Origin of the sequence: Massilimicrobiota sp. SW1139 (assembly GCF_012027715.1) — a bacterium.
In the GTDB taxonomy this organism is placed as follows: Bacteria; Bacillota_I; Bacilli_A; order Erysipelotrichales; family Coprobacillaceae; genus Allocoprobacillus; species Allocoprobacillus merdigallinarum.
Genome location: NZ_SJOR01000002.1, coordinates 57,672 through 173,014, shown reverse-complemented (window position 1 = coordinate 173,014; position 115,343 = coordinate 57,672). Strand labels below are relative to the sequence as shown.

119 protein-coding genes, 1 tRNA gene, 1 pseudogene, 1 riboswitch and 1 other annotated feature (2 of these 123 cut by a window edge) are annotated in these 115,343 nt (G+C 31.6%); of the genes and pseudogenes, 86 read left to right on the top strand and 35 right to left on the bottom strand.

Annotation, left to right across the window (positions count from 1 at the left end; all coding sequences use genetic code 11):
• The 3 genes in view from E0K96_RS02175 to E0K96_RS02165 are tightly spaced (at most 18 nt apart) and all read right to left on the bottom strand, a layout consistent with a single transcriptional unit that may run on beyond the window.
• Positions 1-30 carry the beginning of a GNAT family N-acetyltransferase gene (locus tag E0K96_RS02175; protein ID WP_168080850.1) on the bottom strand. 606 nt of this gene lie to the left of the window's left edge, so only the first 30 of its 636 coding nucleotides appear in the window; it begins with the start codon at positions 28-30; its stop codon lies off the left edge, out of view.
• Entirely contained in the window at positions 27-266 is a 240-nt protein-coding gene (locus E0K96_RS02170; protein ID WP_168080848.1) for a hypothetical protein, read from the bottom strand. Before E0K96_RS02170 ends, E0K96_RS02175 begins: the two co-directional genes overlap by 4 nt.
• A gap of 18 nt (positions 267-284) precedes the next feature.
• Positions 285-989, bottom strand: a complete 705-nt coding sequence (locus E0K96_RS02165) for a YaaA family protein (protein ID WP_168080846.1) — start codon at positions 987-989, stop codon at positions 285-287.
• Between the two features lie 77 nt (positions 990-1,066).
• On the opposite strand from E0K96_RS02165, the gene E0K96_RS02160 reads away from it, so the two are divergent.
• The 8 genes from E0K96_RS02160 (at position 1,067) to mfd (ending at position 15,037) form a co-directional block, all read left to right on the top strand.
• Entirely contained in the window at positions 1,067-2,053 is a 987-nt protein-coding gene (locus tag E0K96_RS02160) for a nucleoid-associated protein (protein ID WP_168080844.1), read from the top strand.
• A gap of 154 nt (positions 2,054-2,207) precedes the next feature.
• The gene (locus tag E0K96_RS02155; protein ID WP_087245696.1) at positions 2,208-2,414 is read left to right on the top strand and encodes a helix-turn-helix domain-containing protein; all 207 of its coding nucleotides are present in this window, start codon (positions 2,208-2,210) and stop codon (positions 2,412-2,414) included.
• 145 nt (positions 2,415-2,559) lie between these two features.
• Positions 2,560-4,431: a 1,4-alpha-glucan branching protein GlgB gene (gene glgB, locus E0K96_RS02150; RefSeq protein ID WP_168080842.1), complete on the top strand. Its 1,872-nt coding sequence runs from the start codon at positions 2,560-2,562 to the stop codon at positions 4,429-4,431.
• 16 nt (positions 4,432-4,447) lie between these two features.
• Positions 4,448-6,844, top strand: a complete 2,397-nt coding sequence (locus E0K96_RS02145; RefSeq protein WP_168080840.1) for a glycogen/starch/alpha-glucan phosphorylase — start codon at positions 4,448-4,450, stop codon at positions 6,842-6,844.
• Between the two features lie 235 nt (positions 6,845-7,079).
• Positions 7,080-8,747 carry a Na/Pi cotransporter family protein gene (locus E0K96_RS02140; protein ID WP_168080838.1) on the top strand — a complete coding sequence of 556 codons (1,668 nt, stop codon included), beginning with the start codon at positions 7,080-7,082 and terminating at the stop codon, positions 8,745-8,747.
• Between the two features lie 172 nt (positions 8,748-8,919).
• Positions 8,920-11,016, top strand: coding sequence for a type I pullulanase (gene pulA / locus E0K96_RS02135; RefSeq protein WP_168080836.1), 2,097 nt, complete (start codon positions 8,920-8,922; stop codon positions 11,014-11,016).
• A 9-nt stretch (positions 11,017-11,025) separates the two neighbouring features.
• On the top strand, positions 11,026-11,580 hold the full coding sequence (gene pth, locus E0K96_RS02130) for an aminoacyl-tRNA hydrolase (RefSeq protein WP_168080834.1): 555 nt from the start codon (positions 11,026-11,028) through the stop codon (positions 11,578-11,580).
• 13 nt (positions 11,581-11,593) lie between these two features.
• Positions 11,594-15,037 (top strand): transcription-repair coupling factor, encoded by a 3,444-nt coding sequence (gene mfd / locus E0K96_RS02125; protein WP_168080832.1) that lies wholly within the window; start codon positions 11,594-11,596, stop codon positions 15,035-15,037.
• A gap of 38 nt (positions 15,038-15,075) precedes the next feature.
• On the opposite strand, the gene E0K96_RS02120 is transcribed toward mfd, so the two are convergent.
• The 3 genes from E0K96_RS02120 to E0K96_RS02110 all read right to left on the bottom strand — a co-directional run bounded on the left by E0K96_RS02120 (position 15,076) and on the right by E0K96_RS02110 (position 16,838).
• Complete coding sequence (locus E0K96_RS02120) at positions 15,076-15,528, bottom strand: dUTP diphosphatase (protein ID WP_087304330.1); 453 nt, start codon at positions 15,526-15,528, stop codon at positions 15,076-15,078.
• Between the two features lie 54 nt (positions 15,529-15,582).
• Entirely contained in the window at positions 15,583-16,143 is a 561-nt protein-coding gene (locus E0K96_RS02115; protein ID WP_087304331.1) for a manganese efflux pump MntP, read from the bottom strand.
• A 98-nt stretch (positions 16,144-16,241) separates the two neighbouring features.
• Entirely contained in the window at positions 16,242-16,838 is a 597-nt protein-coding gene (locus E0K96_RS02110; RefSeq protein WP_168080830.1) for a YigZ family protein, read from the bottom strand.
• Between the two features lie 101 nt (positions 16,839-16,939).
• Here E0K96_RS02110 and E0K96_RS02105 point away from each other — a divergent pair, with 101 nt between their 5' ends.
• The 10 genes from E0K96_RS02105 (at position 16,940) to E0K96_RS02060 (ending at position 26,753) form a co-directional block, all read left to right on the top strand.
• Positions 16,940-17,803: a DegV family protein gene (locus tag E0K96_RS02105; RefSeq protein ID WP_168080828.1), complete on the top strand. Its 864-nt coding sequence runs from the start codon at positions 16,940-16,942 to the stop codon at positions 17,801-17,803.
• A 12-nt stretch (positions 17,804-17,815) separates the two neighbouring features.
• Positions 17,816-18,088, top strand: a complete 273-nt coding sequence (locus tag E0K96_RS02100) for a hypothetical protein (protein ID WP_087244344.1) — start codon at positions 17,816-17,818, stop codon at positions 18,086-18,088.
• Between the two features lie 50 nt (positions 18,089-18,138).
• On the top strand, positions 18,139-19,194 hold the full coding sequence (locus E0K96_RS02095; protein ID WP_168080826.1) for a hypothetical protein: 1,056 nt from the start codon (positions 18,139-18,141) through the stop codon (positions 19,192-19,194).
• 215 nt (positions 19,195-19,409) lie between these two features.
• On the top strand, positions 19,410-20,468 hold the full coding sequence (locus tag E0K96_RS02090; protein ID WP_168080824.1) for a hypothetical protein: 1,059 nt from the start codon (positions 19,410-19,412) through the stop codon (positions 20,466-20,468).
• A gap of 131 nt (positions 20,469-20,599) precedes the next feature.
• Positions 20,600-21,202, top strand: coding sequence for a hypothetical protein (locus E0K96_RS02085; RefSeq protein ID WP_168080822.1), 603 nt, complete (start codon positions 20,600-20,602; stop codon positions 21,200-21,202).
• Positions 21,203-21,211: 9 nt separating this feature from the next.
• Positions 21,212-22,207 (top strand): helix-turn-helix transcriptional regulator, encoded by a 996-nt coding sequence (locus E0K96_RS02080; RefSeq protein WP_168080820.1) that lies wholly within the window; start codon positions 21,212-21,214, stop codon positions 22,205-22,207.
• Between the two features lie 23 nt (positions 22,208-22,230).
• Complete coding sequence (locus tag E0K96_RS02075; protein WP_087244349.1) at positions 22,231-22,908, top strand: response regulator transcription factor; 678 nt, start codon at positions 22,231-22,233, stop codon at positions 22,906-22,908.
• The gene (locus tag E0K96_RS02070) at positions 22,901-23,884 is read left to right on the top strand and encodes a sensor histidine kinase (protein WP_168080818.1); all 984 of its coding nucleotides are present in this window, start codon (positions 22,901-22,903) and stop codon (positions 23,882-23,884) included. Before E0K96_RS02075 ends, E0K96_RS02070 begins: the two co-directional genes overlap by 8 nt.
• A gap of 102 nt (positions 23,885-23,986) precedes the next feature.
• Positions 23,987-24,745 (top strand): ABC transporter ATP-binding protein, encoded by a 759-nt coding sequence (locus tag E0K96_RS02065; protein ID WP_168080816.1) that lies wholly within the window; start codon positions 23,987-23,989, stop codon positions 24,743-24,745.
• Between the two features lies 1 nt (position 24,746).
• Positions 24,747-26,753 (top strand): ABC transporter permease, encoded by a 2,007-nt coding sequence (locus E0K96_RS02060; protein ID WP_168080814.1) that lies wholly within the window; start codon positions 24,747-24,749, stop codon positions 26,751-26,753.
• A gap of 67 nt (positions 26,754-26,820) precedes the next feature.
• On the opposite strand, the gene E0K96_RS02055 is transcribed toward E0K96_RS02060, so the two are convergent.
• From E0K96_RS02055 to E0K96_RS02035, 5 genes are all read right to left on the bottom strand, one after another.
• The gene (locus E0K96_RS02055; RefSeq protein WP_206080535.1) at positions 26,821-27,168 is read right to left on the bottom strand and encodes a DUF2200 domain-containing protein; all 348 of its coding nucleotides are present in this window, start codon (positions 27,166-27,168) and stop codon (positions 26,821-26,823) included.
• Complete coding sequence (locus E0K96_RS02050; protein ID WP_168080812.1) at positions 27,168-28,202, bottom strand: aspartate-semialdehyde dehydrogenase; 1,035 nt, start codon at positions 28,200-28,202, stop codon at positions 27,168-27,170. The genes E0K96_RS02055 and E0K96_RS02050 overlap by 1 nt, the downstream gene beginning before the upstream one ends.
• A 13-nt stretch (positions 28,203-28,215) precedes the next feature.
• Entirely contained in the window at positions 28,216-29,445 is a 1,230-nt protein-coding gene (locus E0K96_RS02045; protein ID WP_168080810.1) for an aspartate kinase, read from the bottom strand.
• Between the two features lie 6 nt (positions 29,446-29,451).
• Positions 29,452-30,606: a homoserine dehydrogenase gene (locus tag E0K96_RS02040; protein ID WP_087244103.1), complete on the bottom strand. Its 1,155-nt coding sequence runs from the start codon at positions 30,604-30,606 to the stop codon at positions 29,452-29,454.
• A 235-nt stretch (positions 30,607-30,841) separates the two neighbouring features.
• Positions 30,842-31,591, bottom strand: coding sequence for an HAD-IIB family hydrolase (locus E0K96_RS02035; RefSeq protein ID WP_168080808.1), 750 nt, complete (start codon positions 31,589-31,591; stop codon positions 30,842-30,844).
• Between the two features lie 130 nt (positions 31,592-31,721).
• On the opposite strand from E0K96_RS02035, the gene E0K96_RS02030 reads away from it, so the two are divergent.
• The 5 genes from E0K96_RS02030 to E0K96_RS02010 all read left to right on the top strand — a co-directional run bounded on the left by E0K96_RS02030 (position 31,722) and on the right by E0K96_RS02010 (position 35,339).
• On the top strand, positions 31,722-32,504 hold the full coding sequence (locus E0K96_RS02030; RefSeq protein ID WP_168080806.1) for a MerR family transcriptional regulator: 783 nt from the start codon (positions 31,722-31,724) through the stop codon (positions 32,502-32,504).
• A 2-nt stretch (positions 32,505-32,506) separates the two neighbouring features.
• Positions 32,507-33,322 (top strand): ABC transporter ATP-binding protein, encoded by an 816-nt coding sequence (locus tag E0K96_RS02025; RefSeq protein ID WP_168080804.1) that lies wholly within the window; start codon positions 32,507-32,509, stop codon positions 33,320-33,322.
• Positions 33,319-34,050 carry an ABC transporter permease gene (locus E0K96_RS02020; RefSeq protein ID WP_168080802.1) on the top strand — a complete coding sequence of 244 codons (732 nt, stop codon included), beginning with the start codon at positions 33,319-33,321 and terminating at the stop codon, positions 34,048-34,050. The genes E0K96_RS02025 and E0K96_RS02020 overlap by 4 nt, the downstream gene beginning before the upstream one ends.
• A 23-nt stretch (positions 34,051-34,073) precedes the next feature.
• Positions 34,074-34,766: a GNAT family N-acetyltransferase gene (locus E0K96_RS02015; RefSeq protein WP_168080800.1), complete on the top strand. Its 693-nt coding sequence runs from the start codon at positions 34,074-34,076 to the stop codon at positions 34,764-34,766.
• A 168-nt stretch (positions 34,767-34,934) separates the two neighbouring features.
• Entirely contained in the window at positions 34,935-35,339 is a 405-nt protein-coding gene (locus E0K96_RS02010; RefSeq protein WP_168080798.1) for a hypothetical protein, read from the top strand.
• Between the two features lie 65 nt (positions 35,340-35,404).
• Here the strand turns inward: E0K96_RS02010 and E0K96_RS02005 are convergent, their stop codons facing one another.
• The 3 genes from E0K96_RS02005 to E0K96_RS01995 form a co-directional block, all read right to left on the bottom strand.
• Positions 35,405-36,094 (bottom strand): radical SAM protein, encoded by a 690-nt coding sequence (locus tag E0K96_RS02005; protein ID WP_168080796.1) that lies wholly within the window; start codon positions 36,092-36,094, stop codon positions 35,405-35,407.
• The gene (locus E0K96_RS02000; RefSeq protein ID WP_087244111.1) at positions 36,040-36,639 is read right to left on the bottom strand and encodes an ECF transporter S component family protein; all 600 of its coding nucleotides are present in this window, start codon (positions 36,637-36,639) and stop codon (positions 36,040-36,042) included. The genes E0K96_RS02005 and E0K96_RS02000 overlap by 55 nt, the downstream gene beginning before the upstream one ends.
• 62 nt (positions 36,640-36,701) lie before the next feature.
• Positions 36,702-36,748, bottom strand: a riboswitch (PreQ1 riboswitch).
• Between the two features lie 125 nt (positions 36,749-36,873).
• Complete coding sequence (locus E0K96_RS01995; RefSeq protein WP_168080794.1) at positions 36,874-37,692, bottom strand: phosphate ABC transporter substrate-binding protein; 819 nt, start codon at positions 37,690-37,692, stop codon at positions 36,874-36,876.
• A 227-nt stretch (positions 37,693-37,919) separates the two neighbouring features.
• Between E0K96_RS01995 and E0K96_RS01990 the strand changes: the two genes are divergently transcribed.
• The 16 genes and pseudogenes from E0K96_RS01990 to E0K96_RS01915 all read left to right on the top strand — a co-directional run bounded on the left by E0K96_RS01990 (position 37,920) and on the right by E0K96_RS01915 (position 54,030).
• Positions 37,920-38,687: a formate/nitrite transporter family protein gene (locus tag E0K96_RS01990; protein WP_168080792.1), complete on the top strand. Its 768-nt coding sequence runs from the start codon at positions 37,920-37,922 to the stop codon at positions 38,685-38,687.
• A 194-nt stretch (positions 38,688-38,881) separates the two neighbouring features.
• Positions 38,882-39,043 (top strand): annotated as a pseudogene (locus E0K96_RS01985) (hypothetical protein); the annotation flags it as partial.
• 208 nt (positions 39,044-39,251) lie between these two features.
• Positions 39,252-39,563: a hypothetical protein gene (locus tag E0K96_RS01980; RefSeq protein ID WP_087244114.1), complete on the top strand. Its 312-nt coding sequence runs from the start codon at positions 39,252-39,254 to the stop codon at positions 39,561-39,563.
• 15 nt (positions 39,564-39,578) lie between these two features.
• Complete coding sequence (locus tag E0K96_RS01975) at positions 39,579-40,616, top strand: V0D/AC39 family V-type ATPase subunit (RefSeq protein ID WP_087296820.1); 1,038 nt, start codon at positions 39,579-39,581, stop codon at positions 40,614-40,616.
• Between the two features lie 11 nt (positions 40,617-40,627).
• The gene (locus E0K96_RS01970; RefSeq protein WP_168080788.1) at positions 40,628-42,154 is read left to right on the top strand and encodes a V-type ATP synthase subunit I; all 1,527 of its coding nucleotides are present in this window, start codon (positions 40,628-40,630) and stop codon (positions 42,152-42,154) included.
• A gap of 15 nt (positions 42,155-42,169) precedes the next feature.
• Positions 42,170-44,095, top strand: a complete 1,926-nt coding sequence (locus tag E0K96_RS01965; RefSeq protein ID WP_129738119.1) for a V-type ATP synthase subunit I — start codon at positions 42,170-42,172, stop codon at positions 44,093-44,095.
• Positions 44,096-44,122: 27 nt separating this feature from the next.
• On the top strand, positions 44,123-44,548 hold the full coding sequence (locus tag E0K96_RS01960) for an ATP synthase subunit C (RefSeq protein ID WP_087296817.1): 426 nt from the start codon (positions 44,123-44,125) through the stop codon (positions 44,546-44,548).
• 24 nt (positions 44,549-44,572) lie between these two features.
• Positions 44,573-44,881 carry a V-type ATP synthase subunit F gene (locus E0K96_RS01955; protein WP_087244118.1) on the top strand — a complete coding sequence of 103 codons (309 nt, stop codon included), beginning with the start codon at positions 44,573-44,575 and terminating at the stop codon, positions 44,879-44,881.
• 12 nt (positions 44,882-44,893) lie between these two features.
• Complete coding sequence (locus E0K96_RS01950; RefSeq protein WP_168080786.1) at positions 44,894-45,490, top strand: V-type ATP synthase subunit E; 597 nt, start codon at positions 44,894-44,896, stop codon at positions 45,488-45,490.
• Positions 45,491-45,507: 17 nt separating this feature from the next.
• A complete protein-coding gene (locus E0K96_RS01945; RefSeq protein ID WP_168080784.1) occupies positions 45,508-47,259 on the top strand; it encodes a V-type ATP synthase subunit A in 1,752 nt (583 codons plus the stop codon).
• 14 nt (positions 47,260-47,273) lie between these two features.
• Positions 47,274-48,722: a V-type ATP synthase subunit B gene (locus E0K96_RS01940; RefSeq protein ID WP_168080782.1), complete on the top strand. Its 1,449-nt coding sequence runs from the start codon at positions 47,274-47,276 to the stop codon at positions 48,720-48,722.
• Positions 48,715-49,359, top strand: a complete 645-nt coding sequence (locus E0K96_RS01935) for a V-type ATP synthase subunit D (RefSeq protein WP_087244122.1) — start codon at positions 48,715-48,717, stop codon at positions 49,357-49,359. The genes E0K96_RS01940 and E0K96_RS01935 overlap by 8 nt, the downstream gene beginning before the upstream one ends.
• Before the next feature lie 441 nt (positions 49,360-49,800).
• Entirely contained in the window at positions 49,801-50,487 is a 687-nt protein-coding gene (locus E0K96_RS01930) for an AlbA family DNA-binding domain-containing protein (protein ID WP_168080780.1), read from the top strand.
• Positions 50,450-51,262, top strand: coding sequence for an ATP-binding protein (locus E0K96_RS01925; protein WP_168080778.1), 813 nt, complete (start codon positions 50,450-50,452; stop codon positions 51,260-51,262). The genes E0K96_RS01930 and E0K96_RS01925 overlap by 38 nt, the downstream gene beginning before the upstream one ends.
• A gap of 460 nt (positions 51,263-51,722) precedes the next feature.
• Positions 51,723-52,133 carry a hypothetical protein gene (locus E0K96_RS01920; RefSeq protein WP_168080776.1) on the top strand — a complete coding sequence of 137 codons (411 nt, stop codon included), beginning with the start codon at positions 51,723-51,725 and terminating at the stop codon, positions 52,131-52,133.
• A gap of 25 nt (positions 52,134-52,158) precedes the next feature.
• On the top strand, positions 52,159-54,030 hold the full coding sequence (locus tag E0K96_RS01915; RefSeq protein WP_168080774.1) for a glycerophosphodiester phosphodiesterase family protein: 1,872 nt from the start codon (positions 52,159-52,161) through the stop codon (positions 54,028-54,030).
• Here the strand turns inward: E0K96_RS01915 and asnB are convergent.
• Entirely contained in the window at positions 54,027-55,823 is a 1,797-nt protein-coding gene (asnB, locus tag E0K96_RS01910; RefSeq protein ID WP_168080772.1) for an asparagine synthase (glutamine-hydrolyzing), read from the bottom strand. The two genes, E0K96_RS01915 and asnB, sit on opposite strands and share 4 nt — an antisense overlap.
• A 124-nt stretch (positions 55,824-55,947) precedes the next feature.
• Between asnB and E0K96_RS01905 the strand changes: the two genes are divergently transcribed.
• From E0K96_RS01905 to E0K96_RS01875, 7 genes are all read left to right on the top strand, one after another.
• The gene (locus E0K96_RS01905; protein ID WP_168080770.1) at positions 55,948-57,084 is read left to right on the top strand and encodes a helicase-related protein; all 1,137 of its coding nucleotides are present in this window, start codon (positions 55,948-55,950) and stop codon (positions 57,082-57,084) included.
• A complete protein-coding gene (locus E0K96_RS01900) occupies positions 57,042-57,683 on the top strand; it encodes a ComF family protein (protein ID WP_168080768.1) in 642 nt (213 codons plus the stop codon). The genes E0K96_RS01905 and E0K96_RS01900 overlap by 43 nt, the downstream gene beginning before the upstream one ends.
• 91 nt (positions 57,684-57,774) lie before the next feature.
• The gene (locus tag E0K96_RS01895; protein WP_168080766.1) at positions 57,775-58,392 is read left to right on the top strand and encodes a flavodoxin family protein; all 618 of its coding nucleotides are present in this window, start codon (positions 57,775-57,777) and stop codon (positions 58,390-58,392) included.
• Between the two features lie 143 nt (positions 58,393-58,535).
• Positions 58,536-58,733 (top strand): cold-shock protein, encoded by a 198-nt coding sequence (locus E0K96_RS01890; RefSeq protein ID WP_087244131.1) that lies wholly within the window; start codon positions 58,536-58,538, stop codon positions 58,731-58,733.
• A gap of 132 nt (positions 58,734-58,865) precedes the next feature.
• Positions 58,866-61,514: a preprotein translocase subunit SecA gene (gene secA / locus E0K96_RS01885; RefSeq protein WP_168080764.1), complete on the top strand. Its 2,649-nt coding sequence runs from the start codon at positions 58,866-58,868 to the stop codon at positions 61,512-61,514.
• Positions 61,514-62,623: a peptide chain release factor 2 gene (gene prfB, locus E0K96_RS01880; protein WP_087304505.1), complete on the top strand. Its 1,110-nt coding sequence runs from the start codon at positions 61,514-61,516 to the stop codon at positions 62,621-62,623. The genes secA and prfB overlap by 1 nt, the downstream gene beginning before the upstream one ends.
• Complete coding sequence (locus E0K96_RS01875) at positions 62,623-63,510, top strand: YitT family protein (RefSeq protein WP_087244134.1); 888 nt, start codon at positions 62,623-62,625, stop codon at positions 63,508-63,510. The genes prfB and E0K96_RS01875 overlap by 1 nt, the downstream gene beginning before the upstream one ends.
• Before the next feature lie 70 nt (positions 63,511-63,580).
• On the opposite strand, the gene E0K96_RS01870 is transcribed toward E0K96_RS01875, so the two are convergent.
• From E0K96_RS01870 to E0K96_RS01860, 3 genes are read right to left on the bottom strand one after another with little or no spacing between them, the layout of a single operon-like run.
• The gene (locus E0K96_RS01870; protein WP_087244135.1) at positions 63,581-64,000 is read right to left on the bottom strand and encodes a DUF6120 family protein; all 420 of its coding nucleotides are present in this window, start codon (positions 63,998-64,000) and stop codon (positions 63,581-63,583) included.
• A complete protein-coding gene (locus tag E0K96_RS01865) occupies positions 63,978-64,286 on the bottom strand; it encodes a hypothetical protein (protein ID WP_087244136.1) in 309 nt (102 codons plus the stop codon). The genes E0K96_RS01870 and E0K96_RS01865 overlap by 23 nt, the downstream gene beginning before the upstream one ends.
• A 5-nt stretch (positions 64,287-64,291) precedes the next feature.
• Positions 64,292-65,146, bottom strand: a complete 855-nt coding sequence (locus E0K96_RS01860) for a LysR family transcriptional regulator (protein ID WP_168080762.1) — start codon at positions 65,144-65,146, stop codon at positions 64,292-64,294.
• Positions 65,147-65,253: 107 nt separating this feature from the next.
• On the opposite strand from E0K96_RS01860, the gene E0K96_RS01855 reads away from it, so the two are divergent.
• Positions 65,254-66,948, top strand: a complete 1,695-nt coding sequence (locus tag E0K96_RS01855) for an ABC transporter ATP-binding protein (protein WP_370519848.1) — start codon at positions 65,254-65,256, stop codon at positions 66,946-66,948.
• Positions 66,949-68,685 carry an ABC transporter ATP-binding protein gene (locus E0K96_RS01850; RefSeq protein ID WP_168080758.1) on the top strand — a complete coding sequence of 579 codons (1,737 nt, stop codon included), beginning with the start codon at positions 66,949-66,951 and terminating at the stop codon, positions 68,683-68,685. It begins immediately after the preceding gene.
• 24 nt (positions 68,686-68,709) lie between these two features.
• Here the strand turns inward: E0K96_RS01850 and E0K96_RS01845 are convergent, their stop codons facing one another.
• Positions 68,710-69,198: a hypothetical protein gene (locus E0K96_RS01845; protein WP_087296804.1), complete on the bottom strand. Its 489-nt coding sequence runs from the start codon at positions 69,196-69,198 to the stop codon at positions 68,710-68,712.
• Between the two features lie 123 nt (positions 69,199-69,321).
• On the opposite strand from E0K96_RS01845, the gene E0K96_RS01840 reads away from it, so the two are divergent.
• Positions 69,322-70,050, top strand: a complete 729-nt coding sequence (locus tag E0K96_RS01840) for an acyl-[acyl-carrier-protein] thioesterase (RefSeq protein ID WP_168080756.1) — start codon at positions 69,322-69,324, stop codon at positions 70,048-70,050.
• 171 nt (positions 70,051-70,221) lie between these two features.
• On the opposite strand, the gene E0K96_RS01835 is transcribed toward E0K96_RS01840, so the two are convergent.
• Positions 70,222-71,574 carry an MATE family efflux transporter gene (locus E0K96_RS01835; RefSeq protein ID WP_206080531.1) on the bottom strand — a complete coding sequence of 451 codons (1,353 nt, stop codon included), beginning with the start codon at positions 71,572-71,574 and terminating at the stop codon, positions 70,222-70,224.
• 84 nt (positions 71,575-71,658) lie between these two features.
• Between E0K96_RS01835 and E0K96_RS01830 the strand changes: the two genes are divergently transcribed.
• The gene (locus E0K96_RS01830) at positions 71,659-72,249 is read left to right on the top strand and encodes a hypothetical protein (RefSeq protein WP_168080752.1); all 591 of its coding nucleotides are present in this window, start codon (positions 71,659-71,661) and stop codon (positions 72,247-72,249) included.
• On the opposite strand, the gene E0K96_RS01825 is transcribed toward E0K96_RS01830, so the two are convergent.
• A complete protein-coding gene (locus E0K96_RS01825) occupies positions 72,240-73,145 on the bottom strand; it encodes an RluA family pseudouridine synthase (RefSeq protein ID WP_168080750.1) in 906 nt (301 codons plus the stop codon). The genes E0K96_RS01830 and E0K96_RS01825 overlap by 10 nt on opposite strands.
• Positions 73,142-73,951, bottom strand: coding sequence for a methyltransferase domain-containing protein (locus E0K96_RS01820; protein ID WP_087304493.1), 810 nt, complete (start codon positions 73,949-73,951; stop codon positions 73,142-73,144). Before E0K96_RS01820 ends, E0K96_RS01825 begins: the two co-directional genes overlap by 4 nt.
• A 161-nt stretch (positions 73,952-74,112) precedes the next feature.
• Here E0K96_RS01820 and E0K96_RS01815 point away from each other — a divergent pair, with 161 nt between their 5' ends.
• Positions 74,113-74,928, top strand: coding sequence for a MurR/RpiR family transcriptional regulator (locus tag E0K96_RS01815; protein WP_168080748.1), 816 nt, complete (start codon positions 74,113-74,115; stop codon positions 74,926-74,928).
• A 28-nt stretch (positions 74,929-74,956) separates the two neighbouring features.
• Here the strand turns inward: E0K96_RS01815 and E0K96_RS01810 are convergent, their stop codons facing one another.
• The 3 genes from E0K96_RS01810 to E0K96_RS01800 are packed head-to-tail and all read right to left on the bottom strand — an operon-like array spanning position 74,957 to position 77,401.
• Positions 74,957-75,988, bottom strand: a complete 1,032-nt coding sequence (locus E0K96_RS01810; RefSeq protein ID WP_168080746.1) for a Gfo/Idh/MocA family oxidoreductase — start codon at positions 75,986-75,988, stop codon at positions 74,957-74,959.
• Complete coding sequence (locus E0K96_RS01805) at positions 75,975-76,958, bottom strand: Gfo/Idh/MocA family protein (RefSeq protein WP_168080744.1); 984 nt, start codon at positions 76,956-76,958, stop codon at positions 75,975-75,977. Before E0K96_RS01805 ends, E0K96_RS01810 begins: the two co-directional genes overlap by 14 nt.
• Complete coding sequence (locus tag E0K96_RS01800; protein ID WP_168080742.1) at positions 76,955-77,401, bottom strand: heme-binding protein; 447 nt, start codon at positions 77,399-77,401, stop codon at positions 76,955-76,957. Before E0K96_RS01800 ends, E0K96_RS01805 begins: the two co-directional genes overlap by 4 nt.
• Before the next feature lie 199 nt (positions 77,402-77,600).
• On the opposite strand from E0K96_RS01800, the gene E0K96_RS01795 reads away from it, so the two are divergent.
• From E0K96_RS01795 to E0K96_RS01765, 7 genes are all read left to right on the top strand, one after another.
• Complete coding sequence (locus E0K96_RS01795; protein ID WP_087244150.1) at positions 77,601-77,873, top strand: hypothetical protein; 273 nt, start codon at positions 77,601-77,603, stop codon at positions 77,871-77,873.
• Positions 77,874-78,983 (top strand): tetratricopeptide repeat protein, encoded by a 1,110-nt coding sequence (locus E0K96_RS01790; RefSeq protein WP_168080740.1) that lies wholly within the window; start codon positions 77,874-77,876, stop codon positions 78,981-78,983.
• Positions 78,970-79,710, top strand: a complete 741-nt coding sequence (locus E0K96_RS01785; RefSeq protein ID WP_129738438.1) for a TrmH family RNA methyltransferase — start codon at positions 78,970-78,972, stop codon at positions 79,708-79,710. The genes E0K96_RS01790 and E0K96_RS01785 overlap by 14 nt, the downstream gene beginning before the upstream one ends.
• The gene (locus E0K96_RS01780; protein ID WP_168080738.1) at positions 79,703-80,866 is read left to right on the top strand and encodes a MalY/PatB family protein; all 1,164 of its coding nucleotides are present in this window, start codon (positions 79,703-79,705) and stop codon (positions 80,864-80,866) included. The genes E0K96_RS01785 and E0K96_RS01780 overlap by 8 nt, the downstream gene beginning before the upstream one ends.
• 82 nt (positions 80,867-80,948) lie before the next feature.
• The gene (gene fba, locus E0K96_RS01775; protein ID WP_168080736.1) at positions 80,949-81,815 is read left to right on the top strand and encodes a class II fructose-1,6-bisphosphate aldolase; all 867 of its coding nucleotides are present in this window, start codon (positions 80,949-80,951) and stop codon (positions 81,813-81,815) included.
• 342 nt (positions 81,816-82,157) lie between these two features.
• Complete coding sequence (locus tag E0K96_RS01770; RefSeq protein ID WP_206080530.1) at positions 82,158-83,258, top strand: AfsR/SARP family transcriptional regulator; 1,101 nt, start codon at positions 82,158-82,160, stop codon at positions 83,256-83,258.
• A 152-nt stretch (positions 83,259-83,410) separates the two neighbouring features.
• The gene (locus E0K96_RS01765) at positions 83,411-83,968 is read left to right on the top strand and encodes a hypothetical protein (protein ID WP_241146938.1); all 558 of its coding nucleotides are present in this window, start codon (positions 83,411-83,413) and stop codon (positions 83,966-83,968) included.
• A 39-nt stretch (positions 83,969-84,007) separates the two neighbouring features.
• Here E0K96_RS01765 and trpS read toward each other — a convergent pair whose 3' ends face one another.
• Entirely contained in the window at positions 84,008-84,997 is a 990-nt protein-coding gene (gene trpS / locus E0K96_RS01760; RefSeq protein WP_087296789.1) for a tryptophan--tRNA ligase, read from the bottom strand.
• A gap of 36 nt (positions 84,998-85,033) precedes the next feature.
• Positions 85,034-85,233, bottom strand: a binding site (T-box leader).
• Positions 85,234-85,336: 103 nt separating this feature from the next.
• On the opposite strand from trpS, the gene spx reads away from it, so the two are divergent.
• The 4 genes from spx to E0K96_RS01740 all read left to right on the top strand — a co-directional run bounded on the left by spx (position 85,337) and on the right by E0K96_RS01740 (position 89,890).
• Positions 85,337-85,792, top strand: a complete 456-nt coding sequence (spx, locus tag E0K96_RS01755) for a transcriptional regulator Spx (RefSeq protein WP_087245049.1) — start codon at positions 85,337-85,339, stop codon at positions 85,790-85,792.
• A gap of 150 nt (positions 85,793-85,942) precedes the next feature.
• Positions 85,943-88,183 (top strand): bifunctional diguanylate cyclase/phosphodiesterase, encoded by a 2,241-nt coding sequence (locus E0K96_RS01750; protein WP_168080732.1) that lies wholly within the window; start codon positions 85,943-85,945, stop codon positions 88,181-88,183.
• A gap of 2 nt (positions 88,184-88,185) precedes the next feature.
• Positions 88,186-89,139: a glycosylasparaginase gene (locus E0K96_RS01745; protein WP_168080730.1), complete on the top strand. Its 954-nt coding sequence runs from the start codon at positions 88,186-88,188 to the stop codon at positions 89,137-89,139.
• A gap of 10 nt (positions 89,140-89,149) precedes the next feature.
• Complete coding sequence (locus E0K96_RS01740; protein WP_168080728.1) at positions 89,150-89,890, top strand: copper homeostasis protein CutC; 741 nt, start codon at positions 89,150-89,152, stop codon at positions 89,888-89,890.
• Between the two features lie 6 nt (positions 89,891-89,896).
• Here the strand turns inward: E0K96_RS01740 and E0K96_RS01735 are convergent, their stop codons facing one another.
• On the bottom strand, positions 89,897-90,469 hold the full coding sequence (locus tag E0K96_RS01735; RefSeq protein ID WP_168080726.1) for a CYTH domain-containing protein: 573 nt from the start codon (positions 90,467-90,469) through the stop codon (positions 89,897-89,899).
• 80 nt (positions 90,470-90,549) lie between these two features.
• Between E0K96_RS01735 and E0K96_RS01730 the strand changes: the two genes are divergently transcribed.
• Positions 90,550-91,326: an NAD kinase gene (locus E0K96_RS01730; RefSeq protein ID WP_087296784.1), complete on the top strand. Its 777-nt coding sequence runs from the start codon at positions 90,550-90,552 to the stop codon at positions 91,324-91,326.
• On the top strand, positions 91,323-92,144 hold the full coding sequence (locus E0K96_RS01725) for an RluA family pseudouridine synthase (protein WP_168080724.1): 822 nt from the start codon (positions 91,323-91,325) through the stop codon (positions 92,142-92,144). Before E0K96_RS01730 ends, E0K96_RS01725 begins: the two co-directional genes overlap by 4 nt.
• Here the strand turns inward: E0K96_RS01725 and E0K96_RS01720 are convergent.
• Positions 92,138-93,346, bottom strand: a complete 1,209-nt coding sequence (locus tag E0K96_RS01720) for an FtsW/RodA/SpoVE family cell cycle protein (RefSeq protein WP_168080722.1) — start codon at positions 93,344-93,346, stop codon at positions 92,138-92,140. The two genes, E0K96_RS01725 and E0K96_RS01720, sit on opposite strands and share 7 nt — an antisense overlap.
• Before the next feature lie 80 nt (positions 93,347-93,426).
• On the opposite strand from E0K96_RS01720, the gene E0K96_RS01715 reads away from it, so the two are divergent.
• The 13 genes from E0K96_RS01715 (at position 93,427) to E0K96_RS01655 (ending at position 103,988) form a co-directional block, all read left to right on the top strand.
• Complete coding sequence (locus tag E0K96_RS01715) at positions 93,427-93,774, top strand: PTS sugar transporter subunit IIB (protein WP_087245039.1); 348 nt, start codon at positions 93,427-93,429, stop codon at positions 93,772-93,774.
• 214 nt (positions 93,775-93,988) lie between these two features.
• Positions 93,989-96,061 (top strand): formate C-acetyltransferase, encoded by a 2,073-nt coding sequence (pflB, locus tag E0K96_RS01710; RefSeq protein ID WP_168080720.1) that lies wholly within the window; start codon positions 93,989-93,991, stop codon positions 96,059-96,061.
• Positions 96,062-96,078: 17 nt separating this feature from the next.
• Positions 96,079-96,285 carry a hypothetical protein gene (locus tag E0K96_RS01705; RefSeq protein ID WP_168080718.1) on the top strand — a complete coding sequence of 69 codons (207 nt, stop codon included), beginning with the start codon at positions 96,079-96,081 and terminating at the stop codon, positions 96,283-96,285.
• 14 nt (positions 96,286-96,299) lie between these two features.
• The gene (gene grcA3 / locus E0K96_RS01700; protein WP_087296781.1) at positions 96,300-96,542 is read left to right on the top strand and encodes an autonomous glycyl radical cofactor GrcA3; all 243 of its coding nucleotides are present in this window, start codon (positions 96,300-96,302) and stop codon (positions 96,540-96,542) included.
• A gap of 220 nt (positions 96,543-96,762) precedes the next feature.
• Positions 96,763-97,323: a chromate transporter gene (locus E0K96_RS01695; protein WP_168080716.1), complete on the top strand. Its 561-nt coding sequence runs from the start codon at positions 96,763-96,765 to the stop codon at positions 97,321-97,323.
• Positions 97,320-97,883 carry a chromate transporter gene (locus E0K96_RS01690; RefSeq protein ID WP_168080714.1) on the top strand — a complete coding sequence of 188 codons (564 nt, stop codon included), beginning with the start codon at positions 97,320-97,322 and terminating at the stop codon, positions 97,881-97,883. Before E0K96_RS01695 ends, E0K96_RS01690 begins: the two co-directional genes overlap by 4 nt.
• Positions 97,884-97,976: 93 nt before the next feature.
• Entirely contained in the window at positions 97,977-98,723 is a 747-nt protein-coding gene (pflA, locus tag E0K96_RS01685; RefSeq protein WP_206080526.1) for a pyruvate formate-lyase-activating protein, read from the top strand.
• A 38-nt stretch (positions 98,724-98,761) separates the two neighbouring features.
• Positions 98,762-100,510: a DUF4037 domain-containing protein gene (locus E0K96_RS01680; RefSeq protein ID WP_168080712.1), complete on the top strand. Its 1,749-nt coding sequence runs from the start codon at positions 98,762-98,764 to the stop codon at positions 100,508-100,510.
• Positions 100,511-100,513: 3 nt separating this feature from the next.
• On the top strand, positions 100,514-101,125 hold the full coding sequence (locus tag E0K96_RS01675; protein WP_168080710.1) for a DUF4125 family protein: 612 nt from the start codon (positions 100,514-100,516) through the stop codon (positions 101,123-101,125).
• A gap of 59 nt (positions 101,126-101,184) precedes the next feature.
• The gene (locus E0K96_RS01670; protein ID WP_168080708.1) at positions 101,185-101,484 is read left to right on the top strand and encodes a PTS sugar transporter subunit IIB; all 300 of its coding nucleotides are present in this window, start codon (positions 101,185-101,187) and stop codon (positions 101,482-101,484) included.
• Positions 101,485-101,536: 52 nt separating this feature from the next.
• Positions 101,537-102,769, top strand: coding sequence for a metallophosphoesterase (locus E0K96_RS01665; RefSeq protein WP_168080706.1), 1,233 nt, complete (start codon positions 101,537-101,539; stop codon positions 102,767-102,769).
• Between the two features lie 57 nt (positions 102,770-102,826).
• Entirely contained in the window at positions 102,827-103,708 is an 882-nt protein-coding gene (locus E0K96_RS01660) for an ROK family protein (protein ID WP_087296776.1), read from the top strand.
• Positions 103,709-103,796: 88 nt separating this feature from the next.
• On the top strand, positions 103,797-103,988 hold the full coding sequence (locus tag E0K96_RS01655; protein ID WP_087304472.1) for a PspC domain-containing protein: 192 nt from the start codon (positions 103,797-103,799) through the stop codon (positions 103,986-103,988).
• Between the two features lie 114 nt (positions 103,989-104,102).
• Here E0K96_RS01655 and E0K96_RS01650 read toward each other — a convergent pair whose 3' ends face one another.
• From E0K96_RS01650 to pepT, 3 genes are all read right to left on the bottom strand, one after another.
• Positions 104,103-104,387, bottom strand: a complete 285-nt coding sequence (locus tag E0K96_RS01650; RefSeq protein WP_206080524.1) for a hypothetical protein — start codon at positions 104,385-104,387, stop codon at positions 104,103-104,105.
• Positions 104,388-104,566: 179 nt separating this feature from the next.
• On the bottom strand, positions 104,567-105,487 hold the full coding sequence (locus E0K96_RS01645; protein ID WP_168080702.1) for a diacylglycerol/lipid kinase family protein: 921 nt from the start codon (positions 105,485-105,487) through the stop codon (positions 104,567-104,569).
• Between the two features lie 50 nt (positions 105,488-105,537).
• Entirely contained in the window at positions 105,538-106,773 is a 1,236-nt protein-coding gene (pepT, locus tag E0K96_RS01640) for a peptidase T (RefSeq protein ID WP_168080700.1), read from the bottom strand.
• A gap of 104 nt (positions 106,774-106,877) precedes the next feature.
• On the opposite strand from pepT, the gene E0K96_RS01635 reads away from it, so the two are divergent.
• The 9 genes from E0K96_RS01635 to E0K96_RS01595 all read left to right on the top strand — a co-directional run bounded on the left by E0K96_RS01635 (position 106,878) and on the right by E0K96_RS01595 (position 112,857).
• Positions 106,878-107,465 (top strand): ribonuclease H1 domain-containing protein, encoded by a 588-nt coding sequence (locus E0K96_RS01635; protein ID WP_168080698.1) that lies wholly within the window; start codon positions 106,878-106,880, stop codon positions 107,463-107,465.
• Positions 107,462-108,376: an exonuclease domain-containing protein gene (locus E0K96_RS01630; protein ID WP_087245021.1), complete on the top strand. Its 915-nt coding sequence runs from the start codon at positions 107,462-107,464 to the stop codon at positions 108,374-108,376. Before E0K96_RS01635 ends, E0K96_RS01630 begins: the two co-directional genes overlap by 4 nt.
• Complete coding sequence (locus E0K96_RS01625) at positions 108,367-108,948, top strand: GNAT family N-acetyltransferase (protein ID WP_087296771.1); 582 nt, start codon at positions 108,367-108,369, stop codon at positions 108,946-108,948. The genes E0K96_RS01630 and E0K96_RS01625 overlap by 10 nt, the downstream gene beginning before the upstream one ends.
• 15 nt (positions 108,949-108,963) lie before the next feature.
• Entirely contained in the window at positions 108,964-110,100 is a 1,137-nt protein-coding gene (glf, locus tag E0K96_RS01620) for a UDP-galactopyranose mutase (RefSeq protein ID WP_168080696.1), read from the top strand.
• A 9-nt stretch (positions 110,101-110,109) separates the two neighbouring features.
• Positions 110,110-111,126, top strand: coding sequence for a glycosyltransferase family 2 protein (locus tag E0K96_RS01615; protein ID WP_168080694.1), 1,017 nt, complete (start codon positions 110,110-110,112; stop codon positions 111,124-111,126).
• Positions 111,126-111,767 carry a phosphatase PAP2 family protein gene (locus tag E0K96_RS01610; RefSeq protein WP_168080692.1) on the top strand — a complete coding sequence of 214 codons (642 nt, stop codon included), beginning with the start codon at positions 111,126-111,128 and terminating at the stop codon, positions 111,765-111,767. The genes E0K96_RS01615 and E0K96_RS01610 overlap by 1 nt, the downstream gene beginning before the upstream one ends.
• A 131-nt stretch (positions 111,768-111,898) precedes the next feature.
• A complete protein-coding gene (epsC, locus tag E0K96_RS01605; RefSeq protein ID WP_087245056.1) occupies positions 111,899-112,435 on the top strand; it encodes a serine O-acetyltransferase EpsC in 537 nt (178 codons plus the stop codon).
• A gap of 117 nt (positions 112,436-112,552) precedes the next feature.
• Positions 112,553-112,729 (top strand): hypothetical protein, encoded by a 177-nt coding sequence (locus E0K96_RS01600; protein WP_165352248.1) that lies wholly within the window; start codon positions 112,553-112,555, stop codon positions 112,727-112,729.
• A 51-nt stretch (positions 112,730-112,780) separates the two neighbouring features.
• Positions 112,781-112,857, top strand: a tRNA-Arg gene (locus E0K96_RS01595).
• A 155-nt stretch (positions 112,858-113,012) separates the two neighbouring features.
• Here the strand turns inward: E0K96_RS01595 and E0K96_RS01590 are convergent.
• The 4 genes from E0K96_RS01590 to E0K96_RS01575 all read right to left on the bottom strand — a co-directional run.
• Complete coding sequence (locus tag E0K96_RS01590) at positions 113,013-113,708, bottom strand: class I SAM-dependent methyltransferase (protein WP_168080690.1); 696 nt, start codon at positions 113,706-113,708, stop codon at positions 113,013-113,015.
• A 522-nt stretch (positions 113,709-114,230) separates the two neighbouring features.
• On the bottom strand, positions 114,231-114,614 hold the full coding sequence (locus E0K96_RS01585) for a DUF1284 domain-containing protein (RefSeq protein WP_168080688.1): 384 nt from the start codon (positions 114,612-114,614) through the stop codon (positions 114,231-114,233).
• Between the two features lie 2 nt (positions 114,615-114,616).
• On the bottom strand, positions 114,617-115,165 hold the full coding sequence (locus tag E0K96_RS01580; RefSeq protein WP_168080686.1) for a biotin transporter BioY: 549 nt from the start codon (positions 115,163-115,165) through the stop codon (positions 114,617-114,619).
• 172 nt (positions 115,166-115,337) lie between these two features.
• Positions 115,338-115,343, bottom strand: partial view of a response regulator transcription factor gene (locus E0K96_RS01575; protein WP_087243468.1) — the final stretch only. It continues 675 nt past the right edge of the window; the window shows 6 of its 681 coding nt (coding positions 676-681); its start codon lies off the right edge, out of view; it ends in the stop codon at positions 115,338-115,340.

The following is a 115,343-nucleotide window of genomic DNA, read 5'->3' as shown; positions in this document are numbered from 1 at the left end:
TTTTTTCTCTTCATGACGAATGGTAATCATTTGTTTCTTTCCTCTCTTAGTTGATTTATTTTTTTGATAATGATGTAGCTACAACAGATAATAATAGCTCCAATCAGTGCAATACCACTATATATAGGCATCAGATATGAGAGCACATAATCATCTCCACCTATCACAAGAAATGATAAAATATAAGATAAAAAATAAGAGTTCAAGATAAACAACCCTATAAAAGATCCAATTCCAATGACGATAACTTTTTCACTTTTTAACATACTAATTTCCTTTTTATATTATAGTACTTTGACGAATGCTAAAGTACCTTCTTGATTATAATCTGGCTGATATGTAAAACCATCAATATTGAGTGTTTTCAATTCATCCAATGTACAAATTTCATTTAAGACCATCTGATTTAACATCTGACCACGGGCTTTTTTAATAATCATGGCATTTCTTTTCATTTTCCCCTGATCATTGATCATGAAATCTATAAAATAGATATGAGGATGTCTTAACATACTTGTAAATTCTTTAGAGGCTAAAGAAATAATGAAATCAACTTGTTCAAAGTGTTGATATAAAGGTGTATACCAATAATCATATAAGTTAATATGATCAGGTTTCATTGTCATATCTAAACGATAAGGGGTTATCAAAGTATTGTATTTTAAAACACCATAGTAAGCATCTAAAATACGTAAATGTTCTAAGAGATAATCATGATGATTTATGTAAGATGCTAATTCAAGTTGTTTAAAAACAGTTCCCTGATAAAAAGCTAAAGCAGGATGAGCAGTCTGTTCTTCATGAAAATACTGATACACTTGAGTCGCTTGTTTATAAGATATTTTCATGAGCTGACATAACTGTTCATCATTATATTGTTTTAAAATGTTTGTAAGATATTGTGTTTCTTCTTGAAACAAAGGTTCACTACCAACAAAAGGAATCTTTTGATATTTCATTGTTTTACTTGGGGCAATGACAATTTTCATAATTTCACCTCGAGATTATTATAAAGTATTTAATGTCATAGATAAAGAAATATGTTATAATCTTTGCGGGTGGTAAGATGAATACAATAGTCATAAATAAAATTTTAATGCATATGTTAGATTTTGAACATCGTAAGATTTATCATTCTACTGACTTTGTCGATATGAATGAAACATCTATTGATTATTATCGTAAGAAAGTAGAAAAAGCTTTAAATTCTCCTTCACTCAAAGAATTAACAGTTGGTTCTTTACATGAAATGATGTTAAGAAGTGACAAGATGATTGAAAGTGATGAAAAATTTATCAAACAGGCACATGAAATGACGGACAAATTATTTGCGTTAGGTTCAGTTATAGAAGAAATGCCTAACAGCAATGTGCTGTTTGTGGATTGTTATAAAAATGGGGAAAGATATGTAGCAGCATTAAAGCTCAACTATCGTTATATTCCTATGAGTGTGATTGATGAAGAAAACATTCGTATTACCAAAAAACAGGTTTTACCAACAATGGGGTCTCCTGTGGATGAAGCGATTGTTGTGAATGTGGATGCTAAAAAATTATTTTTAATTGAAAAGAAATATATGATTGATGGAAGAATGGATTTCTATTTGAATGCACAGTGGATTAAAGGTGAAGAAAAGTTGACGGATAAACAAAAAATGTCAACAATGAAAAAAGTTGTGAAAAAGATGGATGATATTTATAATGTCAATGATGGAAAAGCTTTACCTTTAATGAAGCATGAAATTCAGGAAAGAATTGATACAAATCAACCTGTTAAACCATTAGAAATTGTGAAAAAAGTATTGGAATCTGATGGTCAGGCACAGGAAGAAAGTGAAATCATGATGAAAGATTTAGGCATTGATGAAGAAGATCGTATTGAAAGCTTATCTTTAACATCAATGGATAAATGTAAGCTAGTGTTAGATGATGATATTGAAATTAGCTTACCAATAGAAGAATACTTATCTGGAGATAAGGTAGAAAAAGTGAAACAGGAAGATGGAACATATTCTATTTTATTGAAAGATGTCAGTGAAGTTATTGTCAAATAATATTCAAACAAGAAGTATGATTTGAAGATAAAAGAAGCATTTTTGAGTCATACTTTTTCATTGATAAAAGGTTAGTACATGTCATTATAGTTACATTTTTCAATATATTCATAATCTTAAGAAATGGGCATAATAAAATAGAGGCTGTGATAGGATGATTAGTTATGCACCATTATTTAAGACAATGAAGGAAAAATCTATAACAACATATGCCCTTATCCATCAATATGGAATTAATTCAAGAACAATCCATAATATTAAACATGGAAAGGGTATTTCAACATATACTTTAGAAAAAATATGTGAAGCATTAGATTGTACACCTAATGACGTTATTGAATTTATCAAAGAGGCAGAGTAATCTGTCTTTTTTTTATATTCAATATATGTAGAAAACATCATAGAAAATAGGAGATAGAAACTCATTGAAAATCCTCATTTGACAAATAATGGGTGCTTTTTTAAGCGTTTTCATGTATAATAAAAACTATGAAAGGGGTTTTAATATGGCACAATTGGATAACTTTTTGATACAACTTTTCCATGAGGGAAATTGTTTAGAGATGTATAGAGTTTTTGGTGCACATTTTGAGGAATTAGATGGACAAAAGGGTGTAAGATTTACCGTTTATGCTCCAAATGCAAGAAGTGTGCAGGTTGTTGGTGATTTTAATCAATGGAATGGTGAAAATCATTATATGGAAAAATATACTGATGGGGGTATTTATACTTTATTTATTCCAAAAATCAAACAATATGATACATATAAATATCGTATTGAAACACCCAATGGATCTTGGGTTGATCGTGCAGATCCATATGCTTTCTTTAGTGAATTAAGACCAGGAACAGCGTCTAAAGTTTATAAAATTGATGGTTTTAGATGGGCTGATAAACGTTGGTTAAATAAACGTACAAAGAATTTTGATAGAGTTTTAAATATCTATGAAGCCAATATTGGTTCATGGAAAATGAAAAAAGATTTTACGGATGAAGAAGATGGTGAATATTACAGCTATGAAGAAATGATTGATCAGATCATTCCTTATGTTGTAGAAAATGGTTTTTCACATATTGAACTGATGCCATTGACTGAATTCCCATTTGATGGTTCATGGGGATATCAGGCAACAGGTTATTTCAGTGCAACAAGCCGTTATGGAAATCCAAAACAGTTAATGGCTTTTATTAATGCCTGCCATAAAAATAACATTGGTGTCATTATGGATTTTGTTCCAGCGCACTTTGTAAAAGATGGACATGGTTTACATCAATTTGATGGTGGTTTTGTTTATGAATATCCAGATATTAATTTAAGATATACGGAGTGGGATAGCTGTTATTTTGATTTAGGAAGAGAAGAAGTTCGTAGTTTCTTGATGTCTTCTGTTCATTTCTGGGCAAATTATTTCCATGTTGATGGTATTCGTTTTGATGCGATCAGTAATTTGATTTACTGGAAAGGAAATAAGGAACGTGGCGTTAATGATGGCGCTATTGAATTCATGAAACGTATGAATTCACATATGAATGGATTATTCCCAGGTGTCATGTTGATTGCGGAAGATTCAACAGATTATCCAAATGTCACAACAGCTCCACAATCTGGAGGATTAGGTTTTGATTATAAATGGGATTTAGGTTGGATGAATGATACATTGGCTTATTTTAAAAAGGATCCAATTTATCGACAATATCCAGATGTTCATAATAAACTTACATTCTCTATGATGTACTTCTATCGTGAAAATTATATTTTACCATTCTCACATGATGAAGTGGTTCATAGTAAAGGTACAATTCTAGATAAAATGTGGGGAAATAATGACCAGAAGTTTGCTCAATGTAAGTCATTGTATTTATATATGATGACACATCCTGGTAAGAAATTGAACTTTATGGGAAATGAGCTGGCTGAATATAAAGAATGGGATGAAAAGAAAGCTTTAGGATGGGTATTATTAAAATTCCCACAACATGATTCTTTCCATAGATATTTTCATGACTTAAATCATCTGATTTTAAAACATCCTGCTTTATATCAGTATGATTATTATCCTGAAGGATTTGAATGGCTCGTTGTTGATGATATGAAACAAAGTGTCTTTGCTTATGCGCGTTATGCACCAGATGGGGAAGTGCTTGTCTGCGTGATGAACTTTGTAGGAAATACACATCATGGTTATCGTATTCCAGTTCCCGTAGCAGGAACTTATAAAGAGATTATTAATACGGATACAGACTACTATACAGGAAGCAATTTAACGAATAAACGTGCTATCAAATCACAAAAAATACACGCTGTCAACAAAGAAAATTCAATTTTGGTTGACATTGCACCATTTTCGAGTATGATATTTGAATTGAAGAGAAAATAGTTGAGGGAGACGAGATATGTTTAAGACAAAAGAAGAATTTAAATATGAGTTTTCAAGAAGAATTATTGAATCTTACGGACGTACAGTAGAAGAATCACACATTACAGAAAAGTTCATGACACTTGAAAGAATGGTTCGTGATTATGCTTCTGTCAATTGGGCTATGACAAAAATGGCTACAAAAACAAATTACCAAAAACAAGTTCATTACTTCTCTATGGAGTTTTTGATTGGACGTTTATTGGTAAATAATATGATGAATTTAGGTATTTATGAGATTGCGAAAGAAGGATTAGCAGATTATGGAATTAATATCCATGATTTGGAAGAATTAGAATCTGACGCAGGACTTGGAAATGGTGGTTTAGGAAGACTTGCTGCCTGCTTCATGGATTCATTAGCTTCACTTTCTTATCCAGCATTTGGAAATACAATTCGTTATGAATATGGTTTATTTAAACAGAAAATTGAAAATGGATATCAAGTTGAAGTTCCTGATCAATGGTTAAAATTAGGAAATATGTGGGAAGTGAGAAAACCTAAACATGCTGTTGATGTTAAATTCTGGGGACATGTCGTATGGAATGAAGAAACTGGAAAATGGGATCATGTGGATGCAGAATGTGTCAGAGCTGTTCCTTATGATATGCCAATTGTTGGTAATGATACAACTGTGACAAACACACTTCGTTTATGGCATTCAGAACCAAGTGATGAAATTCCATCTAATAAAGATTTTAGACAATATGCTCAAGAAGTCAGAGATATTTGTCAGACATTATATCCTGATGATTCAACACTTGCTGGTCGTACATTACGTTTAAAACAACAATATTTCTTTGTATCAGCAGGATTACGTGCAATCATTAAAAATCATTTAAGAGTTTATCCATCATTATCTAATTTCCATGAAAAGAATGTTATTCAGTTAAATGATACACATCCAGTATTGGTCATCCCTGAATTGATGAGAATCTTAATTGATGAATATGATATGGATTGGGATGAAGCATGGCATATTACAACACAAACATGTGCCTATACAAATCATACAATCTTATCAGAAGCCTTGGAAAAATGGCCAATTTCAACAATGCAGGCATTACTTCCAAGAGTTTATCAGATTATTGAAGAAATCAATAGAAGATTTATTGGATATGTGAAACATATCAGTGATAATGATGAAGATTTATTAAATCGTGTTATGATTTTAAAAGATGGACAAGTACATATGGCTCATCTTGCAATTGTAGGAAGTTTTAGTGTTAATGGTGTTGCTAGACTTCATACACAAATTTTAATGGAACAGGAAATGAAAGATTTCTATTTCTTATATCCAAAGAAATTCAACAATAAAACAAATGGTATTACACATCGTAGATGGTTAGCTTATTCAAATCCTGAATTATCATCATTATTAAATGAAACAATTGGAAATGATTGGATTAAACATCCAGAAGAATTAGAAAAACTAATGGATTATGTTGATGATTCTATTGTTCAAGGTAAATTCTACAATGTCAAACAACAAAGAAAACAAGTTTTAGCTGATTATATTTATAAACACAATGGTATTAAAGTTGATGTGAATAGTATTTTTGATATTCAAGTCAAAAGATTACATGCTTATAAACGTCAATTATTAAATATCATGCACGTGATTTATTTATATCAGCAAATGAAGATGAATCCTGAATTTAAGATTTATCCAAGAACATTTATCTTTGGTGCAAAAGCTGCTCCTGCTTACTATTTTGCAAAGAAAGTTATCAAATTAATTAATAGTGTTGCAGATGTTGTGAATAATGATCCTGAAACAAATCCATATTTAAAAGTTGTCTTTATTGAAAACTATGGTGTCACAATTGCTGAAAAGATTATGCCTGCTGCAGATGTTTCTGAACAGATTTCAACAGCTGGTAAAGAAGCAAGTGGTACAGGTAATATGAAATTTATGATGAATGGTGCTGTCACAGTAGGAACACTTGACGGTGCTAATGTGGAAATTGCTGAACGTGTTGGTGATGACAATGTAATTATCTTTGGATTAAAAGATAATGAAATTAATGAATTAAGATGGAATGGTCAATATAACGCATGGGATTATTATAATAATGATCCACGTATTAAACATGTTGTTGACTCATTAGTTGATGGAACATTCCATGAATCACGTGAAGAATTCAGAATGATCTTTGATGAATTGATGAATCGTAATGATGAATACTTCTTATTTGCCGATTTTGAAGCTTACTTAAAAGCTCAGGCAAAAGTAGATGAATTATATCGTGATCGTTCAAGGTGGTCTAAAATGTGTCTTGTCAATATCGCAAAATCTGGATATTTCTCATCAGATCGTACAATTGAAGAATACGTTAAGGATATCTGGAAATTAGATAGAGTGAAAAGATAAAAAAATGGAAACCAATGAGAATTAGATCTCATTGGTTTTTTTACGCATTTAAAATTGAAAATAGGGAATAATAGTTATTTATAAAGAGTCTTGATGGATAGAATATCTTTGTTGATATTTTTTTATTAAGATTTTTTAACAAAAGCTGATAAAATCAAATCTTTTTTGTAAAATTCATGTTTACATTATGTAAAGATTATGTTAAGTTTGTTTTGTGTGTAAATAGGAGGAAGAGATGGAACTGACAAACATATTCTCTATGCTAGGTGGGTTAGCTTTATTCCTTTATGGGATGACAATGATGTCAACTGGTTTGGAGCTGGCTGCCGGGAATAAGATGAAGTCAATTTTGGAAAAATTGACAACAAATCGTTTTTTAGGAACGCTGGTAGGAGCTTTAACCACAGCAATCATGCAATCATCTTCTGCCACAACTGTTATGGCAGTAGGATTTGTCAATGCGGGACTTATGCAATTGAAAAATGCTGTATGGGTCATCATGGGTGCCAATATTGGAACAACAATCACAGGACAGCTGATTGCCTTGGATATTACAGCTTTAGCACCTATTATTGCTTTTATAGGGGTTGTATTAATTGCCTTTTTCAAAAGCAAGAAACTTGATGCAATTGGTGAAATTATTGCTGGTTTAGGTATTTTGTTTATGGGGATGGAAATGATGTCTGGTGCTATGGCACCATTAAGAAGTTCACCAGAATTTGCGAATATTGTCGCAAACTTTGAAAGTCCATTGATTGGTATTTTAGTAGGTGCAGTCTTTACTGCCATCATTCAGTCATCATCAGCATCAGTAGGTATTTTACAGGCGTTAGCGATGAGTGGTGTTATTACATTACCATCTGCCATTTATGTATTATATGGACAAAATATCGGAACATGTATTACGGCTGTATTGGCTTCCATTGGTGCTAATCGTAATGCCAAACGTACAACCATTATTCATTTATCATTTAATATTATAGGAACAATTATCTTTGTTATTATTAGTATGCTGACACCATTTGCTGCGTTTATGGAGTCATTGACACCAGGTAATGTCGTGTCACAAATTGCCAATGTACATACAGTATTTAATGTTGTGACAACAATCATCTTGTTACCAATTGGAACAAAACTGGTCGATTTATCATTCATTATTTTACCAGAAAAACCAGAATTGGAAGGAAAGATGCAGTTAAAATATTTAGACTTTGGTATCTTTACAAACGACTATCATATTGGAACAAGTGCAATTGCGAATACGCAGTTGTTCAATGAAACACAGAACATGCTAGATGTTGCAATAGATAATGTTCGTAAATCATTTGAACTTTTGATAGAGTTCAAGGAAGACAAATATGAAAAGTTACAAAAGAATGAAGAATATATTAACTATTTGAATAAAAATATCGTAGACTTTACAACAAATGCGATTTCAACAGAATTTCCAGTAGATGGATCACAGGCCATAGGTCTATTCATGAAGATATCATCAGACATTGAAAGAATTGGAGATCATGCGGTGAACATAGCCCAAAGGGCCGAGCTACTTCAAAGTGAAGACAGACGATTCTCACATGAAGCCATGGATGAGATAGGAATCATGAGCAGTCTTTGTGTCAATATACTAGATGAGCTGAGAATCATGAATTATGATGAGTTCAGTAGCATTGTAGACAAGGTAGATGTCATAGAAGAGAACATAGACAAGACACATCATCAGTTTACAGTGAATCAGCTTAAGAGATTAAAAGATAAAAAATGTACAACAGAGAACAGTGTTGTCTATACAAAGATTCTTACAGATTTTGAAAGAATTGGAGATCATGGATTGAACATAGCCGAAGGTTTCTATAAAGCAAGAGAAGCAATGAAAGCTATGAAGATGATAGAACATCAATAAAAAGCAGATATACCTATTGAAAGGTATATTTGTTTTTTTATATGACAATTGATATAAAGTATCAAACCTAAACAAGAAAAGTAAAGGGGTTACATTCTTTGATAGTTTTTTAGATTTGTTTATGTTATACTTGGAATGGTTAATAGTCGTGTTAAAGAGAAAGGATGGTTATATGGAAGAAAGTGCAGTAAGGATGAAAGCTTATGCAGTTGCTTTTGATGAGATTAGAGTTTACTTATCTAAAGGATATTATAATGGCATTAGTAGCCAATTTTATATTAAAAATATTGAAAATGATGAATTGATACCATTGAATGGAGATTCGTTGAATAATAGTAGTCAGGACGGATTTCAGGAATATGTATTTCATACCAATTTTACAATGGGAAAAGTTTATAAGGTTGTTGATGCCTATGGTTTAAGCTGTTATTTAGATTTTTCCAAACTATCTATGTGTGAAGAATTTGATGAATTATATTTTTATGATCATAATGATTTAGGAAATCAATATACAAAAGAGAAAACAACATTCAAAGTTTGGGCACCACTTGCGACTGGTGTCATTTTGAAAGTCATGAAATGGAATGGGGAAACAGAATTGTTCCCAATGAAAAGGCAAAAAAAAGGTATTTATTTTGTTGAAGTCTGTGAAGATTTAGAATTGGAACAATATGTTTATTTAATCAGACATACAAACAGTTATGAAGTGACTTTAGATCCTTATGCTTATTCTTCATCATCAAATGGACGTGCCAGCATTATTGTGGATTTAGAAAAAGTACCATGTCGTCAGTTTGATTTACCAGTTTTAGAAAAAATGACAGATATGGTGATTTATGAAACAAGTGTCAGAGATTTTTCTATGTCTTCTACCAGTGGAATGAAACATAAAGGAAAGTTTTTAGCTTTTACAGAATTAAATACATCAACAGATAGTGGAAATCCAACGGGATTAGATTATTTATCATGTTTAGGTATTACCCATTTACAGCTCATGCCTATTGCTGATTTTGCGACAGTGGATGAAAAAAATCCATTGGAACTATATAACTGGGGATATGATCCATTAGCTTATAATGTGACAGAAGGAAGCTATGTGACAGATCCAGACGATGGTTATATGCGTATTACTGAAGCACAACGAATGGTTGAAGCATTACATTCTAGAGGCATACGTGTTGTGATGGATGTTGTTTTTAATCATATGCATGATGTCAATATCAATGCTCTTGAAAGGACAGTGCCTTATTATTTCTTTAGAAGAAATGGAGATGGTAGTCTTTCTAATGGCTCATGGTGTGGTAATGATTTAAATACAACAGCACTGATGTGTCGTAAATATATTTTAGATATGTGTAGACGCTGGCAGGTTTTATATGGTATTGATGGATTCCGTTTTGATTTAATGGGTATCATTGACCAGGAAACAATGAAACTTGTAGATGCACAAGGAAAAGCTTTAGATCCTTCATTTGTTGTTTATGGTGAAGGATGGAATATGCCTACAGCTTTAGATGAAGAGATGCGTACAACGATTCAAAATAATTTGAAAACACCATATATTGGATTCTTTAATGATTTCTTTAGAGATACATTAAGAGGTACGAACCAGATGGAAACAAAAGGTTATTTTTCTGGTGATACGTATAAAACAAATGATGCGATGAAAGCTATTTGTAATTTAGATATGTTTGCGAAAATTACACAATCTATTAATTATGTAGAATGTCATGATAATGCGACATGTTATGATAAATTACAGATTTCTAATTATGATGAATCTGAAAAGATTAGAAAAAGACGTTCACGTCTGATGATGGCCGCAGTGATTTTATCGCAAGGTGTTCCTTTCTTGCATAGTGGGCAGGAATTCTTTAGAACAAAAGGTGGACTTTCTAATACATATAATGCTGGTGATCAGGTTAATGCATTAGATTGGAATCGTAAAGATATGGAAATTGATACGACTCAATTTGTACAGTTTTTAATTCACCTTAGAAAAAATAATCCTTGTTTTAGATATGGAAGTTATGATATGATACGTAAAAATGTGAAAACAGAAAATATTAATCATCGTATGATTAAATATTCATTACATCAAAATGAAGGAGAATATAAGGATTTTATCATATACTTTAATGCTTCTCTAGAAACACTTCAGGTTGAAGTGGAAGATGGTTTCCAACTTTTATATCATAGTGAAAAAGGTAAAATTTTAGATCATCAATTAGATGTGAATGGAGTTTGTCTAGCGATATTAGTAAGATAGGAGTTATATATGAAGTTAATCGTTGGGTTAGGAAATCCAGGTAAAGAATATGAGAAAACAAGACATAATGTTGGGTTTATGGTTATGGATTGTTTAGCAGATGATTTTCATGTGTCTATAAATACAAAAAAATTTAAAGGTGAATATGCCAAATTAAAATATCAAGGGGAAGATATTATTTTACTCAAACCAATGACATATATGAATAATTCAGGTGAAGCCGTAAGTCAAGTCATGAACTTCTTTAAAATTGATGTCGATGATTTACTGGTGATTTATGATGATATGGATATGCCAACAGGCAAGTTACGTTTAAGACAAAGTGGAAGTGCTGGAGGGCATAATGGAGTGAAAAGTATTATTGCTCATGTAGGTACACAAAATTTTAAACGTATTCGCGTGGGTATTGATAAACATCCCCAAATACCTGTGGTGGATTATGTGCTAGGACGTTTTACCAAGGAGCAGCAGCCACTTATTGAAGATGGTATTCAAAAAGCTGCACAAGCTGTTCAGATGATGCTTGATAAAGATTTTGTAGCCGCAATGAATGCTTTTAATTAGGAGATGAAAAGATATGAAGAAGATTATTCAGATTTTAAAAAATAATTCAGCATATCTTGCAATGAAAAAAGGAAAAGGCGAGATTGTTGTATCTCACGCTAGCGATGAGGCGATTCTCATTGCTAGTGCTTTTTTCGCTTGTCCAAAAACAATGCTGGTGATTAAAGATAGCTTATATCAGGCACAGCTTTTATATCAGGAACTGTATCCTTTGTTGCATCAAAAAGTCGCTTTCTTTCCATGCGATGAATCATTACGAGTAGAAGCTTTGGCTTCTTCTCAGGAATTAGTTGGAGAACGTATTCATACTTTGTCATTATTACTGCAACATCAGCCAATCGTTGTGATTTGCCATACTCAAAGCTATTTACGTTATATACCACATCCGTCTCTTTTTGAAAGTTCTCAGTTACATTTATCTGTAGGTATGACCATTGATCCTTTGACATTAAGAGAAAAACTTATCCATAGTGGATATCAGATAATACAACGTGTTGATGAACCATTTTACTATTCAAAACGTGGTGGGGTTATAGATGTTTACTCTATCCAATATGAGAATCCTATTCGTATTGAATTTTTTGATGATGAAATTGAAAGCTTACGTTTCTTTGATAAAAATACACAACGTTCTTTAGAAAATGTTCAGGAAGTTACAATCTTACCGGCGACCGATCTGCTTTATGATGATCAGGAAATAGAACATGTGATTTCACAGATTGAAACATTACAGAGTCAAACGCAGTGTCCTGATTATCAGGATGATTTAGATGAGGAAATTTCTATTGATATAGAATCTATTAAGAATCATGATTATTCATCTCGTCTTTATCAGTACATGGGATTGTTTTCATCATCAACGTCATTACGTTGTTATTTTGATGATGTGCTGATTGTAACATCAAGTCAGGAAAAAATAAAATCAGTCTATAATCAGTACGTAGAAGAAACATTCTACTATTCTCATGAATTACAAGACATGGGGAAAATGGTAAAAGGATTGTCATTATTTCAAAGTTTAGATTCATTATTAAAAAAGACAGATATTGACTTTGTTGATTTTAGAACGAATGACAAACAAATTTCCTTTTTAACAAGAGAAATTCAATTACCATTGTTGAATGAAAATCAATTGATTCAACAAATCAAAGATTATCTCATTCAAAATAAAATCCTTATGTGTCTTGAAAATAGTCATCAGATTCAAATGATGACAGATTTATTGGATCAATATCATCTCTCTTATGCCTTGGTAGGTCATGATGATCATATTTATCAGGGAATTAATATTTATATGGGTGATTTATCAACAGGTATAGATTTTTGTGAAGAACATGTGATCCTGTTGACAGAAAAAGAGTTATTTAAGGTTAACAGTCAAAAGAAAAAAGGCTACATTAAATATAAAGATGCAAAAGTCATCAATGATTATACGGAATTAAATATTGGAGATTATGTTGTTCACGATGTCAATGGAATTGGACAATATATGGGTATTAAAACACTGGAAGTCAGAGGTGTGAAAAAAGATTACTTGTATATTGCCTATAAAGGAAATGATACTTTATATATTCCCGTAGAAAATTTTAAACTGGTACGAAAATATGCTTCCAGAGATGGAAAAGTTCCAAAAATTCATTCTTTAAATAGTACAGAATGGCAAAAAACAAAACAAAGAGTCAGAAACAAGGTTGATGATTTGGCAGATCGTTTAATTGAAATATATTCACAAAGAATGAAACAGCCAGGATTTGCATTTCCTAAAGATGATGCTATGCAAATACAGTTTGAAGAATGTTTTGGTTATGAACTGACACCAGATCAAAAAGAAGCAGTCAAAGAAATTAAAGCTGATATGGAAATGCCACGTCCTATGGATAGATTGTTATGTGGAGATGTTGGATTTGGGAAAACAGAAGTGGCTTTACGTGCCTGCTTTAAGGCTATTTTAGGTGGTAAGCAAGTGGCTTTTCTATGTCCTACAACGATTTTATCTTCACAGCATTATCATACGATGGTTACTCGTTTTGAAAATTTTCCAGTCACTATTGCTTTATTAAATCGTTTTACAACGACGAAACAAAGAAAACAGATTTTAAGTGATTTAAAGGAAGGAAAGATTGATTTATTAGTTGGGACACATCGTATTTTATCAAATGATGTTGTTTTTAAAGATTTAGGATTATTATGTATTGATGAAGAACAGCGTTTTGGTGTTAAACAGAAAGAAAAAATTAAAGAAATCAGAAAGACAATAGATGTTTTAACTTTAACTGCTACACCAATTCCAAGAACTTTACAAATGTCTTTAATGGGAATTCGTGGATTATCACAAATTGAAACACCACCGTTAAATCGTTTGCCAGTACAGACTTATGTCATGGAAAAAAGCAATCAGCTTGTCAAACAGGTGATTGAACGTGAACTTGGGCGAAAAGGACAAGTTTTCTATTTACATAATCAGACAGCCAATATTGAAAGTGTGGCTAATGAAATTGCCAGATTGGTTCCACAGGCAAAAATTGGTATTGGACATGGGCGTATGAGCAAAGATGAACTTGAAAAGGTGATGCAGGCTTTTGTAGATAAAGAATATGATATTCTGGTTTGTACAACGATCATTGAAACCGGTATTGATATTCCTAATGCCAATACCATTATTATTGAAAATGCTGATCGTTTTGGTTTATCGCAGCTTTATCAGATTAAAGGACGTGTTGGTCGTAGTGAACGTTTGGCTTATGCATATTTATTGTATGCAAAGAACAAGCAAATGAATGAAGAAGCAACGAAGCGTTTAAAGGCGATTAAAGAATTTGCACAATTAGGTAGTGGATATAAGATTGCTATGCGTGATTTATCTATTCGTGGATCTGGTGATATACTAGGAGGAGAACAGGCTGGATTTATTGATACAGTTGGTTTTGATATGTATATGAGGATTCTTCAGGAGGCTATTGAAGAAAAAACGGGAGAGAAAAAAGAAGAAAAAGAAGTGCCTGTTCAAAATGTCAATGTTGATGGTTATATTCCTGAAAATTATGTAGAAAATGATATGGAAAAATTAAATCTTTATCAACGTATATATAAAGCGCAACATTTAACACAGTTACAATCTTTAGAAAAAGAATTAAAAGATTTATATGGAACATTGCCTAGAGAAGTGAATAATATTGTATTGAAAAGAAAATATGAAATTTTATGTACACAGCCTTTCATTGATGAAGTCAAAGATGCAGGTGGATATGTTCAAATCATGTTGACACAGGAATTTTCAGCCCATATTGCAGGTGATCAGCTTTTTGAATTGGTTAATCGTTTATTTGATAAACCACAGTTAAAATACATTAAAAATGAAATAGTGATTATGATTCAAACAATCGGTCAATGGTTACCACATACAATAGAATTATTAAATGAATTAAAGAAAATGGATGAGCAATCACGACATCAGTGATTGCTTTTTCATATAAAAAAATCCTCATAGAATGAGGATTAATCATTTTGATAATTATCAATGATTTCATCAATATCAATACCTAATTTAAAACCTAATGTAAAATAATCATCAATAGTATTTTGATAGTCTTCACTAGAGTATTGTTTTTGAACATTTAAAATAGATTGATAAATCTTGAAAAATAAAGAATAAAGATCTTGATTTTCAGGAATTTCTGTATGATTTTTAATACTGTCAATACGTAATTCATAACCAATAGACATTAACATCGTTAAACCTTCAAGATAGTTTTCTAATAACTGTTGATGATTGACAGGTTCTTCTTTTTCCCAAAATAAATAACATCTTGATTCAAGTGCAACTTCAGATAAATCATGTAAAAAAGATAAAATCTTTTGATTGATTCTTGTTGTGTTTAATATTTCATTTTTAGCGACTTGAACTTCTCTATTGATATAGACTTGATATAATTTTGCGACATCATTCATAATCTTTCACCTCTTATCTATTATCTTACCTCAATATGAATAAAATTTGAATGATTAACCAAAAATATGAAGGTGTTCTAATAAAATCTTAATACCCATACCTATCAAAATAATACCACCAGCAATTTCAGCTTTAGATTTATATTTCATACCAAAGACATGTCCGATTTTCACACCTATCATTGAAATCACAAAAGTTGTACAGGCAATGATAGAAACAGCTGATAAAATATTGACATTTAAAAAAGCAAAAGTAACACCAATAGCTAAAGCATCAATGGAAGTAGCAATCGCTAAAGGAATCATGACTTTAGGTGAAAATTCTGTATTACATGTTTCTTCATCCTCAAAAGCTTCTTTAATCATATTGATTCCAATTAAAGCTAATAAGATAAAAGCAATCCAATGATCAATACTTTCAATTTTATCTTTAAACTGAATACCTAATACATATCCTAAAAATGGCATAATGCCTTGAAAAAAGCCAAAATAACCACCACAAATCAAAGCGTGTTTGAGTTTAAGCATGCGTGTTGATAAGCCTTTACAGATGCTCACCGCAAAAGCATCCATGGATAACCCGACACCAATGATCAATATTTCTAAAAACCCCATACGTCCTCCTTGTAATAAAAAAGACATGACTGTTGAGCGTACAGACAAGTCTTATTGTTTTCATCATATTCAAATTATAACAACTTTGCATATAAGTGTCAAACATCTTTTGGGATATAGTCACTGCCTATTTTTTCGGCTTGAAACTGATTGTTTGTGAAATCTTGAATCATATCCAGAAAATCAAGGTTATGTAAATAACATTGATAAGAAACTTGTTCTTGATATTGAATATCTATACACTTGATGTGATGAACTTTTAATAAATGCTCAAGTTTACGTGTATATGTATAGTCAACTGTTATATTATATAAATCAACCAGTTCTTTTTCAACGATATGAGCGACTTTAAGGGCTTCAGCTACACTTTGGCTATATGCTCGTGTTAATCCCCCAGCGCCAAGTTTAATGCCACCAAAATATCTGGTCACAATCGCTATCATATTTGTTAAACCTTGCATTTTTAAAACATTTAACATAGGCATACCCGCCGTTCCAGATGGTTCACCATCATCATATGCTCTTTCATGAGGACCAATAATATAGGCGACACAGTTATGTGTAGCTTGTGGATCGCTATATTTTGTAATCATATCGTTAGCCTGTTCAATTTGACTACAGGGAATCAAATGACAAACGAATTCAGATTTTTTAATAACTAATGTATGGCTTGTATAATCTTCAATAGAAATCATGATGTCACACCTTTCTTTCTTTATTATATATGATTTCATTTTATTGTCAAAAGTGTTATAATAATGAGAGAAAAATTAACTTTTGGAAGTGAGGGATTGAGATGGCTAAAATTGCAGTATTAGCTGATAGTGGCTGTCAAATAGAATTAAATCAATATGAAGATCAAGGTATATTTATTGTGCCTTTATGTATTACGATGAAAAATCATACGTATTTAGATCAAAAAGACATTACCAGTTTGGAAGTTTTTGAAACTATGGAAAAAGAGGATATCATGGTCATGACTTCTCAACCTGCAACAGGGGAACTGGTGAATATTTTACAAAAAATCAAAGATGCTGGTTATGATGAAGTTATTGGATTACCCATTGCGACAGGATTATCATCAACTTTAAATGGGATGAAAGTTGCTGGAGAAATGGTGGGTATTCCAATCACTTTAATTGATACAAAAGGAACTGCAGGCAATCAAAAATATTTAGTATTCACTGCTGCCAAATTGATTCAAGAAGGTAAGAGTATTGGTGAAATTCAAGACATTCTTGAAAACATGATTGAACAATCTGGAACGATTATTATGGCCCCTAACTTAGAACATTTAAAGAAAGGTGGTCGTATTACGCCAGCAGTGGCATTACTTGCCAGCATGTTGAAAATTGTTCCAGTGATGGAATTAAATTATGACTTGGGTGGTAAAATAGATGTACTTGGAAAAGTCAGAACCTTATCTAAAGCCAAAGCTACACTTGTGAATCGCATGGTCGAATTAGGTGTCAATGCTAAGGAATATAAAGTTACAATTGAACATGTCTTATGTGAAAGTTCAGCTTTAGAAGTGAAACAGATGGTTTTAGAAAAAATTGGAAATGTTGAATTAGAGTTAAGAGAACTTCCAGCTGTTGTCGGTGCTCATATGGGAGTTGGAGGTATTGGTGTACAATATATCAAAAAATATACAGGATAGGAGAATGAACAAATGCCTTTATTTGATGATCTCACAAAAAAAGCAGCGAAATTGACAGAAGAGGCTATTGATAAAACACAGGAATTAGCTGGTACTGCCAAATTGAAGCTTAAAATGAAAAATTTAGAATCTGATCGTGATGATGTTTTTCGTGACTTAGGAAAATATTATTATCAACAAATTCAGACATCAGGTGTTGTTGATGAAGAAGTCATGGATATGTATCGTCATATTGAAGAATATAATCAAAAAATTGCAGAATTAAAACAATTACTAGACGAATAAGCTGAGGAAACTCAGCTTTTTTTGATATAATAAAAGTAGAGGTGATATGTATGAATATCAAGATGAGAAACTTGGCTATATGCATTGGTGGAATTTTTTGTATAATGAATTTAAATAGTGAATATCATTTCACTTATATGAATACTATACAGCCGTTTCTTTTTATCTTCTTTTTCATTTGTTTATTCTTTTTTAAAGAAAGTATCCTTTATCCCATATCAGGCTTATTAACGGGAATAGGTATTGATTATTCTTTAATTCAGGGAATCATCAATAATCCTTCTACAGTTCCTATTATTTTTGATAGTATTTTATCCCTATCTTTTATTCTTTATTTTATCATCATGCTTTTCAAAAAGAGATGGAATCGTCAAAATCAAAATATGGAATTATCTCAAGATATTCAGCACAAAGACTTGCCTGGAGATGGAACAATATCTTATCCATATAGATTAGATATTGATCAGACGCTTACCATCAATGATGAAATAGAACATCAATATCATAAAGTGATGTATGCACTCAATGGTGGAAGTCAAGAATACGAAGATTCAACATTTGGTTTTAAAGATAAGGTATTGGTAGGAAAAAAACATCTCCAACAAGATTATGGTGGTTTTTGGAAATATGAAAGTGATATGCCTGCTTTAAAGGAAAATGGAACCCTTTGGATGAAAGGTGTCGTTTATCTTTCGCATGATGATGTCAAAAATATATATCAGATGCTTTGTGATGATCATCTGTGGCAAATGATTCAAGAAAATATATCACATGTGTTAAACTTATCCTATAAAGAGAGTTATCAATTTTTAATAGACAATCAGATTCCACAAGATGCTGCCAAGAGTTTGTTGAAAGTTATTGCTCAAAAAGATAATATATTTGATCAAGATATCATAAAGTCATTTATCAAATTCAGTTTTCAAAAAGAAGATTACCAGGAAGCAATGGAACATCAGGATGGAATGATTTATTGTGCTTATTGTATCTATTATTATGATAACTGGTTTTTACAAATGAGAGAAGGCGTATGGAAAGTGAAACCAACTCTTTATGAACCATCTCTTTATTATGGAAAGGGTACTTATCAACCATTTGAAAAATAATCGTATAATAGAATCAATATTTGATAAAGATATTTCAATAGAAAGCAACAATGAGTATTGTAAATAATATTCATTGTCTTTTTTATAAGGAAATTAAGAAAGTGATTATTAAAAATATTTTTATTATAAATAAATTATAAAAAATTATTTTAATATTAACTTTTGTTTTTATGTCATCAAAATCTTTGTTATAATGAAAGAGAGGATGAGTATATATGAATAGAAAATGGTATTTTTTAGAGTACGTAGGAGCTCTTATATGTGCATTTATGGCTAACATTGAATATCAATTTTCATATATGAATGGTATTCATTTATTATTGTGGATCATTTATTTTGGAATATTTCTTTATTTTAAAGAACATATTTTCTATTGTGTGTTGAATGTTTTGATGGCTTTCAGTGTATGTCTTTCATTAATCATAGGGATAATAACGAATCCACAGCCTGTTTGTATTATCTTTGATTCTATCATGATGATGTTTTTACTTGTTTTAGCCATTGTTTTGTTTATAAAAAGAAGATCTGTCAATCCAAATAATCAAATTCTTAATGAACTGAAATATACAATACGTGATGGAAATGGAACGGTGGAACATCCTTATATTCTTGATGAAAACACTCTACCTCCTCTATGGAAAGAGATGATTGATGAACAAAACCATAAAGTCAGTTATGCTTTAAATGGTGCAGGCCAAGAATATAAAGATTTCTCATTGAATATTGAGGATTATATTTTGGCTGGGAATAAACATAAAAAACAGGAGCTGGGTGGATATTGGATTTATCAAAGTGATATGCCTGTGTTTAAAAATGAAGGCACATTATGGATAAAAACAGTGATTTATTTATCTTATCCTGACTGTCAGTTATTATATGAATTATTGAAGGATTATAAACAGTGGCAAGTTATTCAGAAAAACATTTTATCTTTATCCAAGCTGTCTTATGAAGAGAGGTATTCTTTATTAAGAAAACATCAGATATCCAAACAACATTGTCAAGTTTTATTCAAAGTCTTAGGGATGACAGATCATATATTGAGTTCATCCGTGATTTTAGATCTTGTTAAAAATAAGTTTCATCTATCACGCTACCAAGAAGCCATGGAATATCAAGAAGGTATGCTTTATTGTGTATATTGTTTTACACATCAGGGACAATGGTTTCAATGTATTCTTGAGGATAACTGGAAAATCTATCCTATACTTTATGAGCCATCTTCTTATTACGGCCAGGGTATTTATCAATCATTTGGACAAGATTTTGTATAAAGCAAAATCTTTTTCTATATATAAAAAATAAAAAAAGTGTTTTAACTCCGTTTTTTAGGTGTTAAAATAGGTATAAAGTCATCTTCAAAATCATAAAATGGGTATAATGATAATACAAGGAGATGACATATATGAAAAAAACTTATCAAAAACAAGAAATGATCACTTTTGTTCAAAAGAAAAATTATGTATTAGAAATTATGAAAGATTCATCTGTATTGGAGTTATTTGCCAGTTGCTTACATGAAAAAGAACTGGGTCATTTATTATATGATAAAAGACTTTATCAACAGCTTTTTATAGCTGCTTTAAGACATTTATATCAGGCGCAGAATTATCAGGATATGGAAAATGATTTAATGATGATGAATAGTTTGTTTTCACATCAGGATTATTTGTTGTTGAAAGAAGATATTTTTAAAAAAATAGCTAAAAAAACAATAACATTACAAGAATATTGTGTGATCCGATATCTGATTCCTTTTGAGAATATGTCTTTTTCTCAAGTCATTTCTATTCTTGAACATCAATATCATGTAGATACACTGGATTGTGCTAAAATATGTCTATTGGAAGATGAATATCATTTAGCCTATCAATATTTATTGAAGCTAGATGACTGCCAGGATGAAGTTGTCTTAGATTTGCTTTGTAGCTACAGCATGAAAGACTATCTTTCATTAATGCGTCATTACAACAGGAAGAAAAGTTATCAGCTTGTTATGAGTCATTAGGAGTCTATTATGGGAAAAAGAATGTTTTATGTACTGAAGATGATTTTACAAACGCCAAATAAAGCCATTACAGCTTTAGAAATACAGGAAGCTTTAATGAAACAGGATATGAAGATTGATATTAAAACTGTTTATTCTTGTATCAAACAAATCAATGATTTTTTTAATAGTTGGATAGGTAGAAATTTGATTGTCTCTTATCATAAATTAGGTTATAGGATAGATGAAGATATATTTGAGGATGGTGAATTACAATTTTTATTAGATCAGATTGCCTTTCATCAGGATTTAAATAGAGAAGATCAGCAACATTTACAAAAGAAACTTCTCACAGTATCTTCTTTTCATCAACAAAAGCGTCTCGTCTTGTTTCAGCCAAGTGAACGTCAGCATTCTTTTTCTCTATTTATTAATTTAACAGTTATTATGAAAGCTATTGAACATCAAAAAGCTATTTCTTTTCAGTATATTGATTATGATATTCAAAATCATCAATTCATAGAGGTGGCTTCACAAAGAGGGAATAAAGATGCTCAATATATTGTTTCTCCTTATTCTTTAACTTCTCAAAATAATCATTATTATATGATTGCCTATAATGAAAAACATCCCCAACAATTAACCAATTATCGTATTGATCGTATGCGTGCTATTCAGACTTTAAATAAAGGATATATCAATGTTCAGGAACAATTTGATATCCAAAATGAAATTGAAAAGATGATGAATATGTTTATATCTCATCATCGTGATACATTGGTTATTGAATGTGATTATAAACAGTTAAGAGAGATAGTATCACGTTTTGGATTGAATATGCGAGTACAGCGTTTATATCAGGAACGTTTATTATTAACAATTGAAGATGTTTCTATTTCAGAAGGATTGATTGGCTGGATTATGATGATGCAAACTCAAATTAAAGTGATTTCTCCACAGTATCTACATGATGACATCAAGTCGCGTATAAAAGCTATGCACAACCTTTATCAAGATATGTTATAATGGAATTGGAGTGGGTGATGAAAATGCAAAAAATCATGATTGTCGAAGATGATGAAGTCATCGCTTTAGCAATTCAAAAACATTTAGAAACATGGAATTATGAAGTTGAAGTTGTGGATGATTTTGAACATGTTTTAGATCTTTATCTTCAAAAACAGCCAGAACTTATTTTATTAGATATCTCCTTACCTTTTTATAATGGATATCATTGGTGTGAACAGATTCGTAAAGTATCTTCAGTGCCTATTATCTTTATTTCATCTGCCAATGAGAATATGAATATTGTCATGGCTATTTCTATGGGAGCAGATGATTTTATCACAAAACCTTTTGATTTTCATGTCTTAACAGCGAAAATTCAGGCGTTACTTCGTCGTACATATTCTTTTTCTAAATCTATGCAGGTTTTAACATATAAAGATTTGGTTTTAAATATCTTAGATGCTACTATTTCTTATCATCATCAGACTATTGAACTGACGAAAAATGAATTAAAGATTTTACAGGTTCTCTTTGAAAAATCAGAAGTATTTGTATCACGTGATGATTTAATGATGGCATTATGGCAAAGCAATGAATTTATAGATGATAATACTTTAAGTGTGAATATGAATAGATTAAGAAAGAAATTAGATGATTTTCATATTGAACATCTTATTCAAACAAAAAAAGGATTAGGTTATAAGCTGGCTTATGAATAGATTACTGCATTATTTTTATGATAAAAAAGCTTTTTATATTCTCTATTTATCATGCATTGGTATTTTTTGTCTGATTCTTTATTTATATAATGTTTTCATTGAAGCTGTCATCTATGCGACTATTTTATGTCTGGTTTTATTGATTGTTTATTTTGCGATTGATTATTTTTTCTATTATCAAAAAACGAATAATTTAGAATCAATCTTTCAATTAGAAGATATGATTTTATTAGATTTACCACAAAGTTCAGGATATATTGAAACTCAATATCAATTATTGATTCATCAGATCCATCATTTATTAAAAGAAATGAAAGAACAACATGAAATACATAATCAGGATATGTTAGATTATTTCACTTTATGGGTTCATCAAATCAAAACACCTATTTTTGCATTAAGACTTTTAATTACATCTCAAAGTGCTTCAACAAACGATATGCTTTTACAAGTTTTAAGAATTGAACAATATGTAGATATGGCTTTACATTATATGAAATTAGAACAGATTTCTTCTGATTTACGTATCAAACGTTATGATTTCAATGAGCTCATTCAAGATGTCATAAAAAAACAAGCAACTTTTTTTATTCAAAAGAAATTAACTTTAAAAATTGATCCAATAGATTTACAGGTTTTGACTGATGCCAAATGGTTATCCTTTGTTTTGGAACAGATTTTATCCAATGCATTGAAATATACCAAAACAGGTGGCATACATATTTTTGTTGAAGATGAAGTTTTATATATTGAAGATACGGGTATTGGGATTAAACAGGAGGATTTACCAAGACTGTTTGAAAAAGGCTTTACAGGATATAATGGAAGAATGGATAAAAAAGCAAGTGGTCTAGGATTATATTTATGTGCTCGCATATTAAAATATTTAGGACATCCTATTCATATCCAGTCAACTCAAGGAGTGGGAACAACAGTGATGATTGATTTTCATGTTAAGGATTTGCAAGTTGAATAAATCTTACAGAAATGTAAGTTATAACAGAGAAATTGTAAGATAAATCAATGGTACATATTTCTCTTTTTTTATAAACTATAAGTGTACAAAGGAGGAGTTAAAATGTCATTACTGGAAGTTAAAAATTTAAAGAAAATTTATACAACACATTTTTCAAATCAACAGGTACAGGCATTATCCAATGTTACTTTTAGTGTAGAAGAAGGTGAGTATGTTGCGATTATGGGTGAATCTGGAAGCGGGAAAACAACTTTATTAAATATTCTGGCTTCATTAGATCAGCCAACCAGTGGACAGGTCTTATTAAATGGTCAAGATATTACCCATTTAAAGGAAAAAGAAATCTCACAGTTTAGAAGAAAGAATCTTGGTTTTGTATTTCAGGATTTTAATCTATTAGATACATTTTCTATCAAAGATAATATTTTCTTACCACTTGTCTTATCTAAAGAACCTTATCCTGTTATGCAACAGAAATTAAAAGCTTTAGCACCAAAACTGGGTATTGAGGATTTATTAGAGAAATATCCATATGAAATATCTGGTGGACAGAAACAAAGAGTTGCTGTTGCAAGAGCACTCATTACACATCCTCAACTTGTTCTGGCAGATGAACCTACTGGTGCCCTTGATTCAAAGTCAACGGATCAATTGTTGGAAATTTTTGATACAGTCAATCAGGAAGGGCAAACAATTTTAATGGTGACTCATAGTACTAAAGCAGCCAGCTATGCTTCAAGAGTCTTATTTATTAGAGATGGTGAAGTTTTCCATCAAATTTACAAAGGAAATCAAACGAATCAGCAAATGTATCAAAGTATTTCAGATACACTAACATTACTTGCGACAGGAGGGAAATAAAATGAAATCTTTCTTTTATCCCCGTCTGGCATTAACCAATCTCAAAAAGAATTCTAAGTTATATTTTCCATATTTATTAACAAGTTCCTTTACTGTCATGATGTTTTATTTAATTAATTATCTAGCATCACATAAAGGTTTAGAACAAATGGCAACGGGTTCAAGTACAATGCAGATCATCTTGAATTTAGGAATTATTGTGATGGTTATCTTTTCTGTCATTTTCTTATTTTATATGAATAGTTTCCTGATGAAACGTCGAAAAAAAGAAATAGCCTTATACAATATTTTAGGGTTAGAAAAGAAACACATTATGATGATGATGTTGTGTGAAACCATCATCACAACATTGATTTCATTTGTTATGGGATTTCTTTTTGGTATTATTTTTAGTCAACTGGTTTCATTAGTATTGATTCATTTAATGGGACTATCTACAACCTTGACATTTCATATTTCATGGTCATCTTTTCTAGTTACAGTTATTGTCTTTTTACCTATTTATTTGGCTTCTTATCTCATTCATGTGATTCAAATTCAATTATCAAACCCTATTGAATTATTAAGAGGTTCTCAAAGTGGTGAAAAAGAACCGAAGACCAAATGGCTGATGACAATCATTGGTTTGGTAACACTTGGATTAGGATATTATATTGCTATTACGATTGATGATCCAACGACAGCGATGGTTTTGTTTTTTGTAGCTGTTATCTTGGTTATTATTGGAACCTATTGTTTATTTACTGCAGGTTCTATTACAATTTTAAAACTTTTAAAGAAAAATAAGCATTTCTATTATCAGACAAAACACTTTACTTCTGTGTCTCAGTTAATTTATCGTATGAAACAAAATGCTGTAGGACTGGCTAGTATCTGTATTTTATGTACATGTATATTGGTTATGTTGTCAAGTACAGTCTCACTCTATTTTGGAATTGAAGATACAATTACAGCTTATCAGCAGGATAGTTTTCAGCTTAAAGTTTATGGCTATGATGATGGAACATTGCCAAGTGATCAGGAGTTTGCAAAGATTTATTCACAAATGCAGACTGAATTAGAGAATCATGATATTGGTATTGATAGTTTTATTCATACCAAAAGATATTCAGTCAGTGTACGTTTTGGAAATAATCATATTTTAACAGATAAGGAAACAGGAAATTTTGTTGTGGGATATTTAGTAGGTATGACACAGGATGAATATAATCGTGCCTATCATCAAAATGTTCAATTAAGTGGTCAGAATATTTTAGTGAGCAGTAATTTCTTTGACTTTGGAGATACTTTAGATATAGATCAACAAAAATATCCAATTCAGGAAGTTGTGCATCAACCCTATTTATTACCTAATGAAAATCCTACTGCGCAAAGAAATCTGATAGTTATTATGAAAGATGAAGAAGCTATTCAAGAAATGATGTCACATTTCTTTGGAGATACTATCCAACCAACAGAAAATCTTTCTATTGTATATCATGATCAGTCTCAAGAAAAAGAAGCTGAAGACATATTAAGAAAGTGTTTAGATAACTTTGTCTTAGAAACAGAGACAGAACAGGGAGGTATTTCTTTCTATCGTTCTTCATTATATGAAGTCAGAATCATGTTGATGGAATTGTATGGAAGTTTATTTTTCTTAGGTATTTTCTTAGGCATCTTATTTTTAATGGCTACAATATTAATTATGTACTATAAACAGTTATCAGAAGGTTATGAAGATCAAAAACGCTTTGAAATTATGCAAAAAGTTGGTATGAGTACAAAAGAAGTGAAACAGACTATTCGTTCTCAAGTTTTAATCTTCTTCTTTTTACCACTGATAGCTTCAGTTATTCACATGGCATTTGCTTTCCATTTGATAACTATGATGTTTAGTTATATTGTTTTGAGTGGAACAGAGGTGTTTATTACATGTACAATCATCTCAGTCATTATTGTGGCGATTGTTTATGCGATTGTCTATGTCTTTACATCAAGAACATATTATCGTATTGTTAAGAATTAAGGGAAGATGAATGAATGTTCATCTTCTTTTTTTGAATAAAAAAAGAAGTGAAATAAAATTCACTTCGTTATTTTCTTAATATTTTATCTAAGTTTTTTCCTTTAGCCAGTTCATCTATCAGTTTATCAAGATAGCGTATATTTTGCATCATAGGATCTTCAATGGTTTCTAGTTTAACACCGCAGATACTACCTTTGATTAAAAATCGTTTTTCATTTAAGCATGGTGCCTGAAGAAAGAAATGTTCATAATCAATAGATGTTTCCAACATTGCATGAATTTGTTCCTGATGATAGCCTGTTAACCATTGAATGACTGTATCAACTTCTTCTTGGTTACGTCCTTTTTTCAATGCTTTTTGAAGCAGTAAAGAATAGATTTGAGAAAAGGGCATCTGGAAGACTTTATGACTCATTATAACAATCCCATCTCTATCATCTTTAAGCCAATATCAACAGAGTTGTATGCAGCACCTTTCATAAGCTGATCAGCCACAATCCATAAGCTTAAAGCATGATCATTATCTAAATCTTGACGGACACGCCCCACATGGACAAGTTCATCACCAATAAATAGAGTTGCCATAGGATAAATCTGATTTTCAATATCATCATAGAGTTCAACACCATGAGAATTTGATAATAATTCAAAGACTTTATCCATATCAATTGGTTTTTTTGTTTCGATATAAACAGATTCACTATGTCCTCTGAGTACGGGAACACGGACACAAGTGGCATTAACTTTGATATCTTTATTAAAGATTTTCTTTGTTTCATTCACCATTTTCATTTCTTCTTTTGTAAAATGATTATCTAAATCAAATTTATCCACTTGAGGAATACAGTTGAAAGCAATTGGATAATGTTTTTTATCAGAAGCACAAGGTAATGTTTTGGCAACAGGTTCTTTACCATCTAAAACTTCTTGTGACTGACGATATAATTCTTCCATTCCAGCAACACCAGCACCTGAAACAGCCTGATAAGTTGACACAATAATTCTTTCAATATCAAAATATTCATTTAAACGATTTAAAGCACTGACCATTTGAATCGTTGTACAGTTTGGATTAGCAATAATCCCTTTATGTTCTTTTAATGCATAGGCATTGACTTCTGGAACAACTAATGGAACATCAGGATCCATTCTAAAATGAGAAGTATTATCAATATTGATACAACCAGCTTGAACAGCGTAAGGCATATATTTTTCAGAAATACTTCCACCAGCACTCCAGAAAGCAACGTCAATACCTTCAAATGAATTTTCAGTTAATTCTTCAACAACAAATTCATGTCCTTCATATTCAATCACTTTTCCAGCACTTCTTGAAGAAGCTAATAATTTTAAACTTTCAAATGGGAAGTGAAACTGAAAAATACATCTTAACATTTCTCTACCCACTGCACCAGTAGCTCCAACAATTGCAACTTTATATTTTTTCATTTTTATAGTCCTCCTAACCTAAGAATGCTTCATGTAATAAAACCTGTGCTCTTTTGACATCATCTCGATCAATATAACAAGAAATATTAATTTCACTACAAGAAGTCATTTCCACATTAATATCATGGCTCATGAGTGTATTATAAACTTTTTGGAACATACCTTTATTATTTTTAATACCAACACCAATGACAGCCACTTTTCCAATATTTCCTCGCACAATCGTTTTTTTAGCCTGTAATGTTTCTTTTAAATCATTAATGACTTCAACGACAGCAGGAACATCTTTATCATTAATGATTAAAGAAATATCCATTCTACCGCCACCGACTAATGCCTGACTGAAGACATTGACATTGACATTAGCATCAGCAATTTTTTCAAAGAGTTCACCAGCACCATTGACTTTGGCATCAACACCAACGAGAGTAATTCTCGCTTCATTTTGTGAACCAGTAATTCCAGATATAATGAATTGATTTAAATGATCTTTCATAATTTTTTCATCTCCTAACACATATGTTCCTTGACTTTCATCGAAAGAACTTCTTGCATGAATCACAATATCATGTTTGGCAGCCAATTGTACACAACGATGGTTGAGAACTTTAGCGCCATTTTTAGAAAGTTCCAGCATTTCTGAATAACTGATATAATTTAATTTCATCGCATCAGGAACAATACGAGGATCAGCTGTATAAATACCGTTAACATCACTATATATTTCAACTTCATTGGCATCTATTGCAACACCAATAGCAACGGCAGATAAGTCACTGCCACCACGACCTAAAGTAGTAATTTTTCCATTTTGAGAATATCCCTGAAATCCTGGACAAATCACAATATCAGCATTTTTAAGTTTATCTAAAATATGTTTTCCCTCTACGGTTGTAATCGTTGCATTTTGATGATGTGAATCTGTCAAAATACCCAGTTCGGCATTTGTTACCGTGTCTACAACATAGCCTTTTTTAGCCAGTTCACTTTTGACAACAAGTGTTGAAATCGTTTCTCCAATACTTGTTAAACGATCAATTTCTTCATCTGTTAATTGATCTGTATGAACAATGGATAGAAGGGTATCTGTTGCATAGGGATCATCATAGCGCCCCATCGCACTGACCACAGCAACAACTTTGTTGCCTTTATCGTGTTCACGAATAATATTTTTATACATATGTTCACGTGTTTCAATACTACGTGTTGAGGTTCCACCAAATTTTTGAACAATTATTTTCATGTTATTTTAACCCCTTACTTTCAATAAATTATAGGTTTCATCTTGAAGTTGTTGTTTTAACTCATTCAGTTCAATAGGATTTGTAATGTAGATATGATCATGATCTTGAGAATAATACATTTCATAGTCAATATCTAGAGGATGATCACATCTGATATAATATTTAGAATATGTAATTGGATAAATCTCTTCTACATATTGATATTGATGTTGCCATATTGTTGGTTGATGTGTTTTGATGATATCACTCACAACAGCACTGGCAGTGACATAACGCCCAGCACCTTTACCATAGAAAATCACATTTTCTAAATAATTACAAGTGATTTCTACTACATTATATGCTTGATTCACATTCGCAACAATGTCTTTTATACCAATTAAGGTAGGAGAAACATCAATTCCATAACCATGATCAAGTTTTTTAGCCTGTGCAATCAACTTAATACGGTATCCTAATTTTTTAGCATAGTCTATATCTTTCTTTGTGACTTTTCGAATACCTGTACATTGAATCTTATTGAAATCAAAGAAAATCTCAAAAGCATTCATAGTTAAAATACAAATCTTATGTGCAGCATCAATCCCATCTAAATCCAAGCTGGCATCGGCTTCTACATATCCTAAGCCATCAGCTATTGTGAGAGCTTCCTGAAAATCCAAATTATCTGTTTCCATTAATGTTAAAATGAAATTTGTTGTTCCATTTAAAATACCTTCGATTTTCTCAATCTCATTAGCAATTAAATCTTCTTTAGCCGGAACAACGACAGGAATACCACCACCCACAGCAGCTTCATAATAGATTTTAGCATGATACTTGGCTGCAGTTTCGAAGATTTCCTGGCCATCATGTGCAATCAATGCTTTGTTTGCAGTGACAACATGTTTCCCTTTTTTTAAGGCTTCTAAAATGATTGTTTTAGCAATTGTTGTTCCACCAATTAATTCTACCACAACATCAACTTCATCATCATTTAAAACATCATGAAAATCTTGGGTATAGATGATACCATCTGGTAAAGTCACTTCGTTTAAGGCACAGCCATATTTAACTGTCACTTCTTCATGAATGTGCTTTTCTAATCTTTCTTTTTGTTGTGTTAAGATTTCTACAACGCCAAACCCAACAGTTCCTAGACCAATAACACCAATTTTCATATGATACCCCCTCTAAATAAAAAATCTCATTCTTCATGAGATATGGTTTTCTTTGACAACAATCTAGACACTCTCATATGATCGGCTATGATATATTCATGTTTACAAATCCGCATGAAAATGTCCTCCTTTGTTATTGCATTGATAATATCATTTTTGTATACATTTGTCAATTTATGAATAGATAATTTTGAAATAAGCGAAAAAAGATGCTTTATTTTTATTAAAAATAAAATTATTTTTCAATATCTAAAATACACTTGGACAATTGTGAAACAATTTTCTTGGCATGTCTTTGAACTGGTAAGGGAGCATAATCAAAAGAATAACTATGTTGAATGGCATCTAACATAGGTAAATCATTATAGTTATCTCCAATTCCATAAACATGATCATGGGATAAGTGGAAATATTTTTCAATGATTTGAATACCTTTTCCTTTTGAACAGCCTTTCATCGCTAAATCTATATGTAGATTATTTTGAAAAGCTTCAATTTGATGACCGTATTTGTCAATAATGAGACGTGTCATCTTTTGAGCCAGGTCTAATTCATGATCTTGATAGTGAAATGAAAAAGCCTGAATATGTGTAAAAGGAAGCTCATTGAAAGAATGAATTTCATGATCAAAAATATGATCTTGAAATTTTGTATTAAGATGATATGTCACATCATTATGAACAATCGACATATTTTGTTTGCCAGTAAATTCATAGATGTCTTTGACTAAGGATATAGGAATCTGACTTTCAAAAATAGGTTCATAGTCCTTATTTAAAATGAGTCCCCCACTTAATAAAATAAAAAAATCATACTGAATATCATAAGGTTTTGAAGGACGTAAAATACCACTCAAACTTCGCCCAGAACAAATACCAAACAGATGTCCATGTTTTTGAAATTCATGAATAGCTTTAACATCTTCATCTTTCATATGATCTTCAAACCATAATGTATTATCAAAATCACTAGCAAGCAATTTCATACTTTCACCCCAAATCTTATTATAGGGGAATTCATATCGAAATACAAAGAGATTATATATATATTTTCGACAAAAATGCTTGTTTGTGACGTAACGTCATGAATTATAATAAAAGCAGGAGGGTTGGAAAATGAATAATCAGAAATATATGACAGTTGGAGAACTTGCAAAAAAGATGGGAACAACTGTTCGCACATTACAGTTTTATGATCAAAAAGGCTTGTTACATCCTAGCGGTGAAAGTGAAGGAGGTCGACGTCTTTATACTTATCAGGATATGATTTTACTTCATCAGATTCAATCTTTAAAATCATTAGGTTTTACTTTAGATGATATTAAAAATAGGATAGAAGTTTTAGATACACCTCAAAAAGTAGAACATGCGCTTCATCAACAGGAAGTCATGATTGAAGAAAAAATCAAACAGCTTCAAAATACATTATCAGCCATTAAAGCCTTAAAGATTGAAGTCAATCAAATGCAGACGGTTGATTTTAAAAAATATGCAGATATCATTGTGAATCTTCAAATGGATAATGAGTATTATTGGTTAATTAAACATTTTGATAATGAAACATTGGAACATATTCGTCAACAGTTTGATAAAGATAGTGGTCAGGAATTTATTCAACGATTTCATCAAATCAATGAAGACATCTTAAAGCTGAAGGCAAAACATCTTCCTCCAGAAGATGAACAGGTCCAGCAGATGACAGGTCAGTTTTGGAATTTGATTATGGAATTTACACAAGGGGATATGAGTTTATTGCCACGTTTAATGAAATTTGATCATTTAACTGATGCCCAAAATCAGGAATGGATTCAAAAACAAAATGAAGTCAATGATTATTTGAAACCGGCATTAGAAATTTATTTTCAAAAATTAGGAGATAATCCATTTGAGGGGGAATGATGATGGATACGATTATGCACGTTTCACATTTGAAAAAGAAGTATCAGACACTTGAGGTTTTAAAGGATGTTAGTTTTGATGTGAAAAAAGGGGAAATCTTTGGCATATTAGGAATGAATGGTGCTGGGAAAACAACAATCTTAGAATGCCTGGAAGGATTTTTAAAATATGATGAGGGGCAGATTGAAATTCATGGTCAAATAGGCATTCAGCTTCAATCTTCAGCTTTACCTGCTTATATGAAAGTGAAAGAAGCTATGAAGTTGTTTTCAAAATGGAAGCATGCACAGTTAGATGAAGATATAGTCAAGGCATTAGGTATTCAAGAAATAGCTGATCAGACATATAGGGAACTTTCGACAGGACAACAACGTCGTCTTCATCTGGCATTGGCTTTGATGGGACATCCTGATCTGCTTTTTCTAGATGAACCGACTGCAGGATTAGATGTCGCTGGACGAAAAGCCCTGCATGAAAATATTATCCAATGTCAAAAACAAGGAATGACGGTTGTTTTGACGAGTCATGATATGAATGAAGTGGAAAGCTTATGTGATCGTATTGGGATATTAAGGCAAGGAAAAATGGCTTTTATAGGAACAGTAGAAGAATTAGCGAAACAACTTGGACGATATTATTATATTAAGGTCAATAGTCAAGAAGGAGAAGAAGTTTATACGACACAACATATTCAACAGACATTGATGCAAATCTGTCAGGACTATCAAAAACAAAATCTTGATATTTTAGATATGACAGTCAATCGTGGGACTTTGGAACAGCACTTTTTAGAAGTCGCAAGGAGAAATGAAATATGAAAGCATTAGGTTATGGGATTTATTTACAATGGAAAATGGATATCCGTTCTCGTTCACTATTAATCACATGTTATTTAGTGCCATTACTCTTTTTCTTAATGATGGGCAGTGTTTTTACATCCATCATGCCTGAGTCTCAAGAAACATTGATGGCATCTATGACAGTCATGGGTGTTTCGATGGGGGCATATATTGGTTTACCACCATCTATTGCTGAAATTTATGGAACAGATATTAAGAAAATGTATATGGCCAATCATATACCTGAATATTTTGCAGTTTTGTCTTTATTTTTATCAGCATTTATTCATTTAATGATGATGAGCAGTCTGATTTATATTTTATCTCCTCTTCTTTTTGATGCAACATGTCCTATTCATCCAGTTTTATATTTTGTGATGTTGATATTATTTGTCTTGGTATCATTAAGTATAGCCTGTATTTTAGGATTGGCAGTTCATAATCAGGCCAAGCTGACTATGGTCAGTCAAATCATCTTTTTACCATCCATCATTTTATCTGGTATTATGTTTCCTGTTTCTTTATTACCTTCTTTTTTAGAAACCATTGGAAAACTTTGTCCAGCTACATGGGGTTATCTATTACTGATTGAACAACCTATACAATTATCAAACGTCTTGATTTTATGTACGATATTGATTGTTGCTTTAGTGATTTGTTATGCATTATTAAGATCAATTCGTTCTTCCTTTCGTCATCTGCCATGATATAATCAATACAGGAGGATAGAATGATGATATTAGATTCAATTGATGATATTGATTTTATTGAGCCATTACGTTTAAATATGACAGATGTTTTCTATCGTGAAGATGATGGCTTGATTATGCTGGAAAGAGAAAGTCAGTCTATCATGATTTCTATGACTGATATAGATAAGTTCAAAAGATTATGGAGTCAATGCCATTTAGATCAATATCAATTATATGATATCAAACAAAAAGAAGTTGTTGATTTACTGATCAATGAATATCATAAAAAAGATTATTTTGCCTGTTATCAGGCAGTTTATATGGCAACTCAGCTAATAGAATTCACAATTCCTGATCATGTTTCTATACGACTGTTGACTCAGAATTATCTTGATGATGTTTATCATATTTATCATCATATGAGTGATCGAGATTATATAAAAGATCGTATTGAAAAGAAAGCATTATGGGGATTGTTTCATGATGGCCAGTTAGCTGGATTTATTGGTATGCATCGAGAAGGAAGCATGGGAATTTTAGAAATCAAAAAAGAATATCAAAGACGCGGTTATGGTTCTTTGTTGGAAAGCTATTTGATTAATGAATTACTGAAACAAAAGAAAGTCCCTTATTGTCAGGTTGTCGTAGGAAACGAGGCATCATTAGCTTTACAAAGAAAATTAAATATGACTTTATCAACAACTTATTCTTATTGGGTATTTGATGAATAGAGTATTGACTTACCTGATAGGAGTCAATGGAATGGGGATGCATGTGCATCCCTTTTTTAAAACCAAAATATTGGAATTGTATATTCACAGGTTTTTCATATCTTTTTTATATAATATATATAATAAAAGTCTATTATATTTTCAAAGATAAGTAAGGAGCTCATCAATATGAAAAAGAAAACAAAAGGCATTATATTCATGATAGTTGTTGTGATAGCATTTATCGTTATATTTGATAATCAGCCAGTTGAAGTTAATAGAGAAATTCGTCATAATACAATCCATAAAAGAGAAGATATTCGATTGGTTATGGACAAAGCTATTGACAGTATGGATCAAGATGGTATAACAATAACAGATGTCTATTATGATGGAATGGAAAGTCAGACATTTGAAAAGAATCTGATTCATGAAGGGTATCAGGATGCTATAGTTGTTTATTTAGATTTTCATACAGGCTTTTTTCAGGCGCCACCTGAATTTGGGAAAAATGCATCTGTGTCAGGATATCAATATGAATGTGTTCAAAATTCTCAAGGTGAATGGGTATTGTTTGGAAACGGATATAGATAAATATAGTGATGGGTATAAAAAAATGTACGGTGTGTGTCGTACATTTTTTGTATATTTCAATTGTATTAATCTCCTACACCAAAATCAGTAGGATCACATAAAAAGTCATAGCGTGGATCATCTTGTAAATAGGCATAGTTTTGCATAAACCATTGAATTAAAGATTCATCTCTTTTGATAGGTGTTGAATTATTACGATAAATACTGATTGTTCCATAATCAAAATGATGAGTTAAAATATCCATATCTTTTTGAATCATTTCTTTTGTTTGTCCTTGAATACCAACCATTAGGCAAGGTGAATCAAAATATTTTTTTAATTCCTCAATGCTTGAAAAAGTCGCATTCTTATTGAGAACACGATTTCTAAAATCATCATCAAAAGATTCAACACCAATTTTTACAATCATATCAATACCAAAGAAATCTCTGATTTCCTGAATACGTTGATGATAAATCCAGTGACTTTCTACAAAGAGTGTGTGAATATTTTTATCATGAATAATTTGTTGAATCAGTGATAGTGTTGGTTGAGGTAATTCAAAAATACTGGCAGAGTCAATGATTTCTAAAACACCATATTCACCAGTAACATGACTTAAAACGTCCTGATTGATTTTAATCATTTCTTCTGTACATGTAGAATTATCTTCAATATAATCACAAAATGTGCATTTTGACCAGGCACATGGTCTGGCTTTTAAAAGAACGATTTCTCTTTTGTGCTTGTTTTCAATGCGGCTGTATCTTTCCATGCTATCCCCCATTTCTCATAAAGATGTCCTCTTTCAATAATCGCCTTTGTCAGACATACGGCAAAGAATTTATCCAAGTAATCAGTAAAAACTTGAACAAGCAAGATACTGAATACTAATGGTAATCCTAAGTGATGAAAGACAACGACAAAAGTGCTGCTGGCACCAGAAGTGATTCCGTTAAATAAACCAGCTGTAATGCAGGCACTCAATAATGATGTTGGAATACCAACTAATAATGAACCAATAGGTGTACGCCATCCTTTGAGCCATTTGCCATGATAGAGTAATCCAGCAAAGAAGCCTGTGAACAGTTGCACAGGAGCATAATAGAAGGAATACATATCAAAAGTGATTCCACTCGTTATACTTCCTAATACACCAGTTAACATGGCATATTTAGGACCTAAAAGTCCGGCCACCAATATGGTTCCAATAGAATCCATATAAAATGGAATAGAGAGTGTCATAGCAATGAATGCTCCCATAACATTGAAAACAATCCCCATGACAATAACCATTTGCATTTTTGTTTTCTTTTTCATATTTCATTTTCCTTTCTTCTAAAAAACAGTTAGAAGCCAGAAAAGAGATGGTGAGCCATCTCTTTTCCTTAGTTTTTTATACTGGGTTTGGCTCTCGAACCAGTGTATGAACGATATTTAGTATATAAAAGATAAATATAAGTGTCAATATCATAGCCACTTTTTTTATCAATGACAAAATAAAAAAGAGAGTCTTATCTTCAATATTGAAAATAAGACTCTCTTATTGATTCTTTATTCAACAACAGGAACAAGACCAACAGCACGTATGATTTTTTGTCCGTCTTCACTTTGAATGAATTGGAAAAGATGTTGAATATTTTCATTTTGCTGACTGATAGCTCCTCTAGTTGCCATCACAAATGGTCTTTGTAAAGAATATTGTCCATTTTGAATTGTTTCTTCACTGGCTTGAACACCATCAATAGATAGTGGTTTTACTGTTTCATCAATAACATCTAATGATACATAACCAATAGCCCCAGGAATAGATTGGACTTTCGCAATGATGGGACCAGTTTCATTGATTTCATTGGCATATTGACATTGTTCTTCAATATTCAATATTTCTTCAAAAGCGCTACGTGTCCCAGAACCAGATTCACGACCAATCACAACAATAGGAAGATCTTCTCCTCCAACTTCTTTCCAGTTACGAATTTTTCCTTTATAAATATCTATTAACTGTTGAGTTGTTAAGTTATCGACTTTATTTTGTGTATCTGTCACAATCACAATCGCATCAATAGCTACAATATTTTCTGTTAAACCTTTTTCTTTTTCAGCATCTTTGAGATAACGAGAAGAATTACCAATATCAGCAGTTCCATTGAGAACAGCTTCAATCCCAGCACTTGAACCAGTGAACTGTGGTTCTAGCGATAATTCTGGATAATTTTCTTCAATGCCTTCTTTAATAGCATTGATCATTTTCTCCATAGATGTTGAACCATTTAAACTGATTTTTTGTGTTTCTATATCAGCATTGGCTGAAAATCCAAGAAATGCTAAACAAACTATAAAGACTATAACTAATATTCCAAACTTTTTCATTATTGATTCCATCCTTTATTTTTAATCACTCATACTTTAACAAATTTCTTGTAAACTATCGTTAATATTACATATATATTATGTTAAGTTTATGTAAAGTTTTAACACAAACTTAAAAAAATATTTACATTGAAGCCAAAGAAAGAACTTTTTAGAAAAACATGGAAAAAGTTTTGCCTTTTTTTGTCGTATCTTATATAATGTTTTTGGTTTAAAGGAGAGGGACTATGATTGGTGATATTGAAACACTTTGTAAATTAGCAAATATTAAAATCAATTTAATGAAAACAGATCCAAAACGTTTCTTTGTAAGAGCATTTATGGCAGGAGCTTATTTAGGATTGGCTGCTATTTTATCTTATACATTAGGGGCTATGTTAAGTGAACATAGTGTTGTTGGAAAGATCGCTGTGGCTGCGTCTTTTGGAATTGGTTTAGTAGCTATTGTTTATCTAGGTGCTGAATTATTTACTGGAAATTGTTTTGTAACAATCATGCCTGTACTAAGAGGTGACATGAAATTAAGAGAGATTATGCCAATGTGGGTTGTCTGTTATATAGGAAATATGATTGGTATATCTTTGATTTGTTTCTTATTTATTAAAAGTGGTGCTCAAGAAGCGATTATGCAACCTTATTTAAAGGGAATTATGGAATCTAAGTTAAATTTTGATGTCATTGATTTATTAATCAAAGGAATTTTGTGTAACTTCGTTGTTTGTGTTGCAGCATATTCAGGAGTTAAGATTAAAGATGAAACAGCAAGATTAATTGTGATTATGATTTTGGTTATGACATTTGTTTTACCAGGATTTGAACACTGTATTGCAAATGGTGGTATTTTTACAATGGGAATCACACAGCTAGGTTCAACAATTGACTGGTCAATGCTTCCACTACATATGCTCATATCAACACTTGGAAATATTATAGGTGGTAGTGTTTTATTGGCTGTACCTATTTATATTATGTTTAGAACACCTCAAACAAAATAAACACAATAAAAACTGTAACAGGACTTTGAGACATGTTACAGTTTTTTTATGATTAAAAGTGAATTGAAATGTTGTTTAATTTCTATTGCAAATGTTTATGAAGGAATGGAAGTATCTATCAGAATTTTTTGATTGATAGAATTCAAAAATCATATTTATCTATTGAATGAGTAACAAAGCAAGTAAACGTTCATCATATCAATGATGCTATGGCTATTGTTGTTTTTGAATATCAGACACAATATATCAAAAGAGATACCCGTGAGCCTTATGGAATACAAGGCCTAGAAACACAGGTGATTGTGAAAGAAAATCAACAATGGAAACGACAACATGTTCATTATTCTAAGGCTTAATGAAAATATCATATATGATAGGAAAGTTAAAAAATATTGATGAAATGAGTGAAAAATATACTTGAACAACTTTTTTATCATAATAAGAAAAATTGATAAGATATAACTGTTTTTTATTCTTTTTTACAAAGTACTGTTTTGCTTGAAATGTTAAAAAAATAGGAGTAAACTATGTGAGAATAAATGATTAAAGTGAGGAGGGATTATTTTGGACAAAATTATTGATGATATTGTTTCAGTAGATTTAGAGTGTTCAAAAAGGGTTGAAGAAGCTAAGAAGAAAAAACAAGATGTTCAAGCCAATATGAATGCTAAGAAAAAAGAAATCTATGATTCTTTTGTCAAAGAATATCAAGTGAAAATTGATGCTCATAAAAAAGAATTAGAAGCAAAGATTCAAGAAACAAGAGTCAAAAATGAACAAGAGTACAAAGAATCACTAAATCAGCTCTCTAGTCTTTACGAAAAGAATAAAGATGAGTGGGTTTCTACCATTGTTAATCGTTGTAAAGAAATATAGAGAAGAGGTGAGCGTATGAGTTCTTTTTCATCAAATGCTATTCTTGCCAAAGCTCGTTCTATGTATTCACATAGATTAACTGAACAAAATTATGAAGAGCTTTTAAAAAGAAGAAGCATTAATGATTTAGTTGCTTATTTAAAAAGTGAAACAGCTTATAGTGGTATATTAGCTGATTTAAAAGAAGTGAATATTCATCGTGGTCAGTTAGAAGCTTTATTAAATAAAGAAATCTTTTTAAGACTTGATCGTTTGATGAGATTTGCTTCAAAAAAGGAATTAGAATTTTATCGCTTAGGTGTTATGGAATTAGAGATTCAATTGATTTTAACAAAAGCAAGATTGATTGTATCTGATTATTACACAGGTTATGAAATTGAAATTCCAGAATATTTGAATAAATATGCAAGCTTTGATCTATATGGTTTATTGGCTATTAATGATTATGATAGTTTGTTATTTTTATTAAAAGGAACAAAGTATTATGATGCATTACTCAAATATAAGCCTGAAGATGATGAAAGATTTGATTCTAATATGTTAGAGTTAGAATTAAAGCATATTTATTATGCGCAGTATGTTGATGTCGTTAATAAGCTGTATAGAGGAAAAAAACGTAAAGATTTATTAACAATGATCAATACATCTATAGAATTACAGAATATTACAAAGATATATCGTCTAAAGAAATATTTCAATGCCACACCAGATCAAATTAGAGAAACATTATTTATGGAATATAGCCGTATTCCAAAAAGTGTTATGTATGAACTGATTGAAACAAAGGATGCCAGTGAGTTTTTAAGAAAACTAGCTGAGTCACCTTATAAATTATATGTAGATGATCATGAATTTGTATATATTGAATATTATACAGAAAAGATCAGATATAATTTAGCCAGACGTTTCATGAGATTTTCAACAGACAGTGCATTGGTTTATATGACATATAAAATTGTATATCAAGTAGAAATTGATAATCTTAAACATATTATTGAAGGTTTAAGATATGGAGAGGCACCGAGTCAGATTGAAGCGATGCTCATCTATTAGGGGGACAAGATATGGCTATAGAAGAAATGATATTGTTAAATATGACTTTTGATCGTCATGATTTGGATCAGGTCTTATTTACACTCAAAGATTCCAAGTACTTTTATCCTCAACCTGCTTCAAAGATTGTCAATAATGTTAAAGGGGTACATGCATTACAGGAAGATAATGCCTATACAAAATTATTGGATCGTTTGATTCAGGTTGCATCTGATATGAAGTTGGATTTGAATAAAGATTTGGCTCCTGATAAAACATTAAATCTTGATCAGACAGATCAATATTTAAGTGATTTAGAAGCTCAAATCAAAAATATCAAAGATGTTCAAGATCAATTGATTACTGAAAAAGATGAAAATGAAAAAACATTAGAAATCTTAACAAGATTAACATTGAGTGATGTGGATCTTGATCATTTATTGAATTGTCAATATGTAAAAGCCAGATTTGGACGTTTTCATAGACAAAATCTTGATAAAATTAAATATTATGAAGGTCGACCATTTATTTTTAATAAATTAGGTGAAGACCGTCAGTATGTATATTGTTGTTATATTGTTACAAATAACTTATTGCTGGAAGTAGACAATATATTTAAAGCGTTAGGATTTGAAGAAATAGTGATTCCTTCATTTGTACATGGGAAAGTCAATGATGCAAAAAAGGAATTAGAAGAAGAAGTTCATGCGATGACTGAATATATCTTACGCATGGATCAAAAGATGACAATTTTAAGAGAAACACACAAAGTTGATTTGTTGAAACTTTATTCAACAGGATTATTCTTACAAAGAATAGAATCATTTAAAGTCTTTGTTGTGGATTTCCAAAGTAAGTGTGCAATTTATGGATTTATTCCAAAACGTATGATTGAAGAATTCAAAGATATGTTAAAACATATCAACGGTATGGAGTATCAGGAACTACCAGCTGATATTTTAGATCATCAGCAAGTTGTGGCTCCAACAGTTGTACACAATGCGAAAATTGTCAGACCATTTGAAATGCTAAGTAAAGTGAAGCAATCAGATAAGATTGATACAACAATCGCTATTGCAGTACTTTATTATGCAGTCTTTATTATCTTTTTGGGGGACTTAGGAGTTGGAGCTATACTTGCGTTGCTTGGACTTCTTATGAGAAAGAAAAAAATGGGAAATTTATTTCTTTCACTTGGTGTAGCAGCACTGCTTGGAGGACTTATTTATGGAGATGTTTTCTATACAATCAGTCTTTATCCAGCCATAGCATTACCATTGTCAACAGTTTATAAACTTGTTGATGGAATTATTCTTTTGATTGTTGGAACTTTTACAATTGGTGCATTTAAGAAAATGTATCTACAAGATTCAACAATGGAGAAAGTCCTTTCCATGAAGGGAATTTGTGGTTTGATTATTGTTTATGCACTTCTTGTGTATTTTGGTTGTGTGTATGAAGCACATATTAATTTACCAATCATGCCATTTGCTATTGTGATTGTTGCTTGCCTTGTGTTTGTTTTGGCAAAGTCAATTTTAAAGAAAAAAGCAGAATAAGGAAGGGAGAAATATATGGCAATAGCAAAATTAAAGCTTTTGGAAATTGAATTTCCAGCACAGCAGTATGATGCCGTGTTATTAAAGCTCATTAATCTTGATAATTTTCATCCCGAGCCAGCTTCAAAATTTGCTGATTCAGTACAAGGGTTATCGGTTTTAAATCGTGAAAATCCATATGCTGATTTAATCGCAAGAATGGAAGAAGCAAGGGATAAATATCATCTTCAATTAAAATGTGCTGATGTTGATAATGTTCGTATGAATATTATTCAAGCTGATACATTTTTCTGTAATGTATTAGAAAAAGCTGCACAGATTGAAAAAGTCAAAGAAGATTTACTCGCAATGATTCAAGAGAATGAAGCAACAATCTCTCAATTAGAGCATATGATTGATGCAAATATTGATTTTGATAGATTATTCTCTTGTAAATATTTACAAATTCGTTTTGGTCGTTTACCAACAATGAATTTAGATAAATTAAAATATTATGGAGAACAGAAATTCTTATTTAAAGTTCTTCATAAAGGAACAAAAGAAACTTATTGTAGTTATATTTCAACAGCTGATAATGCTCCTGAAATTGATAACATTTTCTCTTCATTATATTTTGAACGTATTCATATTCCTGAATTCGTTCATGGTAAACCAAAAGAAGCATTAGAAGTTTTAAAAGAAGAAGATGACACAGCTAAACAATATATTCAGGTTCTTGATTCAAGAATTGAAAAATTGTTTAGTGAAAATATGGAAGAAATGAATCATATTTATTCTATTTCTAAGAAATTAAATGAAACATATGATGCTCAAAAATATGTTGTTGTCTTTGGTAAAAATGCTGCCGTTTATGGTTTTGCTGAAGAAAAAGATGCAAAGAATATCAAAGAAGAATTTGAAAAGTTAGATGATGTCAAAGTGGAAATCAGTTCACCAATGAGTGATTCACGTTTGACACCACCAACAAAACTTAAAAATAACTGGTTTTCAAGACCGTTTAGAATGTTTGTTGAAATGTATGGTGTTCCATCATATACCGACTTTGATCCAACAAACTTAGTTGCGATTACATATACTTTCTTATTTGGTATGATGTTCGGTGATGTTGGACAAGGGATTGTTTTATCATTAGTTGGATACTTCTTCTATAAATGGAAAGGTATGCAGCTAGGAGCTGTAGGAGTACGTTTAGGTATTTCAAGTACAATCTTTGGATTTGTTTTTGGATCTATCTTTGGTAGTGAAGCATTGTTTGAGCATTTTATGGAACCAATGTTTTTGCCGATGGAATCAGAAAATACGATGACATTATTGATGGCGGCCATTGCGACAGGGGTTGTATTGATTATTATTTCTATCGCATTTAATATCTTCTTAAATCTTAAGAAGAAAAACTGGGGAGAAATGTTATTCTCTCAAAATGGTGTAGCTGGACTTGTGTTCTATGTTTCAGTCTTATTATTAGTTGCCAATATGCTTGTAGGAATGAATTTACCACTTGGAGGACCAGTCTATATTGCATTGTTGATTGCGATGCCAGTGGTGATGATTTTCCTAAAAGAACCATTATGTCATAAACTTGAAGGAGAAAAGATGTTCCCACATGGTTTTGGAGCATTCTTTACAGAAGCCTTCTTTGAATTATTTGAAGTTATGCTGACATTCATTGCCAATACAATGTCATTCTTACGTGTTGGTGGATTCGTCTTATCACATGCTGGGATGATGATGGTTGTCTACACATTAGCTGAAATGGTTGCTGGTGGTCCAGAAATTATTAATTTTGGATATATTTTAGTCGCTATTATTGGTAATATCTTCGTTATGTGTCTAGAAGGTATGATTGTTGGTATTCAGGTATTACGTCTAGAGTTCTATGAAATGTTCTCTCGTTACTATGAAGGAAAGGGAAAACCTTTTCAATCAATTAAAGAAAAATAAAAAAGAAATATTTGGAGGAAAAAAATTATGAATTTAGTTATGTTTATTTTACCTGCTATTGCTGTTGTTTTATTATCTTTACCATTAGTGAGAATGTTTACTTCTAAAGTAAGCAAAGAAAGTGCAAAATGGCGTTTAATGACTCATATTGGAGGATTCTTTGGAGCTGTTGCTTTAACTTTATGTTTATCAATGGGTTCTGCATTCGCAGCTGAAGGTGCTTCTATTGTTGGTACAGTTGCTCAAGGTATGGGATTTCTAGCTGCTGCATTAGCAACTGGATGTTCTGCATTAGGTGCAGGTATTGCCGTTGCTGCTGCTGCTCCTGCTGCTATTGGAGCTTTCTCTGAAAATGATAACAACTTCGGTAAAGCATTGATTTTCGTTGCCTTAGGTGAAGGGGTTGCCATTTACGGGTTATTAATTTCAATCTTAATTATCAACGCTTTATAATTTTTATAAGAAAGGTCTGATTATATGAAATTTTTCTTAATCAGCGATAATATTGATACATTAATGGGACTAAGACTTGTAGGTATTGAAGGTGTGGTTGTGCATACAAGAAAAGATTTTCTTGAAGTTTTACAGTCAAAGATGAGAGATTCATCCATTGCCATTATCTTAGTGACTACAAAATTAGTTGATATGTGTCCAGATATTATATCAGAGATTAAATTAAAACAACAAAAACCACTCATTACAGAAATACCTGACCGTCATGGAAATTCTAAGATTGGTGAAACAATCGACGGTTATGTATCTGAAGCTATTGGAGTGAAATTATAGGAGAGATAGATTATGCAAAATATTGATCAAGTATTTCTCTATATGAAAGATGAAATTGAAAGACAGGCAAAAAGCGAAGAACAGGCAATTTTAAATGAAGTGAAAGCTCTTGAAGATGAAGCTTATGAATCTATGAAAGCAGAAGCGAAAAGAGATGCTGATTTAAAATTGAAACAGGAAGAAGAAGAAATGAGTTCTAATGCTTCTGCAGAAATTTCTGAAAGTCATATTGAAAGAACAAAAAAATTAATTGAAAAAAGAGATGAATATGTGAAAAACATCTTTGATCAGGCACGTGATGAATTAAAAGCTTTTGTCAAAAGTGATGAATATTTACCTTTTGTAGAAGCAAAAATTCAACGTGTTGCTGAAAATTTTAAAGATTCACAATCTATCATGTATGTATCTCATGATGATTTCAAAAACAAAGATGCGTTTGTGAAAGCTTTTGGAACTGATATTGAAGTTCAAGCAAGTGATGATATTCAAATTGGTGGATTTATTCTTGAAAATAAAGCATCTTCTTTAGTTGTTGATGAAACTTTAGATTTTGCTTTAAATAATCAAAAAGATTGGTTTAATAAAAATTCTGGATTAATTATTAGATAGAAACGGGAGGTATGAGTGTGAATGAAAATGTAATTTATTCAATCAATGGTCCCGTTGTTACAGTCAAAGATACAAATGCCTTTTCTATGTTAGAAATGGTTTATGTTGGTAATGCGAGATTGATTGGAGAAGTTATCTCTATCAAAAAAGAATTAACAACAATTCAGGTTTATGAAACAACAACAGGATTAAAACCAGGAGAACCTGTGTATGGAACTGGACAACCTATTTCTGTTACTTTAGGTCCTGGTATCTTAAGAAATATTTTTGATGGGATTGAAAGACCACTAGAAGAAATTGCAAAAGAATCTGGTGCTTTCATTCCAACTGGTAGCCATGTTGATCCATTGGATAAAAATAAATTATGGGATGTGACAATGGTTGCGAAAGTTGGTGATGAAGTCAAAGGTGGAGATATTTATGCTACAATTCCTGAAACTGACTTAATCACTCATAAATGTATGGTATCACCATATACAAAAGGAAAAGTTATTGAAGTGGCTCCATCTGGACAATACAAAATTGATGATGTTGTCATGAAAATTGAAACGGCAGATGGTGAAATTGTGGAATGTACATTAACACAAAAATGGCCTATCAAACAGGCAAGACCGGTTACAAAACGTTTACCAATTTCAATGCCACTAGTGACAGGACAACGTGTTATTGATACATTGTTCCCAATTGCTAAAGGTGGAACAGCTGCTATTCCAGGAGGATTCGGTACTGGAAAAACAATGACTCAGCACCAATTAGCAAAATGGTGTGATGCGGATATTATTGTTTATGTAGGTTGTGGAGAACGTGGTAACGAAATGACTCAGGTTCTTGAAGAATTTAGAGAATTGATTGACCCTAAATCTAACAAACCTTTAACAGACAGAACAGTATTGATTGCTAATACTTCTAACATGCCAGTTGCGGCTCGTGAAGCTTCTATTTATACAGGGGTTACACTTGCTGAATATTATCGTGATATGGGATATCATGTCGCTATCATGGCTGATTCAACTTCTCGTTGGGCAGAAGCATTACGTGAAATTTCTGGACGTTTGGAAGAAATGCCTGCTGAAGAAGGATTCCCAGCATACTTGCCATCACGTTTATCACAATTCTATGAACGTGCTGGATATATGAATAACTTAAATGGAACAAAAGGTTCAGTCACAATCATTGGTGCCGTATCACCACAAGGTTCTGACTTCTCTGAACCAGTCACTCAAAATACAAAACGTTTCGTACGTACTTTCTGGGCATTGGATAAAGCTTTAGCTTATGCACGTCACTATTTTGCGATTAACTGGAATCAAAGTTATAGTGAATATATTCCTGATCTTGAAAGATGGTTCAATAAAAATGTTGATCCAAAATTCTTAAGAGATCGTCAGGAATTATCAAGTATTTTAGCTGAAGAAACAAAATTAATGGAAATTGTCAAATTAATGGGTTCTGATGTTTTACCAGATGATCAAAAATTAGTAATTGAAGTTGCTAAATTAGTACGTGTTGGTTACTTACAACAAAATGCATTCCATCCAGATGATACTTATGTACCATTAGAAAAACAATTAAAGATGATGGAAGTCATCTTATACTTATATAAACGTGGTAAAGAAGTTGTCAGTGCTGGAAAACCAATTCGTTTGATTTTGGAAACAGGTATTTTTGATAGAGTTGTCAAAATGAAATATGATGTTCCTAACAATAATTTAGCTTTATTTGATGATTATTATAAAGAAATTGATGAAGCAGTTGCATCTATTGACTAAAGGAGGAAAATGTTATGAGTCTACAATATGTAGGGTTGAACGAAATTAATGGTTCATTAGTCGTATTAGATCATGTTAAAGATGCTTCATATGACGAAATGGTCGAATTACAATTAAAAGATGGTTCAACTCGTTTAGGACGTATCGTTCAAATTGAAGGAGAAAGAGTTGTTGTACAGGTTTTTGAAGGAACAAACTCTTTATCTCTTGCCAATACAAAAACAAGATTATTAGGTCATCCAATGGAACTTCCTGTATCTAAGGAAATCTTAGGACGTGTGTTCTCTGGAGCAGGAAAACCAATTGATGGTCTTGGAGAAATCTATGCTGAAAAATCTATGGATATTAACGGTCAACCATTAAATCCAGTTGCTCGTGTTTATCCAAGAAACTATATTAACACTGGTATTTCATCTATTGACTGTTTAACAACTTTGATTCGTGGACAGAAATTACCAATCTTCTCAGGTTCAGGTTTACCACACAATCAATTAGCTGTACAAATCGTTAAACAGGCCAAAGTTAAAGATGATGATGGTAGTGGATTTGCAGTTGTCTTTGCGGCAATGGGTGTTACAAATGACGTTGCTGAATACTTCAGACGTTCTTTTGAAGAAGCTGGGGTTATGCAAAGAGTTGTGATGTTCTTGAACTTGTCTAATGACCCAATCATTGAACGTACATTAACACCACGTTGTGCTTTAACAGCAGCTGAATATTTAGCTTATGAACATGATATGCATGTTTTGGTTATTTATACTGATGTCACTTCTTATTGTGAAGCTTTACGTGAATTCTCTTCAAGTAAGGGAGAAATTCCTGGACGTAAAGGATATCCAGGATACTTATATTCTGACTTAGCTTCATTATATGAAAGAGCTGGTATTTCTAAATCAGCAAAAGGATCAGTGACACAAATTCCAATTTTAACAATGCCTAACAATGACATTACTCACCCAGTACCTGACTTAACTGGATATATCACTGAAGGTCAGATTACACTTGATTCTGAATTGAATTCAATGGGTATTTATCCACCTGTCAGTGTGCTTCCATCACTTTCACGTTTGATGAAAGATGGTATTGGTGAAGGATATACAAGAGCTGATCATTCAGATGTATCTAACCAGTTATTTGCAGCTTATGCACATGTTCAGGATGTTAAATCATTAACATCAGTTATTGGTGAAGATGAATTAACACCTGTTGATAGAAAATATATGGAATTTGGACGTTTATTTGAACAGCATTTCCTTAACCAAGGTTTCAATACAAACAGATCTATTGAAGAAACATTAGATTTAGGATGGACTTTATTATCTGTTCTTCCTAAGAATGAATTAGATCGTATTGATAATGAGGTGTTAGAACAATTCTATGATCATGAAAAGGCAGTAGCTCAATTTGATCTTCAAGAAGATACAATGATTAAAGAGTTACAGCAGGCAGTAGATAATGGCTAATCAGGTCTTTCCAACAAAAGGGAATTTGATTGCTACCAAAAAGTCATTAGAACTCGCATATTTGGGTTATGACTTGATGGATAAAAAAAGAAATGTTCTCATCAAGGAAATGATGAATTTATTAGATGATGTCAAATTGATCAGAGATGATATTACAGATTCTTATCAGAAAGCTTATTATGCTCTTCAGGAAGCGAACATGTCACTTGGTATTATCAGTGATATTGTAGAAGCTGTTCCTATTGATGAAGGATTGAGTGTGACTTATCGAAGCGTTATGGGAGTCGAAATTCCAAAAGTGAGTTATGAAAAAACACCTCTTCGTTTAGGATATGGTTTTGAAAGAGCAAACTCTAAAGTGGATTATGCATATAGATGTTTCTATCATGTTAAAGAATTAACTGTGAAATTAGCAGAAATAGAAAATGCTGTTTATCGTTTAGCCAATGCTATTCGTAAAACACAAAAACGTGCTAATGCTTTGCAAAACATTTCTATTCCTGAATTTGAAAGAACAGTGAAATTCATTAGTGAATCTTTAGATGAAAAAGATAGAGAAGAATTCTCTCGTCAAAAAGTCATCAAAACACAAAAAAATAAACAAGAAAGATTAAAGAAAGAACAAGGTCTTGAATGATCTTGTTCTTTTATCTATATAATAAAACTTATTAATTATTTGTGGATTAAAAAAGGGTTAGTGTAGTCATAATGTTAAAAAATTTTTGTATATGAGTATTGCTTGAAACTAAAAAACAAGAAGAAATGTTTGAGATTAAATGAAAAAATAATAATACCTTAAGATTATCTTTACATGATATGAAGTAATCTCAATTTTTAACTTTATTAAAGAAAAATCAATGAATACATATATAATCTATGATATAATTTTTTTATTAAATGAAATAATATTTGTATAGATAAAATTAATAATGAATAATGTTTATTCAAGGAGTAAAATAATGATTTATTAAAGAAGAAAGGATTATTGATATTGTACAATTATTTGATAATTTTGATTTATTTGACGATATGTTTTCAATAATTATAACGTATACTAATTAAGAAAGTGAGTGATTAGATGGATGCACAACAAGAGTATTATATAAGTTTAGTTAAAAGGTTAAGAAACTTACCTAATGAAAGAGAATGGCTTGAGTTCAAAGTGGATAACAATGATCCCAAAATTATAGGTGAATATATTTCAGCGTTAAGTCATTCTGCATCAATATGTGATAAGGATAAAGCGTATATAATTTGGGGAATTGAAGATAGAACACATGACATTGTTGGTACTCAATTTAAGCCTAAACAATTTAAGATTGGTAATGAGGAATTAGAAAATTGGTTATTTAGATTGTTAAAACCAAGAGTTGATTTCCATTTTGTTGAAGTTTCTATGAATGATAAAAACATTGTGATATTAGAAATTCCACATGCACATAGTCAACCTACGAGTTTTAAAGATGAAGAATATATTAGAGTGGGATCATATAAGAAGAAACTTAAAGATTTTCCAGAAAAAGAACGTAAATTATGGCTATCTTTTGAACAAAAACCTTTTGAACTTATGTTAGCTATAGAAAATATTTCTGCTTCTAAAGTTACTGAACTTTTAGATTGTGCTGCATATTACACTCTTATGGAATTACCTTTGCCAAGTCATCGAGATGGTATTATTCATAATATGATAGATGAACAATTTATTGTTGAAATGGATAATGGTCATTATGCTATCACAAACATGGGGGGCACTATTATTTGCTAAAAACATTAATGATTTTTCTCGTTTAAAACGTAAAGCCATCCGTGTTATTCAATATAAAGGAAGTAGTAGGACACAGGCATTAAGAGAACAGGTATTTACTAAGGGATATGCTATACAGTTTGATGATGTTACTGATTATGTAATGACATTAATTCCTCAAGAAGAAATTATAGAGGGCGGTCGTAGAGAAGAAAAGATTATGTTTCCTAGAAAAGCAATTAGAGAAATGATTGGAAATATGATTATTCATCAAGATTTAGCTGTGCATGGTAGTGGACCTATTTTAGAAGTTTTTGATACCAGAGTAGAAGCTTCAAATCCTGGAAGTTTATTGGTAGATATTGATCGTATTATTGATACTGCTCCGCATTCTAGAAATGAAAATATGGCTTCTTTTCTTAGAATAGTAAGAATCTGTGAAGAACGAGGAAGTGGATTTGATCGTATGGAAGAAGGAATGAATGAGCTAAAGATACCTGCACCAAAGGTTGAAACATCTGAGGATTTTACTCGTATTAAGTTATTCTGGTTTAATGATATAAGTGATTGGAAAAAAGATGATAGAATCAGAACATGTTATTTGTATACTTGTTATTGTTATATTAATGAAATAGATGTTTCTAATGCTGTTTTAAGAGAAAGATTTGGTGTGAGTTCCAACAAGAAAGCTATGATTTCCAAGATTATTAAGAGTACAATTGATGCTGGTTACATTAAAATATATGATGAAACAGCTTCTATGAAAATGAGACGTTATAAACCTTATTGGGCATAAATTTTTAGTTTCCATAAGTTTCCGATTTAACTTGATAAGTGATAATACATATTAGAAATCCTTGATTTTACAACAAAATTTCATATTAAAGTGAATTGTTTTAGTTTCCATAAGTTTCCAACCATAACTAATGATTAAAAAAATATTTGGTTTCTAGGAGAATATATTTTCCATGACCTGACGAGATAATACATTGGTACAGTTGTGGAGTTAGTTTGATTCCAATAGTTATCTTCTTAATGAAAAATGGGTATTTGTTTAAGGTGGAAGTCTTTTGAGAAGAGAGATAAAAAAATTAAATGAACAGCTTTGAGGGAAAGTTTTTTGTAAAGATTTAACAAAGAAAATAAAAGAAGGAACGAGGTCTTGAATGATCTTGTTTTTTTATTTTTAAGAAATATTAAGAATTTTTTAAGAAAATTTTAGAAGTGAAATATTATACTGATAATGGGTGATCAATATGAAAATAAAATTATTAATGACAGTGATATTTATCATAAGTTTATCAACAATGCTGATGGATTGGTTTGGTGGACAGAGAGGTGTTCAGGATATTTCTGGACTCATTTTATTAAATAATCCTATTGCAGTGGCATGTATAATTTTAACATTGATTGGGATATGGACACATTATGGTGAAACGAGTTATATGCTGATCTATGTTGGTTTAACAGGTATTATGATGATGGAAATTTATGAGTTTTTAACATGGCATATCCTCACCATTTCTGGTTCTTTTAATTTAGCATTAAGCTTTGATTGGTGTAATCCAGAGTTTTATATTGCTGTGATGAGTATGATAGCAACCCTTTTGATTTATAGATATTATTTTCAAAAAATGGATTTGACAAAGTCACAAGATTATGTATGATAAAGAAAAAGAGAGGGGGGGAGTTATGGTGCTTAAAGATAAAAAATATGATGCTTTAATAAAAAATGTTTTACAGTTTTCAATCTTCTATAAACTCATGATTCTCTTTTTCTTTAGTCCTTTATTAAGATTTATTTTAAAAGAATATTTGAGTCAAGTTTCAGTCAGTATTGCTTTTAATCAAAATATGATTGATGTTTTTTTATCTATTCCTGGAATCATCATTTTACTGGTACTATTATTAGCAATGATGCTTCTTGTTTATTATAATTTTTATGTTGTGATACAAATTGTCATATTAGAATATCGAAAGCAGTCTTATCATTTAAAAGATATTGTTTTAAAAAGCTTTCAAGATTTAAAAAATATACATAAACCAACGTTTATACTGAGTGGTTTATACCTTATTTTATTATTACCATTAGTTCATGTTGGGTATTTGAATAACTATATTCCTCGATGGAATATACCTCCTTTTATCTTTAAAGAATTACAGTTAACAGGGCTAGGACAAATACTGATCTTTTTTATATATATGCTTTATTATGGACTTTTCATAGTTATGATTTTTGTACCATTTTATTTGGTTATTGAACATGATTCATTGATCACAGCAGTTAAGAAAAGCTATCAGATGATTAAACAAATAACTTTTCATCAAAAAATACAGATTTTATTATGGATTGTCGTATGGGTAGTCATAGAAAATATAATGATGAGTCTTTTGCCTTATCCATTGTTACATAATCGAGATTTTAATATTTATTTTATTAAGTATTTTGTTCATTTTGCTTCATTTCGTTATAGTGTGATTCAATATATAATTGTCTTTTTATTATCCGTGATTGCAATGATATTCTTTTTAAGATTTCTGGCATCTCTATTTTGTCAATATGAAACGCATTTTATGACAATTCAGGATGTTCAGATGGATACAACCCGTTTACAACAGACATTAGCTAATATTCAAAATCATTTCACATCATTGATTGAAAAAATAAAACAGCGTGTTTTTCAAATTCAATGGATTCAGACTTATAAAAAAACGATTCGTTTGATTTGTATTGTCTGTGTGATTGTTGGAAGTTTCGTTTATTTGCATCAAGATTCAAGATTACATAAGCCTTATGTGATTGGGCATAGAGGTTCAGGATATGTCATAGAAAATACTTTTGAAGCTGTTGAAAATGCCAATCAGTGTGGCAGTGATTTTGCGGAAATTGATATTCAGCTTTCACAAGATCAAATTCCTGTTGTTTATCATGATACAACGATGTCTCGATTATCTGACTCTTCTTCACCTGTTTCAAAATTATCGGCTCAGGAATTTGAAAATCTATCTTTACATGACCAGGGATTAACGGCTAGTCCTATCACTTTAGAACATCTGATTCAAAAAATGCAGGAACAACAGTTAGATGTCAAATTACTGATTGAATTCAAGCCAACCAATGACAACTATCGAAAAATGGTAGATGAAGTTGTTAAAATTATACAAAAATATCATTTTGAATCACAAGCTATCTTTATGTCACTGCATTACCAAAGTGTTGCTTATTTACAGCATTTATATCCAAAGTGGTGGGTTGGTTATTGTATTTATGGAAGTATTGGTGATATAGATAATAGTATTTGGGATATGGATATAGATTTTTTAGCGATTGAAGAGAATCGTGCGAGTACATCTCTAATCCAAAAGGCAACATCTCAAATGATTCCTATTTATATATGGACGGTAGATAATAATAAGAAAATGAAACAGTATTTAGATATGGGAGTAAGTGGACTGATTACCAATTATCCTGATAAAGGTCGAAAAGCAATTGATGAATATCTCAAAGAACATCCATATTCTTATTATTATGAAGATATTGAAAAAGCAGGATACCCTGCTTAAAATTCAAGTTGAATATGATAAATTTTTCCCCATAAATAAATTTGATAGAAATAAGCCATAAGTTGTGGACCCATCATGAGTTGACCAAACCATGGTGCAGTGAAGCTTTGACCATGTGATTGAATGAAGTTTTCCAGTTTTGGAATATCAAAGAATTGAAATAAGAGATTAGAAGGATCCTTAAGGGATTCTTTTAATTTGTCTTCAATAAGTTTTTCATATAGAGGAGAATAAGTTTTAGGATATGGGTTTTTCTTTCGATGCACAATATCATTTGGTAAAAAATCAGCAAATGCCTGACGGAGAATACCTTTTTCTTCACCTTGATCAAACATATAGGCTTCAGGCATATTATAGAGATACTGTAAAATTTGAGTCGAAGCAAATGGAACACGGACTTCTAAGGAAGCACGCATGGTTTGACTGTCAGCACGTGTTAAAAGTGTTTGCATAAACCATTGTGTATTGAGATAGATAAGCTGTTTTTTACGATTGTCAGTATGAATTTCCTGTAGGGATTCCTGATAACGTTGAATAATATAGTCTTTAAGATTTAATTTTTGGACTTTTTCATTAAACATACTTAATCTCTGATCTAAATCACGCATCCAAGGAAAATAAGGCTGGTTGTAGAGTTCTTCTTTATAAAACCATGGATATCCTCCAAAGATTTCATCAGCACATTCACCTGATAATGTGACTTTATGTTCTTTTGAGATAGCTTTAGAAAACAGTAAAAAACTTGCATCAATATCCGCCATACCTGGCATATCTCTGGCAATGAGCGCTTCCCTTAAAGCCTCTATTAAATCAGTTTGTTTTAAAACAATAGAATGATGATGTGTTGCATAACGTGATACCATCTGTTGAATATAACTATCATCCATTGTTGTCTGATAATCATAGGCATGGAAATATTTATCCTGATCTTCATAAGTCACGCTGTAAGTCGAAAGTGGACGTACATATTGTGAAGTAATGGCTGTAATAATACTAGAATCCAGTCCACCAGATAACATGGTTGATAATGGAACATCACTTAATAATTGATGCTGGATGCTTTGAATGACAAGATGACGAACATGTTGAATCGTTTCAGTTAAATTTTCATCATGTGATTCATCATGAAGCTTCCAATAACATTGAATATGCAGTGTTTTTTGGAAATATAAGTAGTAGCCAGGTCTTAAAGCATATATATCTTTATAAAGTGTTAATCCTGGTGTTAAGCTTGGTCCCAGTCCTAATAATTCTTTCACACCATTTTCATCCACGACAGCTTTTCCAATATAGCTTAAAAGACTTTTGATTTCACTGGCAATGACAAGTGTGTCTTTTTGTAAGGTATAGTAAAGTGGTTTGACACCTAGTGGATCTCTGGCCGCAAAAAGCTTTTGTCCATCATCAATGACAAATGCAAAAATACCTTCAAATAAGTCCAGACAGTGTTCCTGATATTCAATATATGCAGCTAAAACAACTTCACTGTCACTCATTGTATGAAAAGTATAACCTAATTCAATCAGATGATTCTTGATTTGAGTCATATTATAGATTTCACCATTATAAGTCATACGATATGTTTTCTCATGATGGGTATAGAGAATAGGCTGATTGCCATTCTTTAAATCAATGATTGCTAAACGTGTATGTCCCATTAAACAATGTGGTGTCATCATATAGCCGATATGATCAGGACCACGTTTTTGCAGTAATTTTGTCATTGTCATGATTTTCTCATCATAATCAAATAAATGTTTTGAATAATTACAGATTGTTATAATACCACACATAGATTTCACCCCATACAATGTATGAATGGATTTAAAAAATATGAAACAAATCAGAGAAAAAAAGAAGACAAACTTGAGATTTTCAATGATGAATCTATGCTATGATACAGGTGGGTGATGAAAAGTGGAATGTCCAAGATGCCATAATCAAAATGTCAAACGCTTATATAAGCTTCATGGTAAGTATTATTGCCGACAATGTATAGCTTTTCATCGTGTTTGGGTAGATGAGCCATATACTCAAGATCATACACGTTTTCCTCCACAAAAAGTAAGATATTCTCTTGATTTTGAATTGTCAAAATCCCAACAGGATATATCTAGACAATTGGTTTACAATTATCAAAATCATTATCATTCTTTAGTCTTGGCAGTTTGTGGATCTGGCAAGACCGAAATTGTTTTTGAATTAATACAATATGCCTTACAAAGAGGGGATCGTGTATGTTTCTGTATTCCACGTAAAGAATTGGTTAAAGAGCTTTATCAAAGAATAAAAGAAGCTTTTCATCAAATAGATATTGGTCTGGTTTATGGTGGACATATTGAAAATATCAATGCACAATTGATAGTATGTACTATGCACCAGCTTTATCGTTTTGAAAAAAGTGGATTTCATTTGATGATAGCTGATGAAGTGGATGCCTTTCCATTTTATGGCAATCCTGTCTTACAACAAATTTTTATGCGTTGTTGTATAGGAAATTATGTTAAGTTAAGTGCTACATTTGTGAAAGAGGATATGGATGGTGAAGAATTACTAATTATGAATAGAAGATACCATGGCTATGATCTTCCAGTACCTCAACTGATCATTTGTCCTCATTGTTTACAAGTGTTATTGATTTCATTTTTGCTTAAGAAATGGAAAAAGAAAGTCATTGTTTTTGTACCACTCGTTCAAGATGTGGATAAACTGGCTTGTCAATTACAGTCTTATACACATTTAAGAGTTCGTGGTGTATCATCTATACACAAACATAATCAAGATAATCTGATGGCTTTAAAAAATGGCGATATTGATGTGATTGTTTCTACAACATTATTAGAACGTGGAATCACAATAGAAGATATACAGGTTATTGTTTATCATGGTGAACATGATTTATTTGATCGAAGAACACTGATTCAAATAGCAGGACGCGTGGGGCGTAAAATTTCTCATCCTCAAGGTCATGTTTACATATTATCAAATGAACATACCTCCTCTATTAGACAATGCATTCATACAATCAAAGATCTCAATCAGATGAGTGTCTGATTTGTCATGCGCCACTCCTGAAACAAATATCTTTAGCTCATCTTCTTTGCCCATTATCGCTTTGTCAAAACTGCTTATCACAATTTCGTGTTCTTGATATCCAGACAACTTTTCATCACTATCCTTTAAGGATTCTTTATGAATACAATGAATTTTTTAGAACACTTCTCTATCAGTATAAAGGACTCTATGATTATGCCCTCAAAGATGCGTTTCTTTGTACGTATTTATCCAAGTTCAAAACACAATATGATGAATATTTGATAGCAGTAGCCCCGAGTTCATCAGTCGAAAATGAAAAACGTGGTTTTGCTCCAATGGAAACCATAGCTTATACATTTTCACAACATGTGTTTACAGGATTATATAAAAAAGAAGCATATAAACAAAGTGGCTTATCATTTGAAGAGAGAAAAAATGTCGTTCATAAAATAGGTATTCATCATCCAGAAGAACTTCAAGGGAAAAAAGTTTTAATTTTTGATGATGTGATTACATCATCATCAACATTAACAGCTTGTCTATCTCTCATTAAGACAGGCCATCCTCAATGCATCGAATTATTAGTCTTATCAACAAAAAGCTTTCAAACAATATAAATGTACATTTCTTATAAAGAAGTGTACATTTTCATCATTTTCTATATGAGGAAAAAGTATTATAATAGAGTCAGAATAGGAGATGAAAACAATGAAAGTTCTTTTAATTAATGGTAGTCCTCGTCCAAGAGGTTGTACTTATACGGCATTGAATGAGGTTGCAAAAACATTAGAACAGGAAGGTATTGAAACAGAGATCATTCAAGTTGGTCAAAAAGATATTCGTGGTTGTATTGGTTGTCGTCAATGCAAAACAAATGGACAATGTGTTTTTGATGATGAAGTCAATGTAGTCGCAAAGAAATTTGCTGAAAGTGATGGCATTGTTATTGGCAGTCCTGTGTATTATGCCAGTGCCAATGGAACTCTGATTTCTTTTCTAGATCGTTTATTCTATAGTACTTTGGCAGATAAAACAATGAAAGTTGGAGCCGCCGTTGTCAGTGCCAGACGTGCTGGAACAACAGCTACTTTTGATGAATTGAATAAATACTTTACAATTTCTCAAATGCCAATTGTTTCTAGTCAATATTGGAATATGGTGCACGGCAATACACCTGAAGAAGTCCAACAGGATTTGGAAGGATTACAAACGATGCGTACTTTAGGTAAGAATATGGCTTTTCTTATCAAAAGTATTCAGTTAGGTAAAAAGCAGCTAGGATTGCCAGAAAAAGAAGAATCAGTTCATACAAACTTTATTCGCTAAAAAAATATAATTTCCAGGGAAATGACTATAAAAAAGATAAACTTTGATAGAAAGAAAAATGAAAGTCATCGACAGGATCTGCGTTCTTTTTTAAAATCAATCATTTATAATGGACACAACCATGAAGTAAAGGAGTTGTGAATATGCAAGGTAAAGTAAAATGGTTTAATGCTGAAAAAGGATTTGGGTTCATTGATCGTGGTGAAGGAAAAGATGTTTTTGTTCATTATAGTCAAATTATACAAGATGGATATAAATCTTTGAATGAAGGTGAACTGGTAGAGTTTGAGCTTTATTCAACAGAACGAGGTTTGCAAGCCAGACATGTTGTGAAAATTTGATGAAATTGAGATATGTAGAAAGCATATCTCTTTTTGTTTTGTTCATGAATTTTACATGATATTTACTTTGTTTTCTTAAGATTATATGCTATAATGTGAAATGTTTCAGTATGCATGAAAGGAGATTTATTCATGGCAAGTAAAAAACAAGAAATTAGAAAGCAATTAAAAAAGAAAGAAGCCAAAGAATTAGAAGAACTTGGATTGAATCCTAATGCCGAAATCGTGGATTTAAACGATGATTTAGGTGAAGATGTTGTTGTAGAAACATTTGATGATGTGGTGAAAAAACCATCACAACCGATTGAATTTAATACAACACCACAAAAGGAAAAGAAAGGTTTTTTAGGTTCTATCAAAAAGGCTTTTTCACAAGATAATAAAATATTAAAGAAGTTAGAAAAGCAGGCACTACAAATTATGGACTTAGAGCCTCGTTATCAGGCAATGAGTGATGAAGAATTGGCTCATCAGACTGATCTTTTTAAAGAACGTCTACAAAAAGGTGAAACTTTAGATGATTTATTAATTGAGGCTTTTGCGACTGTTCGTGAAGCTGCGTTTAGACGTTTAGGATTAAAAGCATTTAAAGTTCAGCTTATGGGAGCTATTTCACTTCATAATGGCGATATTGCAGAAATGAAAACTGGAGAAGGAAAAACATTAACATCTATTTTCCCAGTTTATTTAAATGCTTTAACTGGACAAGGTGTTCATGTTGTGACAGTTAATGATTATTTAGCTGAACGTGATAAAACAGACAATGGAAAAGTGTATGAATTTTTAGGTTTAACTGTTGGGTTAAATAAAAGAGAGTTATCTAAAGAAGAAAAACGTACACAACATGCTTGTGATATTACGTATACAACAAATGCTGAACTTGGATTTGATTATCTAAGAGATAATATGGTGACAAGATTAGAAGATAAAGTTCTTAGACCATTAAATTTTGCATTGGTTGATGAAGTTGACTCTATCTTAATTGATGAATCAAGAACACCATTGATTATTTCTGGTGGTAAGAAAAATACCGCAGCTTTATATATTCAAGCTGATAAGTTTGTCAAATCTTTACGTGAAGATAAAGATTATGAAGTTGATATTGAAAGTAAAACTGTTGCTTTAACTGCAGAAGGTATTTCTAAAGCAGAAAAAGCTTTTAAGATTAAGAATTTATATGATCCTGAGCATACAGCTTTGGTGCATCATATCAATCAGGCATTAAAAGCTAACTATACAATGAGTTTGAATGTAGAATATATGATTGCAACTGAAGATGGAAGCCATGATATCAGAAATGCCAGCATTATGATTATTGATCAGTTTACTGGTCGTGTGATGCCAGGTCGTGCATATAGTGATGGGTTGCATCAGGCACTTGAAGCTAAAGAAGGAGTTCCGATTAAAGAGGAAACAGTGACATTAGCGACAATTACTTATCAAAATTTCTTCCGTTTATTCAATAAATTAGCGGGGATGACAGGAACTGCAAAAACAGAAGAAGAAGAATTCAGAACAATCTACAATATGCGTGTTGTAGAAATTCCAACAAATAAACCAGTTATTAGAGATGATAAACCAGATTTGGTTTTCGCTAAACAGGCTGCTAAATATAAAGCTATTTGTGACGAAGTTGAAAAAAGACATAGTTATGGACAACCGATCTTATTAGGGACAGTTTCAGTAGAAACATCAGAATTATTAAGTAAGATGTTAAATAAACGTGGTATTAAACATAATGTCTTAAATGCGAAAAACCATGCGAAAGAAGCTTTGATTATTGAAAAAGCTGGAGTTATGGGAGCTGTAACTATCGCAACGAACATGGCTGGTCGTGGGACTGACATTAAACTTGGTGAAGGTGTTCCTGAAATTGGAGGATTAATGGTTATTGGAAGTGAAAGACATGAGTCTAGACGTATTGATAATCAGTTAAGAGGTCGTTCTGGTCGTCAGGGAGATCCTGGATGTTCATTGTTCTTTGTATCATTTGAAGATGAATTGATGCAAAGATTCGCAAATGAAAAGATGAAAGATAGAATGGGATCTTTCTTAGAAGATGAAGCGATTGAAAGTAAGATGGTCACAAAATCTATTGAAAATGCACAAAAACGTGTTGAAGGTCAGAACTTTGATATTCGTAAACAATTATTACAATATGATGATGTGATGCGTCAACAACGTGAAATTATGTACAAAGAACGTGATGATATTATGTCACAAACAGATTTAGGACCTATTGTAAGAGGTATGTTTGATCAGGCTGTAGAACATACAGTACGTCAATTTACAAAATATGATGGTAAAAAAGATAATGTGGATGTTGATGGAGCATTAAACTATATTTCTAAAAACTATATGTTATTAGCTACGTTAATAGCTAAAAATAAAGAAGCAGTACAACATGATGCAAAGAAATTATCAACAAGTTTATCTGAAGTGATTTATTTACAATATCAAAATAGATTTAATAAAGATTTACCAGCAGAAGTGAAATTGGATTATGAAAGAAGAGTTTTATTAGGGGTTATTGATCATACATGGATTAATCATATTGATGCTATGCAAAAATTAAGAAATGGTATTTATTTGCGTGCTTATGCCCAAAGAGATCCACTTCAAGAATATACTGAAGAAGCCTTCTACATGTTTGAAGAAATGACAAAATCAATTTCTCAAGATATTACACGAAATATTGTTCATATGGGTATTGCACCTGGTAGTGAACAGGAAAAACAAATTCCAGCTGTTCAGATAGAATTGGAGTTTAAAGCAGATTAATGGAATTATATGAAATGAAGAATGGGCTTGAAAAAGCCCGTTCTTTACTCAATGAACTCTTTATTTCGATTGATATTGATGGTTTAAAAAGAGAAATTGAAGGTTTAACAGTTCAAACAATGGATGAAAACTTCTGGAATGATCAAGACCATGCTAGAAAAATATATGATCAATTAAATGAAATGAAAAAGAAAGCTGATACATATGATCATTTAATAACAGCTTTAGATGAATTAGAAGAAACTTATCAATATGTCAAAGAGAGTGATGATGAAGACTTTAAAGCTGTTTTGGATGAAGATTATTTAACATTTGAAAAAGAAATGGATGATTTTGAAAAAACGCTTTTATTTTCAGGTGAATATGATCATCATAATGCGTTATTGGAAATTCATCCAGGTGCTGGAGGAACAGAATCACAGGATTGGGCATCCATGTTGATGCGTATGTATCAAAGATATGCTGATAAAAAAGGTTGGAAAATTGAAGTCCTTGATTACTTGGATGGAGAAGAAGCGGGATTGAAGTCAGTCAGTTTGCGTATTGTGGGATATAATGCCTATGGACATCTAAAAGCTGAAAAAGGTGTTCATCGTCTGGTGCGTATTTCGCCATTTGATGCGTCAAAACGTCGTCATACATCATTTGCTTCTGTGGATGTCATGCCAGAATTTGATAATGATATTGAAATTGAGATTGATCCTCATGATATCCGTATTGATACCTATCGTGCTTCGGGAGCTGGAGGACAGCACATTAATAAAACAGATTCAGCAATTCGTATTACGCACTTACCAACAAACATTGTGGTAACTTGTCAATCACAGCGTTCACAGATTCAAAACCGTGAACAGGCTATGATTATGTTGAAATCTAAATTATATCAGCTCATGTTAGAAAAACAGGCTTCTGAGCTTAATGAAATTAAAGGGGAACAAAAGGCTATCGAGTGGGGAAGTCAGATTCGTTCTTATGTTTTACATCCATATTCTATGGTCAAAGATAATCGTAGTGGTTATGAATCTAATAATCCTAAAGCTATTTTAGATGGGGATTTGGATGAATGCATTTATGCCTATTTAAAATCAATGGTAAAGGAGGATGACTAATGCATCAGGCAAAACATCTTGTACGTGATACATTGCTTGTGTTATTAGGCAATTTAATTCTGGCTTTTGGTGTCGCTGTATTTGCTGTTCCATCTAACTTAATTGTTGCAGGAGCAACAGGGATTGCTTTGATTATTTGTGAATTTATTCCAGTCAATTATGCAACTGTTGTATTTGTCATTAATATGGTGATGTTATTGCTTGGATTTATTGTTTTGGGTAAGAAGTTTGCTGCTGGAACAATACTAAGTTCTTTGATTTTTCCATTCTTTTTAGCAATGTTTGAAGCCATTCCACAACTTCAGCATTTAACTTCAGATATGTTATTATCAGCCATCTATGCTGGATTATTTACTGGACTGGGATGTGGCATTGTATTTAGAGTAGGGTATAGTACAGGAGGAATGGATATACCACCTATTATTATGAATAAAAAACTTCATATTTCACTTGGAGTCTGTGTTTATTTATTTGATGTTGTTGTTTTACTGGGACAATCATTCTTTACGAGCTTTGAAGGTATTTTATATGGAATTATCACAGTCTTTATTACAGCTATTGTATTAGATAAAGTGACAATCTTTGGAGAAAGAAATCTTCAGGTACTTGTGATTTCTGCTCATCATGAAGAAATTGCTGAAGCTATCTTTAAAGAAATAGATCGTGGTTGTACTTTTGTCAATGTCACAACAGGATATTTCCATGATCAGCAAAAAGCAGTATTATGTGTTGTCAATAACAGAGAATATCCTGTTATTAATGATTTGGTTATGGAAATTGATCCAACTGCATTTATTATTGGTAGTGAAATACATAGTGTTAAAGGTAGAGGATTTACATTACCTAATATTGATTTAGATAAACAAATAAGAGATCATGTTTCTTAATGAAAGTCATTGACAAATCAATGGCTTTTTTTGTGTTCCAATGATATGAAATAAAAAAATATCCCAGTATTTATTCATACATGGGGATATCACCATAGTCATAGATAATTTCCTCCTGATAAAGAGGATAGCTTTCTATATAATTTTGATAATAAAGATAAGTTGTATAAAGGACATAGATAATACATGCCATTATTAAAGGAACAAGAATGATAGAAGCATATTGAAGAATTTTACGAGATTTCATATGTGTAATAGCATAATGATGATCGTAGTGATGATAAAAATCAATAACAATATCTTCAGGTAGTCCAAAATGGTATATATAGTCCTGATAGGAACAATCAGGATATTGTCGCTCATATTCATGTAATCTTGTTTTGAAGAATGTGAGAAACTTTTTTTCTTGAACATTGTGTAATGGAAATGTTGTATATAATTGATGATAATATTTTTTAGTATTTTTATTATTGAATTTTTGTTTTTTCATTTTGTAATAATGCCTCCATAGACTGATGAATATTTTGATATTCTCTTTTTAATGTTGTATATCTGACAAGACCAGGATCTTCAATATGATAGAAAACAATGTTTTCTAATGAATAGCTTGAAATAAGATGTGTATCTTGAAGAAAGAAAAGAGAAATAAGAATATCTCCTTCAATAATTTGAAAGTGTTTATTTAAAATCTGATAAATGTGTTCACCAGAAAAATCTTGTTGTTTCAATAGATGTAAAATCATAATTTCAAATTGTGGGAATTGAGATAGCTGCATAAATATTATCCTTTCTGCTGATTCGCAAATAATTCAATAAGTGTCTGCAAAGACGCATTTAAGACTTCATGAGGACGTGTGATTAATGTTAAATCTGTTTTTAAAACTTCATCTTCAAGGATCACATGGTTCAGTTTGGAGTCTGGATAGAAAGTAAGGATATTTTGAGGCACAATCGCAATACCCAAACCAGCTTGAGCCCATTGTAAAGATGTCCTTGAATCATCACATGTAATTTTAATATAAGGATGAAAATGAAGATTCAGGCAATAATCAGTAATAAGTGATAAATAACGCTGATGAATAATTAATGGTTTATTTTGATAGTCTGACATATGTGTCATGTTGGAATGTAAAAGTTCAGGAATACCAACGGCGACCATAGGATCCTTTAAAAACGCCTGACAATGCAGTTGGCTTTGATCAAAAGGGGTACGCACAATACCTAAATCAATATGATGTGTCATTAATAAGTCTATGATTTCATAAGTACTTCCTTCATAGATGCGAAAAGAAACATGGGCTAGATTTTGATTTTGAGCTAAACAACTTGGAAGAATATTGGAATTAGAAGATGTGATCCCAATTCTTAAAACTTCATTTTGCATATCCTGGATTTCATGAAATGTCATCTCATTTAAAGAAATCATCTGCAAGCTTCTTTTATAAAGGACTTTTCCAGCTTGAGTCAATTCTATTTTTCGATGTCCACGTTTTATTAAAGTCACACCGAGTTCTTCTTCTAATTGTTTCAGTTGCATAGATAAAGGGGGTTGTGCCATATGTAAAGTTTTCGCTGCTCTAGAAATTGTTCCTTCTTCTACAATTGTTTTAAAATAAATCATCTGTTTAATATCCATTGAATCACCATATCCTAAAAGTATACCAATTATATTTTATATATATTATACATATAATACAATTTTCGTTATAATAAATCAAGAAAAGGAATGATAAAAGCATGTGGATGAAATATTTAAAACCGTATCGTAAAGAAGCTGTTATGGGTTTCTTCTTTAAATTGATAGAAGCTTTTTTTGAATTGATTGTACCTATTGTTGTGGCAGATATTATTGATTATGGAATCTTACATCAAGATCAACAATACATTTTACAGCGTGGCCTTTTATTATTGGCATTAGCTTTATTAGGATATGCTTGTGCTTTGGTGTGTCAGTATTTTGCTTCAAAAACATCTCAGGGATTTGGAACTTATTTAAGAAATGATATGTTTAAAGCGATTCATGCTTATGATTATGAAGATATAGATGAAATTGGAATTCCATCATTAATGACACGTATCACTAATGACACGAATCAATTACAGTTGGCAGTTGCGATGACGATTCGTTTGGCATCACGTTCACCATTTTTAATTTTAGGTTCATTAGTCATGGCTTTTCGTATTTCAGTACCGATTGCTTTGATTTTTATTTGTGCAGCACCAATACTCGCTTTAGCGATATATGGAGTGATGTCAAAATCCCTGCCTCTTTATTTAAAAATTCAAAAACAACTGGATCATGTATCATTGATTTGCCGTGAGAATTTAGCAGGTATTCGTGTGATTCGCGCTTTTTCTAAACAAAAACAAGAAAAAGAACGTTTTCAACAGGCAACTCAAAGACAAAAAGATATGCAAATACAGGTTGGAAAACTTTCTGCACTTTTAAATCCAAGTACCAGTGTGATTGTCAACTGTGCTATTTTGGTCATTTTGTATGCAGGTGGTTTACAGGTCAATGCGGGATATTTAACTCAGGGAGAAGTGATAGCATTAATCAATTACATGAATCAAATTCTATTATCAATGTTTGCGTTTGCTAATGTGATAGTCATTTATAATAAAGCAACAGCTTGTTATAAACGTGTACAGGAAGTTTTAGCTATTCAACCAGCTATTCAGGATGGAAAATGTCTTATTGATAATCAAGAAGGTCCATTGGTGACATTTGATCATGTCAGTTTTTCATATCAGGGGAGCCATGCATTGCATGATATATCTTTTTCTATTCATCAAGGAGAAACAATTGGAATCATTGGCGGGACTGGTTCAGGAAAATCAACTCTCATCCATCTGATTCCTCGTTTCTATGAAGCGACGCAAGGACAAATTTATATCAAGAACAGACCTATTCAAGATTATTCTTTATTTTCTTTAAGACAGATGATTGGTTTGGTTCCACAACAGGCTACGCTCTTTACAGGAACGATTAAAGAAAATATCTGTTTGGCTAAAGAAAATGCTAGCGATGATGAAGTCAAACAGGCCTTGCATTTGGCACAGGCATCATTTGTAGATGAGTGGAAAGATGGCATTTATAGTCATATTACACAAGGTGGACATAATCTTTCTGGTGGTCAAAAACAACGTTTAACGATTGCTAGAGCATTGGTGAGAAATCCTGAACTTCTTATATTAGATGATAGTGCCAGTGCATTGGATTTTGCGACTGATGCTGCTTTAAGAAAAGCCATTGCCACACTTCCTCAAACAACAATTATTGTTTCTCAACGTGTCAGTGCAATTATGCATGCTGATAAGATTCTTGTTTTGAGTCATGGAGAATTAGTGGGAATGGGAAAACATGATGAGTTGATGAAAACTTGTGAAATATATCAACAAATTGTCACATCACAAATGTCTAAGGAGGTGGCATAAATGGATATCAAAACAATGAAGCGTTTATTATCATTTTGTCGCCCGTATATGAAATATTTATATTGTGCTTTATTATGTTCATCAGGACAGATTGTTTTTACATTGTTGACACCTGTTTTTATTGGACAGGCTGTTGATCATATTATTGGACAGGGACTTGTGGCGTTTGATTTGTTATTTCAAAAAATGATTTGGATATTGGGAAGTGTTCTGATTGCGGAAATTTTTGATTGGCTGGTAGTGAGATTATCTAATCGTATGACATATGCGATTACAAAAGATTTACGTGATCAATTATTTGAAAAATATGAAACATTGCCTTTAAGTTATATTGATAGTCATGCTCATGGTGATCTGTTAAGTCGTATGGTTAATGATATAGATTTAATTGGTGATGGTCTTTTACAGGGATTTACACATTTATTTAATGGGATTGCGACTATTATTGGAACGATTTGTTTTATGTTATATATTCAAACAACAGTTGCATTGATTGTGATTGTTTTAACACCTTTATCATTGGTTGTAGCAACAATTATTGCCAATAAGACATATAAGTATTTTCAAGAACAGCTGTCTTTAAGAGGAGAACTTGGTGCTTATGTAGAAGAAATGATTGGTGGTGTTAAAGTTGTCAAGGCTTATGGCTATGAACAAACAAATCAGGAGCGCTTTGAAGAAATCAATCAGCGTGTTTATGTCAGTGGTGTTAAATCACAGTTTTTAGGAGCTTTAGCCAATCCGAGCACGAGAGTTGTCAACAATATTGTTTATGCCAGTGTCTGTATTGCAGGATCTTTATATGTGATTGGTGGCTCTATGAGTGTTGGAGCTTTATCAAGTTTTTTAAGTTATGCCAATCAGTATACAAAACCTTTTAATGAAATTTCTAATGTCTTTACCGAATTACAAACAGCATTGGCTTGTGCTTCAAGAGTTTTTCATTTATTAGATATAGATTCAAGTCCTAAACAGGGTTCAACGAAAACACTTTCGCATATTCAGGGACATGTCCAGATTCAACACCTCAGTTTTTCTTATCGAGATGATGAACCATTGATTGAAGATTTCAATGTGGAAGCAAAACCAGGGCAAACTATTGCAATTGTAGGACCAACAGGATGTGGAAAAACAACTTTCATTAATTTATTAATGAAATTTTATCAGCCACAACATGGTCAAATATGCATTGATGGCATTGATATTCAGGATATGAGCAGTGATTATGTCAGAAGTCTATATGGAATGGTTTTACAAGATTCTTGGTTATTTCAAGGGAGTATTAGGGATAATATTGCTTATGGAAAAAAAGAGGCAACTGATCAGGAAATTATAGAAGCAGCCCAAAAAGCTCATGCACATAAATTTATTATTCAGTTAAAAGATGGCTATGATACAATGATTAGCGAAGAAGGTGGAAATCTATCACAAGGGCAAAAACAGCTATTATGCATTGCGCGTATTATGTTAGTTAAACCACCAATGTTGATTTTAGATGAAGCGACAAGTTCAATTGATACACGTACTGAAAAGCAAATTCAAGAAGCGTTTGATTTAATGATGGAAGGACGTACAACCTTTATTGTTGCACATCGTTTATCAACTATCCAAAAAGCTGATCAGATTCTTGTTATGAATCATGGACAAATTATTGAACAGGGAAAACATGAAGAGTTATTGAAAAAGAATGGCTTTTATCATCATTTATATTATAGTCAGTTTGAAATACAAAAATAAAAACACGAGCTTCGTGTTTTTATTTTATCGAGAAATCATTTTTCTTAATTTTGTCTTATCAACAAAACGTGTTGGGAAACTATAATCTTTTTGAGCATAAACAAATGTAACTTTATTGTTATAAGTGAAATTCACTTTTTTCAGTTTACGATAATCTATCAGCATTCTTCCTACCATTAAGTTTTTACGACCTACTAACACAATTGTTGAAAGAAAATAAGCATAAACAACTGTTAATAGTGCTGCTGCATTTAATCCATTATGGAAAAATGATGAACGAGAAGTGATGATTCCATATACAACAGCAATAATACCACCAATAACAGCAATCAAATAAATGATAGTTAAAATCACATAAAAAATAAGACCACCAGTATTTAAACAAAGCTGTAAAGAATGATCTTGTTTACGACAACGAAAAAACGTAACAATAATGTTAGCGATAGAATATGTAAACCAAAGAAAAATAATTATTAAAACAAACGATAGAACTAATGAAAAAATTTCCTGCATAAACTAAACTTCCTTTCATACTTCTCTATTATACATATAATTTTGCTTTTCGCCTAGAAAAAAATGAAAATATGTGAAATCTTTATGAATTTTTATTATAATAGACACTAGGGAAGTGAAAATATGGAAGATTTAAAGAGTTATGAAACACGTGTTATTGAAATTAATGAAGTTGATGATATGGGAGAATATTTCTTTCATCATCTTTTAAATCGTTTTGCTCAAATTGCAACAGAGAGCGCTATGAAGTTAGGTGTATGGAATTATGATATGATGTCAAAATATGGATGGGTTGTGGCTAAACAGTATCTTCATTTAGATGAACCTATTCATTATCAAGATTGTATTGAATTATCAACAACGATTTCTAAAGGAACATATGTGAGTTTTCCAAGATATTATTATATTAAAAAAGATAATCGTCTGATTGGCACATGTTCTTCTGTTTGGACATTATTAGATATTCAAAAAAGAAGAATGGTTTCACCACAAAAAATAGGGATTACCTTTCCAGAAGCGCCTTTGGAGCATTTATTAGAATTACCACCAGCTATTCAAAAAGATATAGAATTCCAATATATGACAGAAAGAAAAGTTCTATATAGTGATGTTGATATTAATCAGCATATGAACAATACACGCTATGTTGAGTGGGCATTGGATTTAATTGATTTTGATAAACATCATCAGTGTTTTATCAGTGATTTGAATATTCAATATCGTAAAGAAATTAGACCATTGGAAAAAGTCAAACTTTTTATGGCTGAAAATGGTCATCGTTATATTGTTGAAGGAAGAAATCAGGAAGATGAGGTTTATTTTACAATAGAAATTTATTTTCATGATAGATAATTTTCATAATATGAAAACATTTTTATAAAATTTATGATATGATAAGCATGTCCCAAATATCTATAATCGTATTCGTTTTCCCGTAAGAATACAAATAGGAAATAAGTTGCTTTATAGCAACTTTTTCTTTTTTACAAAACAAAAAGAATAAAATATGATTTATGATGTCTTTTATAGTGATTTTTCCAGCCATTGACCACGTTGTTGACGATAGAGAAGCAATAAACCTCTGACACATAATTCAATACACATAGCCAGCCAGACACCATGTAATCCCATAGTTTGAACAAAAAGAACGGATAGAGATAAACGAACACCCCAAATACTCAAAAGATTGAGTAAGCTTGGTATAAGTGTATCTCCAGCTCCACGCAAGGCACCAGAAGCTACAATGGAAACACCATAGAGTGGTTCGGCAAAAAGTTCAATTCGTAAAACTTCTGTAGCCAGCTGTTGGGTCTGCACATCTGGAGTTAAGATTTGAAAAACAAATGGTGAAATGACAAACATAACAATTGCAATGATTCCCATGATGATAGCGCCAAAGTCAACAGTTAAATTGGAAAAGGACTTTGCAAGTTCTTTTCTTTGAGCACCCATGCATTGACCAACTAATGTGGTTGCGGCAGCTTCCAGTCCATATCCAGGCATATAACATAAGCTTTCAGCAGTGATTGCAAAGGAATGAGCAGCAATTGCAATTGTTCCTAAAGGGGCAATAATCTTTGTAGACATCACCATGGCACCACAAATGGCTATATGTTCAAAAGCTAAAGGTGTTCCAATCTGAAAAGCATTTTTCAATGTTTCTTTTTCAAGATAGAACTTTTCATGGTTTTGAAACTTTAAAAGAGAAGAATGACAAGTTGTATACCAGAGATTGATAAAACAGACTGTTAACTGGGCAAGCGCTGTTCCAATGGCTGCTCCCACAACACCAAAGTAATGAATGAAAATAAGATTATAAATCACATCTAATCCACACATGGAAGCATTGAGTAAACTCGGTATTTTCATATTACCACTACATTGTAACATGGAACTGCATAAACTATTTAATTGTAAAATAGGTAAACTTAATGTGAAAACAAGAAAATAGGCAGAAGCATTATCAAAAATAGCTGGATCAGCACCTAACCATGTTAATAAACTTTGATTTACAAGCACACCGATGATTAATAATATACAAGAAAAAATGAGGGATGTGATAAGCGCAGTTTTGAAAGTACGACGTGCTTTTTCATATTGACTTGCACCAATGAGTTGTGCCACCTGAACCGCAAAACTGGTTGCCATAGCACTACATAGACCACTTAAAAGCCAACTGCTGGTTGATACAATTCCAATTGAAGCTGAAGCATCAGGACCGAGATGTCCAACCATCGCAGCATCAATATATTGCATCAAAATAGAAGAAATTTGTGATAAAATCGTAGGAATACTTAATTGAATGATAATATTGATTTTTTGTTTATTTGAAAGTACAGATTGATTTTTAATGATTTCAGTGAAATTTGTTGCCAAAAAAATCCCTCCCATCTTTAAGACATTGGAATCATTATACAATATTTTGTGGGTATGTTACAATAATGTCAAGGAGGATCAAGTATGAAAAAAGAATTGGATATGATTCATATTTATGAAAACGGTCAATGTATTGGCTATGGTGGTAACCAGGACTGGTTTTTAGATGATTGGGCCAAAAAGGCTGGTTGTGCCAGTGTTTTAGCAAGTCATCTTTATACATATTATTTATCTATCACACAAATGTCAAAGTCAGAATTTTTAGAAATTATGAATCAGATGTTTCAACGCTTTACTCCAGGAAGAATGGGTTATCCATTTTTATATAAATTTGCAAGAACATTTTGTCAGATGATGCAAGAAAAGCAGGTGTTCTTGAAACCTGTTTACATGAAACAGCCTAAAAGTTATTGGCAGGCTATGAACTTTGTTGAAAAGAGTATAGATGAAGGTAATCCAGTAAGCTTACTGATTTTATCTCATCAGGCCAAAGAACTTGAAGATGATAATTGGCATTGGGTTTGTATCACAGGGTATAAACATAGTCGTGATGGAGAATGGATTGTGTTTTCTGATTGTGGTATACGTCGTGAAATAGATGCTCATATCTTGTTTGATATAAATGAAAAGAATGTTATAAAAATGGTCAGTATGAAAAAGAATCCTCAAAATTGAGGACCCATTTTTTTTATAAGTTTCAACATATCTGATGGGGGTTGACAAGTCAAGGTCAGTTTTTCTTTGGTAATAGGATGAATGCATTCTATTTGATAAGCGTGCAACGCCTGATGATTCAACAGAGCAGAAGAGTGACCATAAAGATGATCTGATAAAATAGGATGTCCAATAGCAGACATATGGACTCTAATCTGGTGTTTTCTGCCACTATCTAAAACACATTCTATCAAAGAAAGATGATTCTTGCTGGAAAGACAACGATAATGTGTACATGCCTTTTTACCATGAGGATGCACAATCATACGTTGTTGATGGTGACGGTCTTTACCAATCGGTTTATCAATGGTATGCCATTGATGATCATGAAAAGTCCCCTCAACAATAGCCAAATAATGACGATGAATGTCTTTCATAGACAATTGATAATCTAATAAAGGCTGTACAAATGCACATTTCACAAAAATCATTAATCCACTTGTTTCATAATCTAAACGATGAATAAAACGAACGGGAAGATTATAACCCTGTTGATGATAATAGCCACTGACACGGTGCGCCAAAGAATTTGTATCATCTGGTTTAGCTGGAAAGACTTGAAGAAAAGGTGGTTTATTCACAATCAATAAAAACTCATCTTCATAAACAATATTTAAATCTTCATATACGGGTGGATACATCCCATCATCTTCTTGAAAAGCTTTGAATGTCAATTGATCACCTTTGACTAATACTGTTGAAGGTGAAACATAACGATTGTTGACAAGGTATGATTTATTTTGTTTCATAAGATGAATTGTTTTTTTAGATAAATGAAACTGTTGAAATAAATCAATGATGGATATAGGTGAATCAATAAAGAGTGTTAAATAAGAGTGACGAATCTGATATTTCATGAGACTTGATAAACTGTTATACGAATATCAATAGTCACATCAAATTCACCTAAAGTATCTAAAACATGACGACGTTCTTTTTTAATATGATAATAATGGGGTGTCATTTGTAAAAGATTGAGTGTATCTTCTTTTGTCTGTAAATGAATGGTCTGTTTATAATCATAACTTTCAACAACTGAAAAAGGTAAACGTATATGTTGATCAGATTTGATTTTAATTTCATCATAAATCAGTTCTTTGAATTCCACAAGATGATAAGGATTAGCTGTAACATGAATGATATAGCCATTTTTCTTTAGACAGCGTTCTATTTCCTGTGCATTAACAACCGTAAATAAAGCTGTTATAACATCCAAAGAATGATCATCAATAGGAATGTTTTTAGAATTACCTACAATCCAATAAATATCTTTGGTATATTTTGTAGCCATTTGAATACCAATTTTAGAAATATCTAAGCCATAAATTGTTGAATCGTCATTTAATAGTTCTTTGATACGATATGTATAGTAGCCTTCACCACATCCTAAATCTAATAATTGACGTGGAGAAGATGTATATTTTGTTAGACAGTGCATAACTTCATTTAAAATACCATCATAATAGCCTTTATTTAAATGATGTTGACGACATAGAAGACTTTCTTTATTATCACCAGGATTATTTGTGGCTTTATCTGGATTTAATAAGAGATTGATATATTTTTGTTTCGCAATATCATAACAATGACCATTTTGACAACGATAACTTTTACCATCGAGAATAAGTGGTTCATGGCATTTGGGACAAGCAAGATGATGCATAAACTTCCTCCTTTTTTGTGCATTATATCATGTTTATATATATTTGAAAATACAAAGCGTCTTAAGAATGTATGCGAATGAATAAAACATGTTTATTATTTTGAAAGGACTTATCAAAAAGAAAAGAGGCATGTTATAATGGGAAAAAGGGAGTGAAAGCTATGAATATCATTGATTTGTTAGACAATGAAACTTTATTTACAAAAAATGAATTAGAGATTGTCCATTACATCAAAGAAAATCCACAGGCTGTCATCAACATGACGATTAAAGAATTAGCACAGGTAACTTTTTCTTCGAACGCAAGTATTATTAGACTATGTAGAAAACTAGGCTATAAAGGCTTTCGTGATTTTAAAATAGACTTTATGCGTTATATGGAGTCTTTAAAATATGTCAGGCAGGATATTGATTTTTCATTTCCTTTTCAAAGTGATGAACCGACCTGGCAGATTATTAATAGCTTAGCGCGTGTTTATAAGGAAAGTATTGACTTGATTAATAGTCAGTTAGATATAGATGAACTCGAAAAAATTGTGGATTTACTTGATCGTAGTCAAAGAGTCTTTATTTATGCGACTGGAGATTCCAAGATTACTGCTATGGGTTTTACTAATAAACTCATCAAAATAGGAAAATTCTTTTATATCGCAACAGAAAATAAAGAAGAAGTTTCTTTTTCTAAGGCTGCTACACCTCAAGATGTGGCCTTATTTATCACTTATTCTAAGCAGGATGTTTATCGTGAATCGCTCAGAATATTATTATATAATCATGTGCCTATCATCACAATCACCTCTAATCATGATGATATTCTATTTAAATACAGTCACTATCATATATTGATTCCTCATAAAGAAAAAAATGAAAAAATAGCTACATTTTATTCGCAGATATCTTTTCAATATGTTTTGAGTATTCTTTATTCCTTGTTGTATAAAAAGCAAAAAAAGTCTATAGACAATAGACAATCATAAAAAGAGATTTCACAATAGGAAATCTCTTTTATTTTAAATTTTGAACTCCTTTTTCTAACATTTCCATTTGTAAAAGGGTTTGTTCATGTGTAATAATTTGCGGTTTTCCATTGACTATACAATCATAGATACCATCATAAACTCTCGCATAATCACCATCAACACTAGGAACTTTTTCTTCGTGATATTGACCTTGATCATCTACATATGTTAATACACCATAATGTGCAGGAGTATCCTTTCCAAAATCTTCATGATCAGGCATATAGAATAATTTCAGATGTTCTTCCTGACGATCTTTTGTTTGCTTGACAAACATTCCTTTTTTTCCATAAACAATGAAACTTGGTCTTTCTTTGATTCTAAAATAACTTGATTTGACAGAAACTTTTAAAGTCCCATAATAAAGGTCCAAATCAAAATAATCATTCATTCTTCCTTCACCAAGCAATTGTCTGACATCATAATGAACATGATCAGGTCGACCAAAATAAGAAATCACTTGATCTAAAGTATGACATCCATGACCATATAAGTAAGAATGGGCTGGATCAAAGTGATCAACATTTTCTGGAACTTCAGGACGATAATAATCAAAATGCATTTCTAATTCTAATAAATCACCTAATTTTCCACTTTCAATGACTTTTTGAACAGTTAAAAAATCACTGTCATAACGTCTATTTTGATATGCAGAACAATATAATCCTTTTTGATTCGCTAAATCAAAGATTTCTTTTGCCTGTTTTGAATTTTCCATAAATGGTTTTTCTACTAAACAGTGTTTACCTGCTTCTAGTACCATTTTGGCATAATTGTAATGAAAATGATGTGTTGTACACACAACAATCATATCAATATCAGGATCTTGTAGTAATGCATTGACATCTTCACAATATTCTACACCATCAATGGCCTTCCATATATCATGACGAACGTGAATATCAAAAATCTTTTTAATCATAAATTTGTTTTGTCTTTGTAAAACAAATGGAATATGGTAACGATTGGCACTTTTCCCATTTCCAATATAACCTAATACTAATTTATTGTTGATCATTGTCAAAAATAACTCCTTCCTGTTGTCTACCTTTTTCCATAACTTGAGCAACCTGTAAACTTAATTCTATCATGGCTTGTGCTTTTTCAAAATCTTTTTCATTAATGATTCTGATAAATTCTTCAAATTCATAATATAAACGATGCTGATCTTGAGGGAATTCATATTTTGTCTGATGTCCTTTATTATCAATGAATGTATATTCAGTGATCTGATTCATAGGTTTATCAATCACAATAACGCCCTGATCTCCCTGAAGAGTTGAAGTAATAGGCGCTTTACAGTCTTTAGCTCCAATAGAAATCGCTTTTAAATGAGGATACTCTAAAACCATAATACCACTTGTATCAATACCTTTTTCAATATTAGCAAAGTAATGCTGATTTTCAGGCTGTCCCATTAACCCTATAATAGCATGTAAGTTATAAACATTTAAATCCATTAAAGCACCACCGGCTTTATGATAATCAAAAGCAGGTAAAATACGACCTTCTTTAAAAGCGTCATAACGTGATGAATATTGACTATAATTAAAGTTTAAGATTTTGATTTGTCCTAATTTGGATAAATGTGTTTTTAAAGATTGATAGGCTGGTAAATAATGAATATTCATAGCTTCTAAAGTGATGACATGATGTTCATGACTTAAATCAATTAAATCTTGTAATTCATGCGCATTGGCACAAATTGGTTTTTCGATAATCACATGCTTTCCTTTTAATATCGCTTTTTTCGCAAAACTATAATGCAAATGATTAGGTAATGCTATATAGACTGTATCAATATCACTGTCTAATAATTGATCATAGTCATAAAAGATTTGATCTAAGTGATACTTTTGACATAATTCTTCAGCTTCTTGTTGAGTTTGTGTCGTTGCCAGTAAATATGTTTTTTCAATATCGAACTTTGAGTAAGTTGTCATTAAATCTTTGACAATCATTCCGGTTCCTAAAATTCCTAATTTCATGATTGCTCCTTCTTTCTTTTTAATTTTTGTAGACAATGGACGATGATTTGATGATCTTGATCATGTTCTAATCCTGAAACAATACAACATCCTATTCTTTGATTTTGGACCATTAATGGAAAACCACCACCACATATCGCAAACTGGGAATCTTGGAGATAATGATCATATTGATGCGTTTGTTCATTCTGTGTCCAGATATAATATGAGGAATGACCAAATGTTTCAACTGTTTTTTGTTTACGATTCAGCCATTCATCACCTGTTTTTCCATTCATCAGGTATTGAAAAACAATATCATGATGCAAAACAATACGGATACGAATGTTTTTGAGATGATCTTGTTTGACTTTTTCAACAAGCATCTGTCCTAAAATATAGGCATCTTCATGATCGAAAGACTGAAAAGATAAGTCCTTTTCTAATTGTAATAAATCATCCATATTTTCACCTCAATGAAATTATCTCATAAAATCTAAAAAAGGGAAATTATTTATAGAATTTTGAAAATAAAGTTCATGATTTATATGGATAATGAAAAAAAGTTGAACTTTTTTATCAAAATGATGAAAATCAAAAAAGGGCTTTATTTTTTTAAGAAATCAAGTAGAATAATGTTAAGAGTGATGAAAGGAGAAGTTTATGGGATTATTTAAAAAGAAAAAAACGGTCATTGATTATGATGCCATGTTTAAAGAACAATATAAGTCTATTAATCAAATCACACAACAGGCTCATAATGAATTGGATTATGTGATTAAAGAATCTTTATATGAAGTGATTGTAGAAAAATATAATGAATTGATTGATTTTATTGATCAGGGTGCTCATTTTGATAAAGCACATTTTGAAGCACTACGAGACAATGCGAAAAAAGAATTACAATCAATTCATCAGATTAATCAAAGTGAATAAATGAATATTCAGATTATTGAAAAGGTTATAGATGTCTTTAATCGCTATGGAGATGGATTAAGGTTTCAGATTGAACGTTTTGAGGAAGTTTTAAATGATGAAGCACCAGATATGATGGATGAATGTTATTTGGTTGTTTTAGGAATGAAATTGGGTGTTTTTGAAGCTATTATATTTGATGAGGATTTTGAAATCTCTCGATATGTTCGCTATTTATGTGAATTTGCTTCATTAAGTGAGGAAGAAGCTTTATTTATGGTGAGTGTATTTTCTCAAGTGATTGATGAAATAGGTTATTATTTTGAAATACCTGATGTTGAAGAATTTTTAAAAACAGCTTATCAACAAAATAATGATTCACATCTCTATGTTCTGGCAAGAACTTATTTTTTAGGTTTTGGAATCAAACAGGATTATGAGAAAGCTTTTGAAATCTTTTCTTATTTATATCAGCGTGGATATCATGAATGTTGTTATTATATCGGTTATATGTATGAACATGGATATGGTGTTGAACAGGATATTGCACAGGCATTCAATTACTACAAACAAAATGTTGACAGCTTATCAGCTTTAAGGTTGGGGCTGTTTTATATGTATGGACGCTATGTGACTCAAGATGATCAAAAAGCAATCCAGTATTTATCACAAAGTCAACAAAAAGAAGCATATCTTTATAAAGGAATTTTATTAGAAAAACAGAGAGAATATTCTGAAGCTTTTCAATCTTATTTATTAGGAGCAAAGCATTTTCAAAAAGAATGTATGTATAAGGTTGGACTGTTATTGAAGTTAGGTATAGGTGTGGATTTGGATTTGAAAGAAGCCATGCATTATTTTATATATGGATATTATCTGCTGCAGGAAGATTGTGCCTATGAACTGGCTATGATTTACTTTGATGGTATTGTTGTGGATAAAAATCAAAAGAAAGCATTAGATTATTTACATCAGTCAGCACGATTAAATAGTTATGATGCTTGCTTATTGTTAAGCCAATTATATGAACTTGGACGTTATGTAGAAAAGAATCATCGCTTTGCTTTGTCTTATTATCAGCAGGCACAAATCATCAGGAAGGAAAAAGAAGGAGAATATGAAATTATATAAAAAAGGAAATGATCAGTCTTATACTTTAGGTGTTTTTCCAACGATTGAACTGTTAAAACATAGACCACAGGATGTCGTCAGAGTGGTTGTTCATTCATCCATTCATCAAAATAGGGGATATCCTATGATTCAAGAGTTATGCCAACAATATCATATTCCGATTGATGTACATGATCGTACGATTGAAAAATTAAGTCCTAAAAATAATTGTTATGCGATTGGCGTTTTTAAAATCTATACATCCCCCTTACAACAGGCTCATCATGTTGTTTTGGAACATCCCATGGATATGGGAAATATGGGAACAATTATGCGTACAATGTTAGGATTTGGATATAAAAACTTAGCTATTATTAAACCAGCTGTTGATATTTTTGATCCTAAAGTCATTAGAGCATCAATGGGAGCCATCTTTCATTTGAATGTTGCTTACTATGACTCATTTGAAGAATATTATCATGCATTTTCTGATCATGAGTTCTATCCTTTTATGTTGAAAGGGGCTAAAAATATTCATCAGGTTCATTCTCATCAATATCATAGTTTGGTTTTTGGTAATGAAAGTCATGGTTTGGATGATACATATTTAAATTATGGTCAAAGTGTTTTTATTCCTCATCATGAGGAAATTGATTCATTAAATTTGTCAATGGCATTAGGAATAGCATTATTTCATTTTTCAAAAGCAGAATTTGAAGGAAAAGAGGTATTAAGAGAAGATGTATGATTTTGATAAAGTGATTGAAAGAAAAGGAACAAACAGTGTGAAATATGATGGTGAAAAAATGCAAGATTCACATATGATTCCAATGTGGGTAGCAGATATGGACTTTGAAACTCTTCCAGAAGTCAAAGAAGCTTTGGTTAAGCGTGCCAGTCATGGCGTTTTTGGATATGCTACACCAACTGAAAGTTATTATCAGTCTGTCGTTAACTGGATGAAGACACGCCATCATTTTGATATTCAAAAAGAATGGATTGTCACAACTTCAGGTGTTGTAGGTGCTTTAAAATTAGCGGTAAGAGCCTATACACAAAAAGGTGATGCCATTATGGTTATGAAACCTGTTTATTATCCTTTTGATGCATCTATCAATTTAAATGAAAGAATGGTTGTAGAATGCCCACTTGTATTTCAGGATGATCATTATGAATGTGATTTTGAAGTGTTTGAAAAACAGATCGTTGATCATGATGTCAAGATGTTTATCTTATGTAATCCACATAATCCCATTGGTAAAGTCTGGACACGTGATGAATTGTATCAGATAGGTAAAATTTGTCAAAAACATCATGTTTATGTGATTAGTGATGAAATTCATATGGACTTTATTTATGAGGGAAATGAACATGTTCCTTTCTATAATGTAGATCCATCATTTGCTGAATTCAGTATTATTTGTACAGCACCATCTAAAACATTTAACTTAGCGGCTCTACAGACATCTAATATTATTATTAAAAATGAAGATCTACGTGAAAAATTTCAAAAAGAAAAAAATGCTTCAGGTATGAGTGATCCTAATATTTTTGGATTAGAAGCCTGTGAAGCAGCTTATACATATGGAGCTCAGTGGGTTGATGAATTGGTAGATTATTTATCTGGAAATATAGCTTATATGAAAGAATTCTTTGCTGAAAGACTACCAGAAATTAAGGTGATTGATCCACAGGGATTGTATCTTGTTTGGGTAGATATGCGAAGCTTAGGTATGAATAAAGATGAATTAGAAACATTTATGTTGGAAAAAGCACATTTATGGCTGGATGAAGGTTATATCTTTGGAACAGGTGGAGAAGGATTTGAAAGATTTAATGTCGCTTGTCCACGTTCAACATTAAAACAAGCTTTAGAACAATTAGAAAAAGCAATAAAAGAATGATAAAAAAGAGAATATTTATGGAAATTTTCATAAAATCAGTGTATGATATATGTGTAAAGAAAATGTAAAGGAGATTTGAATTATGGGATTAGTTTCAGCTAAAGAAATGCTTGATAAAGCAAAAGCAGGTCACTATGCTGTTGGTCAATTTAATATCAACAACTTAGAATGGACTAAATCAATTTTATTAACTGCGGAAGAATTAAAAGCACCAGTTATTTTAGGAGTTTCTGAAGGAGCTGCTAAATACATGACTGGATATAAAACAGTTTCTGCAATGGTGAAAGCAATGGTTGAATCTTTAAATATTACTGTACCAGTTGCTTTACACTTAGATCATGGTAGTTATGAAGGAGCTAAAGCTGCATTAGAAGCTGGTTTCTCTTCAATTATGTTTGATGGTTCTCATTATGGAATCGAAGAAAACATTGAAAAAACAAAAGAAATCGTAGCTTTATGTCATTCAAAAGGTGTATCAGTTGAAGCAGAAGTTGGTTCAATTGGTGGAGAAGAAGACGGAGTTGTCGGTAAAGGTGAAGTTGCTGACCCTAAAGAATGTAAAATGATTGCTGATTTAGGTGTAGATTTCTTAGCAGCAGGTATTGGAAATATTCATGGTAAATATCCTGCTAACTGGGAAGGTTTAGATTTTGATGCATTAGATGCTATTCAACAAGAAACAGGAACTTTACCATTAGTATTACATGGTGGTACAGGAATTCCTGCTGATATGATTAAAAAAGCTATCACATTAGGAGTTTCTAAAATCAACGTTAATACTGAATGTCAATTATATTTCCAAGAAGCTACTCGTAAATATATTGAAGCTGGTAAAGATTTAGAAGGTAAAGGATTCGATCCTCGTAAATTATTAGCTCCAGGTGCTGAAGCTATTAAAACTTGTGTTAAAGAAAAAATGGAATTATTCGGATGCATTGGTAAAGCTTAATTTCATGTGAAGCAAAGTCAACTCATTGAGTTGGCTTTTTTCTGTATAAAAATACATATTCATTCATCTTTGATTATATGTAAAAGTGATTATTTTTTAGAACATTTCATAGAAAAAATAACAAAAAAAGACATCAACTTTGTCAAAAATGTAAGCGCTTGTTTGAATTGTGTTATTATATTCTAAAATTCTTGTCAAATTTAAAGAAAACTATTAAAATAAAAATGAAAACACAGATTATATAGGGAGCGTGGTTATATGTCGATGAACGATTATGTTAATATAACAATGTTTCGTAAATTTTCGTTTTCATATCATAATTGCACAATTGATAGTGACACGATGAAATCTGAAAAACTTGTGAAATTATTTGCTTATCTCCTATCTCATTATCAGCGAACAGTGCCTTCTAATGAACTGATTGAAATGTTATGGTATTTAGATGATATTGATAATCCTATAGGAGCATTAAAAAATTTAATATATAGATTAAGAGCCTTATTAAAAAAAGAGTTTGGATTTACAGACTTTATTATAACTGGAAAAGGATCGTATGCGATTAATTCGGCATATCATTTAAGAATAGATACAGTTGAATTTGAAAAGTATAAAAAATATTTAAGAGATTCTTCAAAACCAGAATATTTTGAAAAGTTTCTTAATGAATATACAGGGAAGTATTTGGTAGAAATTAAAGAAGATCATAATACTTTATCTAAACGTGTTTATTACCATTCACTTTATATGGATAAGGTTGTTGAATATGCAAAACTGTTGGAAGATAAACAGGATTATGAGAAGATGGAAACAATAGCTAAATGTGCTATTGAGATTGATAATTTAGAAGAGTCTATTTATGAAATCTGGATTCGTTCTTTATATTTTCAACAGCAGTATAAAAAAGCAAAAGAGATATATAAAGCAACAACTGATTTATTGTATCAGACTTTGGGTGTTAAGCCATCTGAATCAATGCTGAAATTATATGAGATGATTAAAAAAGAAAGTCATGATGAAGATTTAGATATTATGGAAATTCAACAGGAACTTTCACGTGATGAAGCTTATGGTGCTTTTCTTTGTGAATATGGAACATTTAGAGAAATATATACTATGCAATCAAGAATGATGGGAAGATTGGGAATTTGTTCTCAGTTATGTTTAATCACAATTCTTGATCATTCACAGATTGAGGATCAACATTCCCAAAAAGCCATTGAAAGAATGATGACGAAAGTACAGGATGCTTTACTCAGTGGACTTCGTATTGGTGATGTTGTATCCAGGTTAAATGTGAATCAGTTTGTTGTTCTTTTGCCTGCATGTCATAATGACGATGCCAAAAGTGTTATGAATAGAGTTTTACGTAAAATAAAATATTCATTGAATCATACAACATTAACGATTGATTTCATGGTTGGAGAAATCATGCCAAAGCAATAAAGCGTGACAAATAAATGAAACAACATATATTGACATACCCATTTTAGACTTACTGCAACAGTGAGTCTTTTTCTTTTTATGATGATTATAGAATGGTCTTTTTAGGTATAATAAACATATGATACATTACAGGGGGGTTGAATATTTTGTTAGTGAATTTTGTTTATGATGATGAAGAATTATTAGAACCATATGAGTGGCAGGATGATGATTCTTATGAAGAAATAGAAAATGCGCCTCTTTATCATGTTTCAACAAAACAGTTACATGATTTTTTATATGCGAAATTTTATCAATTCAGTGGAACAGATGGTATTTTTATTGTTGGTGATGGTCATTATTGCTTTGTTGTGGATATTAAAAATCATACAATTGTACGTAGAGGAACTTTTTCATGGCAACAAAGACAACAGATTAATGACATATTAAAACAAGAACCGATAACTTTTTTTCAATATCAGATCAAAGATGAAGCTTATGATAAAGAATTTGGTTTGACAAGAAATGAGCGTTTAAAGAAAATGTGTCTAGAAGAAGTTATTGATGAGATTTTTGTGGTCCGTTATGATGTCTTTTTAGAAATATGCCAACAATTTCATATTGAGGGAGAAAATCCCAGTGAAAAATATTTGGCTTTAAAACATAAGATTGAAAAAGGATATACATCCTTGCATGAATTATTGTATAAAGAATTGGTTCAAAAAGGTTAAAAAGCAAACTTCATATCCATAAGAAGTTTGCTTTCTGTTTTATTTCTTTTTAATTGTAATTCCAATTTTTCTTTCCACTTTGGCTAGTTTTTTTCTTGCAATGATGCGTGCTTTCTTGGCACCTTCTTCTAAAATATCATCTAAATAAGAACCACTCATAATTTCATGATAACGATTTTGTATCTTCTCAAGTTCTTCTCCTAAAACTTCAGCTAAATCATTTTTAAATTCTCCATATCCTTTACCATCATATTGTTTTTCAAGATCTTCAATAGGACGATTTGCTAATATTGAATAAATTTCCAATAAGTTAGAAATACCTGGTTTATTTTCAGGATCATAATGAATATGACCATCGCTATCTGTCACGGCAGATTTGATTTTCTTTTTAGAAATATTGATATCGTCTAAGATATAAATGGTTCCTTTTCCTAGTTCATCAGATTTGGACATCTTCTTTGTAGGATTTTGTAAATCCATTATACGTCCACCTACTTTAGTCACTAATGGTTCTGGAATTTTGAAAGTTTCGCTATAACGTGAATTAAATCTTTCAGCAATATCACGACATAATTCTACGTGTTGTTTCTGATCTTCACCAACCGGTACAAAATCAGGATCATACATTAAAATATCAGCATTCATTAATGAAGGATAATTAAATATACCAGCACCAATGACTTCATTTTTGGCTTTCTTATCTTTGTATTGTGTCATACGTGAAAGTTCTCCCATAGACACCATACATCCTAAATACCAACCAAGTTGAGCATGTTCTAAAACATCTGACTGTAAAAATAAAGTCACTTTTTCAGGATCTAATCCAGCAGCAATATACAATGCAATTAAATCTTTTGTGTTTTTACGTAAATCAGCAGGCTTTTGATAAATAGTCATAGAATGAAGATTAGCAATAAAAATAAACATTTCATATTCATCCTGATAAGAAACAAAAGGTTTGATAGCTCCAATATAATTACCTAAAGTCACACGACCAGTTGGTTTGATTCCACTTAACATTCTTTTCATCATAACGACCTCCTTTAAAATAAAAAAACGTCCTTAAAAAAGGACGTATAAATACGCGGTACCACCTTTATTCATATCATTGATATGCACTCTTGTCTTAACGCGACTCACGAAAAATGACTCATGCCATTTTTAGCTCCAGAATCCCAATTCATTATCGTTCATGGCTTGTTTGCATCACCCACAAGCTTTCTTAACATGAATAGATAACTACTCCATTCTTTCATTGCTGTAAAGTCATTATAGAACGACAAAGATGTAAAATCAATAGAATCATAAAAAATAATTTCATAATTGTTGAAAATGATGTATAATGAGTAAACAAGAGGAGATGATGTAATGATTAGAATTTATACAGCACCAAGTTGTGCTTCATGTAGAAAAGTCAAAGCATGGCTGAAAGAACATCAGATTCCTTATGTTGAAAAAAATATTTTTTCTACATTATTACGTGAAACTGAGTTAAAAGAACTTTTAGAAAGAAGTGAAAATGGAACAGATGATATTATTTCTAAAAGGTCAAAGATTATTAAAGAAAATAAAATAGATTTAGATGATATGTCTATTAATGAATTAATTCATTTTATTCAGGAAAATCCATCTATTTTAAAAAGACCTATTATTATTGATGAAAGACGTTTTCAGGTCGGTTATAATGCTGAAGAAATTCGTGCTTTTATTCCTCGTGAATTGCGTCGTTTACAAGAATGTAATAATAGTGATTTCTGTCCACAATTTACTGATATTAAGGAACAATATTATCAGGATCACAAATGTGATGATGGTTGTGAATAAAAGATAATGAGTCGTTTCTATACTGAGATAGAGGCGATTTTTATTTTGTGAGAGAATGTTTTATAGTTGTGAAGAAAGTGATATAATATCATAGAGAAATGAGAAACAATGGAGGAAAAAATGATGATAAAAGGGGAACTTGAGAAAAAAATGAAAAAGATGATCATAATTTCTTCTGTTATTGTAGTGCTGCTTTTGACTATGAGTATTTTTTTGCGTATTTATTTAAATCATATTGTCAGAAATAATATGATTGACCAGGTTGATAATACTGTTGATAAATACATTCATATAATACAAAAACAAATAGATAATGATTTTCAATTTTTAGATTCTTTTGCTAGTGTTTTACAGATGGAAAATATAACAAACAATCAAGAATTTCCACAGGTTTTAGAAGAAACTAATGAACAAAATGATTTTATAACGATGATGTATTTTGATTTGGATGAAAGGGGAGTTGTTGCCAATTTAAATCAAGAGGTATTGGTCAATAAGCCTTTGACAGATTTTCAAGAAGAAATTCAAAGTGTTGTTTATGATACTTTGGCTAATCAACGTACTGTATCTGATATTTTTCAAAGTCAATTAACTCATGAAATGATTTATGCTTATGGAATCCCAGTTTATCAAAACAAACAGATTGTGGGAGCTTTAATCGCCACACAAACAGTAGAATTGCTGATGGATGCTGGGCAAGGAAGTGGTATTTTAGGTGGAGATACGTATGCTTATCTTGTTGATGAATCTGGTCAAGTTTTAGTCAACTCTCAATATGATATTTTTCATCAGACTTCAATATTTCAACAACCTTTTTTGCAAAAACAAGATTATCAGCAAATGAAAGAACATTTAAAAGATCATCAAGATATAACATTTTCATTTGAATATGAAAATGCACAATATCATGCTCTATTAAAACCCATTGGATTAAAAGATTGGAACCTTTTATGTGTTAATATGTTGGAAGATTCTCACTTGTTTGCTGATAGGAATATGAGAATGGTAGGTTTGATATTTTTAAGTATCATATTGTTAGTTATAGGATTATTGATTTATGGATATCATATTATTTTAAAAAACAATCGTGAGTTACAGAAAGTTGCTTATTTTGATCATTTAACAGGAACGTATAATTTTTCTTATTTTATGACTTTGGGTGAACGATACTTTATAGATAATAAATGTTGTAGTGTGGCTGTTTTAAATATTCATCAATTTAAGTTTTTTAATGAAATTTTTGGTCATGATTTGGGAGATCAGTTGTTATGTCATGAAAAAAAAGTGATTGAAAACCATCTACATGATGGAGAATTTTTTTGCCGAGATACAGCAGATCAATTTTATGTTTTTCTATGTGAAACAGAGGAATCTGTTTTATTGACACGCCTTAATCAAATGATGGAAGAGATTATTGAATATATGGATTTATTACATACAAATTATCATTTGAAGATTCATTGTGGTGTGGCGATATCAAGTGAAGAGCTGATTGTGGATAATTGTTTTGAAGATTTAATGGTCAGAGTTATGTTTGCTTTAGCAAAATCAAAGGAAACGATACTTTCTAATATTTGGTTTTATGATATTGAATTACATAAACAGGAAATAATGGATAATTATATTGAAAGTCATATGGAACAGGCTTTAAAAGATGGAGAATTTCAATTATATTTGCAGCCAAAAGTTGATATGGAAACTGGTCAATTACAAAGTAGTGAAGCTTTAGTTCGTTGGATCACACAAGATAACCAGCAATTGTATCCTAATCAATTTATTCCTATTTTTGAAAAAAGTGGCTTTTGTATGAAATTAGATATGTATATGTTTGAACAGGCGTGTCTACAAATTAGAAAATGGATGGATCAAGGCATAGAGCCTATCGGTATTTCTGTCAATCAATCTAAATTATTGTTTTATGAATCTGATTATGTCGAACGATTAAATGCGATTGTTCAAAAGTATCAAGTGCCAGCTCATTTGCTGACTTTAGAAATATTAGAAGATTTGGTCATTAATAATGTAGATGAAGTCAATGAAAAGATAGAACAGCTACATCAAATAGGATTTAAAGTTTCAATGGATGATTTTGGAAGTGGTTATTCATCTTTAAATATTTTAGGAAAGATCGATATTGATGAATTAAAGATAGACAGAATATTTTTACAAGAAATATTAGATGGAAAAAATAAGAAAGCTCAAATTATTTTGGAAGAAATTATTAAATTGACAAAAATTTTATCTATTTCTACAGTTGTTGAAGGAATAGAAACAAAAGAATATCATGATTTTGTAAAATCACTTGGTTGTCATTATGGACAGGGTTATTATTATGATAAACCTATAAGTCAACAAGAATTTGAAATACGATATATGAAAGAAAGGAGATAAACATGTGGGGGATTATTGCAACTTGGCGTATGGCTAAGGAAGGGATTGAAAAAGCTGAAAAAATATTAGATAGTCAAGGTGATGCTGGTGACGCTATTGAAACAGCTATTAAAGAAGTGGAAGATTTTCCTTATTATAAGTCAGTGGGATATGGTGGATTACCTAATGAAGCCATGGAAGTAGAATTAGATGCAGCATACATGAATGGAGATACTTTAAGTGTTGGAGCAGTGGCTTCTCTTCAAGATTTTGCAAATCCTATATCAATTGCCAGACGTTTATCGCATGAAACAGTCAATTGCATGCTGGTTGGTCAAGGGGCTGAAAGTTTTGCCAGTCAGGAAGGTTTTGAAAGAAAGAATATGCTTACGGATCGTGCTAAGATTCATTATAAAAATCGCATCAAAGAAGAGCAATCAAAACTCCAGCCATATGCTGGTCATGATACAGTTGGGATGGTGTGTTTAGATGATTCTGGTAAGATGACAGCAGCGACATCAACGAGTGGATTGTTTATGAAGAAAAAAGGGCGAGTTGGTGATTCACCTATTATAGGTTCAGGTTTTTATGTAGATTCACAAATCGGAGGAGCTTCAGCGACAGGTTTAGGTGAAGATTTAATGAAAGGATGTATTTCTTATGAAATCGTCAGACTCATGGCACAGGGAATGCATCCACAAAAAGCTTGTGAAAAAGCTGTTTTTGAACTTGAACAAAAATTAATCAAAAGACGAGGGCATGCAGGGGATTTATCTGTTGTGGCAATGAATAAGGATGGCGAGTTTGGTGTGGCTACTAATATTGAAGCATTTTCTTTTGTCGTTTGTTTACCACATTTAAAACCAACTGTTTATCTGGTGCAAAGAAAAGGAAATCATTGTACCTATCAACCTGCCAGTCAACAATGGCTTGATGAATATATGCAAACACGCATGGCCCCATTGAAAGAAAAGTAGAGGAGATTGTATGAAACCAATAGTAGAAATTTGTTGTGGGAGTTATAGTGATGCTTTAGCGGCATGGAAGGCTGGAGCAACACGCATTGAATTGAATAGTGCTTTATCATTAGGTGGTCTGACACCTTCATTGGCCACACTGAAAATGACAAAGCAAAATACAAATTTAAAAGTCATAACAATGATTCGCCCTAGGGGTGCTGGTTTTTGTTATGATGAAGAAGAATATGAAGTGATGAAACAGGATGCAAAGATCATGTTAGAAAATGGAGCAGATGGCTTGGCATTTGGATTTTTAGATGCATCAGGACATATTGATGAAAAACGTACTCAAGAATTTGTTGAGCTTATCCATGCCTATCATAAGGAAGCTGTTTTTCATCGTGCTTTTGACTGTGTGGATGATCCTTTTCAGGCTATTGAAATATTAATTCAATTAGGTGTTGATCGTCTTTTAACAAGTGGTTTAAAAGCAAAAGCGATAGATGCTCTTGAACTTTTAGAAAAGCTTCAACAGCGTTATGGACAAGATATAGAAATCTTAGTTGGTAGTGGTGTGAATGCTTCAAATGTTTTAGAAATCTTACAGAAAACAAAAGTGCAACAAGTACATAGTTCCTGTAAAGATTGGGTTGAAGATGCTTCAACGATAGCAAAAGATGTTTCTTTTGCTTATGCACCTGCTCCTCATGAAAAAGATTATGAAATCGTCAGTCAAAAATTAGTTGAAAACATACTTCAGCAATTATAAAAACAGTCACTTATGACTGTTTTTATATGCTTCAAAAGCACGTGCAACTTTACTTGGACAATTGTGTTGATAGTGTAAATGATAAGGCTCAATGATTTTTAAAAATTGTGAGAATCCTTGGGTTTCATCATTGACTTCAAATTCTAGTTCATAATCATGTTGATCCAGATAAGTATTTTCATCTAAAGATAAAACACCTTCAGGTAATTGAATATCATAGCGATGGGTTGTTAATGAAAAGGGATGTTGTAATTCATTGATCTTAATGCCATCATTTTCTAAAATATCCGTGATTTCGTTTTTTAAACGATATTGCAAAAATAAATTTTTTTCTGTTTCTGTTAAAGACAGATTGGTTTCTAAACGATGATTTTGATAAGGTCTTTTTAAAGTGAGTTCGTACTGATTGTTTTTGGTACGAATACGTAACATATATTTTTTTTGAGATAAAATAGGGTGAGTTAAATAATCGTTGATTTGGATATAATCTTTTGTTATCTTGTTTTGATAATCATGAAGAATTTGATGGAAGATATCTTGAGTTAAAAGAATTTTATATTCTATTTCTAATTGTTGCATTGAAATCACCTCACCTTATTTTATCTTGTATTGCATTCTATTGCAATTTTTATATAATATAAATCATAGGTGGTGAAGTTATGAAAACATATGCAATTGTATGTAAACAAGATCAGGAATCTATCACACTCAGTGAAAAATTAAAAGAACAGTTAAATACGTTTTTGACATATAATGAAAAAGAACCAGATATCGTGATTAGCGTAGGTGGCGATGGAACAATGCTTTATAGTGTGCATAAATATATAGATGCGATTGATCGTGTTGCTTTCATTGGAATTCATACAGGAACGCTGGGATTTTTAACTGATTATCAGCGTGATGAATATCTACAGCTTGTTTTGGATATTAAAAATGGACAGCATCGTATTTATGAACGTCATTTGTTGGAAGTATCCTGTTTGGAAGGAACATATTTTGCTTTAAATGAAGTGAGAATTGAAAATAATCGTCGTTCTCAGGTTATGGATGTTTATATTAATGATGAATATTTTGAAACTTTTAGAGGAAATGGTCTATGTGTATCAACCCCAGTAGGGTCAACAGCCTATAATAAATCTTTAGGAGGCGCTGTTATTCATACTTGTACAGGATTGATGCAGTTAAGTGAAATTGCAGGTATTCACCATAATGCTTATCGCTCACTAGGCTCTTCTTTGATTCTTGATCAATCACATACAATTCGTTTTCAGTCACAAAGTTATCAGGGGGCTATTCTTGGCGTTGATCATCTGGTTATTGATTTGAAAGATAAGGATTGTATCTGTGTCAAAATGTCTTCCAAAAAAGCACGTTTTTTACAATATAGAAATGTGTCTTTTACACAGCGTTTAAAAAGGGCATATCTGAATTCATGAAACAATATTGGATTATAGATGAACCTTGTGTTATTGGTGAGTTTCTTTTACGTCATGGAATCAGTCAAAAAGCAATCAAAGCTATTAAAATGAGGGGAGAAATTCTGGTAGATGGAAAACATCAGACAGTTCGATATCTATTGCAGGTTGGGGAAACCCTGACCATTATTTATCCACCAGAAGACAATCATATGGTACCAGTTGAAATACCATTAAAGATTGTTTATGAAGATGATTATTTATTGGTTGTTGATAAGCCTAAGGGTTTGCCTTCAATTCCAACTCGTCAGCATCCCTATTATACTTTAGCAAATGCTTTAACTTTTTATTATCAGCAAATTCATTTGAATTCAACTATTCATCTTGTTAATCGTTTAGATAAAGATACCAGCGGATTAATGATTGTTGCAAAATATCGTTATATTCATGATAAAATCATGAAAGATCTCCAGCATATTGATAGACGTTATCGTGCTCATGTTAAAGGGATAGTCAAAGCGGGTGGAACCATTCGTTTGCCTATTTATAAAGAAGAATTCCAAATGAAGCGTATGATTGATAAACGTGGGAAAGAATCTTGTACGCACTATACTGTCAAAGCTATAAAACATGATAGAACGCTAGTAGAAATGAAACTTGAAACAGGAAGAACACATCAGATTAGAGTTCATATGGCTGCTATTAATCATCCTTTGATTGGTGATAGTCTATATGGTGATGGTCAGGGGAATTTTGATTTAGATAGTTATATGGTTGGGTTTGTTCATCCAGTTACAAAACAAAAGATTGTCATAACAAAAAAACAGGTCTGTTATTGAATCACAGATCTGTTTTTCATAATATTATTTTGAGTGTTAATATCAATAAATAATGCAACTGCAATCATGTAAGATAAAAGTGAAGACCCACCATAAGAAATAAATGGCAATGTAATACCTGTAATAGGTAATAGACCTAAAATCATACCCATATTCCATATCTGCTGAAACAACAGCATGCCAATGATACCGATGGTCATGAACTTATCTTGCTGATTGGTAGAATCAAGACCAATCTTTAAAATGATGATATCAAAAGCAACAATAGCCCCAACGGTAATCAAACCACCAACAAAACCATAATTTGTTAAAATAACAGCAAAGATAAAATCGGTCTGCGCTTCTGGGAAGACTTTAATGACAGATTGGAAACCATGTCCAAACCATCCGGCACTTCCATAAGAAAGTAAAGAATTGAATAATTGATATCCTTCTTTGTTGTATGTGCCTTCAGGATCAAGCCATCCATAAAAACGATCAACTTGATGGGAACTTAAAAGCTTTTCAAAAATCTCAGGTTGATAAACAAAGAGATAGGCTCCTATCAACAATATAATACCAATCAAACTAAAACCAAAAATGAACCATTGTTTTCTAAGACCACTGGAAAAAATAACAAAAGCAGCACCAACTAATAAAATCAAAACAACACCTGTATCATTTTGAAGTAAAACAAGTAAAGCAGGGGGAATGACGACTTTCATACATTCCCAGATATATTTGATTTCTGTTTCTGTTGTATGAATGAGATAATAATCATTATGCTCTTTTGTGATTCTCGCTAAAGCTATAACAATCGCAATTTTCATGAATTCTGATGGCTGTATACTTAAAAAAGGAAAGTTAAACCATGAGGTTGCCCCCCCAGCTGTATTGACCAGAGGAATGATATGATGGCGAGGCCATAATCTTGTATAAATGAAATGCTCGATAGCCAAAATAATTAAGAGAACCATCAATATCCAATAGATGATCCAGATTTTATCATAAATCTGATCTTTTCCTATTTTATATATAATAAAAACCATAACTGCAGAAATTATATAAAAAGCGCCTTGTTTTAACCATAATGTTTCAGGATCTCCAACTTTGTTAGAAATCATAGGCGTAGCACTTAAAATAGCAAAACAGCTAATCAATGCCAGAATACAAATGATACAAATCAATGGTTGTTCACGACAGAGTTTTTTGATTTGTTCCATGACATTGCTCCTTTCTTTTTTTATCTTCTTATAGTATACTATAAAAAAGAAATACTTCAATTAAAAAAGGATGTGAAAATATGGATGTTGAATATATTTTTGTTGTGATTGCGATTATTTTGGCTTTGATTTTACTTTATTTTGGATTTATTCATTTTATTAAGAATAAACGTTTAGATCAGGAAATGAAATCAACATTACCAATTGAAGAATTATTGCAGGCTCTTGGTGGGAAAAACAATATTAAAGAAGTACGTAGCAGTGCTTCTAAAGTTACAGTTGTATTGGATAATCAACAGCTTGTCGATATTGAAAAAATCAGATCTTTAGGAGCAAGTGGAATTGTTGAAGGAAAAGACAGTTTATCAATGATTTTTGGTAGACAGTCAGAAAATATAGAAGCTGATATGAAGAGATATATAGGATAACCTGTATATCTTTTTTTGTAAAGATTTTGTAAAAAAATCAATTTTTGAAGCATATAAATAGCATTAAAAAAAAGAATCTGTTATATTGAAGTTGTCAAGTTCCAGCGACTCATTTTATGGCAGAAAATTGCGAAAAAAAACAAGTTATTTTATTGTTTCAATAGTATATTAGTGCTATAATGAATGAGAAATAAACAAACAGGGGGTTTAGAAAATGACATTTAAAGAAAAATGGAATGATGCTTGGGATGGTTTCCAAGCAGGGAAATGGAACAAGGAAGTGAATTTAAGAGATTTCATTCAATTAAACTACACACCATATGATGGTGATGATTCTTTCTTGGCTGGTCCTACTCAAAACACAAAAGATTTATGGGCACAAGTTATGGATTTAACTAAGCAAGAAAGAGAAGCTGGTGGAGTTTTAGATATGGATACAAAAGTTGTATCAACATTAACTTCACATGATGCTGGTTATTTAGACAGATCTAAAGAAAAAATTGTTGGTGTTCAAACTGATAAACCTTTCAAAAGATCTTTACAACCATTTGGTGGTATCCGTATTGCTGAACAAGCTTGTGAAACAAATGGATATAAAGTAGATCCAGAAGTTTCTTATATTTTCAGAGAATACAGAAAAACACATAACCAAGGTGTATTTGATGTTTATACTCCAGAAATTAGAGCTTGTCGTTCTTCACATATTATCACTGGTTTACCAGATGGATATGGACGTGGACGTATTATTGGTGACTACCGTAGAGTTGCACTTTATGGTGTAGATAAATTAATTGAAGATAAGAAAAATCAATTTGCGACAACTGAAAAGAGAATGACTTCTAAAGTTATTCAATTACGTGAAGAATTAAGTGAACAAATTAGAGCTTTAAGTGAATTAAAAGAAATGGCTGCAAAATATGGTTTTGATATTTCTAAACCAGCAACTAACTGCCAAGAAGCTATTCAATGGTTATACTTTGGATATTTAGGTGCAGTTAAAGAACAAAATGGTGCAGCAATGTCTTTAGGACGTACTTCTACATTTATTGATATCTATGTAGAAAGAGATTTAAAGAAAGGATTATTCACTGAAGAAGAAGTCCAAGAATTTATTGATCATTTCATTATGAAATTAAGAATTGTTAAATTCGCAAGAACTCCAGAATATAACTCAATTTTCGCAGGAGATCCAACTTGGGTAACTGAATCAATCGGTGGTGTTGGTGTTGACGGACGTCATATGGTTACTAAGACTTCATTTAGATATTTACATACATTATCTAACTTAGGAACAGCTCCTGAACCAAATATGACAGTTTTATGGTCAACTCGTTTACCAGAAAACTTTAAAGCATTCTGTGCAAAAACTTCAATTGAAACTTCATCAATTCAATATGAAAACGATGACTTAATGAGAGTAACTCATGGTGACGACTATGCAATTGCATGTTGTGTATCTTCAATGAGAGTTGGAAAAGAAATGCAATTCTTTGGTGCACGTGCTAACTTAGCTAAATGTTTATTATACGCTATCAACGGTGGTGTAGATGAAAAAACTAAGAAACAAGTTGGACCAAAATATAGACCAGTTGAAGGTGATTACTTAGATTACGAAGATGTTAAAGCTAAATTTGTAGATATGATGTCTTGGTTAGCTGGTGTATATGTTAACGCATTAAATATCATTCATTATATGCATGATAAATATGCTTATGAAAGAATTCAAATGGCATTACATGATAGAGAAGTTAAACGTTATTTCGCAACAGGTATTGCTGGATTATCAGTCGTTGCTGACTCTTTATCAGCTATTAAATATGCTAAAGTTAAATGTATTAGAGATGAAGATGGTGTTGTTGTTGATTACGAAGTAGAAGGAGATTTCCCTAAATATGGTAACGATGATGACAGAGTTGATGAAATTGCAACTTGGTTAGTTGAAACTTTCATGGCAATGGTACGTTCTCATCATACTTATAGAGATTCTTATCCTACAACTTCAATCTTAACAATTACTTCTAACGTTGTATATGGTAAAGCTACAGGTAATACTCCTGATGGAAGAAAAGCTGGTCAACCATTTGCTCCAGGTGCTAACCCAATGCATGGTAGAGATTCTCATGGTGCTATTTCTTCATTATCATCAGTTGCTAAATTACCATTCAAAGATGCACAAGATGGTATTTCAAATACATTTACTGTCATCCCTGGTGCTTTAGGAAAAGACGATCAAGTTTTCGCTGGTGACTTAGATATCGAATCAATTAAAAACGGAAATCTTGATTAATAGAAAGAAGTGAAAACATGGCTACTCAAAAAGAAATTGATGAACTAGTCAAAATGTTAGATGGTCGCGTGAGCTCTGGTTCAGGACATATTAATGTCAAAGTGAATGAAGATGCTCATATTGAAATGGAAGAAGTCACTGTTGTGTCAAAGATGGATTGTGATAGTGGTGATACTGCTTGTAAAATTCCAAATTTACCAATGGATGACGATGATGAATTTTAAAGGAGGAGAAAATCATGGCTGCAAGTGAACAACAAGTTGAAAATTTAGTTGGAATGTTAGATGCATATGCTTCAAAAGGAGGACATCATTTAAATGTTAATGTTTTAAACAGAGATACATTAATTGATGCTCAAAAACATCCTGAAAAATATCCACAATTAACTATTCGTGTTTCTGGATATGCTGTTAACTTTGTTAAATTAACAAAAGAACAACAAGATGATGTTATTTCTCGTACATTCCACGAAGCAATGTAATGAGGATGAAAAAGGTGCTGAGTTAAGCACCTTTTTTGATGTTATAAAAGAACGAATGAGACTTATTTTTAGTGGGATTTTGAATTATATCAATAAAACAAAAGTTATATATCATTAATGAGAGAGTCGTTTATCGTAATTAGCTGATTCTTATATATACAAGATATAGAAAATCAAACTGATTGTTTGCTTTAATGAAGTTCAAGAAAGAAGTGATGGGATGAAAAATAATAAATTAATACAATTATTTGTATCTACACTTTATTTAAGTGCTTTTACTTTTGGTGGGGGATATGTCATTGTGACATTGATGAAAAAGAAGTTTGTAGATACACTTCATTGGATTGATCAAGATGAAATGTTAGATTTAGTGGCTATAGCACAATCATCACCAGGGGCTATCGCAGTGAATGGAGCCATTGTTGTTGGATATAAAATAGCAGGTATACCAGGATTATTGGTTTCTATATTAGGAACAATTATTCCGCCATTTATCATTATATCTGCCATTTCTGTGTTTTATGAAATATTTCAGTCTCATATTTATGTCAAACTGGTGTTAGATGGAATGCAGGCGGGTGTAGGTGCAGTCATTTGTTCTGTTGTTTATGATATGTCAAAAGATCTTATCAAAACAAAGAGTTGGATGAACAATGCTATTATGATTATTGCATTTGTTGTCACATGTTTCTTTAATGTCAATGTGATTTATGTGGTATTGATTTGTATTGCTATAGGGATTATCAGAACGTTTTATCATAAAGGAAGTGATCATGTATGATTTTGCTGGAACTTTTTTTGAGCTTTTTACAGGTAGGATTGTTTAGTTTTGGTGGTGGATATGCAGCCTTGCCATTGATTCAAAATCAGGTGGTGACATTACATCCTTGGTTATCACTGAGTGAATTTACTGATTTGGTCACAATTTCTCAAATGACACCAGGGCCTATTGCGATTAATTCCGCTACATTTGTTGGTCAGAAAATAGCTGGCGTATGGGGTGCTATATTTGCAACTATTGGATGTATACTCCCATCATGCATCATTGTTTCCATATTAGCTTATCTCTATTTAAAATATAGAAAATTATCTATGTTACAAGGTATATTAGAAACGTTAAGACCAGCTGTTGTTGCGATGATTGCAACTGCGGGTGTGTCTATATTAGTCAGTGCTTTTTTTGGAGAAAATACAGTACATACTTTATCATCTATGCGCATTGATATGATTATCATATTTGCAATTGGAATGATATTATTACAGTATAAAAAGATGGATCCTATATATGTGATGATATTATGTGGTATGATGAAATTGGTTGAATACTTGATATTGATATAATTTGATGATTTTGTATTTTGTTTGAAAAATAAAACATATGAAATGATATTTTATAGAAAATATGTTAAAATAATAAAGAAAGTTGGTGAGATAATGAAAGGATATATTCATTCTTTAGAAAGTTGTGGAACTGTTGATGGTCCTGGAATCCGTTTTGTAGTCTTTTTTCAAGGTTGTCCAATGCGTTGTTTATACTGCCATAACCCTGATACATGGAAACCAAATACGGGAACACAGATGACAGTTGATGAAATTCTCAAAGAATTTAATACAAAGAAAGAGTTTTATAAAAATGGAGGAATCACTTGTACAGGTGGAGAACCTATGTTGCAATTAGATTTCTTGATAGAATTATTTGAAAGATGTCGTGAAGAAAATATTCACACATGTCTAGATACGTCAGGGATTACTTTTCATGAAAATCCTGAATATTTAAAGAAATTAGATCGTTTGTTAGCTTCAACAAATTTAATTATGTTAGATATTAAACATATTGATCCTGAAGAACACAAAAAGTTAACTGCACAACCTAATGATATGATATTAAAATTTGCTAAATATGTAGATGATAAGGGTATTGATTTATGGATCAGACATGTTGTTGTTCCAACAATTACACAAAATGATGAATATTTATATCGTTTAGGTCAATTTATCGCAACCCTTAAACATGTCAAAGCTCTAGATGTTTTACCATATCATACTATGGGTGTTGCTAAATATAAGAACTTAGGTATTGATTATCCATTGGAAGGTATTCCACCATTAGATAAAAAAGATGCCGTCACAGCAAGAGAAGTTGTTTTAAAAGGTATGAAAGATGCACTCAATCATAAATAGACACCCATGTGTCTATTTATTTTTAAAGGAGAATATTCATGACTATACAGGAATTACAGAAACAATTAGATGAAATGTATGCCAATAATGAATTGGATGAAGCTTATGCTTTTTTAGTTGAACAAGTCAATCTTGCTGTTCAAAGACAGGATAATGCAACAATTTTGTTTTTGCTTAATGAAATGATAGGTTACTTTCGTGTTACTTCACAGTTTCAATCTGGGAATCAGATTGCTTTACAGATATTTAAAATTCTTGACATGTGTGGACTTGAAGAAACGATTGATGGTGCTACATCATATATCAATATAGCCACTTTTTACCGTGTACAGGGAAAATATCAGGAAGCTTTATCGCTTTATCAAAAGACAGAAAAGATTTATCATCATGAATTAGAACCACAAGATGAACTTTATAGTGCCTTTTATAATAATTTAAGCCTGTTATATCAGGAAATGGGTGATTATCAGCAAGCTATTGACATGCAAAAGAAAGCATTGGCGATTGTTGAACAACTGGATGATTATAGAATTGAAGAAGCTATTACTTATACAAATCTTTCACAAATGTATCTCAGTATCAATCAAAATGATAAAGCTCAAAAATGTCTACATCAGGCGATCTCTCTTTTTCAACAATATGGACCTCATGATCCACACTACTTTGCTTCGTTAGCGACTTTAGCGCAAAGCCATTATATGCAAAAAGACTATGCAAAAGCTTTAGATATTTATCATCGTGTCTTACATTTCATAGAGAGTGTCTATGGACAAAATAAAGATTATCAGACAATTCAAAAGAATATCGACAGAATTCAAAAAGAAATGAAGACAATCAAAGGTTTAGATTTGTGTGAAGCTTTTTATCAACAATATGGCAGAAACATGATAGAAGAAGAGTTTTTAGAAATTAAACCATATATGGCGGTTGGATTATTGGGAATGGGATCAGATTGTCTGGGGTACGATGATGAGATTTCTCATGACCATGATTTTGGACCTGGTTTTTGTATTTTGCTTCCTCATGATATTTATCAGCAGTATTATAAACAGATACAGGCCAGTTATCAAAAGCTACCACAAGAGTTCATGGGTATTCAAAGATTAACCTCAGCTCATGGAAATGGAAGAGTCGGTGTTTTTGAAATTGAAAGCTTTTTTAAACAGTTTTTAAGACATATACCACAAACTTTAGATGATTGGTTATATGCTGATGAAAATGCTCTTTTAGCTTGTACAAATGGACGTATTTTTGAGGACAATTATGGTCAAGTGACTCAAATCAGACAATATTTAAGTTATTATCCAGAAGATATCCGTATTAAAAAAATAGCCCGTTGTTTAGCTAAAATGGCACAATCTGGTCAATATAATTATGCCAGATGTATGCAAAGAGAAGATGAAGTTGCTGCGACGCTGGCATTGAATGAGTTTATAGATCAGACATTATCTCTTCTCTATTTGCTGAATAAAAAATATAAGCCTTATTATAAATGGAGTTATTATGGATTAAAAGATTGTACATGTTTACAGGCAGTCACACCACTGCTTTTACAATTGGTTCAATTGCCATCTCAAAAGCAACATTGGCCTCAAAAGAACAGTATTATTAATACTGATGATCAAAAAGTTGTGCTGATTGAAAAAATATGTCAGTTAGTCATTGGTGAACTTCATCGACAGGGCTTATCGACAAGTGATGATGATTTTTTAGACAATCACACACTGGAAGTCATGTCACATATTCAAGATGACCATATACGCATGAAACATGTTATGGAGGGATAGAAAATGGTTGATGAAATTGTACAATTAGAATGGGATTTTTTTCAACAGGTTCATCATATTGATGGCCGTGCCAGTTGTCAGGATGATTTTGAAACATTTTATCTACAAAGAAAAAGTCAGTTTGAAGCTTTTTATCAAAATGTTCAAAAAGCTTGTCTACAAGATTTAAAACTAGCTCAACAAATAGGGAGAAATCCAGTCATGGAAAAATATGCCTATATGATGGAAAGTACGGATCCAGAATATTTTGATACGATTCGAGATCAGTTACCTGCTGTTGATCAACAAAAGAAAGACTTTATTAATGCTTTATGTGATATTGAAGTATCAATGCGTGAAGATATGAATGATCAATATCCTTATTTATTATCTCAAGCCCGTTTCACTCATTCTTTGGAAGATGAAAAAGATGATACCTCATTTGAAACTTATTTAAGAGGCGAATTAATGACTTATAGTGATGAAACATTATATTTATATGGTCAAATGGTTTTGGATATGGTTCAAAAGAATGAAAATTTAATTGAAAAAATATTAATGAATACAGTGAAAGCTTATGGTTATGCCTCTTTAGAAGATGCAAATAAATTTATAATGGATAGTGAAAAGAAATAGAAGTCAATATCAAAATGTGGTAAAATAATAATAGGGAATTAAAAAGGAGGAATATAATCATGAAAATCTTATTGTGTTGTTTGGCTGGTGTAACATCTACTTTGTTTGCTTCAAAATTAAAAGATGCTGCTTCAAGAAAGAGAGTTGAAGCAACAGTTTGGTCTGCATCAGAACATGCAGTAGAATATTCAAGTAATCTTGCTGATGTTATTCTTGTAGAACCTCAATTAAAAGGATCATATGAAAAAATCAAAGCAGACAACCCTGATAAACCAGTCATTTTAATTAGCGATGATGATTTTAAGAATTTCAATGCACAAAAGATTTTTGATATGGCATATGATGCTTGTCAAAAATAATAGGAATAATCAAGAATGAATAGCTTAGCTATCCATTCTTTTTAGATGTGTTATGAAAAAGATTATTTATTGTCTTATTTTTTGTCTTTGTCTGATGGGATGTCAATCAAAAACATTAAGTGAAAAAGAAGATTTAAAAATCATTGTCGCAAGTGATATACATTATTTTTTAAAGGATTATTATCAGGATTGTGAATGGTTTGAAGATTCCATGTTATATGGTGATGGCAAGATGGTCACTTATGGCGATGAGATTGTAGATGCTTTTGTACAGGCGGTTATCCAGGAAAAGCCTGATCTTGTTGTTTTGACAGGTGATTTAAGCTTTAATGGGGAAAAAGGCAGTCATCAGAAGTTAGCTCAAAAACTAGAACAATTAAAAGAAAAGAACATTCAGGTTGCTGTTATACCAGGAAATCATGATATTGATAATATCTATACAAAAGGTTATGGTCAAGATGATTATTTTGATGTGGATAATATTAATGCTAAGGATTTTCAGGATATTTATCAAAATCTAGGTTATCATCTGGCAACTTCGAAACATGATGAATCTTTGAGTTATCGTATTGATTTGAATCCTGATTTTGCCTTGTTGATGATGGATTCGAATGCACATGAACAAACAGAAATGACGCTAGGAGCAAGTGGATTTTTTACAGATTCAACTATGCAATGGTTAGAAAAGCAGCTTCAGGATATTCAAAAAGATGGAAAAACGCCACTCGTTGCGATGCATCATAATTTAGCAATTCATAATGAACTGTTAAATAATGGATATACCATTAATGATCATGAGAAGATTGCAAAACTGTTTTCTCAATATCATGTTCCATTTGTATTAAGTGGACATATACATTGTCAAAATATCAAAACGATTCAGGGAATCTATGATATTGCGTCTTCATCATTATTGGATGCTCCACTTCAATATGGCATTATTGAATTGAATCAGGATCAAATGAACTATCATACCCAGTCATTATCAATTTCAGTCAATGCAGATGAGTATTTTGATACAGTTTCTGCAAATAAATTTGGTAAATCTTTACAGGGAATATCAGATACTCAAAAAAGAACAGCGATTCAAGATGTATTAGTGAAAGCCAATCGTTACTATTTTACTGGTAACATCAATCAATATGTAGATGAACTTCGCTCTAGCGATGGTTATCAATATTTACAAAATGAAGATTTAAGTTTTTATCAACAGTATTTAGAAAGTATGTTAAAGGAAACAGAATCTTCACAGTCATTACAATTATCACTTACAATGAAGAAATAACTTTTGACTAGAAACAAGTTGTGATAAAATAAAAGAAGATAATAAGGAGGAAGAAAAATGAGATTAGGTGCAATTGAAGCCGGTGGAACAAAGTTTGTTGTTGCTATTGGAGATGAAAATGGAAATGTTTTAGAAAGAGATTCTTTTCCAACAACAACACCACAAGAAACAGTTGAAAATATTTTTAAATTTTTTGATGGAAAGGACATTGAAGCTTTAGGATTAGGATGTTTTGGACCTATTGATCCTGATTTAAAGAGTCCAACATATGGATATATTACAACAACACCTAAACCAGGATGGACAAACTATAATATTGTAGGAGCTTTACAGGAACATTATCCAGATTTGCCAATTGGTTTTGATACAGATGTGAATGGTGCAGCACTTGGTGAAGCATACTTTGGTGCAGCCAAAGGATTAGATAGTGCTTTATATTTAACAATCGGAACAGGAATTGGTGGAGGAGCCATTGTGGAAGGAAACCTTGTTCATGGTTTACTACATCCAGAAATGGGACACATGATTCTAGAACAAAGAGAAGACGATACTTATAAAGGAAAATGCCCATATCATGGAACTTGCTTTGAAGGTTTAGCAGCAGGACCAGCCATTGAAGAAAGATGGGGAATAAAGGGAAGTGAATTACCTGAAGATCACCCTGCATGGGATTTAGAAGCATGGTATATTGCTCAGGCATTAGCAATTTATGTTTTAACAATTTCACCAAAGAAGATTATTTTAGGTGGAGGTGTTATGCATCAAAAACAATTATTCCCAATGATTCATAAATATCTTCAAGAAAGATTAAATGGTTATGTTCAAAAAGATGAAATTACAACAGATGCTATTCAGGATTATGTTGTATATCCAGGATTAGGAGATAATGCAGGTGTTTGTGGTGCATTAGCACTTGCGAAAATGGCTAACGAAAGATAAGGGAGTTCATCCCTTTTTCTTGTTTTTAAGACTTGACAGCATATTTTTCCAGTTATAAAGTATAGAATAAGAAAATGGAGGAAATCACATGAGTAAAAAATTATATAGATCAAAACGAGATGTCATGGTATGTGGTGTCTGTGGTGGAATTGCTGAATATTTTGACATTGATCCTACAATTGTCAGATTAATTGCAGTTGCGCTTATTTTAAGTTGGGGTACAGGTCTATTTGCTTATTTAATAGGTGCTGTTATTATTCCTAAAAATCCATATCAATAATAGGATTAATTTCACTTTTAACAATAAGGTATTCTATCTTATTGTTTTTTATTTGATAAAAAAAGATATCCTCAAGGATATCTATAAAAATAATATATCAGATCTGTTTTGATGTTATGATTTTTTATGAAAAGAAAACTGTCTAGGAATACATTTTCCACGAGGGTTATCCAGATGATATTGTTGTGCCCATTTTTTAAAATGACGATCTAAATATTTGGTACGTGCATAGTTATCTGGCATATCTGTATATAATTGAAGAATATGCAAAGGATCATTGATTGGGATAGGAAAAGATGAAACTGTCTCAAAAAATGAAAGAAGGGTATCATGATTCATGATTTGAAAAGCATATTCTTCTTTGGGTGTGATGATATTGATATCCACATAGTAATTCATATAGATGCTTAAAATATCTAGCATTTGCATCATAGAGCACATGGAAATATTGATTTCCTGGATATCCTGAAATGCAATGGAATAGTCTTGAAAATATATGTGACTATGATCCCAAAGTAATAATTCATAAGCACTTTTGATATCATCGTCTTGAGTGAGTTATACTTGATGACGTGTTGTCATAATGATTCTCCTTGATAATTGAAATGATGTGGAATGATGACACATAAGGATTGTTTTTTAACACTGACATGAATTGGAAAGGTTGTTCCTTTTTCTCCATCAACATCGTATATAATATCCTTATCGCATTCAATAGTTAATTCTTTAGCTTGTACATAAGTAATAAAAGGACTCTTTTCATGACTGTTTAATTTATAATCTTTAAATAAAGAAATTAAATCTGTAGTAGAACAATTTTTAATAATCAATAAATCCAATTGACCATCTTGAACATTCGCATGAGGTGTAATGTCTTTAAAGCCACCTACCTGTGAAGTGTTTGTAATAATAAACAGTTTGGCATCTTCTTCAAAAGTTTGATCATCAGCAGTGATTTTTAAATGCAATGAAGTATGCAGTTGGGTAGGTAATTGTCTTATACCACTGATATAATAAGCTAAAGGACCAAATCTTTCTTTATCATTTTTAGATACTTGAAAACTGATGTCACTAAACATGCCTCCTGCAATCACATTTGCAAAATAATGTTCATTCACTTTTCCAATATCTACTTTCATTGTCTGAAAATCTTCAATCATTTGAATAAAATCATCAGTATCACGAGGTAAATGTAAATGGTTGGCAAAGTCATTCACTGTTCCTCCTGGTAATATCGCAAGAGGAGTCTGTAAATGGTTTTCAATAAAACCATTAATGATTTCATTGACTGTGCCATCACCACCAACACTGACCACAAAATCATAATCATCATCTTTTAATTTTAAACAATATTGATAAGCATCATCTTTCTTTTCCGTATAGAAGACATCAATTGTAGAAACCAGCTTTTTTAAAATCATTTGACCAATGATCTGATCCAGTTTTTTTTGAATTGTCTTTGTGCCGGCACTGGGGTTAATGATAAATAAACATTTCATAATGAACACTCCTTATTTTTATTTTACCATTAATCAAAAAGAAGATAAACCTAAAATGGAATATCTTCTTTCGCATAGACATTATTACGGATTAGTCTTAATAAAAGTTCAACACCTTTTTTCATCATATGAATAGAAACAAATTCATAAGGACCATGACAATAGAAGCCACCTGTTCCAAGGTTAGGACAAGGAAGTCCTGAAAATGAAAGACGGGCACCATCTGTTCCACCACGAATAGGTGTAATACGAGGCTGTAAGCCAATATCCTGCATAGCGATTTCAACCTGTTCTACAATATGAGGATGATCTTTGATAACATCTTTCATATTGAGATATTGTTCATGCATCGTGATATGAATAGCTTCATAGCCATAAAAACTATTCAAATAAGCTTGGATACGTGAAAAATCATGAAGCTGTTGTTTCAGTTTTAAATAATCATGGTTACGTACAATATATTCTAATCGTGTTTGTTCACAATTCCCCTGCATATGTGTTAAATGATGGAAACCTTCATATCCTTCAGTGAATTGAGGTTTTTGTTGTGATGGTAACATGTGATGAAATTCCATAGCCACTTCCTGTGAATTCACCATTTTGTCTTTGGCACTACCAGGGTGAATGCTTTTTCCATTGATTTCAACAAGTACCTGATAGGCATTGAAGTTTTCAAAGTGAAATTCATTAATATCGCCACCATCAATTGTATAGGCATAGTCAGCCTGAAAAATATCAAGATCAAAATGTTCAGTGCCACGTCCGACTTCTTCATCAGGAGTAAAGGCAATCATAATATCATTATGTTTAAATTCAGGATGTTTATACATATATTCTGCCATACTCATAATAATCGCAATTCCAGCCTTATCATCACCACCTAAAAGTGTTGTTCCATCAGTTGTAATCAAATCATGTCCAATCACTTTATTTAAATCAGGGAATTCTCTTGGGGATAATAAACGGTCATTTTGAAAAGGAATGTCTTGTCCTTTGTAATGACGAATGATTTGGGGATGAATGTGTTCACCACTGGCATCAGGGGAAGTATCCATATGGGCAATAAAGCCTATAACATCACCTTGATGATCATTGTTAGATGGAATCTTTCCATAAACAACACCGTATTCACTCATTTCTACATCAACCAATCCTAAAATACGCATTTCTTCTATTAAAAATTGAGCAAATTCTTTTTGATTGGCCGAAGAAGGTGAAGTGGTTGAATATGGGTCAGATTGTGTTGGGAAACTGACATATTTTAAAAATCTGTTTTCTATTTTCATTTTTCATAACCTTCTCTCTTTATCATGATTATATCATAGGAATCATATTTTTTACTAGCCAAATGTCATGAATATGATTATAATAGGGAGCGGAGGTTAAAAAGATGGCAAAATATTATGCAGTGAAAAAAGGAAGAAAAACTGGTGTTTTTTCGACATGGGAAGAATGTCAGTCAATGGTGAAAGGTTTCAAGGGAGCAGTATATAAATCATTTCCTACATTCAATGAAGCTCAGGCATATTTAGATGAACAGCCTCAATCTTTTGATGGTTATGGATTGATTGCATATGTAGATGGCAGTTATAATCAAAAGACACGAGAATATGGTTATGGTTGTATCTTACTTGAAGGCCAAAAAGTGATTTTGAAAGTCAATGGTAAAGGCAGCCATCCTGATTATGTCAGTATGCGTAATGTGGCTGGTGAAATTGCGGGTGCACATCAGGCAATCTGTTATGCGATTGAACATTGTTATCCTATGATTTGTATCTATTATGATTATGAAGGTATAGAAAAATGGGCCAATCATCAATGGCAGGCCAATCGCCCTGGAACAAAGGCTTATCAGTCATTTATTGATGCCAGTCGTCAAAAGATTGATATTCGCTTTATAAAAGTTTTGGCACATAGTGGGGACTTCTATAATGAGATGGCCGATCAGTTGGCTAAAAAAGCAGTAGGTATAGCATGAGTGAAAAAATAACTGTTTTTGATATTGAAGTTTTAAATCAGGATCCCGCGAGTTTATGTGCCATTGGTATTGTAGAAATTCAAAATCAAGAAGTCATTTCAACATATTATGCCTTAGTGAAACCTAAAAATTTAAGTTTTGATAGCTATCGCTATAAAATACATCAAATTAGACCTCAATCATTGTATAAAGAAAAAACATTTGTAGAAGTATGGAAAGACATTCATCATTATTTTGAAAATACGATTGTTGTTTCTCATGATATTCAAGGTGATATGATGAATTTAAGGGCAGCCTTGAAACAGAACCATATTCCATATCCACGATTACTTATGTCCTGTACAAATGTTTTGGCACATCTTGTTTATCCAAATCTTCAAAAATATAATCTTAAAGATCTATCTCAAATGAATGGTTTTGCATTTCAGGCTCATCATGCTTTAGAAGATGCGAAAGCTTGTGCTTATCTGTTGATTCAAATGATGGAACGTGAAGATGTAGACAGTTTATATGCTTTGCATCAGAAGTATCATTTAGAATTTGGTGAGATGAAGGAAAACTATTATCGAAATATTATGTCAGCTGAATCAGCAACGCAATTATTAGAAATGAATCAAAAAGAAGATGCTCTGTTGTATCATCAATCAATCTGTTTTACTGGTAAATTATCTATGCCTCGAGAATTATTGGAAGAAAAAACAAAAGAAGTCTGTGCCTTATCAACCAATCAGGTCAGTACCCAAACCAATTATCTGGTTATTGGTGGTAAAGGTTATCATAAAGTGCGTTTTGGCAAAGACAATAAAAAAGTTCAGAAAGCTTTACAGTTAATGAAACAGGGACAAGATTTAAGAATTATTCATGAAAAAGAATATTTAAAGCTTTTAGAGGGGAGAAAAGAATGTCTGTAAATATAAGAGTGGCTAAAAAAGAAGATGCGCGTGCTATTTTAGATATTTATGCTCCTTATGTTCTATCGACCAATATTACTTTTGAATATGATGTTCCTTCTTTAGAAGATATGACAAATCGTATTTGTCAAACTTTAGATTCATATCCTTATTTAGTTGCAGAAGTTCAAGGTCAGATTGTTGGTTATGCTTATGCCTCTTCTTTTCATAGTCGAGCTGCTTATCAATGGGGGAGTGAATTATCTATTTATTTAGATCAGCATTATCATGGACAAGCGATTGGAAAAAAACTTTATCAGGTTTTATTAGCACTGTTAAAGTGCATGCATATTCAAAATGTCTATGCCTGTATTACTCATCCCAATGTCAAAAGTGAAAGATTTCATGAATCATTACAGTTTCAGTATGTGGGATGTTTTCATCGTGCGGGATATAAAGCCAAACAATGGCATGATGTCATCTGGATGGAAAAAGCTATTGGAGATCCTCGTCATGTAGAATCTTTTATTCCTTTTTCGAAGCTATCCCTTCAACAAATTGAATCATGTCTAGGTTTATGTTATGATAAATAAAATGAGGTGGAAAAAATGGATACATTAATTATCGGAAGTGGTTTTGCTGGAAGTGTTGTGGCGAGAGTTTTAGCTGAACGTGGTGAAAAAGTCAAGATTATTGAAAAAAGAGATCATATTGGTGGAAACTGTTATGATGAATATGATGAATATGGTGTTCTGGTTCATAAATATGGACCTCATATATTCCATACAAATAATAAAGAAGTTTATGATTTTTTATCACGTTTTACAAAATGGTATGATTACCGTCATGAAGTTGTTGGAAATGTTTATGGAAAGATTATTCCAATTCCATTTAACTTGAATACATTAATGATTGTTTTTGGTCAAGAAAAAGGTGAACGTTTAAAACAGGAATTGATTGATGCATATGGTGAAAATGCAAGAGTTCCTATTTTAGAATTACAGAAGAATCCATCTTCAGGAATTCAGGAAGTGGCTCAATATGTTTATGAAAATATATTTTTAAAGTATACAATGAAACAATGGAATCAAAAACCTGAAGAAGTTGATCAAAGTGTCACTGCCAGAGTACCAGTTTTGATTTCTTATGATAATCGTTATTTTCAAGATCTATATCAGGGAATGCCACTAGAAGGATATACAAAGTTATTTGAAAATATGTTGAATCATGAAAACATAGAAATTGAATTAAATAAGGATGCCAAGGAAGATTTATCTTTTGATATGCAAACACATCAGGTTTATTATCAGGAACAATTGTGGCAGGGAAAAATTATTTTTACAGGTGCTATTGATGATTTCTTTGATCATTGTTTAGGAAGATTGCCATATCGTTCATTACGCTTTGAATATGAACATTATCCTGAAGATCACTATCAAAGTCATGGTGTTGTCAATTATACCGTCAGTGAAGATTTTACACGTATTACAGAATTTAAATATTTAACAGGTCAAGAGATTGCAGGAACAACTATTGTTAAAGAATATCCAGAAATATATCGTGATGAAACTCAAGTTCCTTATTATGCTATTTTATCTCCAGAAAACTTAATGATGTATCAAAAATATGTGGATTATGTGAAACCATTTTCTCACTTTTACTTGTTAGGGCGTTTAGCACAATATAAATATTATAATATTGATGGCATTGTAGAAGAAGCTTTAAAACTTGTTAAAACATTGTAGGAGGATGTTATGAAATATTTAAGTATTGCGATTCCATGTTATAACTCACAAGATTATATGGATAAAGCGATTGAATCATGTTTAATTTTAAAAGATGATGTAGAAATTATTATTGTTGATGATGGTTCTAAAGATAGAACAGCCCAGATTGGTGATGACTATGCTGCTTTATATCCTGATACAATCAAATGTATACATCAGGAAAATGGGGGACATGGTCAAGCTGTAAATACAGGTTTAAAAAATGCAACAGGACTTTATTTTAAAGTTTTGGATAGTGATGATTGGTTTGACCAGTCTTCACTTGTCAAAGTGATAGAAACAATTAAACAGTTACATCAAAAAGATAAAGATGTCGATATGTTCATTGCAAATTATGTATATGAAAAACCAAGTGCCAATAAATCTAGTGTGATTAAATATACAAATGCATTGCCACAAAATAGAACATTCAGATGGTATGATTTAAAACATTTTTACCCACAACAGAATTTATTAATGCATAGTGTTATTTATCGTACACAGTTATTAAGAAATTGTAATTTACAATTGCCAAAACATACATTTTATGTTGATAATTTATTTGTTTATCAGCCATTACCTTATGTCAATACACTGTATTATTTAAATGTTGATTTATATCGTTACTATATTGGTAGGGAAGATCAGTCTGTTAATGAAAAAGTGATGATTTCACGTATTGATCAACAGATTAAAGTCAATAAGATGATGATTGATTGTTGTGATGTGATGAAATTAAAGAGTCGTAAACTGAGAAATTATATGGTGAAATATTTAACGATGATTACAACTGTATCAACAGTTTTACTGATTAAATCAGGAACACCTGAACATTTACAAAAGAAAAATGAATTATGGCAGTATTTAAAAAATAAAAATCCTGAACTTTATAAAGCTGTTAAACATACCTTTTTAGGTTCTATGATGGAAATGGATGGACATGTTGGTAAGAAAATGATTACAACAGGATATGCTATTTCTAGAAAGCTGTTTGGATTTAATTAATGAAGAATTTGTTATATCGTTATCGTCATGCATGGGTATTTACATATTTTATTCTTTATTTACCATGGTATTTTGGATTACAGTTAAGGGATATTTCTTTTCATGATGTTTATACAAGTATAGATGCATGTATACCTTTTGTTTCATGGTTTATTTATCCTTATATTTACTGGTTCCTTTTTGTAGCAGGGACAATTGCTTATTTGTTTTTTACACATCGTCGTGATTTTTATAAATGTGTTGCATTTTTGTTTATAGGAATGACCATTTGTTTGATTATTTTTACAATATATCCAACAAGTTTTGATCATCGTCCTGTGATTGAACAGAATTCTTTATCTATGAATCTTGTTCAGTTTATTTATCATGCTGATAAGAGTCAAAATGTATTTCCTAGTATTCATGTCTATAATTCTATTGGATGTGCATTGGCTTTGATATTGTGTCCAGATTTTAAACAATCTAAAGGTATAAAAATATTGGCATCTGTTTCAGCTATTATGATTACTTTATCAACGATGTTTATTAAACAGCATTCTATATTGGATGCTGTGGCAGCAATATTATTGGCTATTATTTTATATATTCTGATTTATAAAAAAGATATTTTTCAGATAGAAAAACGGGTTTCTCTCAAGTAGAGAAACTTTTTTTAATATGATAAAAGTCAATACAAATAGATTAAATTCACATATGATAATATAAAAATGATAATATGATTTGTGTATAGGGGTATTTTATGGTTAAATATAAAGAAAAAGAGGTGAAGAATATGGAAAAAACATTAATTGGTAGAATATTAGAAATGGATCCAGCAGCACGACATCCTTTGAATGTCATTGTGAACTATCCTGGATTACATGCTATGTTTTTATATCGTATTTATCATTTTTTATGGAAATGTCACTTCAAGCTCATTGCACGTCTATTGAGTCAAATTGCGCGTTTTTTAACAGGGATTGAAATTCATCCTGGAGCAACTATTGGAAAACGTTTCTTTATTGATCATGGAATGGGAGTCGTTATTGGTGAAACAACAATCATTGGAGATGATTGTACTTTATATCAGGGTGTGACATTAGGGGGAGTTGGAACTGGTGAACATAAAGTCAAAAGACATCCGACTTTAAAAAATAATGTCATGGTATCAGCTGGAGCCAAAGTTATTGGGGATGTCACAATTGGTGATAATAGCATTATTGGGGCTTCTTCAGTAGTATTAAAAGATGTGCCAGCTAATTGTACGGTTATTGGTATTCCTGGCAGAATTGTAAAGGAAAATGGAGAAAGGGTAGATAAAGCATTATAAACTATGCTGCTATATGATAACTTATAGTATTGCTTTTGTATGAGATGAATTCATTTATTTATATTTTATTCATAAAAAACCTCCTGCTTCATAAAAATGAAATAGGAGGTTTTATTAATGTCTATTGAGATACAGGCAGCTTTATATTATTATGATTTGGGTTTATTGAAAAGAGAAAATCATTTATATTGCTTAGTAGATTTAAAAACAGGTGAGTGGTATGAAAAAATGACGATTTATTATATTGAAACATTGTTGAAAAGATGGAATCAGTATCGAATGTCTATTCAATGATTGAATTCAAGTATATAACATGTTAGAATAAAGCATGTTAAAAGTTGAAATGTCCACGTAGCACAGCTGGATAATGCAACTGCCTCCTAAGCAGTAGATCGGGTGTTCGAATCACCTCGTGGACGCCAATACTACTTATTTGCAGGGAGATTTCCCTGTTTTTTACATAGATACCTTATCGCTTGCAATTATCAAAAAATATATTTAAATAAATAAGTCCTCTTATCAGATATTTATTTCTGGATAGAGGACTCATTTTTTAGTTAGACTAACTCAAATTTATCTATATATCCATTTTTTTATATTCTGCAAAGAAAAACAATGGTAAATCTTTATTTTTAGATTTTCCGTCATAGGTAATCGGTTCTTCTACATGAACAAGTACCAATCCAACATCAGAAGCAACATTTAAATAATATGATAAAGGACGATGAAAATGTGCAGTTTTTCCCCAGAATTCATTAGTCAATTCATAGACACTAATATATTTTTCAAGGAATTTAGCATACGCATAACCATCCTTATTTTTAAGCCAACAGCCATCATAAAAGGCTGGATGGACAATTGAGTAATAGAAAATACCATCAGGTTTTAATAATCGTTTGCACTCACGAAATACCAATTCAATATCATCAATATCCATGAGCACCTGATTACAAAAAATCATATCAAAGCTTTCATCTGAAAAATTGAGTGTCTTTGTCATATCAACCATTCGAAAATCACAATTTGGATAACGTTGATTTGCTAATGCCAGCATAGCTTTTGAAGCATCAACTCCAATAACATTGGCCCCAATACTTTTAAAGTAATTTGTATAAAAGCCATATCCACAACCAAGATCTAATACTTTTTTGTTTTTTAAATTATAAAATCTTTTCTGAACAACAGCCTTGTTGCTAGCAACATATTCTGATTGTTCTTGATCTTCTGTATACTTTTTGGCTGCATCATTCCATTGGGCAATAATATCACGCATGAGATTTTCCCCCCCCTTTTTTTTTAGTTTTATTTATCGTCATTCTTAGCTATCATTATATACTTTCATCTATTTCGTTTCAATAAAACGACGAGATTGCAATAAACATTTATGAATAGTTCAACACAAAATGGCTGTTCTATTCTTGAGTTTATGGTGACATATCATTCATTTGTATCATTTACTTTGCTATGCTGTTGAATTTGACGATAAATGAGTTTATATGACTAATACCAAATAAGGATATAACGACAAATAGAAGATTCTTTTCATATTTAAAAAATATTTCTGTTGGTAAGTATGTTATTAGTGAAATGGAAGAATTTACTAAAAAAGTTGGAAAGATATTGTTGAAGTAAAAAAATGCTAGGTATCTAATGGATAACATTTTTGCCCTAGCATCTCATTTTAAAGATATAGAATACTATCATTAATAAGCAGAGAAAATAATTTCCCTGTTTTTATTTTCAACAAAATTTGAAATATATGTATAATAATGATAACGACCTGAAGAGGTCGTTTTTATGCTTTTCGTTCACAGACTTCTGTCCACTGACAATTTCCACATATACTTTTTCTTTGATCAGGAATGATAATCTTTTCATTGATCAGACGTGAAAATTCAAACCAGGAGATTTGTGAATTCTCTTTTAAACCACAAAAAGATAATACCATGTGATCATATCCTTGAACCAATTCTTTTGTTTTACAGACACCTTTAAGTAAGTTAGGACATTTTTGACAAATGATATCTTCTTTTATAACAACTTTTAAATCGGGATTGTTTTTCATAGTATCATAAACAGATTGCATATGTTTGGTGAATTCTTCACTATAACCTTTTCCTTCAAAAAAATTGAAACACAAACCATGATGAGCTCTTAACTCTAATCGCTTCTTATTCATGATTATCTTTTCTTTAATCTGTTTGTAAGAAAAAGAGCAACGCCAATTTTTATTAAGTCAGGTATAATAAAGGGGATGACACACAATCCTAAAACGGTAGATAACCCAATGACACCTGAATGTTGGGTATAGATGAGCATAAACCAAGCAGTACCAAAAACATAACATACAATCAGACCTGCTATCATAGAAAAAGCTAGGACGATTTGATTTCTACCCATGATTGTCTCTATTCCCCACATCAGTAATGCTGATAATAAAAAGCCGATAATATAACCACCCGTTGTACCTAGAAGAACACTTACGCCACCAGTCAATCCAGCAAATACAGGAACTCCAATAGCCCCAAGAAGGATATATGTCAAAACTGTCAATGTCCCTCTTTTACCACCTAAAAGACCAACTGTCATAAAGACACCCATTGTTTGTAGAGTAAACGGAATACTGGCAGGAATGGAAATCCATGAACAAATAGAAATCATGGCAGTAAAAACACTCATATAGACAATATCTCTGGTTTTATTTGAATCAGTATCTTTTATATATTCCATAGTTTATACACCTCTTTTTCTAGTGAAGACAGTAGTCATCATAACAGATGTTTCTTTTATTGTAAACTATTAAATGTATTTTAGTTTACAATAAAATGTATAGTACTAGTTATTTGTAGAAAAAAAGAACTTTATGATTTGACTCAATAAAGTTCTTTTCTGTATGTATTTTTTAAAA

Bases quoted from the DNA above. Each gene is read 5' to 3' on its own strand.
- E0K96_RS02170 (WP_168080848.1), bottom strand. From the start codon at position 266: ATGTTAAAAAGTGAAAAAGTTATCGTCATTGGAATTGGATCTTTTATA.
- E0K96_RS02165 (WP_168080846.1), bottom strand. From the start codon at position 989: ATGAAAATTGTCATTGCCCCAAGTAAAACAATGAAATATCAAAAGATT.
- E0K96_RS02160 (WP_168080844.1), top strand. From the start codon at position 1,067: ATGAATACAATAGTCATAAATAAAATTTTAATGCATATGTTAGATTTT.
- E0K96_RS02155 (WP_087245696.1), top strand. From the start codon at position 2,208: ATGATTAGTTATGCACCATTATTTAAGACAATGAAGGAAAAATCTATA.
- glgB (WP_168080842.1), top strand. From the start codon at position 2,560: ATGGCACAATTGGATAACTTTTTGATACAACTTTTCCATGAGGGAAAT.
- E0K96_RS02145 (WP_168080840.1), top strand. From the start codon at position 4,448: ATGTTTAAGACAAAAGAAGAATTTAAATATGAGTTTTCAAGAAGAATT.
- E0K96_RS02140 (WP_168080838.1), top strand. From the start codon at position 7,080: ATGGAACTGACAAACATATTCTCTATGCTAGGTGGGTTAGCTTTATTC.
- pulA (WP_168080836.1), top strand. From the start codon at position 8,920: ATGGAAGAAAGTGCAGTAAGGATGAAAGCTTATGCAGTTGCTTTTGAT.
- pth (WP_168080834.1), top strand. From the start codon at position 11,026: ATGAAGTTAATCGTTGGGTTAGGAAATCCAGGTAAAGAATATGAGAAA.
- mfd (WP_168080832.1), top strand. From the start codon at position 11,594: ATGAAGAAGATTATTCAGATTTTAAAAAATAATTCAGCATATCTTGCA.
- E0K96_RS02120 (WP_087304330.1), bottom strand. From the start codon at position 15,528: ATGAATGATGTCGCAAAATTATATCAAGTCTATATCAATAGAGAAGTT.
- E0K96_RS02115 (WP_087304331.1), bottom strand. From the start codon at position 16,143: ATGGGGTTTTTAGAAATATTGATCATTGGTGTCGGGTTATCCATGGAT.
- E0K96_RS02110 (WP_168080830.1), bottom strand. From the start codon at position 16,838: ATGATTTCTATTGAAGATTATACAAGCCATACATTAGTTATTAAAAAA.
- E0K96_RS02105 (WP_168080828.1), top strand. From the start codon at position 16,940: ATGGCTAAAATTGCAGTATTAGCTGATAGTGGCTGTCAAATAGAATTA.
- E0K96_RS02100 (WP_087244344.1), top strand. From the start codon at position 17,816: ATGCCTTTATTTGATGATCTCACAAAAAAAGCAGCGAAATTGACAGAA.
- E0K96_RS02095 (WP_168080826.1), top strand. From the start codon at position 18,139: ATGAATATCAAGATGAGAAACTTGGCTATATGCATTGGTGGAATTTTT.
- E0K96_RS02090 (WP_168080824.1), top strand. From the start codon at position 19,410: ATGAATAGAAAATGGTATTTTTTAGAGTACGTAGGAGCTCTTATATGT.
- E0K96_RS02085 (WP_168080822.1), top strand. From the start codon at position 20,600: ATGAAAAAAACTTATCAAAAACAAGAAATGATCACTTTTGTTCAAAAG.
- E0K96_RS02080 (WP_168080820.1), top strand. From the start codon at position 21,212: ATGGGAAAAAGAATGTTTTATGTACTGAAGATGATTTTACAAACGCCA.
- E0K96_RS02075 (WP_087244349.1), top strand. From the start codon at position 22,231: ATGCAAAAAATCATGATTGTCGAAGATGATGAAGTCATCGCTTTAGCA.
- E0K96_RS02070 (WP_168080818.1), top strand. From the start codon at position 22,901: ATGAATAGATTACTGCATTATTTTTATGATAAAAAAGCTTTTTATATT.
- E0K96_RS02065 (WP_168080816.1), top strand. From the start codon at position 23,987: ATGTCATTACTGGAAGTTAAAAATTTAAAGAAAATTTATACAACACAT.
- E0K96_RS02060 (WP_168080814.1), top strand. From the start codon at position 24,747: ATGAAATCTTTCTTTTATCCCCGTCTGGCATTAACCAATCTCAAAAAG.
- E0K96_RS02055 (WP_206080535.1), bottom strand. From the start codon at position 27,168: ATGAGTCATAAAGTCTTCCAGATGCCCTTTTCTCAAATCTATTCTTTA.
- E0K96_RS02050 (WP_168080812.1), bottom strand. From the start codon at position 28,202: ATGAAAAAATATAAAGTTGCAATTGTTGGAGCTACTGGTGCAGTGGGT.
- E0K96_RS02045 (WP_168080810.1), bottom strand. From the start codon at position 29,445: ATGAAAATAATTGTTCAAAAATTTGGTGGAACCTCAACACGTAGTATT.
- E0K96_RS02040 (WP_087244103.1), bottom strand. From the start codon at position 30,606: ATGAAAATTGGTGTTATTGGTCTAGGAACTGTTGGGTTTGGCGTTGTA.
- E0K96_RS02035 (WP_168080808.1), bottom strand. From the start codon at position 31,591: ATGAAATTGCTTGCTAGTGATTTTGATAATACATTATGGTTTGAAGAT.
- E0K96_RS02030 (WP_168080806.1), top strand. From the start codon at position 31,722: ATGAATAATCAGAAATATATGACAGTTGGAGAACTTGCAAAAAAGATG.
- E0K96_RS02025 (WP_168080804.1), top strand. From the start codon at position 32,507: ATGGATACGATTATGCACGTTTCACATTTGAAAAAGAAGTATCAGACA.
- E0K96_RS02020 (WP_168080802.1), top strand. From the start codon at position 33,319: ATGAAAGCATTAGGTTATGGGATTTATTTACAATGGAAAATGGATATC.
- E0K96_RS02015 (WP_168080800.1), top strand. From the start codon at position 34,074: ATGATGATATTAGATTCAATTGATGATATTGATTTTATTGAGCCATTA.
- E0K96_RS02010 (WP_168080798.1), top strand. From the start codon at position 34,935: ATGAAAAAGAAAACAAAAGGCATTATATTCATGATAGTTGTTGTGATA.
- E0K96_RS02005 (WP_168080796.1), bottom strand. From the start codon at position 36,094: ATGGAAAGATACAGCCGCATTGAAAACAAGCACAAAAGAGAAATCGTT.
- E0K96_RS02000 (WP_087244111.1), bottom strand. From the start codon at position 36,639: ATGAAAAAGAAAACAAAAATGCAAATGGTTATTGTCATGGGGATTGTT.
- E0K96_RS01995 (WP_168080794.1), bottom strand. From the start codon at position 37,692: ATGAAAAAGTTTGGAATATTAGTTATAGTCTTTATAGTTTGTTTAGCA.
- E0K96_RS01990 (WP_168080792.1), top strand. From the start codon at position 37,920: ATGATTGGTGATATTGAAACACTTTGTAAATTAGCAAATATTAAAATC.
- E0K96_RS01975 (WP_087296820.1), top strand. From the start codon at position 39,579: ATGAGTTCTTTTTCATCAAATGCTATTCTTGCCAAAGCTCGTTCTATG.
- E0K96_RS01970 (WP_168080788.1), top strand. From the start codon at position 40,628: ATGGCTATAGAAGAAATGATATTGTTAAATATGACTTTTGATCGTCAT.
- E0K96_RS01965 (WP_129738119.1), top strand. From the start codon at position 42,170: ATGGCAATAGCAAAATTAAAGCTTTTGGAAATTGAATTTCCAGCACAG.
- E0K96_RS01960 (WP_087296817.1), top strand. From the start codon at position 44,123: ATGAATTTAGTTATGTTTATTTTACCTGCTATTGCTGTTGTTTTATTA.
- E0K96_RS01955 (WP_087244118.1), top strand. From the start codon at position 44,573: ATGAAATTTTTCTTAATCAGCGATAATATTGATACATTAATGGGACTA.
- E0K96_RS01950 (WP_168080786.1), top strand. From the start codon at position 44,894: ATGCAAAATATTGATCAAGTATTTCTCTATATGAAAGATGAAATTGAA.
- E0K96_RS01940 (WP_168080782.1), top strand. From the start codon at position 47,274: ATGAGTCTACAATATGTAGGGTTGAACGAAATTAATGGTTCATTAGTC.
- E0K96_RS01935 (WP_087244122.1), top strand. From the start codon at position 48,715: ATGGCTAATCAGGTCTTTCCAACAAAAGGGAATTTGATTGCTACCAAA.
- E0K96_RS01930 (WP_168080780.1), top strand. From the start codon at position 49,801: ATGGATGCACAACAAGAGTATTATATAAGTTTAGTTAAAAGGTTAAGA.
- E0K96_RS01925 (WP_168080778.1), top strand. From the start codon at position 50,450: ATGCTATCACAAACATGGGGGGCACTATTATTTGCTAAAAACATTAAT.
- E0K96_RS01920 (WP_168080776.1), top strand. From the start codon at position 51,723: ATGAAAATAAAATTATTAATGACAGTGATATTTATCATAAGTTTATCA.
- E0K96_RS01915 (WP_168080774.1), top strand. From the start codon at position 52,159: ATGGTGCTTAAAGATAAAAAATATGATGCTTTAATAAAAAATGTTTTA.
- asnB (WP_168080772.1), bottom strand. From the start codon at position 55,823: ATGTGTGGTATTATAACAATCTGTAATTATTCAAAACATTTATTTGAT.
- E0K96_RS01900 (WP_168080768.1), top strand. From the start codon at position 57,042: ATGCATTCATACAATCAAAGATCTCAATCAGATGAGTGTCTGATTTGT.
- E0K96_RS01895 (WP_168080766.1), top strand. From the start codon at position 57,775: ATGAAAGTTCTTTTAATTAATGGTAGTCCTCGTCCAAGAGGTTGTACT.
- E0K96_RS01890 (WP_087244131.1), top strand. From the start codon at position 58,536: ATGCAAGGTAAAGTAAAATGGTTTAATGCTGAAAAAGGATTTGGGTTC.
- secA (WP_168080764.1), top strand. From the start codon at position 58,866: ATGGCAAGTAAAAAACAAGAAATTAGAAAGCAATTAAAAAAGAAAGAA.
- prfB (WP_087304505.1), top strand. From the start codon at position 61,514: ATGGAATTATATGAAATGAAGAATGGGCTTGAAAAAGCCCGTTCTTTA.
- E0K96_RS01875 (WP_087244134.1), top strand. From the start codon at position 62,623: ATGCATCAGGCAAAACATCTTGTACGTGATACATTGCTTGTGTTATTA.
- E0K96_RS01870 (WP_087244135.1), bottom strand. From the start codon at position 64,000: ATGAAAAAACAAAAATTCAATAATAAAAATACTAAAAAATATTATCAT.
- E0K96_RS01865 (WP_087244136.1), bottom strand. From the start codon at position 64,286: ATGCAGCTATCTCAATTCCCACAATTTGAAATTATGATTTTACATCTA.
- E0K96_RS01860 (WP_168080762.1), bottom strand. From the start codon at position 65,146: ATGGATATTAAACAGATGATTTATTTTAAAACAATTGTAGAAGAAGGA.
- E0K96_RS01855 (WP_370519848.1), top strand. From the start codon at position 65,254: ATGAAATATTTAAAACCGTATCGTAAAGAAGCTGTTATGGGTTTCTTC.
- E0K96_RS01850 (WP_168080758.1), top strand. From the start codon at position 66,949: ATGGATATCAAAACAATGAAGCGTTTATTATCATTTTGTCGCCCGTAT.
- E0K96_RS01845 (WP_087296804.1), bottom strand. From the start codon at position 69,198: ATGCAGGAAATTTTTTCATTAGTTCTATCGTTTGTTTTAATAATTATT.
- E0K96_RS01840 (WP_168080756.1), top strand. From the start codon at position 69,322: ATGGAAGATTTAAAGAGTTATGAAACACGTGTTATTGAAATTAATGAA.
- E0K96_RS01830 (WP_168080752.1), top strand. From the start codon at position 71,659: ATGAAAAAAGAATTGGATATGATTCATATTTATGAAAACGGTCAATGT.
- E0K96_RS01825 (WP_168080750.1), bottom strand. From the start codon at position 73,145: ATGAAATATCAGATTCGTCACTCTTATTTAACACTCTTTATTGATTCA.
- E0K96_RS01820 (WP_087304493.1), bottom strand. From the start codon at position 73,951: ATGCATCATCTTGCTTGTCCCAAATGCCATGAACCACTTATTCTCGAT.
- E0K96_RS01815 (WP_168080748.1), top strand. From the start codon at position 74,113: ATGAATATCATTGATTTGTTAGACAATGAAACTTTATTTACAAAAAAT.
- E0K96_RS01810 (WP_168080746.1), bottom strand. From the start codon at position 75,988: ATGATCAACAATAAATTAGTATTAGGTTATATTGGAAATGGGAAAAGT.
- E0K96_RS01805 (WP_168080744.1), bottom strand. From the start codon at position 76,958: ATGAAATTAGGAATTTTAGGAACCGGAATGATTGTCAAAGATTTAATG.
- E0K96_RS01800 (WP_168080742.1), bottom strand. From the start codon at position 77,401: ATGGATGATTTATTACAATTAGAAAAGGACTTATCTTTTCAGTCTTTC.
- E0K96_RS01795 (WP_087244150.1), top strand. From the start codon at position 77,601: ATGGGATTATTTAAAAAGAAAAAAACGGTCATTGATTATGATGCCATG.
- E0K96_RS01790 (WP_168080740.1), top strand. From the start codon at position 77,874: ATGAATATTCAGATTATTGAAAAGGTTATAGATGTCTTTAATCGCTAT.
- E0K96_RS01785 (WP_129738438.1), top strand. From the start codon at position 78,970: ATGAAATTATATAAAAAAGGAAATGATCAGTCTTATACTTTAGGTGTT.
- E0K96_RS01780 (WP_168080738.1), top strand. From the start codon at position 79,703: ATGTATGATTTTGATAAAGTGATTGAAAGAAAAGGAACAAACAGTGTG.
- fba (WP_168080736.1), top strand. From the start codon at position 80,949: ATGGGATTAGTTTCAGCTAAAGAAATGCTTGATAAAGCAAAAGCAGGT.
- E0K96_RS01770 (WP_206080530.1), top strand. From the start codon at position 82,158: ATGAAATCTGAAAAACTTGTGAAATTATTTGCTTATCTCCTATCTCAT.
- trpS (WP_087296789.1), bottom strand. From the start codon at position 84,997: ATGAAAAGAATGTTAAGTGGAATCAAACCAACTGGTCGTGTGACTTTA.
- spx (WP_087245049.1), top strand. From the start codon at position 85,337: ATGATTAGAATTTATACAGCACCAAGTTGTGCTTCATGTAGAAAAGTC.
- E0K96_RS01750 (WP_168080732.1), top strand. From the start codon at position 85,943: ATGAAAAAGATGATCATAATTTCTTCTGTTATTGTAGTGCTGCTTTTG.
- E0K96_RS01745 (WP_168080730.1), top strand. From the start codon at position 88,186: ATGTGGGGGATTATTGCAACTTGGCGTATGGCTAAGGAAGGGATTGAA.
- E0K96_RS01740 (WP_168080728.1), top strand. From the start codon at position 89,150: ATGAAACCAATAGTAGAAATTTGTTGTGGGAGTTATAGTGATGCTTTA.
- E0K96_RS01735 (WP_168080726.1), bottom strand. From the start codon at position 90,469: ATGCAACAATTAGAAATAGAATATAAAATTCTTTTAACTCAAGATATC.
- E0K96_RS01730 (WP_087296784.1), top strand. From the start codon at position 90,550: ATGAAAACATATGCAATTGTATGTAAACAAGATCAGGAATCTATCACA.
- E0K96_RS01725 (WP_168080724.1), top strand. From the start codon at position 91,323: ATGAAACAATATTGGATTATAGATGAACCTTGTGTTATTGGTGAGTTT.
- E0K96_RS01720 (WP_168080722.1), bottom strand. From the start codon at position 93,346: ATGGAACAAATCAAAAAACTCTGTCGTGAACAACCATTGATTTGTATC.
- E0K96_RS01715 (WP_087245039.1), top strand. From the start codon at position 93,427: ATGGATGTTGAATATATTTTTGTTGTGATTGCGATTATTTTGGCTTTG.
- pflB (WP_168080720.1), top strand. From the start codon at position 93,989: ATGACATTTAAAGAAAAATGGAATGATGCTTGGGATGGTTTCCAAGCA.
- E0K96_RS01705 (WP_168080718.1), top strand. From the start codon at position 96,079: ATGGCTACTCAAAAAGAAATTGATGAACTAGTCAAAATGTTAGATGGT.
- grcA3 (WP_087296781.1), top strand. From the start codon at position 96,300: ATGGCTGCAAGTGAACAACAAGTTGAAAATTTAGTTGGAATGTTAGAT.
- E0K96_RS01695 (WP_168080716.1), top strand. From the start codon at position 96,763: ATGAAAAATAATAAATTAATACAATTATTTGTATCTACACTTTATTTA.
- E0K96_RS01690 (WP_168080714.1), top strand. From the start codon at position 97,320: ATGATTTTGCTGGAACTTTTTTTGAGCTTTTTACAGGTAGGATTGTTT.
- pflA (WP_206080526.1), top strand. From the start codon at position 97,977: ATGAAAGGATATATTCATTCTTTAGAAAGTTGTGGAACTGTTGATGGT.
- E0K96_RS01680 (WP_168080712.1), top strand. From the start codon at position 98,762: ATGACTATACAGGAATTACAGAAACAATTAGATGAAATGTATGCCAAT.
- E0K96_RS01675 (WP_168080710.1), top strand. From the start codon at position 100,514: ATGGTTGATGAAATTGTACAATTAGAATGGGATTTTTTTCAACAGGTT.
- E0K96_RS01670 (WP_168080708.1), top strand. From the start codon at position 101,185: ATGAAAATCTTATTGTGTTGTTTGGCTGGTGTAACATCTACTTTGTTT.
- E0K96_RS01665 (WP_168080706.1), top strand. From the start codon at position 101,537: ATGAAAAAGATTATTTATTGTCTTATTTTTTGTCTTTGTCTGATGGGA.
- E0K96_RS01660 (WP_087296776.1), top strand. From the start codon at position 102,827: ATGAGATTAGGTGCAATTGAAGCCGGTGGAACAAAGTTTGTTGTTGCT.
- E0K96_RS01655 (WP_087304472.1), top strand. From the start codon at position 103,797: ATGAGTAAAAAATTATATAGATCAAAACGAGATGTCATGGTATGTGGT.
- E0K96_RS01650 (WP_206080524.1), bottom strand. From the start codon at position 104,387: ATGAATTACTATGTGGATATCAATATCATCACACCCAAAGAAGAATAT.
- E0K96_RS01645 (WP_168080702.1), bottom strand. From the start codon at position 105,487: ATGAAATGTTTATTTATCATTAACCCCAGTGCCGGCACAAAGACAATT.
- pepT (WP_168080700.1), bottom strand. From the start codon at position 106,773: ATGAAAATAGAAAACAGATTTTTAAAATATGTCAGTTTCCCAACACAA.
- E0K96_RS01635 (WP_168080698.1), top strand. From the start codon at position 106,878: ATGGCAAAATATTATGCAGTGAAAAAAGGAAGAAAAACTGGTGTTTTT.
- E0K96_RS01630 (WP_087245021.1), top strand. From the start codon at position 107,462: ATGAGTGAAAAAATAACTGTTTTTGATATTGAAGTTTTAAATCAGGAT.
- E0K96_RS01625 (WP_087296771.1), top strand. From the start codon at position 108,367: ATGTCTGTAAATATAAGAGTGGCTAAAAAAGAAGATGCGCGTGCTATT.
- glf (WP_168080696.1), top strand. From the start codon at position 108,964: ATGGATACATTAATTATCGGAAGTGGTTTTGCTGGAAGTGTTGTGGCG.
- E0K96_RS01615 (WP_168080694.1), top strand. From the start codon at position 110,110: ATGAAATATTTAAGTATTGCGATTCCATGTTATAACTCACAAGATTAT.
- E0K96_RS01610 (WP_168080692.1), top strand. From the start codon at position 111,126: ATGAAGAATTTGTTATATCGTTATCGTCATGCATGGGTATTTACATAT.
- epsC (WP_087245056.1), top strand. From the start codon at position 111,899: ATGGAAAAAACATTAATTGGTAGAATATTAGAAATGGATCCAGCAGCA.
- E0K96_RS01600 (WP_165352248.1), top strand. From the start codon at position 112,553: ATGTCTATTGAGATACAGGCAGCTTTATATTATTATGATTTGGGTTTA.
- E0K96_RS01590 (WP_168080690.1), bottom strand. From the start codon at position 113,708: ATGCGTGATATTATTGCCCAATGGAATGATGCAGCCAAAAAGTATACA.
- E0K96_RS01585 (WP_168080688.1), bottom strand. From the start codon at position 114,614: ATGAATAAGAAGCGATTAGAGTTAAGAGCTCATCATGGTTTGTGTTTC.
- E0K96_RS01580 (WP_168080686.1), bottom strand. From the start codon at position 115,165: ATGGAATATATAAAAGATACTGATTCAAATAAAACCAGAGATATTGTC.